This is a genomic window from Pseudomonas sp. BJP69 (genome assembly GCF_007633355.1).
Lineage (GTDB): Bacteria > Pseudomonadota > Gammaproteobacteria > Pseudomonadales > Pseudomonadaceae > Aquipseudomonas > Aquipseudomonas juntendi.
Genome location: NZ_CP041933.1, coordinates 5,242,085 through 5,353,931, shown reverse-complemented (window position 1 = coordinate 5,353,931; position 111,847 = coordinate 5,242,085). Strand labels below are relative to the sequence as shown.

Genomic DNA, 111,847 nt, shown 5'->3' with positions numbered 1-111,847 from the left:
GGCCGAGCATCTCTTGCACTGCGCGCAGGTCCTGGGACGATTCCAGCACATGGCTGGCGAAGGAATGGCGGAGCATGTGCGGGTGCAGGTGTTGGCCCAGTTCACGTTCACCCACGGCCTTGACCCGCTGCTGTACGGTACGGGGGCTGATGCGGTTGCCCTGGCGGGTGATGAACACGGCGCGGTCGCGCGGGTTGCCGATGCCGCGCAGGCGGTACCATTCCTTCAGCGCTTCGCGGGCCTTGCGGCCGACCGGTAGCACCCGCGCCTTGCCGCCTTTGCCCAGTACCTGCACCAGGCCGGCGGCAAGGTCCAGGTGATCCAGGTCGAGGTTGGTCAGCTCAGACAGGCGCAGGCCCGAGGAATAGAACAGCTCCAGCATGGCCTGGTCACGGCGGGCAATGAAGTCGTCGTCCACGCCGCCATCGAGTAGCTGCAGCGCACGGTCGGTGTCCAGCACCTTGGGTAGCTTGCGCTCGCCCTTGGGGGCGCTCAACCCGGCGGCAGGGTCGTGCTGGCACAGGCCTTCGCGGTTCAGGTAACGGTACAGGCCGCGTACAGCGGACAGCAGCCGCGCCAGGCTGCGCGAGGCCTGACCATGGTGATGCAGGCGGGCGACCAGCTGACGCAACTGCTGAATCTGCAGCGCTTGCCAGTCGGCAATACCTTGCTCCTTGCAATAGGCAATGACCTTGTCCAGGTCGCGACGGTAGCCCAGCAAGGTGTGCTCCGACACCTGGCGCTCACTGCGCAGGTGTGCGCAATAAGCCTCCAGCTGGCGTTCCATCAGCGTACCGAACGCAGGGTCTGGGTCACCCGTGGCACGACACGGCCGAGCACTTCGGCGATGTAGCCGAGGAACAGCGTGCCGACGCTGCTCTTGTAGTGTTGCGGGTCTCGGCTACCGATTGCCAGCACCCCATGCAACCCCTGGTACTCCAGCGCGGCCACGGCGCTGGAGCCGACCTCGCGGCGCTGTTCCTCGCCGAACAGGAAGGCCAGTTCATGTTCGCGCAGGTTGCCGCTGACTGTCTTGCCACCGCCCAACAGGGCTCCGATGGCCTGTTGGGCCTCGGCATTGCTGACCCAGCGCCCCACGGGGGCAACGTTGTCACCGAACAGGATCAGGCTGACAAAGGGCACCTGAAACTCCTGGCGCAGGCTGTCTTCGACGGCCATGACCACTTCTTCCAGGCTACCGGCATCAAGCAGGTCGAGGATCAGCCGGCGCGTCTTGTCGAACAGCCGGTCGTTGTCGCGGGCCACGTCCATCAGTTGTGACAGGCGGTGGCGCATCTCGATGTTGCGGTCGCGCAGCAGCTTGAGCTGGCGCTCGACCAGCGACACGCTGTCGCCACGCTGGTGCGGAATACGCTGTTCGATCAGCAACTCGTCGTGCTCGCTGAAGAAGGTAGGGTGGGCGCGCAGGTAGGCGACCACCGCCTCGGCATCGAGCTCGGCGGACTGCTGGGGTACAACCTTGGGCTGATCGGTCATGGCGGTTACTCGCTTAGAGACGAACCTGTCCTTCGTAGACGCGTACGGCCGGGCCGGTCATCACCACGGGCTTGCCGGGGCCGGCCCATTCGATGTGCAGGCGGCCACCTGGCAGGTCGAGGGATACCGGGGAGTCCATCCAGCCCTGGCTGATCGCCGCCACGGCGGCGGCGCAGGCGCCGGTGCCGCAGGCCTGGGTTTCGCCCGCGCCGCGTTCCCACACGCGCAGGTTGGCCCGGTGGCGGTCGATGACCTGGAGGAAGCCGGCATTCACCCGCTGCGGGAAGCGTGGGTGGTTTTCGATCTTCGGGCCCAGTTCATGCACGGGGGCAGTACGCACGTCGTCGACACGCAGCACGGCATGCGGGTTACCCATGGACACGGCGGCAATCGAATGCAGCTGGCCGTCGACTTCCAGTGGGTAGTTCAGCGCCTGCGCGTCGGCGACGAAGGGGATTTCGGCAGGGGTGAAGCGCGGCGGGCCCATGTCGACACTCACCTGGCCGTCGTTTTGCACGTCCAGCACGATGATGCCGCTCTTGGTTTCCACGCGGATGCGTTTTTTCGCGGTCAGGCGCTTGTCCAGCACGAAACGGGCGAAGCAGCGCGCACCGTTGCCGCACTGCTCCACTTCAGAGCCGTCGGCATTGAAGATACGGTAGCGGAAGTCCACTTCCGGGTTGTTCGGCGCCTCGACGATCAGCAACTGGTCGAAGCCGATGCCGGTGTGGCGGTCACCCCATTGCTTGGCGTGCTTGGGCTGGATGTGGGCGTGCTGGCTGACCAGGTCCAGGACCATGAAGTCGTTGCCCAGCCCATGCATCTTGGTAAAACGCAGTAGCATGGGCTTACTCCGGCAGCAGGCTTTCGCCAGCGTACAGTTCGGCGATGGTCTCGCGGCGGCGTACTTCGAACGCCTGGTCACCGTCAACCAGGATTTCGGCGCATCTACCACGGGTGTTGTAGTTGGAACTCATGACAAAACCATAGGCGCCCGCCGACTCGACAGCCAGCAAATCACCTTCGGCCAGGTCGAGGACCCGGTCCTTGCCGAGGAAGTCGCCGGTCTCGCAGATCGGCCCGACCAGGTCATAGGCACGGCCTTCACCGCCACGCGGCTTGACCGCGCTGACGCCCATCCAGGCCTGGTACAAGGCCGGGCGGATCAGGTCGTTCATCGCCGCATCGATGATAGCGAAGTCCTTGTGCTCGGTGTGCTTGAGGTATTCCACGCGGGTCAGCAACACGCCGGCATTGGCCACGATATAGCGGCCAGGCTCGAACACCAGGGCCAGGTCGCGGTCGCCAACGCGCTCGCGGATGGCCTTGATGTAGTCGGCCACCAACGGCGGCTGTTCGTCACGGTAGCGCACCCCGACCCCGCCGCCCAGGTCCAGGTGGCGCAGGTGAATGCCGCACTCGGCCAGGCGGTCGACCAGCACCAGCAGGCGGTCGAGCGCGTCGAGGAACGGGTCGATGGTGGTCAGCTGGGAGCCGATGTGGCAGTCGACACCGACCACTTCAAGGTTCGGCAACTGCGCCGCACGCACGTAGATGGCTTCGGCGTCGGCAATGGCGATGCCGAACTTGTTTTCTTTAAGGCCAGTGGAGATGTAAGGGTGGGTACCGGCGTCCACGTCCGGGTTGACCCGCAGCGATACCGGGGCAACCTTGCCCATTTCGGCGGCCACCACCTGCAGGCGCTCCAGCTCGTCAGTGGACTCCACGTTGAAGCAGTGCACACCCACTTCCAGGGCGCGGCGCATGTCTTCGCGGGTTTTCCCCACGCCGGAGAACACCACGCGGTCAGCGCGGCCACCGGCCGCCAGCACACGCTCCAGCTCGCCGCCGGAGACAATGTCGAAACCTGCACCCAGGCGTGCCAGCACGTTCAGCACGCCGAGGTTGGAGTTGGCCTTGACCGCAAAGCACACCAGGTGCTCGGCGCCTTGCAGGGCGTCGGTGTAGCTGCGGTACTGGGCCTCGATGTGAGCGCGCGAGTACACGTAGGTAGGCGTGCCATGGCGTTCGGCGATGGCCGACAGGGCTACACCCTCCGCGAACAGCTCGCCGTCGCGGTAGTTGAAAGCGTTCATCTGGTTTCCTTTACTGCGCAGGCGACTGCTCTGGCTCGGACTCGGGCGCTGGCGGCTGCTCCTGGACCGCGGTCGGCTTGGCTTTCGACGAGTGCTGGTGCGACTTGTGCGCTTTAGCGTTATCGCCGTCGTCCGGCAGATACAGCGGGCCTTTCTGGCCGCAGGCCGAAACGAGGCAGGCAACAGCGACCAGCGCCGCGAAGGAGGAAATCAGGCGCTTCATGGGTGAAATCCTTAGAAAATGCAGTATTGCGCCCGAGTATACCGAGCGACCGGCGGCTTGCCTATGCAAGGGCCGGTCCGCCGGGCGGGCAGCAGACGCGGCAAGCTTCAAGCTTCAAGCGGCAAGAAAAAGCGATCGGGTGTAGGCTGGGCTTTTTCTTGCGGCTTGTAGCTAGCAGCTTGCGGCTGGCGCGTTGCGCCCGTATCTTCCCCGGCTTGCCTGTAATGCCGCCAATTTCGAGGTTCCTGCAATGAGTTTGAGTGAAGCGCGTTTCCACGATCTGGTCGACGCGACCCAACAGGCCCTGGAAGACCTGTTCGACGAGAGCGGCCTGGACCTGGACATGGAGAATTCCGCTGGCGTGCTCACCGTCAAGTTCGAAGGCGGCGCCCAGCTGATCTTCAGCCGTCAGGAGCCGCTGCGCCAACTGTGGCTGGCTGACCGTTCCGGTGGTTTCCACTTCGACTACGACGAAGAGACTAAAAAGTGGGTCTGCGAAAAGAGCGAAGAGCTGCTGGGCGAAATGCTCGAACGCATCGTTTGGGAGCGGGCTGGCGAAAAGCTGGACTTCGACGAGATCTGACATGAGCAGCGCCCAGCCACGGCCACCCAAGCCGTTGTACAGCAACGTCAGCCCCGCGGTGCCATCACCCTGCATCAGCGTCTGCCGGCTCGACGAGCAGCGTGTCTGCACCGGTTGCCACCGGCATGTCGAGCATATTCGCGAGTGGCGCTCGGCCGATGACGAGCGCCGCCGGCAGATCTGCCGCGAGGCACAGGTCCTGCGTGCACAGGCAAAGGCACACTGACCGCAGGGGCTTGAGTATTTGCCCGTCTGTGGTAGTGTCGGGTTCTGCGTCGATGACGCCAAAGCCTTTTCAAACCCCGCCCTTGGGCGGGGTTTTGCTTTATCTGTGCATTGAAAATTGCCTGTTCAAAGGAGTCTGACTGGATCATGAGCACCAAGCCTTCCCTTATCCTCACCCGATTGGACGTACAGCGTCTGGAGCGTCTGATCGACAGCCTCGACGAGAGTACGCCGGGTGTGTTCGCCCTGCAGGAGGAGCTGGACCGTGCCGCACAGGTCGTCGGTCATGAGGAAGTACCCGCAGGCGTGGTGACCATGAACTCGCGCGTGCACTGCCGTGAGGAAGCCAGCGGCAAGGACTACCACCTGACCCTGGTGTACCCGAAGGATGCCGGGGCGGAAGGCAAGGTTTCGGTGCTGGCGCCAATTGGCTGCGCTTTGCTGGGGTTGTCGGTGGGTGAACAGATCGACTGGCCGGCGCCGGGGGGCAAGACCCTCAAGCTGAAACTGCTGGAAGTCGAGTACCAGCCTGAAGCGGCGGGTGATTTCGACCTCTGAGGCCTGGGCCGCCATGCGGCCCATGTTGGAGCAGCCCGGTCATTGGCACAGCACCTGCTCCAACCCCTCGTTCAATGCCTGCTCCAGCACCCGCTTGTAGCTCAGGTAAACCTGCGTTGCCCCCAGCCGGTCATCCAGCAGCTCGGACAAATCCAGGTCGGTGATATAGCACCGGTACTTCCCGGCCCCGCGCCGCTGGCCAATGATCTGCCGCGCCACTACCGCATACAGCTGCGGCCCATGCTCCAGCTCGGAAAACTCCTGCTGGTCGCAGTACAGTGTCACATGCGCAGCACCCCCTACACCGGCCTGGATGATGGCCTGCACTTCATAGTAGGGCTGGTCACTGCCCTCCTGCGGCGCCACGCGCGGTTCGATGCTGCGGGCCTTGCCCGGGCCGCCAGGCAGTAGCTGCGCGTACTGGATATCCAGGGCCGCCTGCCCAAGGTCATCCAGCGGCAGGCGAGCCTCGCGGCGCATCACCACCGAGCGCAAAAAGCGCTGCAGCGGCAACAGCAGGCGCGCCTCGTCATGCAGCGGCAGGCGCTGTTGCCATAACGCGTTGCATTCATCCAGCACATACAGCTCGGCCCATTCGTCCTGCAGGCGGTAGAACACCTGAATGCACGCCGGCCGGCCCTGCTCCAGCACCAGGCGCAGGTCGTTATCTTGCAGGGCGTTGGCGTCCAGGTACAACGGGCTGTAGACGCTGCGTTCTTCGCCCAGGTAGGCCAGCAGGGCATCCTGCTCGGCCAGGGTGCTCAGGCTGACATGCCCCGGTTGCAGCTCCAGCACATGGGTGTGCTGGGCAACCTGTAGCAGGTAGCGGTGCTGCAGGCCCTGGGCTTGCAACAGCTGCACGGTGTCGAAGATCTCTTCAACCCGTTGGCTGATGGCCTGTGCGCGGCTCGGGCAGAAGCAATGCACCCGTACCCGCGGCCGGTGGCCATGCGCCACCGGGCTGTTGAGAAAGTCACGCAGGCAGCGCACCAGCGCGTGTTCGCCGTCAAAGCGCTGAACCAGCACTTCGTTCCAGCTGTTCAGGGTGACCTGGTCCAAGGTCAGCACCAGGTTCTCCCGCACCCCGGCATAGCTCAGTGAGTCGGTGCGCTCGGTGGTCATCAGGATGTTCAGGTCGCGGTGATGGCGCAGTGGGTCGATGGCCACGTTGACCAGTAGCAGCACTTCCTCGGCAACGCTGGGTTGCAGCAGGCGCACCTCACTCACGGTCGGCAAGGGCAGGGGGATGCATTGCTGCAGGCAACCGAGCAGGTTGACCAGCTCGAACTCGCTCAGGTCACTGACACCTGGGTGCAGCGCCAAGCGCGTGCCGCTGTCGATGACCCCGTTGCGATGGGCCCAGGCCAGCAGCTCCAGCAGCTCGCGGCAGCGTTTTATCGGGTTGAAGTACTCGACGTCGTGAGAGTTCAGGTTGCCGCTGTACAGTTCCCAGTGGTAGTTACCTGGTTCCTTGCGGTTAGGTAACTGAACCAGGGTGAGGGTGTCTTCGGCGAGGTCCGGAGCGATACCCGGGTTGATCACCTCGACCTTGCCGGCACGGCGCTCGAAGGCCGCATACAGGCGCCTGCCCAGTACGTTGAGCTCGCGTTGGTCGGCACGGCTGCTGGCGTTCCGGGTGCGTGCGAACTGGCCAAGGAAGCGATAGCTGTGGTTCAGCTCGGCCACCAGTTCGCGGCGCTCCACGGCAACCTGCTGGACTTTCCATTGGCTGCGGCTGTCCAGTATCGCCAGCTGGCGCTCATCCCACCCCCACTCGTCAGCCAGGCGCTGAAGCAAACGGCGCTGCCAGCCATTGCTACGGTTCTGATCGCTGAGCTTCTTGTTCACCTTCAAGTACAGGCTGCGCCGTACCCGTTCCAGGCGCACAGGCTCGCCCCTTTGCAGCAGGTAGCGTTCGATGCGCCGGTAGACCATGACATACGGGTCCAGCTCGTCCAGGTCCAGCTGGTTGGCGAACACTGCCTGCTTGTAGTCCAGGCTCAGGCAGCGCACGCCAGGGTATTCACTGGCGTAGGCCTCGGTCAGCAGCAGTTTGAGCAGCGACTTGTAGGGTGAGTCGATGCCTTTGAACAGTTGCCACAGGCCGGCACCAATGAACTCGCCGGGCGGAATGTGCGCCAGGTTGCCCAGGTCGAGCACATCCTGGCTGCGGATAAAACGCTTGGCCAGCAGGGTCTGGGTATAGGCCTGGTAATTGCCTTCTTCGTAGACCGGCACCAGCCACCACAGCGGCGTACGCCCGGCCAGCCACACGGTTGTGCGGTAGAACTCGTCCAGCAGCAGGTAATGCTGGGTAGTCCCGCAATTGTCTGAGCCAAGCTGACCATCACGCTGGCCTTGGGCAAACCCTTGGGTGTCGATCAGGAAAAAGTGTGCCTCTGCGCCCAGGCTGGCCGCCCAGGTTTCCAGCAGTTGGCACTTGCGGCGCAGCTCTTCGAGCAACGGCTCGGGCAAGTCGGGGGCGTGGCATACCCATACGTCCATGTCGCTGTGCTCGGCCTGCGCCAGCGAGCCCAGGCTGCCCATCAGGAACAGGCCGTGTATCGGCCGTGGCGGGTTGCCGTGCTGGGCCTTGTAGGTGAATGAGCGGGCCAGGCGCTGGGCTTCTGCGACCAGCTCGCTACCGGGCTCGTAGCCCGAGACGCCTGCGGGGGTGCTGCCCGAGACGTAACCCGGCAATAGCGGGTGGTTCACGTGAAACAGCAAGGGCAACAGCAGCAGCACTTGTTGCTGACGTGTCGACAGGCCCTCCATTGCCCGCTGCAGCCGAGCCTGGTTCAGGTGCAGGAAACGCGCGCGCAGTGTCGCCAGGACTTTGCGGTCGATGCCTTGGTCCAGGTCGGGGCGGATTTCGTGGGGGTGGTTCATTGCGCGCTCGGGCAGGCCAGTGAAGCTGTGGCGAGTTTAGCCTGAGTAGCAGGGGCGGATAAGCGCCAATTGGAATATTGGCGCCATTTTTCCAGCGCGGCGGCCGTTTCCGGCTTTTGCCGTGCATGAGGCATCATGAGCACATTGAGCTGATGAAGAGATTATCCGATGCGTGTATGGATCGATGCCGATGCCTGCCCCAAGGCAGCCAAGGATCTGATCGTCAAGTTCGCCCTCAAGCGCAAGTTCGAGGTGGTGATGGTGGCGGGCCAGGCAGTGGCCAGGCCTGCGTTTGCGATCGTGCGGTTGATCGTGGTGCCCAGTGGCATGGATGCGGCCGACGATTATCTGGTCGAGCATGCCGTGCCGGGCGAGCTGGTGATCTGTAGTGACGTGCCGTTGGCCGACCGCCTGGTCAAGAAGGGCGTGGCAGTGCTGGACCCACGCGGGCGCGAGTTCGACGAGCGCAACATGGGTGATCGGCTGGCCGCGCGCAACCTGTTCACCGATTTGCGCGAGCAGGGCCAGGTCGGGGGAGGGCAGGCGGCTTATGGGGAGCGCGACAAGCAGGCGTTCGCCAATGCGCTGGACCGGATCATTTCGCGACTATCGAGGGCCTGAAGTGTAACGCGGCCCTTTTGTGGGAGCGGCCTTGTGTCGCGAAAGGGGCGCGAAGCGGCCCCGGCAATTTAGGCGGCGAAGCTCAAATCCTGGGGCCGCTGCGCGGCCCTTTCGCGACACAAGGCCGCTCCTACAAAGGGCCGCGCGGGATTCTGGGCTTCGCGTGGGCGGGCCTTACTCGTGGGTCAGCTCCAGCACCCGGTCCACCAGCTTGTAGATGCCACCAGCCGCCTCGCTGATCGACTTGGCCTCCATGTAAGCCGGGGTCGTCACCAGCTTGCGTTGGGTATCTTCGACAATGTCGTGCACGTCGCATTCTTCATGGGTGCCGCCCATCTTCACCACTGCCGCCGCAGTATCCGCGTCGCTGCCAATGGTGCAGACCACCCCCGGCCCGTAGATCTTCGCCGCCAGCGCCGGCGAAATGCAGATCAGGCCAATCGGCTTGCAGGCAGCGGCAAAGGCTTCGGCCAGGGCCAGCACGTCTGGGTTGACGCTGCAGTTGGCGCCTTCCACGGCGAAGTTGGACAGGTTCTTCGCCGCCCCAAAGCCACCCGGCACGATCAGCGCATCGAAGTCTTCGGCCTTGGCCTCGCGGATGTCCTTGACCTCGCCCCGGGCAATGCGCGCCGATTCCACCAGCACGTTGCGCGACTCGGGCATCTCTTCGCCGGTCAGGTGGTTGATCACATGCATCTGCGCAATGTTCGGCGCGAAGCACTGCACTTGCGCGCCGCGCTGGTCCAGGCGCAGCAGGGTGATCACGCTTTCGTGAATTTCGGCGCCGTCGTACACGCCACAGCCGGAAAGAACCACCGCTACTTTTTTAGTCATGTTTGAAGCTCCAGTGTTGTGTCGCGCCTGGGAGATCGAGCGCTGCCTGCGCGGCGCATTGCGAGCGGGCGCTCGCCGGGTTGGTTTTCAGGGCCAGTCATGCTTGTGACAGGCACGCGGCCGCCTTGTTCGTCCGGCAACCTGACACGCTGTGTGCAACCCGATGCGCCGCACTGGCGCCTCGGGGTCACTGCTGGTCGCGCTGTTCGCCCGCCGCCTGGGCGGCGGCCTTGCGCTCTGCGCGCAGGGCACGGAAGCGACGGCGCAGCCACAACAGCACGCCCAGCCCCAGCAGGGCGGCCAACACCCATAGTTCGTACCGCTTGACGTTGCCCAGCAGGCCTTCGAGGATGGCGCCGAAGTGGTAGGCCGCCGCACCCAGGGCAATGGCCCAGATCGCTGCGCCAATGCCGTTCAGCAGCAGGTAGCGGCGTGGCGGATAGCCCGACAGGCCAATGGCCACGGGCATGACCGTGCGCAGGCCGTAGACGAAGCGGAAACTCAGTACCCAGATGTCGGGGTGGCGGCGAATGTGGGCCAGCGCCCGGTCGCCCATCGCCTGCCAGCGCGGCTTGCGGGCCAGAATCTTGCGGCCGTGGCGCCGGCCCATGAAATACCACAACTGGTCGCCGGCATAGCTGCCGAAGAACGCCACCAGGCACACCAGGTTGATGTCCATGTAACCGCGGAATGCAAGGAATCCTGCAAGCACCAGGATGGTCTCGCCTTCGAAGAAGGTGCCTAGAAAAAGGGCAAAGTAGCCGAAATCCTGCAGGAATTGTTGAAGCATTTTCTGAGGTGCTGGCGAAATGAACGCGCAGCCTACCCCTTCGCGGGCATTCGGGAAAGTGTCCAAATGTGTCTCCACATGAACAATTCCTACACCGCATTGCCATAGCCACGCGTCATGGCTTGCCCTGCCATGTCACACAGGCGTCATAATGGGCGCTTATCTTGCCGCTCAATTGATGATAGGGCGTTAACGTCCTCAGGAACGTCAGATGAATAATGAAGTGCTTAGCCCTGTCGCGATCAAGGATGCCCAGGAGCTCCCCGAAGAGATGCTGCAGACCCCTCCAGACCTGCCGCCGGCCACCGCGCCGGAAGCCGGGCAGGCGGCCGAGCCTGCCGCCCCGGTGCCTGCGCCGCCGCCGGCCCCGGCAATCGTGGTGCCTGGCCTGGACGACAGCAGCCTGTACATTCATCGCGAACTCTCGCAGTTGCAGTTCAATATTCGTGTGCTGGAGCAGGCGCTGGACGAGAGCTACCCACTGCTGGAGCGGCTCAAGTTCCTGCTGATCTTCTCCAGCAACCTTGACGAGTTCTTTGAAATCCGGGTGGCCGGCCTCAAGAAGCAGATCAATTTTGCCCGCGAACTGGCCGGCGCCGACGGCCTGCAGCCGCACCAGGCACTGGCGCGCATCAGCGAGCTGGTGCACCTGGAAGTCGACCGGCAATACGCCATTCTCAACGACGTGCTGCTGCCGGAGCTGGAAAAACACCAGATCCGCTTCATTCGCCGCCGTTACTGGACACCCAAGCTCAAGACCTGGGTGCGCCGCTACTTCCGCGACGAAATCGCCCCGATCATCACCCCCATCGGCCTCGACCCGACCCACCCGTTCCCGCTGCTGGTGAACAAGAGCCTGAACTTCATCGTCGAGCTGGAAGGGGTGGACGCGTTCGGCCGTGATTCGGGCCTGGCGATCATCCCTGCCCCCCGCCTGCTGCCGCGAGTGATTCGCGTGCCGGAAGAAGTCGGTGGCCCGGGTGCCAACTATGTGTTCCTGTCGTCGATGATCCACGCGCATGCCGACGACCTGTTCCAGGGCATGAAGGTCAAGGGTTGCTACCAGTTCCGCCTTACCCGTAACGCCGACCTGGCACTGGACTCCGAAGAGGTTGACGACCTGGCCCGCGCCTTGCGCGGCGAGCTGTTCTCGCGCCGCTACGGCGATGCCGTGCGCCTGGAGGTCGCCGACACGTGCCCGAAACACCTGTCGGACTACCTGCTCAAGCAGTTCAGCCTCAGCGAAAGCGAGCTGTACCAGGTCAATGGCCCGGTCAACCTCACGCGCCTGTTCAGCATCACCGGCCTGGACAGCCACCCGGAGCTGCAATACACGCCGTTCACGCCGGCGATCCCCAAGCTGCTGCAGAACGCCGACAACATCTTCAGCGTGATCGGCAAGCAGGACATCCTGCTGATGCACCCATTCGAGTCCTTCACCCCGGTGATCGACCTGCTGCGCCAGGCCGCCAAGGACCCGCACGTGCTCGCCGTGCGCCAGACCCTTTACCGCTCCGGGGCCAACTCGGAAATCGTCGATGCCCTGGTGGATGCAGCGCGAAACGGCAAGGAGGTCACCGCGGTGATCGAACTGCGTGCGCGTTTCGACGAAGAGTCCAACCTGCAGATGGCCAGCCGCCTGCAAGCGGCGGGTGCGGTGGTGATCTACGGCGTGGTCGGTTTCAAGACCCACGCCAAGATGATGCTGATCCTGCGCCGCGAGCACGGCGAGATCGTGCGCTACGCCCACCTGGGTACCGGCAACTACCACGCCGGTAACGCCCGCCTGTACACCGACTACAGCCTGCTGACCTCAGACGACGCCCTCACCGAGGACGTTGGCAAGCTGTTCAGCCAGCTGATCGGCATGGGCAAGACCCTGCGCATGAAAAAGCTGCTGCACGCGCCGTTTACCCTGAAGAAGGGCATGCTCGACATGATCGCGCGGGAAACCCAGTTCGCCCTCGACGGCAAGCCGGCGCACATCATCGCCAAGTTCAACTCGCTGACCGACGCCAAGGTGATCAAGGCGTTGTACAAGGCCAGCCAGTCTGGCGTGAAGATCGACCTGGTGGTGCGTGGCATGTGCTGCCTGCGCCCAGGTATTCCGGGGGTTTCGCACAATATCCAGGTGCGCTCGATCATCGGTCGATTCCTGGAGCACACGCGGGTGTTCTACTTCCTCAATGGCGGCGAAGAGCAGATCTACCTGTCCAGCGCCGACTGGATGGAGCGCAACCTCGACAAGCGTGTCGAGACCTGCTTCCCGGTCGAAGGCAAGAAGCTGTTGCTGCGGGTGAAGAAAGAGCTGGAAGGCTACCTGACCGACAACACCCATGCCTGGACCTTGCAGCCCGACGGGCGCTACGTGCGCAGCACCCCAACCGGCAACCAGAACCCGCGCAGCGTTCAGGCGACCCTGCTGGAGCGCCTGAGCAACCCGGTCCTCAACGTACGCTGAGGACGAAGCCGACCCGGGTCAGCCACTCCGCCTCGTTGGCGAAGTCGGCCTGGGTCAGCTGGTTCTGTTCCAGCCAGCCTTCAGGGAAGGCGATGTCGAGGCTTTCCCCGGCAGCCTTGAGCTGGACCTTCGGCATCTGCTGGTTGCCACGGATATGGTGGAACAGGATGGCGAAGCGCAGCAGCACGCACAGGCGCAGCAGTTTCACGCCTTCCTCGCCCAGTTCGGCAAACTTGTCCTTGGGAATGTTGCGGCGGTGGCCGCGTACCAGCAGGGCCATCATCTGCTGGTCTTCGCGCGAGAAGCCCGCCAGGTCGGAGTGTTCGATCAGGTAGGCGCCATGCTTGTGGTAGTGGTAGTGGGCGATATCCAGGCCGATTTCATGCACTTTGGCTGCCCAGCCGAGCAGATCGCGCCAATTTCCATCCTTCAACCCCCATGCATCCGCGACCTGGTCGAAGGCGTGCAAGGCCTTGCGCTCGACGCGCGCTGCCTGGCCCTGGTCGACGTGGTAACGCTCCATCAGTGAGTTCAGGGTGCGTTCGCGCACATCTTCATGGTGGTGGCGGCCCAGCAGGTCGAACAGCACGCCTTCGCGCAGCGCGCCGTCGCAATGGTCCATGCGCTGCAGTTCCAGGGCATCGAAGATGGCTTCCAGAATCGCCAGGCCGGCAGGGAAGATGGTACGGCGGTCCGGCTTGATGCCTTCGAAGTCGATCTTGTCGACGTCGCCCAGCTTGAACAGCTTGCGCTTGACCCAGGCCAGGCCCTCGGCGTTGACCTCGCCGTTGCCCAGGCCGCCGTCCTTGATGGCGGCAGCGATGGCGCGGATGGTTCCGGACGAACCGATGGCCTCGTCCCAGGTCAGGCGGTGCAGGGCGTTTTCGATGCTCATCAGCTCCAGGCGCGCGGCGGTGTAGGCCTGGGCGTAGCGGGCCGGCGTGATCTTGCCGTCGCGGAAGTAGCGCTGGGTGAAGCTGACGCAACCCATTTGCAGGCTTTCGCGCAGCAGCGGCTCGAAGCGCTGGCCAATGATGAACTCGGTGCTGCCGCCGCCGATGTCGGCGACCAGGCGCTTGCCGGGGGTGTCGGCCAAGGTGTGGGACACACCCAGGTAGATCAGGCGCGCCTCTTCGCGGCCGGAGATGACCTCGACCGGGTGCCCGAGGATGGCTTCGGCACGCTGGATGAATTCGTTGCGGTTGCGCGCTTCGCGCAGGGCATTGGTACCGACGATGCGCACCGAGCCAGCCGGCATGCCGTGGATCAGTTGGGAAAAGCGCTTGAGGCAGTCCAGGCCCCGCTCCATCGCCTCTTCACTGAGCTTGCGCTCTTCGTCGATGCCGGCGGCAAGCTGAACCTTCTCGCCGAGCCGCTCGAGGATGCGGATTTCGGTATGGTGGGCCTTGGCCACGACCATGTGAAAACTGTTGGAGCCAAGGTCGATGGCGGCGATCAGAGACAGGTTCTTCGCGATGTTGTGCGGCATGCTGTGTGTTCTCGGTCGTTAACCCGGCAATCGTGCCACGATAGCAGGCTGTCGCCAACGCGTGCCACGCCAGGCCTTGATGCAAGGCAATGTGCCATCCGATGCTATTACACGCAGATGACAGTTTCGATTCGTGGCGTCTTGCCCAACTATAGTTACACTCAATCGACCGCAGCTTCCTGTCGAGCGTGGGTGCGGCTATCATGGGCCACGTTTTTTTGCTTACGACCCTGGAGATATCCATGAGCAGCGATCTGATCAAACATGTCACCGATGCCACCTTCGAAGCCGAAGTCCTGCAGGCTCAAGGCCCGGTGCTGGTCGACTACTGGGCTGAATGGTGCGGCCCGTGCAAGATGATCGCGCCGGTACTGGACGACATCGCTTCCACCTACGAGGGCAAGCTGACCGTCGCCAAGCTGAACATCGACGATAACCAGGAAACCCCGGCCAAGCATGGCGTGCGTGGCATCCCGACGCTGATGTTGTTCAAGAACGGCAACGTCGAGGCCACCAAGGTGGGCGCGCTGTCCAAATCCCAGCTGGCCGCGTTCCTCGACGCCCACCTGTGATGTGAAAAGGCCCCGCGAATGCGGGGCTTTTCTTTTTCAGAGCACTAGACGCAGAAAAAAGCAAGTGTTACATTCGGCCTCGCACTGCTTCTCCAGTGCCCTCTACATGCCGTCGCCGAAGCATCCCCAATTCGAATCAGTACGCGATCCTGTCGCCATCTAGCGGCGCGGCTTCATTAAGCCAAAGCTTAATTCTCCCTTCTTACATGATTACGTCATTCCCCTTATGAACCTGACTGAACTCAAGCAAAAGCCGATTACCGATCTTTTGGAAATGGCCGAACAGATGGGCATCGAAAACATGGCCCGTTCGCGCAAACAGGACGTGATTTTCGCCCTGCTGAAAAAGCACGCGAAAAGCGGCGAAGAGATCTCCGGTGATGGCGTGCTGGAGATTCTCCAGGATGGTTTCGGTTTTCTGCGTTCGGCTGATGCGTCCTACCTGGCCGGCCCTGACGATATCTACGTCTCGCCCAGCCAGATCCGCCGTTTCAACCTGCGCACCGGCGACACCATCGTCGGCAAGATCCGCCCACCGAAAGAAGGGGAGCGTTACTTCGCGCTGCTGAAGGTCGACACCATCAACTTCGACCGCCCGGAAAACGCCAAGAACAAGATCCTGTTCGAAAACCTGACGCCGCTGTTCCCGAACAAGCGCCTGAAGATGGAAGCCGGCAACGGTTCCACCGAGGACTTGACCGGCCGCGTCATCGACCTGTGCGCCCCGATCGGCAAGGGCCAGCGCGGCCTGATCGTTGCTCCGCCAAAAGCGGGCAAGACCATCATGCTGCAGAACATCGCGGCGAACATCACCCGTAATAACCCTGAGTGCCACCTGATCGTCCTGCTGATCGACGAGCGCCCGGAAGAAGTGACCGAAATGCAGCGTACCGTGCGCGGCGAAGTGGTTGCCTCTACCTTCGACGAGCCGCCAGCGCGCCACGTGCAGGTTGCCGAAATGGTGATCGAGAAGGCCAAGCGCCTGGTCGAGCACAAGAAAGACGTGGTGATCCTGCTGGATTCCATCACCCGCCTGGCGCGTGCCTACAACACCGTGATCCCGAGCTCTGGCAAGGTACTGACCGGTGGTGTCGACGCCCACGCCCTGGAAAAGCCGAAGCGCTTCTTCGGTGCGGCACGTAACATCGAGGAAGGCGGTTCGCTGACCATCATCGCCACCGCGCTGGTCGAAACCGGCTCGAAGATGGACGAAGTGATCTACGAAGAGTTCAAGGGCACCGGCAACATGGAGCTGCCGCTGGATCGCCGCATCGCCGAGAAGCGCGTGTTCCCGGCCATCAACATCAACCGCTCCGGTACCCGCCGCGAAGAGCTGCTGACCGCCGACGACGAATTGCAGCGCATGTGGATCCTGCGCAAGCTGCTGCACCCGATGGATGAAATCGCCGCCATCGAGTTCCTGGTCGACAAGCTCAAGCAGACCAAGACCAACGACGAGTTCTTCCTGTCGATGAAGCGCAAGTAAGCGTTTCCAGACCGGAACTGAATGGGGCCGCTTCGCGCCCCTTCGCGGGCACGCCCGCTGCCACAGGTTCAGTGTGATCCATGTGGGAGCGGGCGTGCCCGCGAAGGGGCGCGAAGCGGCCCCACTGCATTTTTGCCCCCAAACAGATCCCGAACGGCGCTACACTCTGCACCCCCGACCGATACGGCCAATACGAGGCTCCCGCATGCAGTATCGCGACTTGCGCGACTTCATCCGTGGCCTGGAACAGCGCGGCGAGCTCAAGCGCATCCAGGTTCCGATCTCCCCCGTCCTGGAAATGACCGAGGTCTGCGACCGCACCCTGCGTGCCAAAGGCCCGGCGTTATTGTTCGAAAACCCCGCAGGCTTCGACATCCCGGTGCTCGGCAACCTGTTTGGCACCCCGGAGCGCGTGGCCATGGGCATGGGCGCCGAGTCGGTCGATGAACTGCGGGAAATCGGCAAATTGCTGGCGTTTCTCAAGGAGCCCGAGCCGCCGAAGGGCCTGAAGGACGCCTGGTCGAAGCTGCCGATCTTCAAGAAAGTCGTGTCGATGGCGCCGAAAGTGGTCAAGGACGCGGTCTGCCAGGAAGTGCTGGTCGAGGGTGACGACGTCGACCTTGGCGCGCTGCCTATCCAGCACTGCTGGCCTGGCGACGTGGCGCCGCTGATCACCTGGGGCCTTACCGTGACCCGCGGGCCGAACAAGGACCGCCAGAACCTGGGTATCTACCGGCAGCAGGTGATCGGCCGCAACAAGGTCATCATGCGTTGGCTCAGCCACCGGGGCGGTGCGCTCGACTACCGCGAATGGTGCGAGAAGAACCCGGGCCAGCCGTTCCCGGTTGCGGTCGCCTTGGGCGCAGACCCGGCAACCATTCTGGGCGCCGTGACGCCGGTACCGGACACCCTCTCCGAATATGCCTTTGCCGGCCTGCTGCGCGGCAACCGCACGGAACTGGTGAAGTGCCGTGGCAGCAACCTGCAGGTGCCGGCCACCGCCGAAATCATCCTGGAAGGCGTGATTCACCCTGGCGAAATGGCCCCCGAGGGCCCGTATGGTGACCATACCGGCTACTACAACGAAGTGGACAGCTTCCCGGTGTTCACCGTCGAGCGCATCACCCACCGGCTCAAGCCGATCTACCACAGCACCTACACCGGTCGCCCGCCTGATGAGCCGGCCATTCTCGGTGTCGCGCTGAACGAAGTGTTCGTGCCGATCCTGCAAAAGCAGTTCCCGGAGATCACCGACTTCTACCTGCCGCCGGAAGGTTGCTCGTACCGCATGGCGGTGGTGACCATGAAGAAGCAGTACCCCGGCCATGCCAAGCGCGTGATGTTGGGTGTATGGTCGTTCCTGCGACAGTTCATGTACACCAAGTTCGTTATTGTCACCGATGACGATATCAACGCCCGGGACTGGAACGATGTGATCTGGGCAATCACCACACGCATGGACCCCAAGCGTGATACGGTGATGATCGACAACACCCCGATCGACTACCTCGACTTCGCGTCGCCGGTGTCGGGGTTGGGGTCGAAGATGGGCCTGGATGCCACGCACAAGTGGCCAGGCGAGACTACACGCGAATGGGGGCGGGTCATCGTCAAGGACGAAGCCGTCACCCGGCGTATCGATGAGCTGTGGGATCAGTTGGGAATAGATTGATGCAGGTAACGTTGCAGCCGTCCGGGGCGGTGCTGGCGCTCGAACCCGGGGAACGGATCCTGGATGGAGCGCGGCGGCTGGGCTATGACTGCCCGAACAGCTGCCGCAATGGCAATTGCCATGTCTGCGCCGCGTTGTTGGTCGAGGGCCGGGTCCGTCAGGACGGCGAAATCCGCGACCATGGCGAGTTGTTCACCTGCATTGCCGAACCGCTGGAGGACTGCGTGTTGCTCTGGGACGGTGTGCTCGCCCTGGGCGAGTTGCCTGTGCGCAAGCTGGCGTGCAGCGTGAGTGAATGCGTTGACGTCGGTGGCGACGTGTGGCGGGTGCGCTTGCGTGCACCGGCGGGCAAACCCCCGCGTTACCACGCCGGGCAGTACCTGATGATCGAGCGTGAGGGCGGCAAGCAGGCGGCCTTCTCGCTGGCGTCCGCGCCGCACGGCGGGCGTGAACTGGAGCTGCACGTACTGGCGCGCGAGCCCAGTGCCCAGCAACTGATCGAGCAGCTCAGGCGCGACGGCCTGGCGCGTATCGAAATGCCGTTTGGCGACACCCACCTGGCCGAGTTGCCCGAGGGCCCGTTGGTATTGATTGCCGCCGGCACCGGCATGGGCCAGATGCACAGCCTGGTCGAGCATTGCCGCGCCAAGGGTTTCCAGTACCCGGTGCACCTGTACTGGGGGGTGCGTCGGCCTGAAGATTTTTACCAGATCGAGCACTGGGACGAATGGCAGCGCCTGCCCAACCTGTACCTGCACCAGGTGGTCAGCGATCTGTGCGGCTGGGAAGGGCGGTGCGGTATGTTGCATGAAGCCGTTTGCGAGGACATTGCCGACCTCAATACTGTGCATGTGTATGCCAGTGGCTCGCCAAACATGATCTACGCCACACTCGACGCCTTGGTCGAAGCCGGCATGGATGCGCACCGCATGCGTGCCGATGTATTTGCCTATGCCCCACGTGGCTAATAACCCAAGTTGGCAAGTCAGGTTATAAGGCGGTAACTGTTACCGCCTTGATTAATAACTTTCCCTGTTGTTGAAACAATCATTTCCAGTCGTCGGCTGCGCGCATGAAACCTGGCTACGAGGGCTTGAGTATTCCTGCGATTCTGACCTATGGTTAGTGCAAGCGCCTTGGTATAGAGGCCTTGGGGCTTAACCTCATCGAATTTCGCTACATCCGTAGTTCACAGGAATCCTGGCGGCAGCTTATGTCGGCACTTGAAAGCATGTCGTGGAAAGTTTCATATCCACCGACACTCGACTTTGGTCAGCAACATACGCACGAACAGTTGTTCAACTCCATGAAGACCACCATGTCTCGGCACCCGGGTGGGCCGGTGTGGCTGTTTGCCTATGGCTCGTTGATCTGGCGCCCCGAGTGCAATTCGGTGGAGCGCCAGCGCGCACGCGTACATGGTTATCACCGGGGGCTCTACTTGTGGTCACATGAGCATCGCGGCACCCCGGAAACCCCCGGGCTGGTATTCGGCCTGGACCGTGGCGGGTCCTGCAGTGGCTTTGCCTACCGGCTGGATGAAAGCAACCTGGACGACTCGCTCATGGCCCTGTGGCAACGCGAGATGCCTTACCCGGCCTATCGGCCGCATTGGCTCAACTGCCGGCTGGGCGATGGCACCAAGGTGCAGGCGCTGGGCTTTGTGCTGGAGCGGCATTTACCCTGCTATGCCGGCGATCTGCCGGATACCTTGCTCAGCCATATCCTGGCCAGCGCCAAAGGGCGCTATGGCACCACCCGCGACTATGTCGAACAGACCTTGCAGGCCCTGCGCAGCCACCAGATGCCTGATCGCAACCTGGAGGCGCGGTTCCGCCGTTGCCATAACCCGCGCGAGGTTTGATCAGCCTGTGCCGGCCTATTCGCGGGCACGCCCGCGAAAAGGCCGCAACGGCAGATGAAGATCTAAAGCCTTACCTTGCCAGCACCACCAACTTACCCACAGCCTGCCGCTGCCCCAGTTTCTCAATGGCAGCCCCGGCCTCGGCCAGTGGATAAGTCTGCGACACCCGCGGCTTCAACTTGCCTTGGGCATGCCAGGCAAACAGCTGCTGGAAGTTGGCCGCATTGTCCTGCGGCTGGCGCTGGGCAAACGCACCCCAGAACACCCCAAGCACCGCCGCGCCCTTGAGCAGCACCAGGTTGGCTGCCAGCTGTGGAATGGTGCCACTGGCGAACCCCACCACCAGCAACCGGCCATTCCAGGCCAGCCCGCGTACCGCCTGCTCGAACAGCTCGCCACCGACCGGGTCGTAGATCACGTCGACCCCCTGGCCGTTGGTCAGGCGCTTGATTTCCTCGCGCAGGCTGGCCTGGCTGTAGTCGATCAGTTCATCTGCCCCGGCTGCCTTGGCCACCGCCAGTTTGTCGGCACTGCTGGCGGCCGCGATTACCCGTGCCCCCATGGCCTTGCCGATCTCCACCGCTGCCAGGCCGACGCCACCGGACGCGCCCAGCACCAGCAAGGTCTCACCCGCTTGCAACTGGCCGCGCTGGCGCAGGGCATGCATCGAGGTGCCATAGGTCATGCCAAACGCCGCTGCCGTGGTGAAGTCCATGCTCGCCGGGATCGGCAGCACGTTGTAGAACGGCACTGCCACCTGCTCGGCAAACGCCCCCCAGCCGGTCAGCGCCATGACCCGGTCACCGACCTTGAAGGCGCCGGCCTTTTCCCCGACCGCGGCTACCACACCGGCCGCCTCACCACCGGGGGAGAACGGCAGCGGTGGCTGAAACTGGTACTTGCCTTCGATGATCAGCGTGTCAGGAAAGTTGACCCCGGCAGCCTGCACGTCCAGCAGGATTTCGTTGTTCTTCGGCAGTGGGCTGGCGACTTCTTCCAGCACCAGGTTGCCCGCCGGGCCAAGGGTTTTGCACAACACAGCTTTCATTGGGGCTATTCCTTTGCGGGTCGTGGCCGATAAGTGTAGGAGGGCGGTGTACCGGGTCAACGAGCATGGCCCGCCCTGATGGGCAGGCATAAGCGGCGGCGTGAGCCTGGGCTTGGGTTTGCGCGCAGCGCTGGGTAAGCTGGCGCCAATTGGAATGAGGAGCGAATTCGTGAAAGCGTGGATCTTGATGGTACTGGCGCTGTTGCTGCCAACTGCGGCCATGGCCGAAGAAGCCAAGGAGGGTGCCCCCAAGGTTGCCTACATCACCCTGAGCCCGCCTTTTGTCGGCAACTATGCCCTGGATGGCGGCCCCCGCCTGCGGGTGTACAAGGCCGATGTGGCCCTGCGTGTGACCGGTGATGAAGCCGCCAAGGCCGTTCAGCACCACGAACCGCTGATCCGTAACCAGCTGGTGGCGCTGTTCACCCAACAGACTGTCGACAGCATGAGCAATGTCGAGGCCAAGGAGCACCTGCGCCAGGAGGCACTGAAACAGGTGCAGCAGGTAATGGAAGCCGAAGAGGGCAAGCCGATCGTTGAGGACCTGCTGTTCAACAACCTGATCGTGCAGTAAACGGCGCCGCTGGCGCGCGGTTTCAGCGCAACGCGACAATCACCGCCCATTGCTCGGCGGTTACCGGCATGACCGACAGGCGGCTGCCCTTCTGCACCAGCGGCAGTTCGGCCAGGCCGGCCTGCTGCTTCAGCTGGCCCAGCTCCAGTACCCGTGGCAGGGTTTGCACATGCGCCACATCCACTGCGCTCCACGGGTTCTTCTCGGCTGTGGCCTTGGCATCATGGTATGGGCTTTGTGGGTCCAGGGCAGTCGGGTCGGGGTAAGCCGCACGAATGATTTCGCCAATACCGGCGATGCCAGGCTGCGGGCAGCTGGAATGGTAGAAAAAGAACCTGTCACCCTCGCTCATGGCCCGCAGGAAATTACGCGCCTGGTAATTGCGCACGCCGTCCCAGCGCGCTTCGCCCAGGCGCCCCAGCGCTTCGATGGAGAGTTCGTCGGGCTCGGATTTCATCAGCCAGTAGGCCATGCGTGTTGCTCCTGAAAAGGTTTGTAATAACCTGTTGCACGAAACCGACAGCCGGTTGGCGTCAAGGTTTGCTTGCAGACGCAGGTTGTCGGAAAATGCGCCCCGTTTAATGCGCGATGCTCCGGCGGTACTCAGAAAGCCGCCGAGCCTGAACAGTTTGCCTTGGGGGGCAATCTTCCATGTATCAACGTAAAAAACCGGATCTGCTGTGGGTCCTGGTGTTTATTTTTGGCCTGGGTGTGGTCACTACCGGTTATGCGCAAGGGCTATGGGAGCGCAAGCTGGACAACGCCTACCAAACGTCGGCAGACGCCAGCCAGCCACAACGTTGATGCCCCCTGCTGGCGCCGATTACCGCGGCGCCAGGTACCAGCCACGGTCCGAGACCGTGCCCTGCAACGGTACGTCCCAACTGGCCTGCGCCAGCCGCTCGACCTTCTGGCACTCATGTGCCAAGCCCAGCAGCAACGGTTTTTTCCAGCTTTGCCGGCGCCCCTGGTAGGCCAGGCTGCGGTCATAGAAGCCGCCACCCATGCCCAGGCGGCCGCCCACCTCATCAAAGCCCACCAGCGGTAACAGAATCAGGTCCAGTGCCCAGATGGGCCGTTGGCGTTTGCGCTCGATAACCGGTTCGGGGATACGGAAACGGTTGGGTCGCAGTTTTTCCCCTGGCTCGAAACGCTGGAACACCATGCGCGTGCGCGGCCAGGCATGCAGTACCGGCAGGTAGGTGCGCTTGCCGCGGCGCTGGGCTTCACGCAATAACAGGCGCGGGTCTATTTCGCCGTCGTTGGGCAGGTACAGGGCAATGTGCCTGGCGCGGCGGAACAGGGGGTGCTGGGCCAGTTGCCGGTACAGCCCACGGGCCGCCTGGCGTTGCTGGGCGGGGGTGAGGGCGCGACGGGCATTGCGCAGCAAACGGCGAAGCTGAGGGCGGGTAAGCGGCGCGGTGTCGGTCATGGCACAGGCGATCCCAGGGGTGCTGGCCGCCAGACGCGGCACAAACGAATTGCCCGCCACAGGGGGCGGGCAAGGAATTCAGGCTCCCCGATAAGACCGCTATCGGTGTAGCCCTTGAACCCGAAAGTTCAAGGTGGAGATTGCAGGGGGCGTTAAGGCTTTCCGTCGGGCGGACATGCACACCGGCCCCAGCGTGCAACCCCCGTGGTTGTGCGTATCGGCTCAGGGACATAACCGACTGGCGCATCCCCCAGGGAGTGGCGCCAGTATACCAATCTCAGCCGATTTTGGTATCCGTGTCGTCGGACAAAGCCTTGTCTACCCGATCCAGCAGGTCGCGCACCTGTTCGCGGTTGGTGCCGCTGACGGGCGCCGCGCTGCGGTCTTCCTGGCGGTGCAGCATCTCGTGGGTGATGTTCAACGCGGCCATGACGGCAATGCGGTCGGCGCCGATCACCTTGCCGCTGCTGCGGATCTCGCGCATCTTGCTGTCCAGGTAGCGGGCTGCGCTGACCAGGTTGTTGCGCTCTTCCGGCGGGCAGATGATCGAGTAGTCCTTGTCGAGGATCTGCACGGTGACGCTATTGCTTGAACTCATGAGTCTTGCTCCAGAGCCTTGAGGCGTAAAATCATCGACTCGACCTTGCGCTTGGCTATCTCGTTTTTTTCGATGAGGTGGGCGCGCTCTTCGCGCCAGGACTTTTCCTGAGCTACTAGGAGTGCATTTTGCCGTTTTAGTTGCTCGACACGTTCGATCAGCAGCTCGAAACGGCTCATCAGTGCCTGCAGGTCGTTCTCTTGCGTGGGTTGCACTCGATTCGCTCCGTCGTTCGGTCACCTGGCGATGATGCCTCTCCCTGGGTGGCGACGGCCAGTGCCGATGGTCTTGGCGCGCCTGCCGGTGCTAGGATACAAGGCCTCATTCTAGTCATTTGCGCCGTCTGGCGCCTAGCTGCCCATGCCCAATACCCAATCGCCCTACATCGCTTTCGCCATGCTGCTGTCCAGCAATGGCCACCCTGTCACCCCGGCCGAACTGCACGGCCTGCTGATTGGCCGCAGCTGCGCCGGTGCCGGCTTCGATGCCGACGGCTGGCTGGCCGACGCGGCGCAACTGCTGGAAACCGAGCCCGGTGACACCGTGCGCAACGCCCTGGTTGGCCTGCAGGAAATGGTCAAGGGCGAGCTCACCAGCGACGACATGGCCATCGTTCTGCTGCTGCCTTCCGACGATGCCGCGCTGACCGACCGCGCCACCGCGCTGGGGCAGTGGTGCCAGGGCTTCATCACCGGCTTTGGCCTGAACGCCGGCGGCAAGGACTTGTCCGACGAGGCCAAGGAAGTACTGCAGGACCTGGTGGCCATTTCCCAGGTGCAGGAAGCCCTCGAAGAATCCGAAGACGGCGAGAGCGACTACATGGAAGTCATGGAGTACCTGCGCGTTGCGCCGCTGCTGCTGTTCTCCGAGCTGGCCAAGCCTTCCGCACCCGCGCCCAAGCCATCGCTGCACTGATCAACCAGGGGTAGTCTGCCCATGAGCCACATTCCCAAGGCCGAGTATGCCCGGCGGCGCAAGGCGCTGATGGCGCAGATGGTCCCCAACAGCATCGCCATCCTGCCCGCCGCCGCGGTTGCCATCCGCAACCGCGACGTCGAGCACGTGTACCGCCAGGACAGCGACTTCCAGTACCTCAGCGGCTTCCCCGAGCCAGAGGCGGTCATTGCCCTGATCCCCGGGCGTGAGCACGGTGAGTACGTGTTGTTCTGCCGTGAGCGCAACCCCGAGCGGGAGCTGTGGGATGGCCTGCGCGCCGGCCAGGAAGGCGCGGTGAGTGATTATGGCGCCGACGATGCATTCCCCATCGCAGACATCGACGAAATCCTGCCTGGCCTGATCGAAGGCCGCGAGCGGGTGTACAGCGCCATGGGCAGCAACCCTGAATTCGACCGCCGGTTGATGGACTGGATCAACGTGATCCGCTCCAAGGCCCGGCTGGGTGCCCAGCCACCGAACGAGTTCGTTGCGCTGGATCATCTGCTGCATGACATGCGCCTGTATAAATCGGCAGCGGAAGTGAAGGTCATGCGCGCGGCTGCAGACATTTCTGCGCGTGCCCATGTGCGGGCCATGCAGGCCTGCCGGGCCGGGTTGTACGAATACAGCCTGGAAGCCGAGCTGGACTACGAGTTCCGCAAGGGCGGGGCGAAGATGCCGGCCTACGGTTCCATCGTTGCCGCTGGGCGCAATGGCTGCATCCTGCACTACCAGCAGAATGACGCACCGCTCAGGGAGGGCGACCTGGTGCTGATCGACGCCGGCTGCGAAATCGACTGCTACGCCAGTGACATCACCCGCACCTTCCCGGTCAGCGGGCGCTTTTCACCCGAGCAGAAGGCTATCTACGAGCTGGTGCTCAAGGCGCAGGCGGCCGCGTTCGCCGAAATCGCCCCCGGCAAGCACTGGAACCATGCCCATGAGGCGACCGTGCGGGTCATCACCACCGGGCTGGTGGAACTGGGCCTGCTGGAAGGCGATGTGCAGGCGCTGATCGACAGCGAAGCCTACCGCGCCTTCTACATGCACCGCGCCGGCCACTGGCTGGGCATGGATGTGCACGATGTGGGCGAGTACAAGGTGGGGGGTGAATGGCGGGTGCTGGAACCGGGTATGGCGCTGACCGTCGAACCGGGTATCTACATTGGTGCCGACAATCAGGCCGTGGCCAAGAAGTGGCGCGGCATTGGCGTAAGGATCGAGGACGACGTGGTGGTGACCAGGCAAGGTTGTGAAATCCTCACTTCGGGCGTGCCACGCACGGTCGCCGAGATCGAGGCGCTGATGCAGGCTGCACGCAAGGACGCCGCATGAACCGGGTAAACCTGGCAATCATTGGTGGCGGCCTGGTGGGTGCCAGCCTGGCGTTGGCCTTGCAGGCCGGGGCCAAGGCCAGAGGCTGGAAGATCCTGCTGATCGAGCCGTTCGCCCCTGGCGACAGTTACCAGCCCAGCTACGATGCCCGCTCTTCGGCCTTGTCCTTCGGCACCCAGCAGATCTACCAGCAACTGGGCCTGTGGCAGGCCATTGGCCAGCGCGCCGAGCCGATCCGGCAGATTCACGTCTCCGACCGTGGCCGCTTTGGCGCCACCCGCCTGGACGCCCAGGAAGAAGGCGTGCCGGCGCTGGGTTACGTGGTGGAGAACGCCTGGCTGGGCCAGTGCCTGTGGCAAGGCCTGGACCGCGAGGTGGTCAGCTGGCGCTGCCCGGCAGAAGTGGCCGCGCTGCAGGCGGTCGACGGTGGCTACCAGCTGCGCTTGAACGACGACACCCAGCTGCAATGCGACCTGGCAGTGCTGGCCGACGGCGGCCGTTCTGGTTTGCGCGAGCAACTGGGCATCCAGGTACGCCATACGCCCTACCAGCAAAGCGCCCTGATCGCCAACATCAGCCCTGGCGAGGCCCATGGCGGCCAGGCCTTCGAGCGCTTCACCGAAGACGGCCCCATGGCCCTGCTGCCATTGCCGGATAACCGCTGCGCGCTGGTATGGACCCGCCAGGGCATGGACGCAAAACGCCTGGCCGCGATCGACGAGCGCAGCTTCCTGCGCGAGTTGCAGGGTGTGTTCGGCTATCGGCTGGGCGCGCTGCGCCAGGTGGGTGCACGGCATCTGTACCCGCTGTCGTTGATCGAAGCCCAGGAGCAGGTGCGGCCACAGTTGGTGGTGCTGGGCAACGCTGCGCACAGCTTGCACCCGATTGCCGGGCAGGGGTTCAACTTGTCGTTGCGTGACGTGCAGGCGTTGGCCGAGGCGCTGCTTGCCGGCCCGCAGCGCCCGGGCGACCTGGCCACGCTGCAGGCCTATCACCAGCGCCAGCGCCTGGACCAGGCCATGACCATCGGCTTCTCCGACCAGGTCACCCGCCTGTTCGGCAGCCAGCAGCCGTTGCTGGCCGCCGGGCGCAACCTGGGCCTGCTCGGGCTCGACCTGCTGCCACCGGCCAAAAGCTGGTTCGCTCGCCAGGCGATGGGCCTGGGCACCCGCCCCGACCGGCAGGGCCAGGCATGAGCAACCCACGTAAACGCGCGCGCCGGGCGCGCATGCTGCGCTGGCTGTTGAACCTTTACCCGCCTTACCTGGGGGCAGGTATCCGCGTGCAGCACATCAGCCCGGACCTGCGCAGCGTGAAGGTGGCGATGAAGCTGACGCGCTGGAACCGCAATTACGTCGGTACCCAGTTTGGCGGCAGCCTGTATGCCATGGTCGACCCGTTCTACATGCTGTTGCTGATCGAGCAGCTGGGGCGCGACTACATTGTCTGGGACAAGGCCGCCAGCATCGATTTCATCGCGCCGGGCAAAGGCCCGGTGTTTGCCGAATTCCACGTCGATGACGCGCTGCTGGACGACATTCGCCAGCAGACCGCTACCGGCAAGAAGTGCCTGCCGCGTGTGCAGGTCGATATCCGCGATGGCGCCGGCGAACTGGTGGCGCGGGTCGATAAAACCCTATATGTGCGGCTCAAGCCGCAAGCGAGGCTGGCGTAGGCATGGAAATGCGCGCAGATCTGTTGATTGTCGGTGCCGGTATGGTCGGCAGCGCCCTGGCCCTGGCGTTACGCCACAGTGGCTTGCAAATCCTCTTGCTCGACGGCGGCCCGCTGACGGTCAAGCCGTTCGATGCCCTGGCGCCGTTCGAACCGCGTGTCAGCGCATTGTCGGCCGCCAGCCAGCGCATTCTCGAACGCCTCGGGGCCTGGGAGGGCATTGCCCAGCGGCGTGCCACGCCGTATTCCGACATGCATGTGTGGGACGGCAGCGGCACCGGGCAGATCCACTTTTCGGCAGCCAGCGTGCACGCCCAGGTGCTCGGCCATATCGTCGAGAACCGCGTGGTGCAGGACAGCCTGCTGGAGCGCCTGCACGACAGCGATGTCGGCCTGCTGGCCAACGCGCGGCTGGAACAACTGCGCCGCTCTGGCGATGACTGGCTGTTGACTCTTGCCGATGGCCGGCGCCTGCGCGCGCCGCTGGTGGTCGCGGCCGATGGCGCCCATTCGGCCGTGCGGCGGCTGGCCGGTTGCGACACCCGCGAATGGGATTACCTGCACCACGCCATCGTGACCAGCGTGCGTTGCAGCGCCGGGCACCAGGCCACAGCCTGGCAGCGCTTCACCGATGAGGGGCCGCTGGCCTTCCTGCCGTTGACCCGAGGTGGCCAGCAAGACTGGTGCTCGATCGTCTGGTCGACCACGCCGGAGCAGGCCGAGCGGTTGATGGCGCTGGATGACGCTGCCTTCGTGCAGGCCCTGGAGCGGGCCTTCGAGGGGCGCCTGGGGAGCGTGTTGCAGGCCGACCCACGTGTGTGTGTACCGCTGCGTCAGCGTCACGCCAAGCGCTACGTGGAGCACGGCCTTGCGTTGGTGGGTGATGCGGCCCACACCATCCACCCCTTGGCCGGGCAGGGCGTCAACCTGGGGTTTCTGGATGCGGCGGTGCTGGCCGACGTACTGGGCAAGGCCTGCGAGCGTGGCGAACGGCTGGCGGATGTGAAGGTACTGAGCCGTTACGAGCGCCGGCGCATGCCGCATAACCTGGCGCTGATGGCGGCGATGGAAGGGTTCGAGCGGTTGTTCCAGGCCAACCCGCTGCCGTTGCGCTGGTTGCGCAACAGTGGGCTGAAGCTGGTGCAGCAGATGCCCGAAGCCAAGGCGATGTTCGTGCGCCAGGCGTTGGGGCTGTCCGGGGATTTGCCGGAATTGGCCAGGGCTTGAGATGGCCGGGGCCGCTTTGCGGCCCCTCTGCAACATCCGGTAACGGCTCAAAGGATGAGCAAGAAAATGGGATTCACTACCATTTGCGCCTCTCATACCTTCCGAGGAGCGCTTTCCATGTTGCCACGCAAGCCCCTACTGGCCGCCCTGGCCCTGACTTTGTTCGGCGGCACCGCCCAGGCAGCGGAAGAAGTGGTGGTGTACTCCTCGCGCATCGATGAGCTGATCAAGCCGGTGTTCGATGCCTATACCGCCAAAACCGGCGTCAAGATCAAGTTCATCACCGACAAGGAAGCGCCGCTGATGCAGCGCATCAAGGCCGAGGGCGACAATGGCGTGGCCGACCTGCTGCTGACCGTCGATGCCGGCAACCTGTGGCAGGCCGAGCAAATGGGCATCCTGCAGCCGATCAAGTCCGCCACCATCGACCAGAACATTCCGCCGCAGTACCGCGCCTCGTCCCATGACTGGACCGGCCTCAGCTTGCGCGCGCGCACCATCGTCTACTCCAGCGAGCGGGTCAAACCGGCAGAGTTGAGCACCTACGAGGCCCTGGCCGACAAGCAATGGGAAGGCCGCCTGTGCCTGCGCACGGCGAAAAAGGTCTACAACCAGTCGCTGACCGCCACCCTGATCGAAACCCATGGCGAGGCGAAGACCGAGCAAATCGTCAAAGGCTGGGTCAACAACCTGTCCACCGATGTGTTCTCCGACGACAACGCGGTGATCCAGGCCATCGAGGCCGGCCAGTGCGACGTGGGCATCGTCAACACCTACTACTACGGCCGCCTGCACAAGCAGAACCCGCAGTTGCCGGTGAAGCTCTTCTGGCCCAACCAGGGCGACCGTGGCGTGCACGTGAACCTGTCGGGCATTGGCCTGACCAAACATGCACCGCACCCCGAGGCGGCGACCAAGCTGGTGGAGTGGATGACGGGTGAAGAAGCGCAGAAACTGTTCGCCGACATCAACCAGGAATTCCCGGCCAACCCGAAGGTCAGGCCATCGGAAGAAGTGGCAGCGTGGGGCAGCTTCAAGGCAGACAGCATTCCGGTGGAAATTGCCGGCAAACGCCAGGCTGAAGCCATCCGCCTGATGGATCGGGCTGGCTGGAATTAAGCGCCGGGCTTTATCCTCTCGGGGCCTGAAAGGGCCTCTTCGCGGGCTCGCCCGCTCCCACAGGATCTGCACTGCCCTTGAGATTTGGGCAGTCCCTGTGGGAGCGGGCGAGCCCGCGAACGACCGCAAAGCGGTCGCAAACCAGCCATAGAGACATTCACCTTGTCCCACACCCCCCAACGCCGCTGGTACTTGCCGGTATCGCTGATCGCTGCCCTGGTGCTCCTGCCCCTCAGCGTGCTGCTGCTGTCGTGGCAATCCATAGACGTGCAGATCTGGTCGCACCTGCTCGACACCCAGATGAGCCGCCTGCTGGGTAACACCCTGACGCTGGTTCTGGGGGTGGGCATCGGCGTCACCGTGCTGGGCGTCAGCCTGGCCTGGCTCACCAGCCTCTGTGAGTTCCCCGGCCGGCGCTGGCTGGACTGGGCGCTGATGTTGCCGTTCGCCATACCCGCCTATGTGCTGGCTTTCGTGTTCGTCGGCCTGCTGGACTTCGCGGGCCCGGTGCAGACCGCACTGCGCGAGGTATTCGGCCCCATGCGCCTGCCCCGGGTGCGCTCTACCGGCGGGGTCATCATCGTGCTGGTGCTGGTGTTCTACCCCTATGTCTACCTGCTGGCGCGCACGGCGTTCCTGGCACAGGGCAAAGGCTTGATGGAGGCCGCGCGGGTGCTTGGGTTATCACCCTTGCAGGCCTTCTGGCGGGTGGCGCTGCCCATGGCGCGGCCGGCGATCGGCGCCGGTGTCGCCCTGGCGCTGATGGAAACCCTGGCCGATTTCGGCGCGGTGGCGGTGTTCAATTTCGACACCTTCACCACAGCCATCTACAAGACCTGGTACGGGTTTTTCAGCCTGTCCAGCGCAGCCCAGCTGGCCAGCCTTTTGCTGCTGGCGGTGATGCTGGTGCTGTACGGCGAGCGCCGTGCCCGCGGCGCCAGCCGCAGTGGCAACGAGCGGCCACGCGGGCAGGCGCTGTACCGCTTGCGCGGGCTGAAGGCGTTGCTGGCCAGCGGCTGGTGCCTGCTGGTGTTCGCCTGCGCCTTCGTCATCCCGCTGCTGCAACTGCTGGTGTGGTTCTGGCAGCGCGGGCGGCATGACCTGGACGAGCGCTATGTCGGCCTGGTGTCGCACACCTTGTACCTGGGCGCCATGGCCGCGCTGCTCACCGTGAGCGCAGCATTGCTGCTGGCCTTCGCCCGGCGCCAGGCGCCGAGCGCCGGCATACGCGCCGGGGTCGGCCTGGCCAACCTGGGCTATGCCTTGCCCGGTTCGGTGTTGGCGGTGTCGATCATGCTGGCGTTCAGTTATCTGGACAACCAGCTGGTCATCCCGTTGTCCGGCTGGTTGGGCGGGGCCGGCAAACCGTTGCTGCTGGGCAGCCTGTCGGCCTTGCTGCTGGCTTACCTGGTGCGCTTTATCGCCGTGGCTTACGGGCCACTGGAAAGCAGCCTGGAGCGCATTCGGCCTTCTTTGCCCGAGGCTTCACGCAGCCTGGGTGTCGGCGGTGCCAGGTTGTTCCTCAAGGTCTACCTGCCGCTGTTGCTGCCTGGCGCCCTCAGCGCCGCCTTGTTGGTGTTTGTCGACGTACTCAAGGAAATGCCGGCCACCTTGCTGATGCGGCCGTTCGGCTGGGACACGCTTGCGGTGCGGGTTTTCGAGATGACCAGTGAAGGCGAATGGGCGCGAGCGTCATTGCCCGCCCTGACGCTGGTGCTGGTGGGGCTGTTGCCGGTCATCGGCCTGATCCGCCGTTCGGCCCGTCGACCCGGCCACGGTCACTGAGGGTGCCAGCGCGCGGGCTTGCGGCTACAATGCGCGGCATTCGCGCGGCGGGTGTCAAACAACAAGAGCTGACGCGCAACGTCATCGACCGCCGCCGCTTCGCCACGCCCGGAAGGAGAAACCCATGGGACAGCGCACGCTTTTGTACGACCTGCACCTGGCGCTAGGCGCCAAAACGGTCGATTTCGGTGGCTGGGACATGCCCCTGCACTATGGCTCGCAGGTCGAGGAGCACCATCAGGTGCGCAGCGATTGCGGGGTGTTCGATGTCTCCCACATGACTGTGATCGATGTCGATGGTAGCGATGCCACCGCCTGGCTGCAGCGCCTGCTGGCCAACGATGTGGCCCGCCTCGGCGACACTGGCAAAGCGCTATACAGCCCGCTGCTGCAGGCGCAGGGCGGAGTGATCGACGACCTGATCGTATACCGTACGGAACATGGCTATCGCCTGGTCACCAACGCCGCTACCCGCGCCAAGGTGCTGGGCTGGCTGCAGCAGCAGCGTGACGGTTTTGCCGTGGACTTCAAGGTCCGCCCCGACCTGGCCATCCTTGCCATCCAGGGCCCGCGTGCCCGAGAAAAGGTTGCGCCCCTGCTTAGCGCCGCGCGTGCCGCGCTGATCCGCGAACTGCGCCCATTCGAGGGCTTTGCCGAAGGCGACTGGTTCATTGCCCGCACCGGTTATACCGGTGAAGACGGCCTCGAGATCATCTTCCCTGGCGACCAGGCCGTGGGCTTCTTCAACGACCTGGTGGGTGCTGGCATCGCCCCCAGCGGCCTTGGCGCCCGCGACACCCTGCGCCTGGAAGCCGGCATGAACCTGTACGGCCAGGACATTGACGAGCAGCACACCCCGCTTACCTCCAACCTGGGCTGGAGCATTGCCTGGGAGCCTGCCGAGCGTGACTTCATTGGCCGCGCTGCCCTGTTGGCGGAAATCGAGCACGGTGTGCAGGAAAAACTGGTCGGCCTGGTACTGGAAGAGCGCGGCGTGCTGCGCGCCCATCAGGTCGTGCGTGTCGCCGGTATTGGCGAAGGGGAGATCACCAGTGGTAGTTTCTCGCCTACGCTGAGCAAGTCCATTGCCTTGGCGCGCGTGCCCATGGCCACTGGTGACCGGGCCGAGGTGGAAATTCGCGGCAAGTGGTACCCGGTGCGGGTGGTCAAACCGACCTTCGTGCGCCACGGCAAGATCCTGATCTGAACCATTATTTACCGGCGGGCGTACCGCTGAGCCAATCGAGGAATTCAAGACATGAGCAATATCCCCGCCGAACTGCGTTTCGCCGAAAGCCACGAGTGGGCCCGCCTGGAAGCTGACGGCAGCGTCACCGTGGGCATCAGCGACCACGCCCAGGAGGCCTTGGGTGACGTGGTGTTCGTCGAGCTTGCCGAAGTCGGCAAGGTGTTCGCCGCGGGCGACGCTGCCGGTGTGGTCGAGTCGGTCAAGGCCGCTTCGGACATCTATGCCCCGGTGGGTGGCGAAGTGATCGCGGTGAACGAAGAGCTGGCTGACAGCCCGGAGCAGCTCAACGAAGAGCCTTACGGGGCGTGGATCTTCAAGCTCAAGCCAAGCGACAAGGCCGAGCTGGACAAGCTGCTGGATGCTGCTGGTTACAAGGCCGCTATCGGCGAATAAGGCTTCAGGCCTGATCGCCGGCAAGCCAGCTCCCACAGAGTGGACTGCCCCCAATAAGTTGGACAGTTTCAGCTAGCAGCCCCTGCAGCATGAGCCCTGTATTTCACAGGGCTCATGCCATTGAGCTTTAGCTTGATGCGGTCATGGTTGTAGTAGTGGATGTACTCATCCAGACCGGCTTTCAGTTCTTCAACGCTCTTGAAGCGCTGCGGGTAGAAAAATTCGGACTTAAGCGTACCAAAAAAGCTCTCCATAGCCGCATTATCCAAGCAGTTTCCTTTACGTGACATGCTCTGCTTCACCCCTTGCTCGGCCAGCTTGTGGCGGTACTGCGAGTGTTGGTAGTGCCAGCCTTGATCCGAGTGGAGTACCAGTTTCGGCTTGTTTCCCAGGCGCTTGAAGGCCTTGCCCAGCATGTTGGTGACCAGCCCAAGGCATGGCCTGCTGGCCACTTCGTAGGCCACAATTTCGGCGTTGTACAAGTCCATCACGGGGGAGAGGTAGACTTTTTCCTGAGCCACTTTGAACTCGGTCACATCGGTCACCCACTTCTGATTCGGGCGCTGCGCGATAAAGTTTCGCTCCAGCAGGTTGGGCGCGATGGTGCCGACGACACCCTTGTACGACCGATATTTTTTCGGCCGCACGAGTGAGCGAAGATCAAGCTCGATCATCAAACGCTCCACCACTTTTTTGTTAACCAAGGTCCCGCCATTGCGGATCACGATCGCAACGCGCCGGTAACCGTAAAGCCCTTTTTCCTCGTGATAGACACGCTGAATCATCTGCTTCAGAGCAGCATGCTTATCAGGTTTGGCCTGCGCTTGAAGCTGGTAATAGAACGTACTGCGCGGCAGATCCGCCAACTCCAGAACAGCGGCCAAGGGAAACCTGTCCTTGAGCGCAGACACGATCAGGGTTTTTTGAGCTGCCTTCGCTCCTGCTTCTTCAACTCTTCCAGCTTTTTTAGGTAAGCGTTCTCCATGCGCAGCCATTCAAGCTCAGCCAGCAACTGGTCGCGGCTTTTATCGGTGTCATCAGAGGTTGTGGGTTTGATGGGGTAAGGCTTTTTCGACATGGCAGCAGGTTTTCTTCTCTTGGGAGCAGGCGAAGCCGGACTTCCACTGTAGTACTGCCGCGCCCAAATGCCTATCTGCGAAGACTGACCAAGACCGAAATGGGCGGCGGTCTGGCGCAAGGAAAGCTGATGCTTGTGCATGTACTCAAGGACTGAGCGCTTATAGGTCGCACTGTACCGCTGGCCTGGTTTACGCAGACTGAACTGGCCATGTTTCTGGAAGCTGGAGACCCAGCGCCGCAGCAGGCTGAAGTCCACTGCAAGTCGCTGGGCTACTTTTCGGAAACCTTCACCACCCTCCAGGTAGGCATGAACGGCGGTAAGCTTGAATTGGTCTGAGTACTTGCTCATATGGACACCCCAAGAAATTGGATTGGTGTCCAACTTCTTGGGGGCAGTCCAGAGATTGCATCAGGGCTGACAGGTGGTCGCCACAAGATATGCAGTGCCAGTGAGATCGAGCGCCGCCCGCGCGGCGCATCGCGAGCTGCGCTCGCTCCTACGTTTGTTTTGGGCCAGTAACCCCTGTGCCACCTGCGCGCGACCGCCTTGTTTGTACCGCGCGATAATGAGGCATGCGCCGCGCGGGCGGCGCTAGCTCTCACAGGCGCTGCATGTCTTCTGACAAACATCTGTCAGCCCTGATGCGATCCCTGTGGGAGCCGGCTTGCCGGCGATAGGGCCGGTACTGACCAAACAAGTTTCCCCGCACAACCGGCAATCCCTTCCTAGACTTGTAGTCTCCATGAGAGCTGTTCCAGGAAGAGAGCGTGGTCATGTCCCAGTCGCCGTCCCTGCATCAACTGCAAGAGCTCAACCCGTTCCTGCGTCGCCACCTGGGCCCGGATGCCGCCGAGCAGCAGGCCATGCTCAATGCACTGGGCGTGGCGAGCCGCGCCGAGCTGATCGAGCAAACCGTTCCGCCAGGCATCCGCCTGCAGCGCCCCCTCGACCTGCCACCGGCACTCGACGAGCAGGCGGCCTTGGCCAAACTCGCGGGTTATGCTGCGCAAAACCAGGTATGGACCAGCCTGATCGGCATGGGCTACCACGGCACCATCACCCCCACGGTCATCCTGCGCAACGTGTTGGAAAACCCCGGCTGGTACACCGCCTACACGCCTTACCAGCCCGAAATAGCCCAGGGCCGGCTGGAGGCGCTGCTGAACTACCAGCAGATGGTCATCGACCTGACCGGGCTGGCCCTGGCCAACGCCTCGCTGCTGGACGAGGCGACTGCCGCCGCCGAGGCCATGGCCCTGGCCAAGCGCGTGGCGCGCAGCAAGAGCAATGCATTCTTCGCCGATGAGCACTGCCACCCGCAAACCCTGTCAGTGCTCAAGACCCGCGCCGAAGGCTTCGGCTTCGAACTGATCATCGACTCTGTGGATAAGCTGAACACGCATGCGGTATTCGGCGCCTTGCTGCAGTACCCCGATACCCACGGCGAGGTGCGCGACCTGCGCCCGCTGATCGAGCACTTGCATGGCCAGCACGCCCTGGCCAGCGTGGCTGCCGACCTGCTCAGCCTGGTACTGCTCACGCCGCCCGGCGAGCTGGGCGCCGATGTGGTGTTGGGTTCCAGCCAGCGCTTTGGTGTACCGATGGGTTACGGCGGGCCACATGCGGCGTATTTCGCCTGCCGCGACGATTACAAGCGGGCCATGCCCGGGCGCATCATCGGCGTGTCGCGTGATGCCCGTGGCAACACCGCGCTGCGCATGGCCCTGCAAACCCGCGAGCAGCATATCCGCCGTGAAAAAGCCAACTCCAACATCTGCACGGCGCAGGTGCTGCTGGCCAACATCGCCGGCTTCTACGCGGTCTACCACGGCCCGCAAGGCCTTCAGCGCATTGCCCAGCGCGTGCACCGGCTGACGGTCATTCTGGCGGCCGGCCTTGCGGCCAAAGGCATCAAGCGCCTCAACCAGCACTTCTTCGACACCCTTACCCTCGACGTGGGTGGCGCACAGGCAGCCATCATCGAGAGCGCTGAAGCCGCACAGGTCAACCTGCGCATACTGGGCCGCGGCCACCTGGGCGTGAGCCTGGATGAAACCTGCAACGAGCAGACAGTGCTGCGCCTGTTGGACATTTTCGTGGGGGTTGACCACGGGCTGGACATCGCCGCGCTTGACCAGTCGGCCCTGGCCGAAGGCATTCCGCCCAGCCTGGTGCGGCATTCGCCGTTCCTTGCCCACCCGGTGTTCAACCTGCATCACAGCGAAACCGAGATGCTGCGCTACCTCAAGCAGCTGGAGAACAAGGACCTGGCGCTGAACCAGTCGATGATTCCGCTGGGCTCCTGCACCATGAAGCTCAATGCTACCAGCGAGATGATCCCGATCACCTGGCCTGCTTTCGCTCAGCTGCACCCGTTCGCCCCGGCGGGGCAGGCCGTCGGGTACAAGGCGATGATCGACGAGCTGGAAAGCTGGCTGTGCACCATTACCGGCTTCGATGCCATCTGCATGCAGCCCAACTCCGGGGCCCAGGGTGAGTACGCTGGCCTGATGGCGATTACCCGCTACCACCGCAGCTGCCAGCAACCGCAGCGTACCTTGTGCCTGATCCCGTCGTCGGCCCACGGCACCAACCCGGCGTCGGCACAGATGGCCGGCATGGAGGTGGTGATAGTCGATTGCGATCAGGGCGGCAACGTTGACCTGGCAGACCTCAAGGCCAAGGCCGGTGCAGCCGGTGAGCGCCTGTCGTGCCTGATGATCACCTACCCCTCAACCCACGGCGTGTACGAAGAGGGCATTCGCGAAATCTGTGACGTGGTGCACCAGCACGGCGGCCAGGTGTACATGGACGGCGCCAACCTCAATGCCCAGGTGGGGTTGGCGCGCCCTGCCGACATCGGTGCCGATGTGTCGCACATGAACCTGCACAAGACCTTCTGCATCCCCCACGGCGGTGGTGGTCCGGGCATGGGGCCGATCGGTGTTCGCGCTCATCTGCAACCCTTCGTCGCCAGCCACCCGGTGGTACCGGTCCCCGGCCTGGATCCGAGCAACAGTGCGGTCAGCGCTGCGCCCTGGGGCAGCGCCAGCATTCTGCCGATCAGCTGGATGTACATTGCCATGATGGGCCCGCAACTGGCGGACGCCAGCGAGGTGGCGATCCTCTCTGCCAACTACCTGGCCAGCCAGCTGGCTGGAGCCTTCCCGGTGCTCTACCGCGGGCGTAACCAGCGCGTGGCGCATGAGTGCATACTCGATCTGCGGCCGTTGAAGGCGCTGACGGGCATCAGCGAGGAGGACGTGGCGAAGCGCCTGATGGACTACGGCTTCCATGCACCGACCATGTCGTTCCCGGTGCCGGGTACGCTGATGGTGGAACCGACCGAAAGTGAGTCCAAGGCCGAGCTGGACCGCTTTATCGAAGCGATGCTGGCAATTCGCGCGGAGATCGCGGACGTTCAGGATGGCAAGTGGCCGGCAGAGAACAGCCCGCTCAGGCATGCGCCGCATACCTTGGCCGATGTCCTGGGTATATGGGACAGGCCCTACAGCCTGGAGCAGGCGGTGGCGCCGGTTGCGCATGTGCGCCAACACAAGTACTGGCCGGCGGTTAACCGGGTCGACAACGTGTATGGGGACCGCAACCTGTTCTGTGCCTGTGTGCCGGTGGAGGCTTATCGCTGATAGCGCAGGGGTGACCGATTGGGCGCGCAGCGCGCGCCCCGGGGTTTTACTCGGCTACCGCATTCTTGGCCAGGATGGCATTGGCCAGCTCCATGTCCGAGGCCTGCAGCCCCGGGTTCTCGGCCCGCGCCTGGTGCATGGCGGCTTCCAGGAACGGCCCACGAATCGCACCTTCGCTGGCAACGAAGCTGCTGGCGTCGTCCTGCGCGGCGAGGACAAGCTTGTGGTCCCGCGACGTCAGGTAGGTCGAACCAGTCGTTGCCCCGGAAGAAATCACGTTACGCCAAAAGGTATCAGCCATGGCCGAGCCCATAGGCAGCGAGAGCAGGGCAGCGGCGGCAACGGCAGTTTTGAGACGCATGTTGAAACACCTCGAAGGGTGGGGGTTGAAGATGCGCCGTTGGATCTTTTCCAATGGGGCAAGTTCCTGAATGCCGGGGCTTTTCGTCAGCCGCAGACGCGCAGCACCTCATGCATGCAGGTCTGCCCAGTGGTCACCTTGGCCTCGCCACAACGGCGAAGGTCCACCAGGCCATCGGCCCGGGCCTGTTGCCGCAGAATGGTCAGGTCGGCATCCCGGCCGATCAGCGCGCGCAGCTGGTCGCTGGGCTCGAGCAGTTCAAATAAACCGGTGCGGCCATGAAAGCCGGTGCCTCGGCAGGTACGGCAGTGGGCGCAGGTATTCGCTTGGCAGTCCGGGCACAGGGTGCGTACCAGGCGCTGGGCCATGACGCCGACCAGCGTCGCCTTGATCAGGTAGTCGGCCACGCCCAGTTCCTGCAGGCGGGTGATGGCCGCGCAGGCATCGTTGGTGTGCAGGGTAGACAGCACCAAATGCCCGGTCAGTGCGGCCTGTACAGCCACCAGGGCCGTTTCGCGGTCGCGAATTTCGCCGATCATGATGATGTCCGGGTCCTGACGCAGCAGGGCGCGTACCCCGGCGGCAAAACCAAGGTCCAGGGCGGGCTGCACCTGCAACTGGTTGAACGCCGGCTCCAGGCGCTCGATGGGGTCTTCGATGGTGCACAGGTTGACCTGTGGCGTGGCCAATAGCTTGAGGCTGGTATACAGCGTGCTGGTCTTGCCGGAGCCGGTGGGGCCCGTCACCAGGATGATGCCCTGGCGCTTGCCCAGCAGGCGCTGCCACTGGGCCAGTTGCTGGCCTTGCAGGCCGAGGCGGTCGAAGCCCTCGTGCAGTTGCTGCGGGTCGAACAGGCGCAGCACCAGCTTTTCGCCGTAGGCGGTTGGCAGGGTCGACAGCCGTAGCTCGACCTCACCGCCGCCGGGCAGGCGGCTGTGCAGGCGGCCGTCCTGCGGCCGGCGCTTTTGCGCCACATCCATGCGCCCCAGGTGCTTGAGGCGGCTGACCAGTGCCAAGGTTACGCCGGCAGGAAAGGCGTACACGTTATGCAGCAGGCCGTCGATGCGGTAGCGCAACTGGCCCTGATCGCGGCGGGGTTCCAGGTGAATGTCGCTGGCACGTTGTTCGATAGCGTACTGCAGCAACCAGTCGACGATGTGCACGATGTGCGCGTCGTCGGCGCTGGCTTCGGCCTGGCGCTTGCCCAGTTCCAGCAGTTGCTCGAGTTCGCCCAGGCCGGCGGCCTGCTGGTATTGCGCGCCTTTTACCGACTGGGCGAGGTGCTCGAACGACTGCCCTGCCTGGCGGATCTGCAACGGGCTGGCCAGCACCCGGCGAATCGGCCGGCCCAGGCTGCGGGCCAGGTCGGCCTGCCAGTCGTTCTGGTAGGGCTCGGCACTGGCGACGGTAACGCCGAGGGCGTCGGCTGCGACGATGAGGATGCCGTGGCGCTGGGCGAAGGCCGGTGCGATCAGGCCGCTGACCTGGGGCAGGTCGAGCTGCATGGGGTCGATGCGCAGGTAAGGCTGGCCGACCTTGCGGGCCAGCCATTGGCAAAGGTGCTCAAGGTCCAGCTGCTGGCCAGGCTGTTGGCGGTGTTCCAGGCTGCAGGCGGCGATCTGTTCGAGCGGATGGCAAGCGGGGTGGGCGGCGGCGTTGTCGAGCACGTGCTCGGCGTCGTTGGCGTGCAGGTGCTGGTCGGCGACCAGGGCGGCGAGCACGTGTTCAAGGTCGAGGGTCATTGTGTGCGGGCTATGCATGCTGGGCGTCCGTGCCTGATCGGGAATGTGCCGATCAGGCTAGCCGGGCGGGGCGCGGGCATCACGGGGGAAGGGTTTCGGGGTTTTACACGTACGGTGTAGAGGCATTCCGCGAGGCTATAGGCCAATGCCAGTCAGTTAAGTAATTTGGGGCCGCTTTGCGACCCTTCGCGGGCACGCCCGCTCCCACAGGGGATCGCGCATTTCTTGAGTTCAGCGCCTAACGTGTGGGAGCGGGCGTGCCCGCGAAGGGCTGCAAAGCAGCCCCAGTAACGCTTAACTGACAGGCATAAGGCAGCCTTTATTCGCTATGATTTGACCATTTTGCTTGGCTACCGAATTGAGCAATTCGTCAGCACCCACTATGGAGAAACAGCAATGCATAGCGAGCTGGACGCCTACGATCGGCGCATTCTTGAACTGCTGCAAGAGGACGCTTCGCTTTCCAGCGCGCAGATTGCCGAGCGTGTGGGGCTGTCACAGTCGCCGTGCTGGCGGCGTATCCAGCGTTTGAAGGACGAGGGGGTGATTCGTGGGCAGGTGACCTTGCTCGACCGCAAGAAGATCGGCTTGAACACCCAGATATTCGCCGAGGTGAAGCTCAATGCCCACGGGCGCTCCAACTTTACCGAATTCACCGAGGCCATTCGCGGCTTCCCGGAGGTGCTGGAATGCTATGTGCTGATGGGCGCGGTGGATTTTTTGCTGCGCATCGTTACCTCGGATATCGAGGCCTATGAGCGGTTCTTCTTCGAAAAGCTGTCGAACGTGCCGGGGATTCAGGAAGTGAACTCGATTGTGGCGCTTTCAGAGATCAAGTCCACGACCAGCCTGCCGCTCAAGACTCGCTGACGTGGTTTCGTGTAGGAGCGGCCTTGCGTCGCGAAAGGGCCGCAAAGCGGCCCCGGCAGTATGTGCTTGAAGCGCAGATCCCGGGGGCGCTTCGCACCCCTTTCGCGACGCAAGGCCGCTCCTACAGGGCCGCATCAGGCCTTGAGCAGGTGCTTCCAGCCACGGCTCTGGTCGACTGCCCGAGCCTGGTCGATGCGTGCTTCCAGCACTTCATCGCTGATCGGCAGTTCGGCCAGCTCGTGCAGCTTCTTCAGGTCGCCATACAGGCGGTCCATCTGCGGTGCTTCCAGCACCTGGCGGGCGTGGTGCAGCCAGGCCAGCAATTGTTCGATCCGCGGCAGCTGCTCAGCCAGGTCTTCGGGGCGCTGGGTGTACAGCGGCAGCTTCAGTGCACGGCCTTCTTCACCCAGCAAATGGCCCATCCAGCTGGCCAGCTGCGCCTTGCCCTGGCGTTCGCCACGGCCCTTGCGTTCCACTGTCCAGGTGCGGGCCAGCAGCCAGCGTGAGGTTTCCAGGGAGAACTGGCCCCAGCGCACGTCTTCCAGCTCTTCGGCAAACTGCTCGGGCGCGGCGCGGCGGATGTCTTCGTCGTCGTTACCGGCCTGCACCAGCGGGCGCCAGTCTTCCAGCAGGGCGTCGAGGCTGCTGCGCAGTTCACGGGTAGCGGCACGCGGTGCGGCCTGGCCCAGGCTGGCGGTCAACGCACGCAGTTCGCTCAGGCACTCGACCCAGTCCTGCAACAGGCGCCAGTGGCCATTGTGGCGGTACTGCTCGGCCAGGCGCTGGCTGCTGCCCAGCAGTTGCCAGGCCAAGGCGGCGTAGGCGTCGTCCACGGCCATTTCCGCGTCCAGCTCGGCCCCTGGCAGGCCCAGCTCATAGCTGTCTGGCTCCAGCAGGCGGTAGCCGCGCTCGGCCTTGCTGATGTCGCACGGCATCAACGGCAGGCTGGCGGCCAGCTCGGCGGCCAGTTCCAGCAGTGCCTGCGGCTCACCTTCGCGCAGCTCCAGTTCCAGCTCGCAGATGGCTTCCTTGCGCTTGCCGGCGACCACGAAGCCTTGGTCCAGCGCGGCCTCGATCACCACCTTGCTTTTGCCACGGCCCCAGGCGATTTCGGCGAACTCGCGGGTGAAGTCCGTGGTGAACAGTGGCTTGATGGTCTTTTTGTCCAGGCCGGCCAGTTGTTCGGGCCAGCAGGTGGCATCGAGCTTTTTCAGGTCCAGCTTGGGCTTGTCCAGGTTCCACTCGTACTCATTGCGCTCCGACAGGCCCGCTACGCTTTGGCCGCGGCACTTGAGGGTCTGGATGACCACATCGCCATCGCGACGCAGGCGCAGGGCCACGCGGGCAGCAGACAGCTCACGCTCGGCAGTGTCGAAGTACTGGTTGGTCAGTTCGCGGGTCTGCCAGCCGGACTTGTTGCGCTTTTTCAGCAGAGGGTGCTCGCGCAGGGCGGCAAGGGTCTCGCGGCTGGCGCGTAGCTTGAGTTCGGTTTCTTTGTGCATCACAGACTCGAAGGAGGGGGCGTGGTTGGCAAGGAGTTTACAGCAGTCGGCCGCGCTCTGTCGGGTCGCGGTGGTTTCTTCGCGGGCTCGCCCGCGAAGAAACCCACACGCTTGCCTTGGGAACGATAGGCATTGTTATGATGGGCAACGCTTCCCAGGAGTACGCGCATGCCGTTGCCGACGCTGAAAGACCAGTTTGCCGCCTTGATCGCCGCGCCTTCGGTCAGTTGCACCCAGCCAGCGCTGGACCAGTCCAACCGCCAGGTCATCGAGCTGCTGGCCGGTTGGCTGGGCGACCTGGGGTTCCAGTGTGACATTCAGCAGGTTACCCCCGGCAAGTTCAACCTGCTGGCCAGCCGCGGCACCGGCCCGGGCGGCCTTGTGCTGGCGGGGCACAGCGACACCGTGCCCTACGACGAACAACTGTGGCGCAGTGACCCGCTGAAGCTGACAGAAACCGACGGGCGCTGGGTTGGCCTGGGTAGCTGCGACATGAAAGGGTTCTTCGCCCTGATCATCGAAGCCGTCATTCCGCTGCTGGAGCACGATTTCAAGCAGCCCCTGCTGATCCTCGCCACCTGTGACGAAGAAAGCTCCATGTCTGGTGCCCGCGCCCTGGCCGAGGCCGGCCAGCCGTTGGGGCGAGCGGCGGTGATCGGCGAACCGACCGGGCTGCGGCCGATCCGCATGCACAAGGGCATCCTAATGGAGCGCATCGATATCCTGGGGCGCAGCGGCCATTCCTCGGACCCAAGCCTGGGCCACAGCGCCATGGAAGCCATGCACGCGGTCATGGGCGAGCTGATGGGCCTGCGCCAGCAATGGCAGCAAACCTACCGCAACCCACAGTTCAGCGTGCCCACCCCGACCATGAACTTTGGCTGCATCCACGGCGGCGACAACCCAAACCGTATCTGCGGCCAGTGCGCACTGGAGTTCGACCTTAGGCCTTTGCCGGGCATGGATGCCGAGCAGTTGCGGTCGGCCATCCGCGAGAAACTGCAGCCGCTGGCCGAGCGCCACGAGGTCCGTATCGACTACGCACCGCTGTTCCCGGAGGTGCCGCCGTTCGAGCAGGCGGCCGATGCCGAGCTGGTGCAGGTAGCCGAACGCCTGACCGGCCATCGCGCCGAAGCGGTGGCGTTCGGCACCGAAGCACCTTATCTTCAGCAGCTGGGTTGCCAGACCATCGTGTTGGGCCCCGGCGACATCGCCTGCGCCCACCAGCCTGGCGAATACCTTGAAATGTCACGAATCGAGCCTACCGTGCGTCTATTGCGTGACCTGATCCGGCACTATTGCCTGCACTAAACGTCAATCGTACTGATTCGTTCCTGCCTAGAGGAGACCGCGCGTGACCGCAAGCCTGTTCCGACGATGATCCTGAACGCCCCGTGTATCGCCGTTCTCCGTCCACTTATCCACAGGCCCTGTCATGCCCGATTACGTCAACTGGCTGCGTCATGCCTCCCCGTACATCAATGCCCATCGCGACTGCACCTTCGTGGTCATGCTGCCTGGCGATGGGGTAGAGCACCCCAACTTCGGCAATATCGTCCACGACCTGGTCCTGCTGCACAGCCTTGGCGTGCGCCTGGTACTGGTGCACGGCTCGCGCCCGCAGATCGAAAGCCGTCTGGCTGAGCGCGGCCTGACGCCGCATTACCACCGCGGCCTGCGCATCACCGATGCCGCCACCCTGGACTGCGTGATCGACGCCGTCGGCGCCCTGCGCCTGGCCATCGAGGCGCGCCTGTCGATGGACATCGCGGCCTCGCCGATGCAGGGCTCTCGCCTGCGCGTGGCGTCCGGCAACCTGGTCACCGCACGGCCGATCGGTGTGCTCGAAGGGGTGGACTACCACCATACCGGCGAAGTGCGCCGGGTCGACCGCAAGGGCATCAGCCGCCTGCTCGACGAGCGCTCCATCGTGCTGTTGTCGCCCTTGGGTTACTCACCCACCGGGGAGATCTTCAACCTGGCCTGCGAGGACGTCGCTACCCGCGCGGCCATCGACCTGGGTGCCGACAAGCTGCTGCTGTTCGGCGCCGAGCCAGGTTTGCTGGACGCAGACGGCAAGCTGATACGCGAGCTGCGCCCACAACAGGTGGCCCCGCACCTGCAGCGCCTGGGCAGCGATTACCAGGGCGAGTTGCTGGATGCTGCGGCTGAAGCCTGCAAGGGCGGCGTCGCGCGTAGCCACATCGTCAGTTATGCCGAAGACGGCGCCCTGCTGACCGAGCTGTTCACCCGCGGCGGGGGCGGCACGCTGGTATCGCAGGAGCAGTTCGAGGTGGTGCGCGAGGCGACCATCGAAGACGTCGGTGGCTTGCTCGACCTGATCAGCCCGCTGGAAGAGCAGGGCATCCTGGTGCGTCGCTCGCGCGAGGTGCTGGAGCGTGAGATCGAGCAATTCAGTGTGGTCGAGCGCGAAGGCATGATCATCGCCTGTGCGGCGCTGTACCCGATTGCCGATTCCGAGGCCGGCGAGCTGGCGTGCCTCGCGGTCAACCCGGAGTACCGCCATGGTGGGCGGGGCGACGAATTGCTGGAGCGTATCGAGAGCCGTGCGCGGCAAATGGGCTTGAGTACCCTGTTCGTGCTTACCACGCGCACGGCGCACTGGTTCCGCGAACGTGGCTTTGCGCCGAGTGGCGTGGAGCGGCTGCCGGCAGCGCGGGCATCGCTGTACAACTACCAGCGTAATTCGAAGATTTTCGAGAAGTCTTTGTAAACCTGTACCGGCCCTATCGCCGGCAAGCCGGCTCCCACAGGGAAAGCGCCAGCCCTGAAGGTTGTGCAGTACCTGTGGGAGATTCTATGGTTCCTGGCAAGGGTAGCCGGAGCATCTTCAGCGCCTGTGAGATCGAGCGCCGCGCGGGCGGCGCTCGCTCTAACAGGCGCTGCCATACCTTGTGGCAAACACCTGTCAGCCCTAAGGCGATCCCTGTGGGAGCTGGCTTGCCGGCGATAGGGCCGCAAAGCGGCCCCGGCAATCTCAGCGTGTACAGAACATCTTGGCGGCGGCGTTTTGTTTACACGGTATGCAGGTACCAGTTGTACTCGAGGTCGGAGATCGAGTGTTCGAACTCCTCCAGCTCGCTTTCCTTGCACGCGACGAAGATGTCGATGTACTTCGGATCGATGTACTTGTTCAGAATCTCGCTGTCGTCCAGCTCACGCAAGGCATCGCGCAGGTTGTTCGGCAAGCTCTGCTCAAGTTGCTCGTACGAGTTGCCTTCGATCGGCGCGCCTGGCTCGATCTGGTTGGTCAGGCCATGGTGCACGCCCGCCAGCACGGCAGCCATCATCAGGTACGGGTTGGCGTCGGCACCGGCTACGCGGTGCTCGATGCGCACAGCATCGGCCGAGCCGGTCGGTACGCGCAATGCCACGGTACGGTTGTCCAGGCCCCAGCTTGGCGCGTTCGGTACGTAGAACTGCGCACCGAAGCGGCGGTAGGAGTTGACGTTCGGGCAGAGGAACGCCATGGACGCTGGCAGGGTCTCGAGCACACCGCCGACAGCGTGACGTAGCGCGGCGTTCTGCTCGGGATCCTCGCTGGTGAAGATGTTGTTGCCATCTTTGTCCAGCACGGAAATGTGTACATGCAGGCCGTTGCCTGCCTGGCCCGGGTAGGGCTTGGCCATGAAGGTGGTGTCCATTTCATGGTCGTACGCAATGTTCTTGATCAAGCGCTTGAGCAGTACCGCGTAGTCGCAGGCCTTGAGCGGGTCTGGCACGTGGTGCAGGTTGACTTCGAACTGCGCCGGGGCGCTTTCCTTGACGATGGCGTCGGCCGGGATGCCTTGTTCCTTTGCGCCTTCGAGGATGTCCTGCAGGCAGTCGGCATATTCGTCGAGGTCGTCGATCAGGTACACCTGGGTCGACTGCGGGCGTTTGCCCGAGATTGGCGAGCGCGGTGGCTGTGGGCGGCCGTTCACGTTCTCCTGGTCGATCAGGTAGAACTCCAGCTCGAACGCGGCGCAGATGGTCAGGCCCATGTCGGTGAACTTGCTCACCACCTGGCGCAGCACTTCGCGCGGGTCGGCGAAGAACGGCTCGCCTTCCAGCTCGTGCATGGTCATCAGCAGCTGGGCAGTGGGGCGCTTTTGCCACGGTTCGTTACAGAGTGTGTCTGGGATCGGATAGCAGATGCGGTCGGCATCGCCGATATCCAGGCCCAGGCCAGTGCTTTCGACGGTGGAACCGTTGATGTCGAGGGCGAAGAGGGAGGCCGGCAAGTTGATGCCTTTCTCGTAAACCTTGTGGAGGCTGGTGCGCTCTATGCGCTTGCCGCGCACCACACCATTCATATCTGCAATCAGAAGGTCAACGTAGAGAACCTCAGGATGTTCCTTAAGGAACGCGTTCGCTTCGTTAAGCTGAACGGCACGCGGGGGTACCGACATGATGCAACACCTTTGTTGTTAAAAATATCAATCAAGGGGGGCTTGCAAGACCAGTCAACCGAAAAGCCATACTGATGTCAAGCCAACCCCATGATGCCCTGAAATGGCCCATCTACGGCAGATTTGCTGCAAATCGGGGCATGGCATTATCCGCTATTTCCCCGGTAAAGAGCTATCTCAAGCGTGCCGTGTTTTATTTTTTACGCGGGTGTTGTGTAAAAAAATGAACAAGGCTAAGCTCGGTCTCAACCCAGAACACAATAATACGAGGGTCACATGGTCCGCTTGCCGCGACCTGAAAGCACTGCGTGCGCAGTGCCATCGGGTACCTCCGCCGTTCATGCAAGCTGCGTCGCTGTTGCTGCCGCCCTGGCCGCAATAATTGACGTTTGGCGTTCCCGGACCTGCCCTCGCAGCGGCTTGCCGCCCTTCGTTTCATCTTCCTGCCTTTTGAACTCATTTCGGACACAGCTGATTTCAGTGTATCCACTGTGGCTCTGCGCGGGGGTTTTTGCTTTAGCAATCTTCTCCATCCAGAATCAAGTCGCGGACCACCTTACCTCCTGAGGTATTTATGAGTAACAACCTCGACCAGCTCACCGATTGGTTGAAAGAGCACAAGATCACCGAAGTCGAATGCATGATCAGTGACCTGACCGGCATCACGCGCGGCAAGATTTCGCCTACCAACAAATTCATTGCCGAAAAGGGCATGCGCCTGCCCGAGAGCGTGCTGCTGCAGACCGTGACCGGCGACTACGTCGACGACGACATCTATTACGAATTGCTCGACCCGGCCGACATCGACATGATCTGCCGCCCTGACGAAAACGCCGTGTTCCTCGTGCCGTGGGCCATCGAGCCCACCGCGCAGGTGATCCACGACACCTACGACAAGAAGGGCAACCCGGTCGAACTGTCGCCGCGCAACGTGCTGAAAAAAGTGCTCAAGCTCTACGCCGACAAAGGCTGGCAGCCGATCGTCGCGCCGGAAATGGAGTTTTACCTCACCAAGCGCAGTGAAGACCCGGACTTCCCGCTGCAGCCGCCGGTAGGCCGTTCCGGTCGCCCGGAAACCGGCCGACAGTCGTTCTCGATCGAAGCGGCGAACGAATTCGACCCGTTGTTCGAAGACGTGTACGACTGGTGCGAGCTGCAGCAACTGGACCTCGACACGCTGATCCACGAAGACGGCACGGCGCAGATGGAAATCAACTTCCGTCATGGCGACGCCCTGCACCTGGCTGACCAGATCCTGGTGTTCAAGCGCACCATGCGCGAAGCAGCGCTCAAGCACAACGTGGCGGCCACCTTCATGGCCAAGCCGATGACCGGCGAGCCGGGCAGTGCCATGCACCTGCACCAGAGCGTGGTCGACGTGGCCACGGGCAAGAACATCTTCAGCAATGCAGATGGCAGCATGAGCGAACTGTTCCTGCACCACATTGGCGGCTTGCAGAAGTTCATCCCCGAGGCGCTGCCGCTGTTCGCCCCCAACGTCAATTCCTTCCGCCGCTTCCTGCCCGACACATCGGCGCCGGTCAACGTGGAGTGGGGCGAAGAAAACCGCACCGTCGGTTTGCGTGTACCGGATGCCGGCCCGCAGAGCCGCCGGGTCGAGAACCGCCTGCCGGGCGCTGACGCCAACCCCTACCTGGCCATCGCCGCCAGCCTGCTGTGTGGCTACATCGGCATGGTCGAAGGTATCGAAGCCAGTGCGCCGGTGCAGGGCCGTGGTTACGAACGGCGCAACCTGCGCCTGCCGCTGACCATCGAAGATGCCCTGGAGCGCATGGAGAACAGCCGTGCGCTGGTGCAGTACCTGGGCAAGAAATTCATTACCGGCTATGTCGCCACCAAGCGCGCCGAGCACGAGAACTTCAAACGTGTAATCAGCTCCTGGGAGCGTGAGTTCCTGCTGTTTGCTGTCTGATCAACCCTGGCGCCGCAGGTGCGCGGCGGCCGAACTACGGAGAAGCCCATGAGCGTCAACAACCCGCAAACCCGTGAATGGCAAGCCCTGAGCGGGGAGCATCACCTGGCACCTTTCAGTGACTACAAGCAGCTGAAAGAGAAGGGGCCACGCATCATCACCAAGGCCCAGGGTGTGCATTTGTGGGACAGCGAGGGGCACAAGATTCTCGATGGCATGGCCGGCCTGTGGTGCGTGGCCGTTGGCTATGGCCGCGAAGAGCTGGTGCAGGCGGCAGAGAAGCAGATGCGTGAACTGCCGTACTACAACCTGTTCTTCCAGACCGCCCACCCGCCGGCGCTGGAGCTGGCCAAGGCGATCACCGAGGTGGCGCCGCAAGGCATGACCCATGTGTTCTTCACCGGCTCCGGCTCCGAAGGCAACGACACGGTGCTGCGTATGGTCCGCCATTACTGGGCGCTGCAGGGCAAGCCGCAGAAGCAGACCATCATCAGCCGCGTCAACGGTTACCACGGTTCGACCGTCGCCGGCGCGAGCCTGGGTGGCATGAGCGGCATGCACGAGCAGGGTGGCCTGCCGATTCCGGGCATCGTGCACATCCCGCAGCCGTACTGGTTCGGCGAAGGCGGCGACATGACGGCGGACGAATTCGGGGTGTGGGCTGCCGAACAGCTGGAGCAGAAAATTCTGGAGGTCGGCGAGGACAACGTTGCTGCGTTCATCGCCGAGCCCATCCAGGGGGCCGGCGGCGTGATCATCCCGCCTGAGACCTACTGGCCGAAGGTGAAGGAGATTCTGGCCCGTTACGACATCCTGTTCGTCGCCGACGAAGTGATCTGCGGTTTTGGCCGGACCGGCGAGTGGTTCGGTTCCGACTACTACGGGCTGCAGCCCGACCTGATGACCATCGCCAAGGGCCTGACCTCCGGGTACATCCCCATGGGCGGGGTGATCGTGCGGGACACCGTGGCCAAGGTCATCAGCGAAGGGGGTGAGTTCAACCACGGTTTCACCTATTCGGGCCACCCGGTGGCCGCCGCCGTAGGCCTGGAAAACCTGCGCATCCTGCGCGACGAGCACATCGTCGAGAAGGCGCGCACGGAAGCGGCACCGTATTTGCAAAAGCGTTTGCGTGAGCTGCAGGACCACCCGCTGGTGGGCGAGGTACGCGGCCTGGGCCTGCTCGGCGCGATCGAGCTGGTCAAGGACAAGGCCACCCGCAGCCGTTACGAAGGCAAGGGTGTGGGCATGATCTGCCGCAACTTCTGTTTCGAAAACGGCCTGATCATGCGCGCTGTGGGTGACACCATGATCATCGCGCCGCCGCTGGTGATCAGCCATGCAGAGATTGATGAGCTGGTAGAAAAGGCGCGCAAATGCCTGGACCTGACACTCGAAGCGATTCGGTGAGCGTTTGCTAGGCTAGCGAAGTGACATTAAGTCGTTACCAGGCCCTGCTTTCCTTGATACAGGGCCCGGTAACTTGCCAGACTAGCGACTGTTTCAGTCGCCGCACGCTCTGCACCGTGGGTTCTGGCAGCTGAACGGAAGGCTAAACAAAAATTCTGGAGCATTACGCATGAAGAAAATGGGCAAGACGTTGCTGGCCGCCGCCCTGATGGGCGCCATGGCCTCCGCTGTTCAGGCTGAAGACAAGGTGTTGAACGTCTACAACTGGTCGGACTACATCGCTCCGGACACCATCGCCAAGTTCGAGAAACAGACAGGCATCAAGGTCAAGTACGATGTCTTCGACAGCAACGAAACCCTCGAGGCCAAGCTGCTGGCCGGCAAGTCGGGCTACGACATCGTGGTGCCGTCCAACAACTTCCTGGCCAAGCAGATCAAGGCTGGTGTGTACGAAGAGCTGGACCGCTCCAAGCTGCCGAACTGGAAAAACCTCGACCCCGACCTGCTCAAGGCCGTGGGCGATGCCAGTGACAAGGGCAACAAGCACGCCTTCCCGTACATGTGGGGCTCGATCGGCATCGGCTACAACCCGGAGAAGGTCAAGGCCGCGCTGGGTGTGGACAAAATCGACTCGTGGGACGTGGTGTTCAAGCCAGAGAACATCGCCAAGCTCAAAAGCTGCGGCGTGAGCTTCCTCGACGCGCCGACCGAGATGCTGCCGGCCGCGCTGCACTACCTGGGCCTGCCGACCGACAGCACCAAGAAGGATGACCTGAAGGCTGCCGAGGACCTGTTCCTCAAGATCCGCCCTTCGATCACCTACTTCCACTCGTCCAAGTACATTGGCGACATGGCCAACGGCAACATCTGCGTGGCCGTTGGCTACTCGGGTGACCTGGAGCAGTCCAAGGCCCGTGCCCATGAAGCCGGCGACAAGGTCAAAGTGGACTACGTGATTCCGAAAGAAGGCGCCGGTACCTTCTACGACATGGTCGCCATCCCCAAGGATGCCGAGCATAAAGACGCTGCCTACCAGTTCATGAACTTCCTGATGCAGCCGGAAATCATGGCTGAAATCACCAACGCCGTGCGCTTCCCGAACGGTAACCAGGCCGCGACCCCGTTGGTCGACAAAGACATCACCAGCGACCCGAGCATCTACCCGCCTGCCGACGTGAAGAAAAAGCTGTACGCGATCGCCGCGCCTGATGCTTCGGTACAGCGTGTGATCACCCGCAGCTGGACCAAGATCAAATCGGGCAAATAAGCCCGGTGGCAGTACCTCCGGGCCGGTAAATGCCGGCCCAGAGGCTTTGGAAGGCAATTGTTCATTGCGGCATCGAAGCTGCGAAGGTAAGTTGCGCGCCGGTTTTGCGTGTGCGGCAGCATTGTCGCTACCCAGGCACTGATTGTGAGGACCACCCACTTGTCTATTTCTGTATTCCGCAAGGCCTTGCTGGCCGGCGCGGGCCTGACGCTGGCATGCAGCGTCCAAGCGGCGCCAACGGTGCACTTCTATAACTGGTCCGACTACATCGGCCCGACCACACTCGCGGACTTCGAGAAAGCCACGGGCATCAAGCCCGTGCAGGATGTGTTCGACTCCAACGAAACCCTGGAAGGCAAGCTGCTGGCCGGTAATACCGGCTACGACGTGGTCGTGCCGTCCAACCATTTCCTCGGCAAGCAGATCAAGGCGGGCGCGTTCCAGAAGCTCGACAAGAGCCTGCTGCCCAACTATTCGAACCTCGACCCGGCGCTGATGAAGCGCCTGGAAAAGAACGACCCGGGCAACCAGTACGCGGTGCCCTACCTGTGGGGCACCAACGGCATCGGCTACAACGTCGACAAGGTGAAAGCCGCCCTGGGCGTGGACACCATCGACTCGTGGGCCGTGCTGTTCGAGCCCGAGAACATGAAGAAGCTGTCCAAGTGCGGGGTAGCCTTCCTCGACTCGGCGGACGAAATGCTCCCGGCGGTGCTCAACTACATGGGCCTGAACCCTAACAGTACCAACCCCAAGGATTACGCCAAGGCCGAGCAGAAGCTGCTGGCCGTGCGCCCTTACGTGACCTACTTCCATTCGTCCAAGTACATCACCGACCTGGCCAATGGCGACATCTGCGTCGCGGCGGGTTTCTCGGGTGATGTGTTCCAGGCCAAGGCCCGCGCTGAAGAAGCGAAGAAGGGCGTGAACCTGGCTTACGCCATTCCCAAGGAAGGCGGCAACCTCTGGTTCGATGTACTGGCGATTCCCAAGGACGCCAAGAACGTCAAAGAGGCGCATGCCTTCATCAACTATTTGCTGAAACCTGAGGTTATCGCCCAGGTCAGTGATTACGTCGGTTACGCCAACCCGAACCCCAAGGCTGGCGACCTGATGGACCAGGCCGTGAGGACTGACGCCGCGGTTTACCCACCGCAGGAAGTGCTGGACAAGATGTTCGTCAATTCAGAGTTGCCACCCAAGGTGCAACGGCTGATGACCCGCAGCTGGACCAAGGTCAAGTCGGGCAAGTAACAATCCAGACCCGCGCCGGCGCCTGCCAGGCAGGCCGCGCGGGCACAAAAATCTTGTTGGGAGTTTCACTCATGGCAGTTGCCTCCGGTGCCTATAAAAAAGCCCTCGAGGGTGGCCAGCAACCCAAGCAGGTGCTGGTCAAGATCGACCGGGTCACGAAGAAATTCGACGAAACCGTAGCCGTGGACGATGTGTCCCTGGAAATCCGCAAGGGCGAGATCTTCGCCCTGCTCGGTGGCTCCGGTTCCGGCAAGTCCACCTTGCTGCGCATGCTGGCAGGCTTCGAACGCCCGACCGAAGGGCGGATCTACCTCGATGGCGTCGACATCACCGACATGCCGCCGTACGAGCGGCCGATCAACATGATGTTCCAGTCGTACGCCTTGTTCCCGCACATGAGCGTGGCGCAGAACATCGCCTTCGGCCTGCAGCAGGACAAAATGCCCAAGGCCGAGATCGACGCCCGCGTGGCCGAGATGCTCAAGCTGGTGCACATGACCCAGTACGCCAAGCGCAAGCCGCACCAGCTGTCTGGCGGCCAGCGCCAGCGCGTGGCCCTGGCCCGCTCGCTGGCCAAGCGCCCGAAGCTGCTGCTGCTTGACGAGCCAATGGGCGCGCTGGACAAGAAACTGCGCTCGCAGATGCAGCTGGAACTGGTCGAGATCATCGAGCGCGTGGGGGTGACCTGCGTGATGGTGACCCACGACCAGGAAGAGGCCATGACCATGGCCCAGCGCATCGCCATCATGCACCTGGGCTGGATTGCCCAGATCGGTTCGCCGGTCGATATCTACGAAACGCCTACCAGCCGCCTGGTGTGCGAGTTCATCGGCAACGTCAACCTGTTCGAAGGCGATGTGGTCGATGACGCCGAGGGCTACGCGATCATTGCCAGCCCGGAACTGGAGCGCAAGATCTACGTTGGCCACGGCATCACCACCTCGGTGGAAGACAAGCACATCACCTATGCCCTGCGCCCGGAGAAACTGCTGGTGACCACCAAGCAGCCGGAGTTCGAGCACAACTGGTCGCGTGGCAAGGTGCACGATATCGCCTACCTGGGTGGCCACTCGGTGTTCTACGTCGAGCTGCCCAGCGGCAAGGTGGTCCAGTCGTTCGTCGCCAACGCCGAGCGCCAAGGCGCGCGGCCGACCTGGGGCGATGAAGTGTATGTGTGGTGGGAAGACGACAGCGGCGTGGTACTGCGGTCATGAAACTGCGCAAGCTCAAGCGAGCCTTCCAGCGCATAACCCCGGAGGGGCGGCACCTGGTGATCGGCGTGCCGTTCATCTGGCTGTTCCTGTTCTTCATGCTGCCGTTCTTCATCGTGCTGAAGATCAGCTTCGCCGAAGCCGACGTGGCGATCCCGCCGTACACCGAGATCTACACCTACGTCGAAGACAAGATCCAGCTGGTCCTGAACCTGGCCAACTACGGCTTGCTCACCGAGGATGAGCTGTATATTTCCGCCTACCTGGGTTCGCTGAAGATGGCGTTCTTCAGCACCCTGCTGTGCCTGCTGATCGGCTACCCGATGGCCTACGCCATTGCCAACGCCAAGAAGGAAACGCAGACGGTCCTGCTGTTGCTGATCATGATGCCGACCTGGACGGCGATCCTGATCCGCGTCTACGCCTGGATGGGCATTCTCAGCAACAACGGGCTGCTCAATGGCTTCCTGATGTGGACGGGGCTGATCGACCAGCCGTTGCAGATCCTCAACACCAACCTGGCGGTGTACATCGGCGTGGTCTATTCGTACCTGCCGTTCATGATCCTGCCGCTGTTCGCCAACCTGGTAAAGCACGACCCGTCGCTGCTGGAGGCCGCTTCGGACCTGGGTTCGAGTACCTTCAACAGCTTCTGGAAGATCACCGTGCCGCTGTCGAAGAACGGCATCATCGCCGGCTGCATGCTGGTGTTCATCCCGGTGGTGGGCGAGTTCGTCATCCCCGAGCTGCTCGGCGGCCCGGAAACCCTGATGATCGGCAAGGTGCTGTGGCAAGAGTTCTTCAACAACCGTGACTGGCCGGTGGCCTCTGCCCTGGCGGTAGTGATGCTGGCGATCCTGATCGTGCCCATCCTGCTGTTCAACCGTAGCCAGGCCAAAGAGATGGAGGGCCGCGCATGAAACGCTTCAGTTTCTCCAAGCTGATGCTGGTGCTGGGCTTGCTGTTCATCTACCTGCCGATGCTGATCCTGGTGATCTACTCGTTCAACGCCTCCAAGCTGGTGACGGTGTGGGGCGGCTGGTCGGTGAAGTGGTATGTCGGCCTGCTCGACAACACCCAACTGATGGGTTCGGTGATGCGCTCGCTGGAAATTGCCTGCTACACGGCGGTGGCAGCGGTGGCGCTGGGTACCCTGGCCGCGTTCGTGCTGACCCGCGTCACCCGCTTCAAGGGCCGCACGCTGTTCGGCGGCCTGGTCACCGCACCGTTGGTAATGCCCGAGGTGATCACCGGCCTGTCGCTGTTGCTGCTGTTCGTGGCCATGGCGCAAATGATCGGCTGGCCGCAGGAGCGTGGCATCGTCACCATCTGGATCGCCCATACCACGTTCTGCGCCGCGTATGTGGCGGTGGTGGTGTCGGCGCGCCTGCGTGAGCTGGACTTGTCGATCGAGGAAGCGGCGATGGACCTGGGTGCCAAGCCTTGGAAGGTGTTCTTCCTGATCACCATCCCGATGATCGCGCCATCGCTGGCGGCGGGCGGCATGATGTCGTTCGCGCTGTCGCTGGACGACCTGGTATTGGCCAGCTTCGTTTCCGGGCCTGGCTCGACCACCTTGCCGATGGAAGTGTTCTCGGCGGTGCGCCTGGGTGTGAAGCCCGAGATCAACGCCGTGGCCAGCCTGATTCTGCTGTCGGTGTCGCTGGTGACCTTCTTTGTCTGGTTCTTCAGCCGCCGTGCCGAAGAGAACCGCCGCCGGGCGATTCAGCAGGCGATTGAAGAGGGTGCAGCAGCGAACGCTTCACAGCCGCAGGTCAAGCGCCCGACGCAAGTGGCGGCTTCGGCCTGATCCGGCCTTTTCGCGGGCTTGCCCGCTCCTACAGGTACAGCGCAAGTCTCAAGGCCTGCGCTGTACCTGTGGGAGCGGGCGAGCCCGCGAAGGCCCCAGCACCGATTCAAAGCCATACCGCATCCCAGTGTGGATAATCCCTGACACTCCGGACCAAGCCTGCCCTCAAGGGATTGGCAACGATGTACCGGGCCACATGCACCACATTCTCTTCCCGCCGCAGTGCATGGTCGTGATACCCCGGTTGCCATATCGGCTTGTGCCTGACACCTGCCTTGCGCAAGGCAATGGCTGTGCGTGATTTGAACTTGCGCATCAGTGTCGCCAATGCCACTTCCTTCAACTCGATTAGCCAATGCAGATGGTCGGGCATTACTACCCAGGCCAATGACCGGCAGTCCTTGATGCCATCGGATACCCGCAGGTGTCTGACCACCAGCCGGGCATGGTGAAAGTCGAGGAAAAGTGGCTTTCGCTGTTGCGTGATGGTGGTCAGCATGTAGAGCCTGCCTGGCTCGGAAAAGCGCCCGCGGCGCAGCAGATGGGATTCGGCTAACGGCATTGTGATCTTCCTTGAAGTTGAACCTCCCTTTGAAAGTAGTGGCTGAAGCGGGGTGACCGGGTAGTTGGTGGTTTCCGGATATAACTGAAGCATGTGCTTGGCTGTGCCGGCCCTTTCGCGGGCACGCCCGCTCCTACAGGTACAGCGCAAGTCCCAGGGGCTGCGCTGTACCTGTGGGAGCGGGCAAGCCCGCGAAGAGGCCCTGATGGCGTACGACTTTTCATCAACCTGAGCCCAAAGCTTCAATCGGCGCTGCTTGGGAATTATCCTACGAGCCGCGTGGAAGCTGCTCTGTTGTAGGGCAAATGCCCCAGGGCTAACGTCGTAGGGTCGCCATTCATGGTGATCGGGTGTGAGAACCCGAACGATGTTGAACGGGCTTCCAGTCATGGCAGCCTACGTGGGCAGGCTTCGGCCTGGCCGGGTTCAATGTCCTCGGTTTCTCACCCCGCGTACGGCTGCCACCCCTTGTCCGTGAGAAAGACGAGTTGGTGGTCCAATTAACGACATTGGATTCCAACCATGACCAAGCACGACCTTGATTCTGCCCATCCGAGCTACAGCAGCACTGTCGGTAAAGAAACCTGCATGGAGCTTTTCCGCGTACAGGCCAACATTCCCTTCAATCATGCGTTCTCCGAACTCTCCGTCATGCTCGGCTGTATCAATCACCTGACAACCGAAGCCGAGATGGAAAATGATCGGCTGGCGGGTAGTGCAGCAAGAATTCTCAGTGGCTTTGCCAAAGCCCTCATTGATGACATTGAGCTTGGCCTCAATAAGGCCTCAGTTCAGGTCTGACCTGTACCGGCCCTTTCGCGGGCACGCCCGCTCCTACAGGTACAGCGCAAGTTTCAAGGCCTGCGCTGTACCTGTGGGAGCGGGCGAGCCCGCGAAGGCCCCAGCACCGATTCAAAGCCATACCGCATCCCAGTGTGGATAATCCCTGACACTCCGGACCAAGCCTGCCCTCAAGGGATTGGCAACGATGTACCGGGCCACATGCACCACATTCTCTTCCCGCCGCAGTGCATGGTCGTGGTACCCCGGTTGCCATATCGGCTTGTGCCTGACACCTGCCTTGCGCAAGGCAATGGCTGTGCGTGATTTGAATTTGCGCATCAGTGTCGCCAATGCCACTTCCTTCAGTTCGATCAACCAATGCAGATGGTCCGGCATCACTACCCAGGCCAATGACCGGCAGTCCTGAATATCATTTGAGATCCGCAATGTTTGACCACCAGTCGGGCATGGTGAAAGTCGAGGAAAAGTGGCTTTCGCTGTTGCGTGATGGTGGTCAGCATGTAGAGCCTGCCTGGCTCGGAAAAGCGCCCGCGGCGCAGCAGATGGGATTCGGCTAACGGCATTGTGATCCTCCTTGAAGTTGAACCTCCATTTGAAAATAGTGGCTGAAGCGGGGTGACCGGGTGGTTGATGGTTTCCGGATATAACTGAAGCATGTGCTTGGCTGTGCCGGCCCTTTCGCGGGCATGCCCGCTCCCACAGGAAAAGGGCAGGCCCTGAGACTTGCGCTTTTCCGGTGGGAGCGGGCGTGCCCGCGAACAGGCCGGCGCAAGCGCCGAAACTGCCGAACTGACCCCCGTCAGTGATGTTTATCGAACCCTGAACTACGCTGACAGTCGCATCCCACAAACCATTTGTGCGCAAGCAAGGAGCCTGCATGACGTTGATACGTCCGCTGTCGGTCGTTTGCCTGGGGCTGCTGTGCATGCTCGCCGGGTGTAGCAAGGAAGAGGTGCCTGAAACATTGCCGCGGGTGGGCGTGCAGCAGGTTCAACCCACCGATTTCGCCGCCAGGGTCACCCTGACCGGCGATGTACAGGCGCGGGTGCAGACGGACCTGTCGTTCCGTGTGGGGGGCAAGATCATTTCGCGCAGCGTCGATGTGGGTGACCACGTCAAGGCCAACCAGGTGCTCGCGCGCCTGGACCCGAAAGACCTGCAGAACAACGTGAATTCGGCCAAGGCCGAGGTGTTTGCCGCACAGGCGCGGGTCACCCAGACCCGCGCGGCCTTCGTGCGCCAGCAAAAACTGCTGCCCAAGGGCTACACCAGCAAAAGCGAATACGATGCCGCCGAAGCGGCACTGCGCAGCAACCAGAGCGCGCTCAAGGCGGCCCAGGCGCAACTGGCCAGTGCCAATGAACAACTCGGCTACACCGCGCTGGTCTCCGAGGCCGCCGGTGTGATCACCGCGCGGCAGGCCGAAGTAGGCCAGGTGGTGCAGGCGACCATGCCGATCTTCAGCCTGGCCGTCGATGGCGACCGCGATGCCGTGTTCAATGTGTACGAATCCTTGCTGGTGGCACCGCCCGGCAACGCCGAAATACTCGTCCGCCTGCTGGACGACCCCAAGGTCCAGGCGCGCGGTGTGATCCGCGAAATCACGCCCACCGTGTCGGCGCAAAGCGGCACGGTACAGGTCAAGGTGGCCCTGAAGGATGTGCCCGCCGAAATGCAGCTGGGCGCGCCGGTGACGGCCAGCACCAGTACCGTGGGGCGGCCGAGCATCGAGCTGCCGTGGTCGGCCTTGACCAAGGCCCTGCACGCACCTGCCGTGTGGGTAGTGGGTGAGGGTGACAAGGTCGAACTGCGCAAGGTCGAAGTCGGCCGCTACCTGACTGGCAAGGTGGTCATCGCCAGCGGCTTGCAGGCGGGCGAAACCGTGGTGGTCAACGGCAGCCAGCTGTTGCACCCCGGCATGCAGGTGGAGAAGGTGGATGCCAAACGCCCAGGGGGTGAGCTATGACACGGCTGCTGCTGATACTGTCAGCCGGCATGCTGCTGGCTGCCTGCGAGGGTGACGAGCAAGCCCCAGAGCCGATCCGGCCGGTGCTTTCGGTGAAGGTCGAGCCGCAGGTGCAGACGCAACTGGGCCGCTTCGCTGGCAATATCGAGGCACGCTTCGAGAGCACCTTGGGCTTCCGCGTAGCCGGGCGCATTGCCCGGCGTTGGCTGGACGTGGGAGCCCAGGTCAAACCGGGCGATACCTTGGCCACCCTCGACCCCACCGACCAGCAGAACCAACTGCGTGCCGCCGAAGGCGACCTGGCCAGGGTGCAGGCGCAATGGATCAACGCCCAGGCCGATGCCCGTCGCCAGCAACAGCTGTACGACCGTGGGGTGGGGGCCCAGGCGCAGCTGGATGTCGCCCAGACCAACCTGAAAACCACCAGCGCGACGCTGGAGCAGGCGCGCGCCTCTGTCAGCCAGGCCCGTGACCAGCTCGGCTACAGCACCCTGCGTAGCGACCATGCAGCGGTCATCACGGCCTGGCAGGCCGAGGCCGGGCAGACGGTCACCGCCGGGCAGGCCGTGGTGACCCTGGCCCGGCCTGATGTGAAGGAGGCGGTGATCGACTTGCCGATCAGCCTGGCAGAGCAACTGGACAAAGGGCTGACCTTCACCGTTGCCTCGCAACTCGACCCGACCATCAACACCACCGCTACCCTGCGCGAGCTGGAGCCGCAGGCCGACCCCACGACCCGTACCCGCCGTGCGCGCCTGACCTTGGCAAACACCCCGGCAGCCTTCCACCTGGGCACCGCGGTCAGTGTGACCCTGACCTCGCAAGTGTCGCCGCGCAGCGAGCTGCCCTTGAGTGCCTTGCTCGAACGCGACGGCAAGACCCAGGTGTGGGTCATCGACACCCGGCAGAAAACGGTCGGCACCCGTGACGTGACCCTGATCGACCGTACTTCCGACAGCATCGTCGTGGCCTCTGGCGTGCAGCCTGGTGAACGTGTGGTGACTGCGGGCGTGAACAGCCTCAAGCCTGGCCAGAAGGTCGCTTTCGACGAGGATGCGCAATGAAAGGAAGCTTCAACCTGTCCGACTGGGCACTCAAGCATCAATCGTTCGTCTGGTACCTGATGTTCGTCGCCCTGTTGATGGGGATTTTTTCCTACTTCAACCTGGGCCGTGAAGAAGACCCGTCGTTCACCATCAAGACCATGGTCATCCAGACCCGCTGGCCCGGTGCGACCCAAGACGAGACCCTGTACCAGGTCACCGACCGTATCGAGAAGAAGCTCGAAGAACTCGACTCGCTCGACTACACCAAGAGCTACACCCGGCCGGGCGAATCCACGGTCTACGTGTACCTGCGTGATACCACCAAGGCCGAGGATATCCCGCAAATCTGGTACCAGGTGCGCAAGAAGATCCAGGACATCCGTGGCCAGTTCCCTGCTGGCATCCAGGGGCCTGGGTTCAACGACGAGTTCGGCGATGTGTTCGGTTCGATCTATGCCTTCACCGCCGACGGCCTTACCCTGCGCCAGCTGCGTGACTATGTGGAGCAGGCCCGGGCAGAAGTGCGTGATGTACCCAATATCGGCAAGATCGAGTTCATCGGCACCCAGGATGAAGTGCTGTACCTGAACTTCTCCACCCGCAAGCTGGCCGCCCTGGGCATTGACCAGCGCCAGGTGATGCAGGCCCTGCAAGCGCAGAACGCGGTCACGCCGGCGGGGGTGATAGAGGCCGGGCCAGAGCGCATCTCGGTACGAACCTCCGGGCAGTTCGCCTCGGAAAAGGACCTGCAAACCGTCAACCTGAAGATCAATGACCGCTTCTTCCGCTTGGCCGATATTGCCGCTATCGAGCGCGGTTATGTCGACCCGCCTTCACCGATGTTCCGCTACAACGGCCAGACCGCCATTGGTCTGGCCATTGGCATGAAGGCCGGCGGCAACGTGCAGGCGTTCGGCGCCGCACTGAAAAAACGCATGGACCAGGTGATCCAGGACCTGCCGATAGGCGTTGGCGTGCATACCGTGTCGGACCAGGCCGTAGTCGTCAAGAAGGCGGTTGGCGGCTTCACCAGCGCGCTGTTCGAAGCGGTGGTGATCGTGCTGGCGGTAAGCTTTGTCAGCCTTGGCATGCGCGCGGGGCTGGTGGTGGCCTGCTCGATACCCTTGGTGCTGGCGATGGTGTTCGTGTTCATGGAATACAGCGGTATCACCATGCAGCGGATTTCGCTGGGCGCGCTGATCATTGCCCTGGGCTTGCTGGTGGACGATGCGATGATCACCGTGGAGGTCATGGTCACCCGGCTGGAAATGGGCGACAGCAAGGAGCAGGCGGCCACGTTCGCCTACACCTCTACGGCCTTCCCGATGCTTACCGGTACCCTGGTCACGGTGGCCGGCTTCGTGCCGATCGGCCTTAACGCCAGTTCCGCAGGCGAGTACACCTTCACCTTGTTCGCGGTAATCGCCGTGGCCTTGCTGGTGTCCTGGGTGGTGGCGGTGTTCTTCGCCCCGGTGCTGGGGGTGCACATTCTGAGCAGCAGCAAGGTCAAGGCTCACGAAGCCAAGCCTGGGCGCGTGGCCAGGGCGTTCGAGGGTGGGCTGCTGTGGTGCATGCGCCATCGCTGGCTGACCATCATCGGTACCATCCTGCTGTTTGCCCTGGCGCTGTTCAGCATGCGCTTCGTGCAGAACCAGTTCTTCCCCGCGTCGGACCGCCCGGAGATCCTGGTCGACCTGAACCTGCCGCAGAACGCTTCTATCGAGGAGACGCGCAAGGTGGTCGACCGCTTCGAAGCGCGCCTGAAGGACGACCCGGACCTGGTGCACTGGAGCACCTACATCGGCCAGGGCGCCGTGCGGTTCTACCTGCCGCTCGACCAGCAGTTGCAAAACCCGTATTACGCCCAGCTGGTGATTGTCAGCAAGGGCCTGGAAGAGCGCCAGGGCATGATCGAGCGTTTGCAGAAAATCCTGCATGAAGAGTTCGTCGGCATCGGCACCAACGTGCAATCGCTGGAAATGGGCCCACCGGTGGGGCGGCCGATCCAGTACCGCGTCAGCGGCACCAGTATCGACGAGGTGCGCAAGCACGCCATCGACCTGGCGACCTTGCTCAACCAGAACCGCAACATAGGCGAGATGATCTACGACTGGAACGAGCCTGGCAAAGTACTGCGCGTGGACATTGCCCAGGACAAGGCGCGCCAGCTGGGGCTGTCGTCGGAAGATGTGGCCAACGTGATGAACAGCATCGTCAGCGGTGTGCAGATCACCCAGGTCAACGACAGCATCTACCTGATCGACGTGGTCGCGCGTGCCGAGGACAGCGAGCGTGGTTCGCCCGATACCCTGCAGAACCTGCAGATCCTGACCTCCAACGGCACCTCGATTCCGCTGCTGTCGTTCGCCACCGTGCGCTACGAGCTGGAGCAGCCGCTGGTATGGCGGCGTGACCGCAAGCCAACCATCACCATCAAGGCCTCGGTCAACGGCGACATTCAACCCACCGACCTGGTGGCGCAACTGAAGCCGAAAATCGACGAGTTCGCCAGCAAACTGCCGGTAGGCTACGAAGTGGCCACGGGCGGTACCGTGGAGGAGAGCGGCAAGGCCCAAGGGCCGATCGCCAAGGTCATCCCGCTGATGCTGTTCCTCATGGCCACGTTCCTGATGATCCAGCTGCACAGCGTGCAGAAGCTGTTCCTGGTGATCAGCGTGGCGCCACTGGGGCTGATCGGCGTGGTGCTGGCACTGGTGCCCACGGGCACGCCGATGGGCTTTGTGGCCATTCTCGGCATCCTGGCGCTGGCCGGTATCATCATCCGCAACTCGGTGATTCTGGTTACCCAGATCGATGAGTTCGAGGCGCAGGGCTATGCCCCTTGGGACGCGGTGGTGGAGGCCACCAACCACCGTCGCCGGCCGATCCTGCTGACGGCAGCCGCAGCGAGCCTGGGCATGATTCCGATCGCACGCGAAGTGTTCTGGGGGCCGATGGCCTACGCCATGATTGGCGGCATTATCAGTGCAACGCTGCTGACGCTGCTGTTCCTCCCGGCCTTGTACGTGGCCTGGTACAAAATCCGCGAGCCACAGAAGCAAAACTGAAGGCTCAAGGCCCTATCGCCGGCAAGCCAGCTCCCACAGGGGCCTCACAAAACCGAGAGGCAGTGACACGCCTGTGGGAGCCGGCTGGCCGGCGATAGGGCCCTCGGACCAGCAAAGAAAATGGTTATATAAAAATTCTTAAATAGTATTTTTAAGAATAAAACCGCTTCTCTATTATTGCCCTCAAGCCAGGCAATACCCCTTCAAATCCCCGCCCGGCATCTCACGCCAAGGAGAACGAGCATGAGTGCATCGCTGCGTAATATCGATGGTCAGGACGAAGCCAGCCTTTTGCGGGAGATCCAGAACGCCCTGCGCGACCTGCGCTTCGGCGCGGTGGAGATCACGGTGCATAACGCTCAGGTCGTGCAGATCGAGCGCAAGGAGAAGTTCCGCCTGCAACAGCCGGGCAACAAGGCCGGCTGAGCCCACCCCCTTTCAAAACTAGAACAAATGCCATCGGGAGCTTCACCATGTCCATCCGCCGTTATGCGCTCGCCGCCCTGGCCAGTGCCGTTTTTGCCGGTTCCGCCATCGCCAAGGATTACGAACTGCTGAACGTGTCATACGACCCCACCCGTGAGCTGTACCAGCAATACAACGCCGAGTTCATCCAGCATTGGCAGCAGGCGCACCCGGGCGACACGGTGAAGATCCAGCAATCCCACGGTGGCTCGGGCAAGCAGGGCCGGGCGGTGATCGACGGTCTGCGCGCTGACGTGGTGACCCTGGCGCTGGCCGGTGATATCGACGAAATCGCCAAGCTTGGCAAGAGCTTGCCGGATAACTGGCAAACCCGCCTGCCGGACGCCAGCACCCCCTATACCTCGACCATCGTGTTCCTGGTGCGCAAGGGCAACCCGAAAGGCATCAAGGACTGGGGCGACCTGATCAAGAACGACGTGTCGGTGATTACCCCCAACCCGAAAACATCTGGCGGCGCACGCTGGAACTTCCTTGCCGCCTGGGCTTACGGCCTGAAAACCGGCGGCAGTGAAGACAAGGCCAAGGCCTACGTGCAGGAACTGTTCAAGCACGTGCCGGTGCTGGATACCGGCGCGCGCGGTTCTACCATCACCTTCGTCAACAATGGCCAGGGCGATGTGTTGCTGGCCTGGGAAAACGAAGCTTTCCTGGCACTGAAGGAAGACGGCGGTGCCGACAAGTTCGAGATCGTCGTGCCGTCGCTGTCGATTCTTGCCGAGCCGCCGGTGGCGGTGGTGGACAAGAACGCCGAAAGGAAGGGCAATACCGCGATTGCCACCGAATACCTCAAACACCTGTACAGCCCGGCCGGGCAGAAAATTGCCGCCCAGAACTTCTACCGCCCGCGTGATGAAAAGGTCGCTGCCGAGTTTGGCAAGCAGTTCCCGAAACTGGACCTGGTGACCATCGACAAGGACTTTGGTGGCTGGAAGACTGCACAACCGAAATTCTTCAATGATGGCGGTGTGTTCGACCAGATCTATCAGGCACAGTAACGGCGACGCGGTCTCTGTGGGAGCGGGCGTGCCCGCGAAGAATCCAACGCGGTGGTTGGCACCGGCTACGCCGGTGTTCGCGGGCATGCCCGCTCCCACAAGGACCTCGCTAAATCAATGAGTTATGTATTGTTCTGTGGGAGCTGGCTTGCCGGCGATGGGCTGCAACGCAGCCCAGGATTCAAAAGCCTGTACCGACCCCGGATCGATACTGGGCCGAGTGCATTCAACCAGGGATATTTATGTCACGTCGCATTTCCCCCGTCATACCCGGCTTCGGGCTGACGCTGGGCTACACCTTGGTGTACCTCAGCCTGATCGTGCTGATACCGCTGGCGGCCATGTTCATCCATGCCTCGCAGCTGACCTTCGAGCAGTTCTGGAACATCATCAGTGCGCCGCGGGTAATCGCCGCGCTCAAACTGAGTTTCGGCACTGCCCTGTTCGCGGCCATCATCAATGGTGTGATTGGCACCCTGCTGGCCTGGGTGCTGGTGCGCTACACCTTCCCGGGGCGCAAGGTCATCGATGCGATGATCGACCTGCCGTTCGCGCTGCCCACGGCCGTTGCCGGTATTGCCCTGACCGCGCTCTACGCCCCCCAGGGCTGGGTCGGTCAGTTCGCCACCGACCTGGGCTTCAAGATCGCCTACACCCCGCTGGGCATCACCCTGGCGCTGACGTTCGTCACCCTGCCGTTCGTGGTGCGCACCGTGCAGCCGGTTCTGGCCGACATCCCGCGTGAAGTGGAAGAGGCTGCGGCCTGCCTGGGTGCCAAGCCGCTGCAGGTGTTCCGCCACATCCTGGCGCCGGCCCTGCTGCCCGCCTGGCTGACCGGCTTTGCCCTGGCCTTCGCCCGTGGCGTGGGCGAGTACGGTTCGGTGATTTTCATTGCTGGCAACATGCCAATGAAGACCGAGATCCTGCCGCTGCTGATCATGGTCAAGCTCGACCAGTACGACTACACCGGGGCCACCGCCATTGGCGTGCTGATGCTGGTGGTTTCCTTCATCCTGCTGCTGCTGATCAACCTGCTGCAGCGCCGTATCGAAACCCCTTGAAGGAGGCCGGCATGTCCAGTTCATCCCTGAGTGCAAGCGCGGCCGCCAACGCCGCCCGCCGTGGCAGCGCCACTTCGCGGCGTATCCTGATCGGCCTTGGTTGGCTGGTGTTCGTGCTGTTTTTGCTGCTGCCCCTGGTCATTGTGGTATCGCAGGCGCTGAAGAACGGTTTTGGCACCTTCTTCGAGGCGATCCTCGAACCCGACGCCTTGTCGGCGCTGAAACTGACCCTGCTCGCCGTGGCCATCTCGGTGCCGCTGAACCTGGTGTTCGGGGTAAGCGCCGCCTGGTGCGTGAGCAAGTACACCTTCCGCGGCAAGAGCATCCTGGTCACCCTGATCGACCTGCCGTTCTCGGTGTCGCCGGTGATCGCCGGCCTGGTCTACGTGCTGATGTTCGGCGCGCAGGGCCTGTTCGGGCCGTGGCTGCAAGACCACGATATTCAAATAGTCTTCGCCCTGCCGGGCATCGTTTTGGCGACCATTTTCGTCACCGTACCGTTCGTGGCCCGTGAGCTGATCCCGCTGATGCAGGAGCAGGGCACGCAAGAGGAGGAGGCCGCGCGGCTGCTCGGCGCCAACGGCTGGCAGATGTTCTGGCACGTGACCCTGCCGAACATCAAGTGGGGGCTGATCTACGGCGTGGTGCTGTGTACTGCGCGGGCCATGGGCGAGTTTGGCGCGGTGTCGGTGGTGTCCGGCCACATTCGTGGCGTGACCAACACCCTGCCGCTGCACGTGGAAATTCTCTACAACGAGTACAACCACGTCGCAGCCTTCAGCGTGGCCAGCCTGTTGCTGATCCTGGCGCTCTTCATCCTGCTGCTCAAGCAGTGGAGCGAGAACCGTATTAACCGCCTGCGCCACGGCGCCGCGGAGGAATGACTCATGTCGATCGAAGTTCGTAACGTCAGCAAGCGCTTCAACAGCTTCCAGGCCCTGGACAACATCACCCTGGACATCAACAGCGGCGAGCTGGTGGCCTTGCTCGGCCCTTCCGGCTGCGGCAAGACCACCTTGCTGCGCATCATCGCCGGCCTGGAAACCCCGGACCAGGGCAACATCGTGTTCCATGGCGAGGACGTGTCGGGCCGCGACGTGCGCGACCGCAACGTGGGGTTCGTGTTCCAGCACTACGCACTGTTCCGCCACATGAGCGTGTTCGACAACGTGGCGTTCGGCCTGCGCATGAAGCCCAAGGGCGAGCGCCCAAGCGAAAGCAGGATCGCCGAGAAAGTGCATGAGCTGCTGAACATGGTGCAACTGGACTGGTTGTCCGACCGCTACCCTGAGCAGTTGTCGGGTGGCCAGCGCCAGCGCATCGCCCTGGCCCGGGCACTGGCGGTGGAGCCCAAGGTGCTGCTGCTGGATGAGCCGTTCGGTGCGCTGGATGCCAAGGTGCGCAAAGAGCTGCGCCGCTGGCTGGCGCGGCTGCACGAGGACATCAACCTGACCTCGGTATTCGTCACCCACGACCAGGAAGAAGCCATGGAGGTGGCAGACCGCATCGTGGTGATGAACAAAGGCGTGATCGAGCAGATCGGTTCGCCGGGCGAGGTGTATGAGCAACCGGCCAACGATTTCGTCTACCACTTCCTCGGTGACTCCAACCGCCTGGCATTGAGCGAAGGGCACCATGTGCTGTTCCGGCCGCACGAGGTGTCTTTGTCGCGCCATGAAACCGAAGGCCACCATGCGGCCGAAGTGCGCGACATTCGGCCGTTGGGCGCGACCACCCGGGTGACCCTGAAGGTGGAAGGGCAGAGCGAGTTGATCGAAGCCGAAGTGGTCAAGGACCACGATAGCCTGACCGGCCTGGCGCGTGGGGAGACGCTGTTCTTCCGGCCGAAGGTTTGGCAGAAGGTGGCGGATATCTGAGTCGCGGTGGCTGATGCAAAGCCCGGGGTTGGTCCCGGGCTTTTTTGTGCCTGTGAGATTGCCGGGGCTGCTTTGCAGCCCGTCGCGGCGCAAGGCCGCGCATGGAATTTCGGTTATTAATAAATAGCTTCTTATTCCTTTACGAATATAACCCTGTCCTTATACTGGCCCCCAAGCACGCAAACTTCCTGGAGGCGTCCCCATGCGCAATGAATCGATTCGATACCTGATTGTGCCGGGCTGGCAAGGATCGCCAGACAACCACTGGCAAAGCCACTGGCAGCGCACCCTGCCCAACAGCGCACGGGTCGAGCAGCATGACTGGTTGACCCCGCAACGCCAGGACTGGGTGCAGGCGCTGGAACAGGCGATTGCCGCCGAGCCCTCGCCAGTCATCCTGATCGCCCATAGCCTGGGCTGCATCACCGTCGCCCATTGGGCCGCGCAGGCCAGCCCGGCGTTGCTGCGGCGGGTGAGGGGGGCGTTGCTGGTAGCGCCTGCGGACGTCGAGCGGCCCGCCTGTGCGTCGGCCCTGCGCAACTTTGCGCCGATTCCGCTCGGGGTGTTGCCATTTCCCAGCCAGGTTGTCAGCTCGGACAACGACCCTGCCGTGAGCGTGCCGCGGGCGTTATACCTGGCCCAGGCCTGGGGTGCCGAAGCGGGGTTGCTGAGCAACGCCGGGCACATCAACGTCAAGTCCGGGCATGAGCGCTGGGAACAAGGCTTCGCCTACTTGTATCGCTTGCAAAGCCGGGTCGAGCAGCGCGCACTGCGCCGCGCCTGATTGGCCCCTGTACGCCCGGCCACCTCAGGCCTGGGGCGGGAGTTTTTTCATGACTTTTCAAAACCCGTTTGGCCAGCCGTTGCTGACCTTTCCTGAACTGGACAAAAGCCCCTTGAGCATCCGTGCCAAGGCATTGGTGTTCATCGACCCACGCTCGCAGCGGCTGCGCGATGAGCTTGAGCTCCTGGCGCCGCAACCCTTGCCGGTGCTGATTCGTGGCGAGACCGGTACCGGCAAGGAGCTACTGGCGCGGCAAATCCACCGTACCAGCGACCGTAGCGGGCTGTTCGTGTCGGTCAACTGCGCGGCCATCAGCCCGACCTATGCCGACGCCGAGTTGTTCGGCTATAGCGCTGGCAGCCATGGCGGTACGGCCAGCAGCCGCGCCGGCTGGTTTGGCTCGGCCAACGGCGGCACGCTTTACCTGGACGAAATCGCCGACTTGCCGCTGGCCATCCAGGGCAAGCTGCTGGCAGCGCTGGAGAACCGTGAGGTGATGCGTGTTGGGGCGCAACAGCCACAGCCGGTGGATGTACGGCTGGTAGCCGCCAGCAGTATCGACCTGGCTCGGGTGGTGCGTGCCGGTCGCTTCCACGAGCGGCTCTACCACTACCTGCATGAAGGCGCGCTGGAGCTGCCGCCATTGCGCGAGCGGCCAGGCGATATCCTGCCGTTGGCCGAGTATTTCGTGGGTATCTACAGTGCCCGGCTGCAGCGCCCGGTGCCCCTGGTGAGTGAGGCCGCGCAGCAGGTGCTGGAAGCCCACCCGTGGCCGGGCAATACCCGCGAGCTGGAGAATGTCATTCACTTTGCCTTGCTGGTAAATGATAGCGACGAGCTGTTGCCCCATGACCTCGACCTGCCAAGACCGCTGGCTAGCCATGGCTCATAAGCAAAACCCGTAGTGACTGTATTTTTTGGAATAACTAGCGAAATAAAAGATATTGTTACGGAATAAAAATTCTAGGTATTGTCCGCCTCACGCCCACTGGTGAAGCGGTTGGGCAGCCGATTCGCCATCGCCGATGGCCCAGATTCAGAATAAGGACCACCATGAAGAAGACCCTGCTGACCACCGCCCTGGCCGCCGCCCTGACGTTTTCCGGCCTGGCCGCCGCCGCCGAGAAACTGGTGGTTGCCGCTACCCCGGTACCGCACGCCGAAATCCTCGAGCTGATCAAGCCTACCCTGGCCAAAGAAGGGGTGGACCTGCAGATCAAGGTCTTCACCGACTACGTGCAGCCGAACGTGCAGGTGGACCAGAAGCGCCTGGACGCCAACTACTTCCAGACGCTGCCTTACCTGAAGAGCTTCAACGAAGGCAAGGGCACCCACCTGGTAACCGTGGTGGGCGTGCACGTCGAGCCGTTTGGTGGCTATTCGAAGAAGGTCAAGAGCCTGAGCGAGCTGAAAGAGGGCGCCACCGTTGCCATTCCGAACGAAGGGAGCAACAGCGGGCGTGCTCTGATCCTGCTGCAGAAGGCCGGCCTGATCACCCTGAAGGACCCGAAGAACGCCCTGGCCACCCCCAAGGACATTGCCGAGAACCCGAAGAACCTGAAGTTCCGCGAGCTTGAGTCGGCCATGCTGCCACGCGTGCTGGACCAGGTGGACCTGGACATGATCAACACCAACTACGCCCTCGAAGCCGGCTTGAACCCGGCCAAGGATGCGCTGGTGATCGAAGGTGCCGACTCGCCGTACGTGAACTTCCTGGTCGCGCGCCCGGACAACAAGGACAGTGATGCCATGCAGAAACTGGCCAAGGCCCTGACCAGCCCGCAAGTGAAGGCGTTCATCGCCGAGAAGTACCAGGGCGCCGTACTGCCGGCGTTCTGATCCGCCAGCGGTCATCGAAAAAACGCCGACGCCCATGTGTCGGCGTTTTTGCTTCCGGCCGCAGCGCCCCTACCAAAGCGCCATCTTGTAGGAGCGGCCTTGTGTCGCGATGGGCTGCAAAGCAGCCCCGGCAATCTCAAAGCGACATACCAACCAGAGCAATCACTGCGCCGGCACCAGCCTGAGCGTGCTCTGCGCCGGAATCACCCCCATCTGCGCCTTCTGATACTGCCCTTGCACATACCCCTCGGCCTGGTCTGCGTAATGCCGGTCGAAGGGCACGCCACTCTGCCCGACCGGGTTGCTGGTCAGCGCCTGCCCGGCATCGGCAAAGTCGATCAGCCGCCGCGTCGAGGGGCCGTAGGTGACCGGCCATGGCGCCGGGCCGATTTTCGCCGACAGGTTGTTCGGTACTTCATGTGTACCGGGGGCGGCGAATGGCCCAACGTTGAACAGCAGGTTCAGCGGCTTTTTCACCCCCAGGGGGTGGTTGTGGGTCAAGGTATGGGCCTTGCCCCACTGCCAGCGCGCCGGGTCGTCGCCCAGGGTGTCGCGCAGGTGCTTCAGGCTGTTGTGCCATGCCGTACGCACCACTTGGGTCCGGTCGGTGCGCTGGCTGCCACCCCGGGTATTCCACCAGGGCGAATCGGCATCCGCCGCCAGCCGTGGCAAGGCCGCGTCGATGGCGCGGGTACTGATCAGTACCGGGAACCAGGTATCGCCCAGTTCATCATGCAGGGCCGAGTAGGCCAGCTCGTAAAGGAACTGGTTGAACAGGGTGGCGCTGGTCGAGTCCAGCGGGTAATCGCCCGCCCAGGCGGCCAGTTGTTCCACCAGTTCCTTTTCCTCATCACCTTCGGCTATGGCGCGCAGGGTCGCCAGCAGCGGGGCCAGCGTGCGCGGGCCATAGCCGCTGGTGGTGTCCAGCTGTAGCGCCTGGCTGTTCTGGGTGTCCCACTTCACCTCAGGGTTGGCCAGCTGGCGATCGAGCTGGCGGCCACGATCGGGCAGGTTGTAGTACCCCGGTATCGGCACCGCCGCCGGTGGTTGGTAATTGGCCGAGACGATATAGCCGCGGGCCGGGTTCTCCTGCTGCGGGTTGGCGCTGAAGGGGTAGAAACCGAGCTTGTCGGCCTGGCTGCTGGCGCCGTCGAGGATGAACGCCGGGTCGACGCCGGCTGGGCGTATCGGCAACTTCGCTGCCGCCCACCAGCCGATATCACCGCGGGCGTTGGCCCAGACAAAGTTCAGCCCCGGCGCATGGACCTTGGCTGTGGCTTCGCGCATCTTGCCCAGGGAGTCGGCGCGGTTGAGCTGGTAGAAACCCTCGAGGATCGGGTTTTCGGTTTCGAGAAACGCCCACCACAGGGCTACTGGCGTGGTGCCGGCGATATTGCCCAGTACATCGTTGACGATGGGGCCATGGGGCGAGCGACGCAGGTTGAGGGTAACTGGCGCTTCACCCTTTACCGCAATCTGCTGCTGGGTGGTTTCCAGCGTGTGCCACCGGCCATCGACCATGACCTGGTTGCTGTCGGCCGGGTTGGTGCGTTCGGCGATCAGGTCGACATCATCGTTCTGGAACATGGTCAGGCTCCAGCCGAAGTCGCGGTTGTGGCCGAGCAGGGCGAACGGGTTGAGCGCCTGGAAGTAGCCGTACAGGTTGAAGCCGGGTGCCGACAGTTCGGCCTCGTACCACACCGCCGGTACTGCAAAACTGATGTGCGGGTCGCCTGCCAGCAACGGCCTGCCACTGCGTGTGCGGCTACCGGCGACGGCCCAGGCATTGCTGCCCTCGAACTGCGGAATGCCGGCATCGCCCAGTGCTTCGTGGCTGAGCCGGGCCAGGCCTTCGAGGCTGCGCCAGTCGGCCGCCGCCAGCGGTTTGCCCAGGGCCCCCTCGGGCTGCCAGCCCAGGTCAAAAATGTTCAGGTAGTCAGGGCCCAACTGGTCGCGGATGTAGGTCAGCGCCGGTTCGGTGCGAAACGCTGCGGCAAAACTGTACGCCAGGTAGCCGGCGATACTCAGGGTGTCTTCGGCGGTGAACGGGCGTGGGGTGATACCGAGGAGGTCGAACTCCACCGGCTTGGGGTGGCTGGCCTGCCAGCGGTTGACCCCGTCGAGGTAGGCTTGCAAAGCCAGGGCGGCCGGCGATTGCGGGTCCTGGCGCCTGGCCATCAGGGCGGCTTGCTCGCGTATGCGCAGGCTGCGGAACAGCGTGTCGGTGGGCAGCAGCTTGTCGCCCAGCACCTCGGCCAGTTCGCCACGTGCCAGGCGGCGCATGATCTCCATTTGAAACAGCCGGTCCTGGGCATGCAAATAGCCCAGCGCACGGTACAGGTCCGCCTCGTTCTGCGCTTGCAGGTGTGGCACCCCGCGGCTGTCGTAGCGCACGCTGACCGGCGCCTGCAGGCCGGCCATCGCCACTTCGCCTTCACGCTGTGGCAGCTTGCCCTGTGCATACCAGTAACCAGCGCCAGCGGCCACGGCAACAACCACGGCCAGTAGGGTCAGGCTGCGCTTCATGCAGACTCCTTGAGCAATCTACGAAAAAAAAGGGTCCGACCTTGGGTGGATGCGCGAACGAGCACTGCCCCAGGAAGGAGTTTCCATGGCACTCAGCGAAAAACAGAAGATGCTTACCGGCCAGCTCTACCACGCTGGCTGCCCTGAATTGCAGGCCGAGCAGATCGCCAGCAAGCACTGGATGCACCGCTACAATAACAGCGTGGAACTGCTTAACGACGCCCGTCATGGCTTGCTGCGCGAGCATTTTTGCCATGTGGGCGAGGGCACCGTGATCCGCCCACCCTTCTACTGCGACTATGGCTACAACATCCGCGTCGGCCGCAACACCTTCATCAATTTCAACTGCGTGATGCTCGACGTGGTGCCGGTGTCTATCGGCGATGACTGCCAGATCGGCCCCAATGTGCAGATCTACGCCGCCGACCACCCGCTGGACCCCGACGTGCGGCGCAGCGGGCTGGAAAGCGGGCGCCCCGTGACCATTGGCAACAATGTGTGGATCGGCGGTGCGGCGATCATTCTGCCGGGTGTGACCATTGGCGATAACGCGGTGGTCGGTGCCGGTAGCGTGGTGACCCGGGATGTGCCGGCCGGTGCCACGGTGGTGGGTAACCCTGCACGGGTGCGTCAGCCTGCCCAAGGGCAATAGCAGCCAACCGCCAGGGTATTGGAGGCACTGACCTGGCGGCCGTCGAGCAGTGCCTTGAGAATAGGTTCGATGAAGCTGTTGCTGGCATTGCAGACAGCGCCTTCGCTGTAGGGGCCGAAATAGGCCAGGCGACCTCGCCGATCCCAGATGGCCACGCCCGGCGTGGCGGGCAGGTGTTCGCTACCGGGCAGGCTGCCCAGCGGTAGCAGCCCGGCAAGGTTGGCCGGCAATTGGCCATGGCTGCCGGGCTTTTGCAGCACGTGGAAGGCCACGCCCTGTTCGGCGAACTGGCTGACCAGGTCGCCTAGGTGTTGCTGGTTGCCGACGTTGCACGGGCAGGCCGGGTCCCAGAAGTGCACCACGCGGATCGGGCCCGGGCCGGCCAGCTCGGCGGGGAGCTGCAACTGGCTGCCGTCGAACAGCGTGGCCTGGTTGTCGAACGGGCGCAGGTAGCGGGCCTGGAAGGTGGTGTAGACCTGCCAAAGGGTGGCGGCGCAGAGCAGCAGTGCGAGGCTCATCAGGGCAGGTTTGGCGAGGCGGGTTTGCATGAATATCTGCTGGTATTTTTGTGGTGGGTTCACTGGCCCTGTCGCCCGCAAAGCAGCCCCCACAGGTTGTCAACGGCCTGAGGCCTGGTGATATCCCTGTGGGAGCTGGCTTGCCGGCGATAGCGCCAGTACAGGTAATGCATGGCCGAAGCTTGCCACGATGCCGGCCAGAGCTGAATATCCCAGATCAATACTTGCTTCACTGTGGATGTACCCGATGCCCCCTGACTTTCAGCCCGACCGCCTGCGTGCCAGCCTGGCGCCGTTCACCGCGCGCCATCCGCTGTCGACTCAAGCGCAGGATTACCAGCGTTTCTATGGCCTGAACCTGTCGGCCCACAGCTGGCTGGGCGGTTTCCAGGCCGCGGGGTTCGAGTTGGTCGGGCAGGCTTGGCTACCCGAGCAGCCAAGCGCGACGCTGTTCCTGCTGCATGGCTATTACGACCACATGGGCCTCTATCGGCATGTGATCGAGTGGGCGCTCGGGCAAGGTTTCGCGGTCATCAGCTGCGACCTGCCCGGCCATGGGCTGTCCAGCGGCGAGCGGGCGAGCATCAGCGACTTCGCGGTGTACCAGCAGGTGCTGCAGGCGCTGTTCGAACAGGCGCGTGCGTTGCAGCTGCCGTGGCCATGGCATTTGTGCGGGCAGAGCACGGGTGGGGCGATCGCGGTGGACCATTTGCTGCACCAAGGTGCCCATAGCCCTGTGGATGGCCAGGTCATTCTGCTGGCGCCACTGGTGCGGCCATGTGCCTGGCGTTGGTCCAAGTTCAGCTATCGCGTGCTGCGCCATTTCGTCAATGGTATCGAGCGGCGCTTCAGTGAGAATACCAACGACCCTGCCTTCCTGCCGTTTCTCCAGGCCGACCCCCTGCAACCGCGCCGGCTGCCCACTGCCTGGGTGGGTGCCCTGATCGCCTGGGTCAAACGCATCGAGGCTGCGCCCAAAAGTACACGGCGGCCATTGATCGTACAGGGAGAGGCCGACGGCACGGTGGATTGGCCATACAACCTGGAGGTGCTGAAGGCCAAGTTCGCTGAGCCGCAGATCCTGATGCTGCCCGACGCGCGTCACCACCTGGCCAACGAGCTGCCAGGCATTCGCCAGCGCTACTTCGATTTCATCGACCAGCGCCTGGGCTGATCACCTCAGCTCGTTGCTGCTCTGGCCCACCGCCAGGCCGGCACGCACCGCGGCCAGTGCCGCCTGGTAGTAGGCCTTGCCGTCGGGCGACTCGGCAAAGGTGGCGAACTCTTCCAGCTCGGCGTCGGACAGGTCGCGGTACACGTACAGCAACGTATTGTTGAGGTCTTCGCCAATTTGCCCCATGAGCCGCTGGCGCTGACCGTCGAGCAGGCCTTGCGCCTGGCCGCCGCCGAACAGGCCGGGGATCATCGAGCTGAGGCTGTCGGCCGCCACGCCGGCGATGGCCAGGCTGACTTCGGCGCCAGCTTCGCGTGCTGGCAAGGCCTGAGCCAGGTGGCCAATGATCAGCAGGCGGTCATCGCTGGCCTGCATTTTCGGCAAGCCCTTGGCGTTTCTGGCCAGTTCATCCTTGCGCGTGGCCTTGAGCTCGGCGGCTACCACCTTGCGCCCCAGCGGCGACTGGAAGAACGCCAGGGCCGGTGCCGGGTTGGCCAGGCTGGCGCGCAGCTTTGCCTGGGCACGACGGTCTACCGCCTGGGCCTGGAAGCGCTGGTTGCTGTTGTCGACCAGCGCCTGGTACACGGCGGGCGGTAAACTGTTGCGGTAGCGCGCCTGGGCGGCGGTAAGGGCATCGTTGAAGTGGGCGCGCTGGTCGGGCCAGCCGGCAGCCTTGTACAGTTGATCCAGGTTATCTGCCCAGACAGGCGTGGTGCAGATCATCAGCAGAATCAGGGAAAACAGACGGCGCATTCAGGACTCCTGTCGGCAGGCGACCATTGTCCTTGGCCCGGCGCCGGTTTGTCGAGATATGTGCGTGTTTCTCGGCCAAGTGGCGCTGTGCGCCGCCAGGGCGAATGGATATGATGCGCGCCATGCATACTTCCCCCGAAAACCCGATGTTCGCGGCCGTCGTTGACGATCTGGCCACCCATGGCTGGTCCCAACAGGCGCTGTTTCTGCCTGTCGACCTTGCGCGCGCGTTGGCGGTCGAGTGCCGGCGCCGTTATGCCGAAGGTGAACTCAACCCGGCCGGGGTGGGGCGCGGTGATGCCCAGGAAGTACGCGAAACCATTCGCGGCGACCAGATCCAGTGGATCGACCCTGGCCAGGCCGAGGCTTGCGACCAGTACCTGGCGGCCATGGACCAGTTACGGCTGGCCATCAACCAGGGCCTGTTTCTCGGCCTGCAGGATTTCGAGTGCCATTTTGCCCTGTACCCACCCGGGGCATTCTATCGCCGGCATCTGGACCGCTTTCGTGACGATGATCGGCGCATGGTTTCGGCGGTGTTTTACCTGAACGAAGACTGGCAGCCGCAGGATGGCGGGCAGCTGCGCATGTTCCTGGCCGACGGTGCCGAGCCCCTGGTCGAGCCGCTGGCAGGTTGCCTGGTGGTGTTCCTGTCGGGTGAGGTGCCTCACGAAGTGCTGCCCGCCGGGCGTGAGCGCTTGTCGTTGACGGGCTGGTTCCGGCGGCGTGGCAATGACCCGTTCTGATTTGCCGAGGGTGCTGGTCAGCGCTTGCCTGCTGGGGCAGCCGGTGCGCTATGACGGTCGCACCAGCGGCCACCCGCACTTGTTGCAGCAGTGGCAGGCCGAAGGCCGCGTGGTGCCGTTGTGCCCGGAAGTCGCCGGCGGGTTGCCGACCCCTCGGCCACCCGCGGAGATACCAGGCGGGCAAGGTGGGCAGGTGCTCGACGGCAGCACACAGGTGATCACTGTCATGGGCGAAGATGTCAGTGCGCAGTTCCTGGCCGGCGCGCAGTTGGCGCTCGTACTGGTGCGGCGGCATGGCATTGGTGTGGCGGTATTGAAGTCGGGCAGCCCTTCATGTGGCAACCGCTTGACCTATGACGGCACGTTCAGTGGTGTGAAGGTGGCCGGGGAAGGGGTCACAGCGGCGCTGCTGCGGCGGGCGGGGGTGCAGGTGTTCAGTGAGCTGGAGCTGGACCAGGCGCAGCGGGCCTTGGGGTAGCCCTGCGCCGGCTGTGGAGTGAGTGTGGGAGCCGGCTTGCCGGCGATGAGGGCGGCACAGACCGCACAAACCTCATTGCCCGGCCGCAGTCTCCTGCACACCCTTGAACCACTTCTGTTCGAGCTCGGCCGTGCGGCCACTGTCCTTCAACCGCTGCAGCGCATTGTTAACGGCACTTTCAAACGCCGGGTTGTCCTTCTGGAACGGGATCACCAGCTTCTTCTCGCCAAACGGCAGGCTCGCGTCAAGCGGGCCGTCACTCTTGAGTGCTTCGCTCGCTGGGGTCAGCGCGACATCATACTTGCCGCTTTCCACACCTGGCAGTACCTCGTCCGCAGGCGCCTCGACAAATTCGGCGCGCAGGTCCAGTTCGCGGGCCAGGTCCTGGCCAAATTCCACATCGAAACCGCTCAGCCGCTCGTCTTGCTTGAACGCATAAGGCGGGTTGTCGGCTTGTACGGCAATGCGCAGTTCGCCCCGGTCGGCGATTTCGTCGATCAGCTCCGCCTGGGCCAATGGACTGATCAGTACTGCCAGCAGTACCCCTATGGTCGAACGCATTGAAGGCCCCTTTTTCTTTTACAGGTGAATAACTTTCGTCATGGCTTTATTCCTCGCCATGATCGAACGCAGCCTAAGACCTTGGCGCCTCGGCATTGTTTAACCCTGACTCAAATTTTTCTGTCAGGCAACGTGAACACCTTGGCGCATATTTCAACTAAGGTGAACTACCGCCGCTGTTGGATGACAAGCTGCGGTCAATGAGTGAATCACAGGAGAAGTGAATGAACAGCCTATTTTCGCGTGCTGCCGTTGCCGGTTTGCTGATGGGAGCGTCGATGTTGGCCAGTGCCGCAGACGCCCTGAAGAGCCAGGAGCCGCCCAAGGATGCCAAGGTCTTCATCGTTTCCCCCGCCGATGGTGCCACCGTCGACAAGACCTTTACCGTCAAGTTCGGCATTGAAGGCATGGGCCTGAAGCCTGCCGGCGACCAGACCCCACACACCGGCCACCACCACTTGCTGGTGGATGTGGACAAAGAGCCCGTCGCCGACATGCCGCTGCCGACCAGCCTGATGCCAGAGGCCGGCACCGCACTGCCAGCCGGGCCGCAGGTGCTGCATTTCGGTAAGGCACAGACCGAAACCAGCATTACCCTGACCCCGGGCAAGCACACCCTGCAACTGGTGCTGGGTGACCAGTATCACGTGCCGTTCAAGCCGAGCGTCGAGTCGCAGAAGATTACTGTCGACGTGAAATAGGTGTTGGGCTTTTCGCGGGCTCGCCCGCTCCCACCGGCGAAAAAAAGGGAGGCCACCAGGGCCTCCCTTTTTCATGCAGCAAGCAAACTCAGAACAGTACGCGGGAACGGATGGTGCCTTTGACCTGTTGCAGTTTTTCTTGCGCCAGGTCGGAGTACTCGGCGTCTACGTCGATTACCACGTAACCGACTTTCTCGTTGGTCTGCAGGAACTGACCGGAGATGTTGATACCGTTCTCGGCGAATACCTTGTTGATCTCGCTGAGTACGCCCGGGATGTTTTCGTGAATGTGCAGCAGGCGGTGCTTGCCTGGGTGCGCTGGCAGTGCCACCTCAGGGAAGTTGACCGAAGACACCGAAGTACCGTTATCGCTGTACTTGACCAGCTTCTCGGCCACTTCCAGGCCGATGTTGGCCTGGGCTTCGGCAGTGGAACCACCGATGTGCGGGGTGAGGATCACGTTGTCCAGGCCGCGCAGCGGGCTCTCGAACTCTTCGTCGTTGGAGCGTGGCTCGACCGGGAACACGTCGATGGCAGCGCCGATCAGGTGCTTGTCCTTGATGGCGGCGGCCAGGTGGTCCAGCTCGACCACGGTGCCACGGGCGGCGTTGATCAGGATCGCGCCCTTCTTCATCGAGCGGATTTCCTTCTCGCCGATCATCCACTGGGTGGAGGGCAGCTCAGGCACGTGCAGCGAGACGATGTCGGCCAGGCCCAGCAGTTCGTGCAGGCTGGTGACCTGTACGGCGTTGCCCAGTGGCAGCTTGGTCAGCGGGTCGTAGAAGTAGACCTGCATGCCCAGGTTTTCGGCCAGGACCGACAGCTGGGTACCGATCGAGCCGTAGCCGACGATGCCGAGTTTCTTGCCGCGAATCTCGAACGAGTTGGCTGCGCTCTTGATCCAGCCGCCACGGTGGCAGGAGGCGTTTTTCTCTGGGATGCCACGCAGCAGCAGGATCGCTTCGGCCAGTACCAGCTCGGCGACCGAGCGGGTGTTGGAGTAGGGCGCGTTGAACACGGCGATACCGCGCTCGCGGGCAGCTTCCAGGTCTACCTGGTTGGTGCCGATGCAGAAGCAGCCAACGGCGACCAGTTTCTTGGCGCAGTCGAAGATCTCTTCGGTGAGCTGGGTGCGCGAACGGATGCCAATGAAGTGGGCATCGGCGATCTTTTCCTTCAGCTCGGCTTCCGGCAACGAACCAGTGAGGTATTCGATGTTGGTGTAGCCGGCGGCCTTGAGGGTATCGACCGCGTTCTGGTGCACACCTTCAAGAAGAAGGAACCGGATCTTGCTCTTGTCGAGAGAAGTCTTGCTCATCTGCGTAAACCTGTATCCCGGAGAAAAAATGGCGAGGGGTGATGCCAGGCGCGAGGGCGGCCTTAGCATGAACAGCGGGAGCGCTATGCTAGCATACGCGACACAATCTGAGCTTATCCCGACAGGTGAAGAGTGCTCAGGGTGACTATGAATAAGTCGAGAGTTCCAGCGATGACCCACCCCGCTGCAATTGAAGAACTGATGACCCTTGTCGACCCTGGCAAGGTCCTGACCGACCCGGCATCCCTCGACGCCTATGGCAAGGACTGGACCAAGCACTATGCACCGGCGCCCAGCGCCATCGTGCTGCCCAAGACCATCGAACAGGTGCAGGCCATTGTCCGTTGGGCCAATGCGCACAGGGTGGCGCTGGTGCCGTCGGGTGGGCGCACCGGGCTCTCCGCGGGGGCCGTGGCGGCCAATGGCGAAGTCGTGGTGGCCTTCGACAGCATGAACCGGATTCTCGACTTCAATGCCTTCGACCGCACGGTGGTTTGCCAGCCCGGGGTGGTCACCCGCCAGTTGCAAAGCTACGCCGAAGCGCAGGGCCTGTATTACCCGGTAGACTTCGCTTCCAGCGGTTCCAGCCAGATAGGCGGCAACATCGGTACCAATGCCGGCGGCATCAAGGTAATCCGCTACGGCATGACCCGCAATTGGGTGGCCGGGCTGAAGGTGGTGACGGGCAAGGGCGAGTTGCTGCAGCTGAACAAGGACCTGATCAAGAACGCCACCGGCTATGACCTGCGCCAGCTGTTCATTGGCGCCGAAGGCACGCTGGGTTTCGTGGTGGAAGCCACCATGCGCCTGGACCGCGCCCCGCGCAACCTCACCGCCATGGTGCTGGGCACGCCGGACTTCGACTCGATCATGCCGGTGCTGCACGCCTTCCAGGGCGGGCTCGACCTCACGGCCTTCGAATTTTTCTCGGACAAGGGCCTGGCCAGGATCCTTGCGCGTGGTGATGTGCCGGCGCCATTCGCCACCGACTGCCCCTTTTATGCGCTGCTGGAGTTCGAGGCCAGCACCGAGGCAGTCGCCAACCAGGCACTGGCCACCTTCGAGCATTGCGTCGAGCAGGGCTGGGTACTGGACGGGGTGATGAGCCAGAGCGAAACCCAGCTGAAAAACCTGTGGAAGCTGCGTGAGTACCTGTCGGAAACCATCTCGCACTGGACCCCGTACAAGAACGATATTTCAGTCACGGTCTCGAAAGTACCGGCGTTTCTGCGCGATATCGATGCCATCGTGGCCGAGCATTACCCGGATTACGAAGTGGTGTGGTACGGCCATATCGGCGATGGCAACCTGCACCTGAACATCCTCAAGCCTGAGCACATGGACAAAGACGCGTTCTTTGCCTCGTGCGCCAAGGTCAACAAGTGGGTGTTCGAGATCGTCGAACGCTACAACGGCTCGATCTCTGCCGAGCACGGCGTAGGCATGACCAAGCGCGACTACCTGGGCTACAGCCGCTCGGCCGAAGAAATTGCCTGCATGAAGGCGATTAAGGCCGTGTTCGACCCTAACGGCATCATGAATCCGGGTAAGATCTTCGCTCCTGAATAAAAAGCAGCATGCAAAGGAGTCGGCCATGAGTTACCAGCACCAGTATGTAGACGGCACGCGCATCCACTTCCCGTTGGGCAAGGTGGTGTGCATTGGCCGTAACTATGCCGAACACGCCAAGGAACTGGACAACCCGATCCCCAGCGAACCGCTGCTGTTCATCAAGCCCGGTAGTTGCGTGGTCGCCGCGCAAGGCGGCTTCAAGATCCCGACCGAGCGCGGTTCGGTGCATTACGAGGCAGAAATCGCCGTGTTGCTGGGCAAGTCACTGTCCTCGCACCCCAGCGAGGAAGAGGTGCTGGACGCCATATCCGGCTACGCCCCGGCCCTGGACCTGACCCTGCGCGACGTGCAGGCCAAACTGAAGGAAAAAGGCCTGCCATGGGAGCTGGCCAAGAGCTTCGACGGTGCCTGCGTACTGCCGCCGTTCGTCTCGGCTGCCAGCTTCCCGGACGTGACCGACATCCCGGTACGGCTGACGGTGAACGGCGAAGTACGCCAGGACGGCAACAGCGCAATGATGCTCAACCCTATCGTGCCGATGATTCAGCACATGGCCGCGCATTTTTCGCTGCTGGCGGGGGATGTGATCCTCACCGGCACCCCGGCGGGCGTGGGGCCGTTCAATGTCGGTGACGAGCTGGTGCTGGAGCTGCCGGGTGTCAGCCGCTTCGAAAGCCGGGTGCTCTGAGCCCTGTGGGAGCGGCCTTGCGTCGCGAAAGGGCCGCAGAGCGGCCCCGGCAATAGGTGCTTGACGCATGAATCCCGGGGGCGCTTCGCACCCCTTTCGCGACACAAGGCCGCTCCCACAAAGAATGCGCGTCCAGGCAGGATTTGGCGTTTTTTTCACACCCAATGCGGATAATGCGCGCATCTACGCCCACTGCTTCAGGACCCCTGCATGCCATCACCCCCCAACGCCCCGGCAACCCCCAAGCGTCGTTTCTACCTGCGCTGGCCCTTTGGCCTGGCGGTGGCGGCGGTGATTGGCTACGGCGTGGCCATGGCGATGCACTGGGATGACCGTGGTGCGCTATGGCTGAAGGAAGGCTTTGAAAGCCGCGCCGAGCGTAGCGAAAGCGTATGGCTGCCGGATTATCAGGTAGACATCGATGCCAAGCCCCTGCCGGGCATGGACGATGACGAAGCGTCGGACGTGGCGTTCAACCCGCAGACCCAGACGCTGTTCGCGGTCATGGGCAAGAACCCGTTCCTGGTCGAACTGAGCCTGGACGGCGATGTGCTGCGCAAGATCCCGCTCAACGGCTGGAACAACCCGGAAGGCGTTGCCGTGCTGGAAGACGGTTACCTGGCCATCACCGACGAGCGCCTGCATGACCTGACCCTGGTCAAGGTGGACGGGCACACGGCGGTGCTCAACCACGCCGACTTCAAAAGCTATGACCTGGGGCAGTCGGTGAAAAGCAACAAAGGCTTCGAGGCAGTCGCCTGGGACCCGCTGCACCAGCGCCTGGTCATCGGCGAGGAGCGCCCGCCCAAGCTGTACACCTGGAACACCGATGGCCGCAGCCAGCTCAAGGGCGACAAGCAGCCGCTGCCAAGCGATCAGCTCGACTTGCGCAACCTCTCGGCGCTGGGTGTCGACCCGCGCACAGGCCACCTGTTGGTATTGTCGGCCGACTCCAACATGCTGCTGGAGCTGGACCAGCAGGGGCAGCAGGTCAGCTTCATGACTTTGCTCGGCGGGTTCAACGGCCTGCAAGGCACCATCCCGCGGGCCGAGGGGGTGGCGATGGACGACCAGGGCAACCTGTACATGGTCAGTGAGCCGGCATTGTTCTATCGCTTCAGAAAACCCTGAGCCAACAATCCGCTTTTTCGGATGCTGGCATTAAGCTTTATTTCAGTCATTCATGGTTAGATTCGCCATCCTTGTGCCGAGTCTGCCCGTATGCGTGGTTTTGTTCGTCTATCCCTTGTAATAGCCGTTGTCTGCCTGTGCCTGCTCGGCTGGGCCGGGCATGAGTTCCGCCTTTACGAGCGCGCCTGGTTCAACCTCAAGACCTGGTGGCAGCCCGCCGAGCAGAGCATGGGCCTGGAGCGCTACCGGGTGGTGCTGGAAGCGCAGCCTATCGAAGGGTTGAACGACGATATATCGGCGCTGACCTACGACCCTGACCGCAAGACCCTGTTTACCGTCACCAACGCCCGTTCGGAGTTGATCGAGCTGTCGCTGGACGGGCGCATCCTGCGCCGCGTGCCGCTGACGGGCTTCGGCGACCCGGAGGCCGTGGAGTATGTCGGGCCAAACAGCTATGTGATTTCCGACGAGCGTCAGCAACGGCTGATCCGGGTGCGCCTGGACGACGACACGTTGTTCCTCGATGCCGGCGATGCCGAGCAGCTCAGCCTGGGCATTGGCCTGAACGGCAACAAAGGCTTCGAAGGTCTGGCCTACGACTCAGCGGGCAAGCGCCTGTTCGTGGCCAAGGAACGCGACCCGATGCTCATCTACGAGGTTCACGGCTTCCCGCATGACAACCCGGAAAGGCCCTATGCCGTGCATGTAGTACAGGACCGCAAGCGCGATTCACGGTTGTTCGTGCGGGACTTGTCGAGCTTGCAGTTCGATGAGCGCAGTGGGCACCTGCTGGCATTGTCCGACGAGTCGCGGCTGTTGCTGGAGCTGGATATCGAGGGCAGGCCGCTGAGTACCCTGTCGCTGCGCAAGGGCTACCAGGGCTTGCAGGCGACCGTACCGCAGGCGGAGGGGATTGCGATGGACGAGGCGGGAACCCTTTATCTGGTCAGTGAGCCGAACCTGTTCTATGTGTTCAAGCAGCCGGCTGACTGATCGTCTGTCAGGGCCCTTCGCGGGTAAACCCGCACGGGGATCGCATCAGGGCTGGCAGGTGTTTGCCACAAGGTATGCAGCGCCTGTTAGAGCGAGCGCCGCCCGCGCGGCGCATCGCGAGCTGCGCTCGCTCCTACGTTTGTTTCGGGCCAATTATTCCTGTGGGATTTGCGCGCGAACGCCTTGGCGCATGCCTCAAAATCGCGTCGTACGAACAAGGCGGCCGCGCGCATCTGGCACAGGGGTTACTGGCCCGAAACAAACGTAGGAGCGAGCGCAGCTCGCGATGCGCCGCGCGGGCGGCGCTCAATCTCACAGGCACTGAAGATGCAGCGGCTACCCTTGCCAGAAACCATAGAATCTCCCACAGATAGCTCGCCAGGCTTCAGGCCAGTGGCGATCGCTGTAGGAGCGGGTTTACCCGCGAAGCGGTTTAATTGGCCGTCAGGCTCTTCACACCGTCAGCAGTACCCAGCAACAGCAGGTCCGCCGGCCGCGCCGCGAACAGGCCGTTGGTCACCACGCCAACAATGGCGTTGATCTGTGCTTCCAGCTCCACCGGGTTGGTGATCTGCAAGTTGTACACATCGAGGATCACATTGCCGTTGTCGGTCACCACACCCTCGCGGTACACCGGGTCGCCGCCCAGCTTGACCAGTTGGCGGGCCACGTGGCTACGGGCCATCGGGATCACCTCGACCGGCAGTGGGAAGGCGCCCAGCACCGGCACCAGCTTGCTGGCATCGGCGATGCAGATGAAGGTCTTGGCTACTGCTGCAACGATCTTCTCACGGGTCAGGGCTGCGCCGCCGCCCTTGATCAGGTTCAGGTGCGCGTCGCTTTCATCGGCGCCGTCCACGTAGAACTCCAGCTCGCTGACGCTGTTCAGTTCGTACACCGCAATACCATGCCCCTTCAGGCGCTGGGCCGTGGCCTCGGAGCTGGCGACGGCACCGTCGAAGGCGGTCTTGTGCTGAGCCAGGGCATCGATGAAGAAGTTGGCGGTCGAACCGGTACCGACGCCGACGACGCTCTTTTCATCCAGCTTGGGCAGAATGAAGTCGACAGCGGCCTGGGCGACGGCCTGTTTGAGTTGGTCCTGGGTCATGCGGGCTCCGGAAGGGGGCAGGGCGGTTTCAAAGTTGCCTAGTATAACGGCTCGCACGGCTTTGCTGTGGTCGCCCGACGTAGCGCTGGGGTAGACTTCCAGCCCTTGTCCCGCGGCCCAGTGATGCTTTCCCGATGCTCGAACAGTACGTCAAGAAGATCCTCACCTCGCGCGTCTATGACGTTGCCGTCGAAACCCCGTTGCAGAGCGCCGGGCAACTGAGCAAGCGCCTGGGCAACCAGATTCTGCTCAAGCGCGAAGACCTGCAGCCGGTGTTCTCGTTCAAGATCCGCGGGGCGTACAACAAGCTGGCCCAGCTGACCCCGGAAGAACTGGCGCGCGGCGTGGTCACTGCCTCGGCCGGCAACCACGCCCAGGGCCTGGCCCTGGCCGCGCGCGAAATGGGCATCAAGGCCACCATCGTGATGCCCAAGACCACCCCGGAGATCAAGGTCGAAGGCGTGCGCTCGCGTGGCGGCAAGGTGGTGCTGCATGGCGACTCGTTCCCCGAGGCGCTGGCTTATTCGCTGAAGCTGGTCGATGAAAAGGGCCTGGTCTATGTCCACCCTTACGATGACCCGCACACCATCGCCGGGCAGGGCACCGTGGCCATGGAAATCCTGCGCCAGCAGCCTGGCCAACTGGACGCGATCTTCGTGCCGGTGGGCGGCGGTGGCCTGATCGCCGGTATTGCCGCCTACGTGAAGTACCTGCGTCCGGAAATCAAGGTCATTGGTGTAGAACCGGATGACTCCAACTGCCTGCAGGCGGCCATGGCCGCGGGTGAGCGCGTGGTGCTGCCGCAGGTCGGGCTGTTCGCCGACGGCGTGGCGGTGGCGCAGATCGGCCAGCACACCTTCGATATCTGCCGCCACCATGTGGATGAAGTGGTCACGGTCAGCACCGATGAAATCTGTGCCGCAATCAAGGATATCTACGACGATACCCGCTCGATCACCGAGCCTGCCGGCGCGTTGGGTGTGGCGGGCATCAAGCGTTATGTCGAACTGTACGGCGTGACTGGCCAGACCCTGGTGGCAATCGACTCCGGCGCCAATGTCAATTTCGACCGCTTGCGCCATGTGGCCGAGCGTGCCGAACTGGGTGAAAAGCGCGAGGCGATCATCGCCGTTACCATTCCTGAACGCCCGGGCAGCTTCAAGGCGTTCTGCCAGGCGATTGGCAAACGCCAGATCACTGAGTTCAACTACCGCAAGCACACCTCGGACGAGGCGCATATCTTCGTGGGCGTGCAGACCCACCCGGAAAACGACCCGCGCGCAGCCCTGGTGCAGCATTTGAGCGAGCAGGGTTTCCCGGTAACGGACCTGACCGACAACGAGCTGGCCAAGTTGCACATTCGTCATATGGTCGGCGGCCACTCGGCTGGCGCCAGCGATGAAATGGTGCTGCGCTTCGAGTTCCCGGAACGGCCGGGGGCGCTGTTCAATTTCCTCGACAAGCTGGGTGGGCGCTGGAATATCTCGATGTTCCACTACCGTAACCACGGCGCGGCAGACGGGCGTGTGGTGGCGGGCCTGCAGGTGCCGGAAGACGAGCGTCACCTGGTGCCAGCGGCACTGGCCAAGATTGGTTACCCCTACTGGGACGAAACCGAGAATCCGGCTTACAAGCTGTTCCTGGGCTGAGCAGCTAAGCTGGGCCTAAGGCCTGCTCAAGGACAACGCACACATGGAACATCTGACCACTCTGAAAACACTGCACATCATCGCCACCGCACTCCTGCTGCTGGGTGCCCTGGGCCTGGCGGTGTGGACCGTGCGCGCCCGCCGCCAGGGCGATGCGCAGGCCTATGCCAAGCTGCTGCGCCGGCCGCTGGTGTTCGTGTGGCTGGTAATGGTGCTGTGCCTGGTAAGCATGCCGTTCACCGGCTGGTGGCTGGTGCACCTGGTCGGTTGGCCGCTGGGGCAGACCTGGGTGCTGGCGTCCAGCGTCATCTATACGCTTGGTGCGTTTGCCGTGTGGTGGCTGCTGGTGCGGCTGAACCGGCTGCGCAAGGCCGAGCCGGTAGGGTTGCGCTTCACCTTGGCGCTGGCGGTGTTCAGTGGCGTCTGCCTGCTGTCCATTGCCGGGCTGATGGGCGCCAAGCCAGTCTGACTAAGCAGCGGCCAACGCTTGCCTGCATCACCTTGCCTTCACCGAACAAGGAGTTTTCACGCCGCGGCACATAAGCGTGGCGGGCGCGTTGCTGCGCTCGCAAGCTTTGTGGAACAATGCGGTGACATGCGTTTGCGAGGTTGCTGCCGTGATCGACCCGGATGGTTTTCGCCCCAATGTCGGGATCATTCTCACGAATGATGCCGGGCAGGTGCTATGGGCTCGACGGATCAACCAGGATGCCTGGCAATTTCCCCAGGGTGGTATCAACCCTGACGAAACGCCGGAAGATGCCCTGTACCGCGAGCTGAACGAAGAAGTTGGCCTTGAACGCGATGATGTGGAAATTCTTGCCTGCACCCGTGGCTGGTTGCGTTATCGTTTACCGCAGCGCCTGGTGCGGACCCACAGCCAGCCGCTGTGCATCGGCCAGAAGCAGAAGTGGTTCCTGCTGCGCCTGGTCAGCAACGAACAACGGGTAAGAATGGACCTCACCGGCAAGCCGGAGTTCGACGGCTGGCGTTGGGTGAGCTATTGGTACCCGCTGGGCCAGGTTGTGACATTCAAGCGCGAGGTATACCGGCGCGCCCTGAAAGAGCTAGCACCGCGTCTTCTGACGCGCGACTGACGACGGAGTTCGACCCCGAGCCATGCTCAATACGCTGCGCAAGATCGTCCAGGAAGTAAACTCCGCCAAAGATCTCAAGTCGGCGTTGGGGATCATTGTCTTGCGCGTCAAGGAGGCCATGGGCAGCCAGGTCTGCTCGGTGTACCTGCTTGACCCGGAAACCAATCGCTTCGTGCTGATGGCCACCGAAGGCCTGAACAAACGCTCCATCGGCAAGGTCAGCATGGCGCCCAACGAAGGCCTGGTCGGCCTGGTCGGTACCCGCGAAGAGCCGCTGAACCTGGAAAACGCCGCCGACCACCCGCGTTACCGCTACTTTGCCGAAACTGGCGAAGAGCGATTCGCCTCGTTCCTGGGTGCACCGATCATTCACCACCGCCGCGTGGTCGGGGTGCTGGTCATCCAGCAGAAGGAGCGCCGCCAGTTCGACGAGGGCGAAGAAGCGTTCCTGGTCACCATGAGCGCCCAGCTTGCCGGGGTTATCGCCCACGCCGAGGCCACCGGCTCGATCCGTGGCCTGGGCCGGCAGGGCAAGGGCATCCAGGAAGCGCGTTTCGTTGGCGTGCCTGGCTCGCCAGGCGCTGCCGTAGGGCGTGCCGTGGTCATGTTGCCGCCTGCCGACCTCGAAGTGGTGCCCGACAAGGCCGTCGATGACATCGACGCCGAGCTCAAGCTGTTCGAAAACGCCCTTGAAGGCGTGCGCGAAGACATGCGCAAGCTGTCGGCCAAACTGGCGACGCAACTGCGCCCGGAAGAGCGCGCCCTGTTCGATGTGTACCTGATGATGCTCGAAGACGCAGCGCTGGGCGGCGAGGTGACCGCGGTCATCAAGACCGGCCAGTGGGCCCAGGGCGCCCTGCGCCAGGTGGTCGGCGAGCACGTCAACCGTTTCGAGCTGATGGACGACGACTACCTGCGCGAGCGTGCCTCCGACGTGAAGGACCTGGGCCGGCGTTTGCTGGCCTACCTGCAAGAGGCCCGCTCGCAGTCGCTGGTCTACGCCGACAACACCATCCTGGTCAGTGAAGAGCTGACCCCGGCAATGCTCGGCGAAGTGCCGGAAGGCAAGCTGGTCGGCCTGGTGTCGGTACTGGGGTCGGGCAACTCCCACGTTGCCATTCTGGCCCGTGCCATGGGTATCCCCACGGTGATGGGCCTGGTCGACCTGCCTTACTCCAAGGTCGACGGCATCGAGCTGATCGTCGACGGTTACAAGGGCGAGGTGTTCACCAACCCGAGCGAAGTGCTGCGCAAGCAGTACAGCGACGTGGTCGAGGAAGAGCGCCAGTTGGCCCAGGGCCTGGATGCCCTGCGCGAGCTGCCCTGCATCACCCCTGACGGCCACCGCATGCCGTTGTGGGTCAATACCGGCCTGCTGGCCGATGTGGCTCGGGCCCAGCAACGCGGTGCCGAAGGGGTGGGCCTGTACCGCACCGAAGTGCCGTTCATGATCAACCAGCGCTTCCCCAGCGAAAAAGAGCAGCTGGCCATCTACCGTGAGCAATTGGCGGCCTTCCACCCACTGCCGGTGACCATGCGCACCCTCGACATTGGTGGCGACAAGGCGCTGTCGTATTTCCCGATCAAAGAAGACAACCCGTTCCTCGGCTGGCGCGGCATCCGTGTGACCCTCGACCACCCGGAAATCTTCCTGGTGCAGACCCGCGCCATGCTCAAAGCCAGCGAGGGCCTGAACAACCTGCGCATCCTGCTGCCGATGATTTCCGGTATTCACGAGCTGGAAGAGGCGCTGCACCTGATTCACCGGGCCTGGGGCGAGGTGCGCGACGAAGGCACCGACGTGCCGATGCCGCCGGTTGGCGTCATGGTGGAGATCCCTGCGGCGGTGTACCAGACCAAGGAGCTGGCGCGGCAGGTGGATTTCCTGTCGGTCGGTTCCAACGACCTCACCCAGTACCTGCTGGCCGTGGACCGCAACAACCCACGGGTCGCCGACCTGTACGACTACTTGCACCCGGCGGTGCTGCAGGCGCTGAATACCGTGGTGCGTGATGCCCATGGCGAGGGCAAACCGGTCAGCATCTGCGGCGAGATGGCGGGTGACCCCGCGGCAGCGATCCTGTTGATGGCGATGGGCTTCGACAGCCTGTCGATGAACGCCACCAACCTGCCCAAGGTGAAGTGGATGCTGCGCCAGGTGAACATGGGCAAGGCCAAGGAGCTGCTGGTCGAAGCCTTGAGCCACGACAACCCGCAAGTTATCCACAGCTCGTTGCAGCTGGCGCTGAAAAACCTGGGGCTGGCGCGGATGATCGGGCCTGGGGCCAATAAAACCCTGTAAGGGGGGGGTTGCCTGTTCGGGCCTCTTCGCGGGCACGCCCGCTCCCACGAAAGGCGCTGTTCAGACCGACAGCTCAACCTCCCCCAAGTGCCCACCAAACGGCCCGAAACTGCGCTCGATCAGGCGCCTTCTGCCCTGATCATCCACAATCAGCACAGTACTCGCGCGTGTCCCATAACTCTGGCTGGCAATAAACACACTCGACAGCAGCTTCTCGGTCGCCATGCCCACGCCGGTGTCCGGTAGCTCCCCGTCAGCTGCAGGCTCGCCATCGGCCAGCAGCGCCAGCAACTGTGGTGGCTCCGGCGTTTCCAGCAACCTCTGCAGCCCGCTTCGCGCCTTCACCAGCTTTGGCCATGGGGTATCCAGCCCGGCATTGGACAGCCCGTACACCCCGGCTTCCAGCAGGCGCGGCGCCACGTCTGGGCCATGCAGGTAACCCAGCTGGCGCCCATCACCCACCAGCAGGTTGAACCCCGAATACTGCCCGCTACGGCTGGCCACCTCGTCCAGGTAAGCCTCAACCCCCAGCTCACCCCGTAGATACCCCGCCACCAGCTCGCCGCGCGAGCGGGGCCCCTGCGCCTGCCGCGGGTCACGGATATTGGTCAGCGCCGCAAAGCGCCCCTGTGGGCCCACGCCCAGCCAGGTGCCACCGGCCTCCAGGTCCCGCCCGGCATGCACCCCGGGCGCATCCTCCCAGGCCGCCAGGGCCTGGGCAGGGCGGGCGTAGAATTCGTCGCGGTTGGCCGCGACGATCAGCGGCAGGGCGTGCCCCGGCCGCCAGGCGAATACGATCAGGCACATCGGTCAGGCCTCTGTGTTTTCTGCCACTGTACCCACAGCTGCGGGCAGGATCCATCCTGACACAGACTTCACTAGAGCCTCGAACCCGGCTTCCGTTACCATGCCTGATTGATTTCTCGGGGATGCCGAATGGAATTCGTGCTCTATCTGCTATTGGGCGCCTGTGCCGGCGTGCTGGCGGGGCTGTTCGGCGTGGGCGGCGGCATCATCATCGTGCCGGTGCTGGTGTTCAGCTTCACCCTGCAGGGTTTTGACGCCTCGGTACTGACCCACCTGGCGGTGGGTACGTCGTTGGCGACCATCGTGTTCACCTCGATCAATGCCGTGCTCGAACACCACCGCAAGGGTGCGGTGCAATGGCCGATATTCGCCTGGATGACCCTGGGCATCCTCCTGGGGGCCGGGGTCGGCGCCAAGACCGCCTCGCTGATCCAGGGCCCGCTCCTGCAGAAGATCATTGGTGTCTTCGCACTGGTCATCGCCGCGCAAATGGCCCTGGACCTCAAGCCCAAGGCCAGCCATGGTGTGCCTGGCAAGCCTGTGCTGGTTGGCGCGGGTGGGGTGATCGGTTGGGCCTCGGCCATTTTCGGCATTGGGGGTGGCTCGCTGACCGTCCCTTTCCTGACCTCGCGCAGCCTGCCCATGCAACAGGCAGTGGCCACATCTTCTGCCTGCGGCCTGCCGATCGCCATGGCCAGTGCCTTGAGCTTCATGCTGCTAGGTTGGCATGAGCAGCACTTGCCGCCCCACAGCCTGGGTTACGTGTACCTGCCGGCGCTGGTCGGCATTGCCGTGACCAGCATGTTTTTCGCCCGCTTTGGCGCGCGCCTGGCGCACAAGCTGTCGCCGCGCCTGTTGAAACGCCTGTTCGCAGCCCTGCTGTTCTGTGTTGGCCTCAGCTTTTTGATTTGAATCGAGAGGAAGTTCCATGCTGCCTTACCCGCAGATAGACCCCGTGGCCGTGGCCATTGGCCCGCTGAAAATTCACTGGTACGGCCTGATGTACCTGATCGGCATCGGTGGCGCCTGGTTGCTGGCCTCGCGTCGGCTGAACCGTTTCGACCCGACCTGGACCCGTGAAAAGCTCTCCGACCTGGTGTTCTGGCTGTCGATGGGGGTAATCGTCGGTGGCCGCCTGGGCTACGTGCTGTTCTACGACCTGCACGCCTACCTGGCCAACCCGACCTTGATCTTCGAGGTGTGGAAGGGTGGCATGTCGTTCCACGGCGGCTTCATTGGGGTGATGCTGGCAGCCCTGTGGTTCGGCAAGCGCAACAACAAGTCGTTCTTCGAGCTGATGGACTTCGTCGCGCCGCTGGTGCCGATCGGCCTGGGCGCCGGGCGTATCGGCAACTTCATCAACGCCGAATTGTGGGGCAAGCCGACCGACGTGCCGTGGGCGATGATCTTCCCGCCCTTCAGCGACCCCGCGCAACTGCCGCGCCACCCGTCGCAGCTCTATCAATTTGCGCTGGAAGGCGTGGCTCTGTTCGTGATCCTCTGGCTGTTCTCGCGCAAGCCGCGGCCGACCATGGCCGTGTCCGGCATGTTCGCGCTGTTCTACGGCATTTTCCGTTTCATCGTCGAGTTCGTTCGCGTACCGGACGCCCAGCTGGGCTATCTGGCGTGGGGCTGGCTGACCATGGGTCAGATTCTCTGCGTGCCGATGATCCTCGCTGGCCTCGGCCTGATCTGGTGGGCTTATAATCGCAAGCCCACGGCGAATCCCGCCTGATTAATCCCACGGCAGGGGCGATCCCCCTGCCGTATCTGCTACAGGTAAGCCATGAAACAGTATCTGGACCTGGTCCGCGACGTTATCGAAAACGGCACGCTGCAGGGCAACCGCACCGGCATCCGCACCATCAGCCTGCCGGGTGCAATGCTGCGTTTCGACCTGCAGAAGGGCTTCCCGGCCATTACCACGCGCAAGCTGGCGTTCAAGTCGGCGATCGGCGAGATGGTCGGCTTTCTGCGTGGCGTGAAGAACGCCGGTGAGTTCCGCGAGCTGGGCTGCAAGGTGTGGGACCAGAATGCCAACGAAAACGCCCAGTGGTTGGCCAACCCGTTCCGCCAGGGCCATGATGACCTGGGTGAAATCTATGGCGTGCAGTGGCGCCAGTGGCCTGGCTACAAGCGCATCCCGCTGGGCAACCCTGCCGCTATCGCCATGGCCGAGCAGGCGGGCTTCCGCCGTATCGCCCAGGACGAGGAAGACGGTGTCGCCTTCGTCATCCTGTACAAGGCTATCGATCAGGTGCGCCAGTGCCTGGACACCATCGCCAACGACCCGGGCAGCCGGCGCATCCTGTTCCACGGCTGGAACTGCGCGCAGCTCGACGAGATGGCGCTGCCGCCGTGCCACCTGCTGTACCAGTTCCATCCGAATGTCGAGACCAGGGAAATTTCCCTGACGCTCTACATCCGTTCCAACGACCTGGGCCTGGGGACACCGTTCAACCTTACCGAAGGTGCGGCGCTGCTGGCCCTGTTCGGCCGCCTGACCGGGTACACCCCGCGCTGGTTCACCTACTTTATCGGCGATGCCCACGTGTATGAAAACCACCTGGACATGCTCAACGAGCAGCTCAAGCGCGAGCCGCTGGAAGCGCCGAAGCTGGTGATCAGTGACCGGGTGCCGGCGTTTGCCGAAACGGGCAAGTACGAACCCGAGTGGCTGGAGAAGATCGAGCCGAGTGATTTCTGGCTGGAAGGCTATGAGCATCATGCGCCGATGACAGCGCCGATGGCGGTGTAGGTCCTGGGATGGCCGGGGGCGCTTTGCGCCCCTTTCGCGACACAAGGCCGCTCCTACATCAGCAGCGTGAGCTTGAAGCCAGCACCCTAACCTGTGGGAGAGCGCGCGCCCGCGAAGCAGGCGACGCGGTGGCTGGCACCGGCTTTGCCGGTGTTCGCGGCTGAAGCCGCTCCTACGGGAGATCGTGTTCCTCAATGCCCGTGGCTGCGGCCCACGTGCGAATGCTCGGTTTCCGGCACCGTTACCGCACCATTCGTCTCCAGTTGCTGCAAGATCGCGCATTCTGCCCCCTGTGCGCTGCAGCGCCGGCGCAGTTCTATCAACTGCGCCTGCAACGCTACCAGCCCGTCGATGCGCGCCTGCACATGCTCGATATGCTCGTCGATCAGCGCGTTGACGCTGCCGCACGCGTCAGCCGGGCTGTCGCGCAGGCTTAGCAGGCTGCGGATTTCATCGAGGGTCATGTCCAGCGTGCGGCAATTGCGGATGAACGTCAGCCGCTCGACATGCGCCTGGGTGTAGAGGCGGTAGTTGCCGTCGCTGCGCGCAGGTGCGGGCAGCAGGTTTTCCCGCTCGTAGTAGCGGATGGTTTCCACCGCGCAGTCAGTGGCTTTGGCCAGTTCACCGATCTTCATTACCAAATTCCCCGCTAATGGCTTGACCCTATAGTGGCTACAGGGTGTTCACTTGGCAACAGGCTCACTTTAAGGACCCCCCATGAACCAGCCTGTCAGCCACGAACACAAGCACGGTCACCACCACGATCATGCCCATGAGCACAGCTGCTGCAGTGCCGAAGCTGCGCCGGCGCTGGTGCAGTTGAGCGAGCAGGCCAGTGGCCACGCGCGCCTCAGCCGCTTCCGCATCGATGCCATGGACTGCCCCACCGAGCAGACCTTGATCCAGGACAAGCTCGGCAAGCTGGCTGGCGTCGAGCAATTGGAATTCAACCTGATCAACCGCGTGCTTGGCGTGCGCCACACCCTGGGTGGTACCGCCGAAATCGAGCGGGCTATCGACAGCCTGGGCATGAAAGCCGAGCCGCTGGGCGCCGAAGACGACGGCAGCGCCAGCGCATCGGCACCGGCGAAAACCCGTTGGTGGCCGCTGGCGTTGGCGGGTACTGCGGCAATCGCCGCGGAAATCGTGCACTTTTCTGCGCTTGCGCCGGAGTGGGTGGTGGCCGCGCTGGCACTCGCAGCCATACTCGGCTGCGGTCTGGGCACCTATAAAAAGGGCTGGATCGCCCTGAAAAACCGCAACCTCAACATCAACGCCCTGATGAGCATCGCCGTCACGGGTGCGGTATTGATCGGGCAGTGGCCGGAGGCAGCCATGGTGATGGTGCTGTTCACCATCGCCGAGCTGATCGAAGCCCGCTCGCTGGACCGTGCGCGCAATGCCATCAGCGGCCTGATGCAACTGACGCCGGACATGGCGACGGTGCAGCAAGCCGATGGCCAGTGGCGTGAGGTGCCAGTGCGTGAGGTAGCCATCGGTGCACAGGTGCGGGTGCGCCCTGGCGAGCGCATTGGCCTGGACGGTGAAGTGACCAGTGGGCAATCCAGCGTCGATCAGGCGCCGATCACCGGCGAAAGCCTGCCCGTGGAGAAGGCGGTCGGCGACAAGTTGTTTGCCGGCACCATCAACCAGGCAGGGGCGCTGGAGTTTCGCGTGACCGCTGCTGCCGGGCAGTCGACCCTGGCCCGGATCATCAAGGCTGTGGAGCAGGCGCAAGGGGCACGGGCGCCGACCCAGCGCTTCGTCGACCGCTTCTCGCGCATCTACACGCCGGTGGTGTTCGCCATCGCCTTGGCCGTGGCGGTGGTGCCGCCGCTGTTCATGGCCGGTGCCTGGTTCGACTGGGTGTACCGCGCCTTGGTGCTGCTGGTGGTGGCGTGCCCGTGCGCCCTGGTGATCTCCACCCCGGTGACCATCGTCAGCGGCCTGGCCGCCGCTGCGCGCAAGGGTATTCTGGTCAAAGGGGGCATCTACCTGGAAGGCGGCCGCCACCTGGACTTCCTGGCCCTGGACAAGACCGGCACCATCACCCATGGCAAACCCGCCCAGACCGACGCCGAGGTGCTGGCGCCGCTGTTCGAAGGCCGCGCCCAGGCCTTGGCCGCCAGCCTGGGCGAGCGTTCGGACCACCCGGTGTCGCGAGCCATCGCCCAGTTCGGCAGGCAACAAGGCCTGGCCTTGAGCGAGGTCGACGACTTTGCCGCCCTGGCCGGGCGGGGCGTGCGTGGCACCATCGACGGCCAGGTCTACCACTTGGGCAATCACCGCCTGGTCGAGGAACTGGGGCTGTGTTCGCCCGAGTTGGAGGCCCGCCTGGATGGGCTGGAGCGCCAGGGCAAGACCGTGGTCCTGCTACTCGACCGCAGCGGCCCGCTGGCGCTGTTTGCAGTGGCCGACACGGTCAAGGAAAGCAGCCGTCAGGCGATTGCCGAACTGCATGAGCTGGGCATCAAGACGGTGATGCTGACCGGTGACAACCCGCACACCGCCCAGGCCATTGCCGCCGTGGTAGGCATCGACCGCGCCGAGGGCAACCTGCTGCCGGCCGACAAACTGCAAAGCATTGAAGCCTTGTACGCCCAGGGCCACCGGGTGGGTATGGTCGGTGACGGCATCAACGATGCGCCGGCACTGGCCCGTGCCGAGATCGGTTTCGCCATGGCCGCGGCCGGCACCGATACCGCCATCGAAACCGCCGATGTGGCGCTGATGGACGATGACTTGCGGAAAATCCCGGCCTTCGTTCGGTTGTCGCGGCAAAGCGGGGCGATCCTGCTGCAGAACATCGTTCTGGCGCTGGGCATCAAGGCCATATTCCTGGCGATCACCTTTGCCGGCATGGCCACCCTGTGGATGGCGGTATTTGCCGACATGGGCGTGAGCCTTCTGGTGGTGTTCAACGGTTTGCGCCTGCTGCGCAAATAAGGGCCTGCCTGGTGCGTATGGGGCGGTTCAGGCTCGCCGCCCGTTCAAAACTGAGACACCAGCGCCTCCAGCTGTTCTTGGCGCTCGGCCTGGTTCAGCTTCGCCCCCGGGTTCAGGGTGGACCACTGTGGATGCGCCCGCGCCCTGACCAGTGCCTCTGGCAGCTTGCCCTCACGCCAGGCCTTTTCATCCAGCTCACCCAGCCTGATGCTGTCCTGCGCTGCATGCCCGCGGCTGTCCAGGGCCACCATCAACTGCTGCTGACGCAAGGCCAGCAAGCGCAACACCGTATCGTCCACGGTCAACTCGCGCTTGCCCTTGAGTTTGCCCAGCAAGCGCGCGCCATAGTTGCGCGCCGTCTGCAACGCACCGCCGGCCAGCGCCCCGGCCAGGGCCGCTGCCCCCAGGGTAAGCCCGCCAACCAGCAAGTCGACTCCGGCACCTGCCGCTGCGCCGGCGGCTACGCCGCTGCCCAGGCGTACGCCCAGCAGCTTCAAGGTTTCGGGGTTGAACAGGTCATCGCCCCAGCGCCCATCCAGCAGCGGCAGGTCGCTGGCGTGGGCATCGTCGCGGCGGAAGGCATACAGCTTGAGCAGGGCTTCGACACACCGTTGCTCACGCTGACGAATATCCTGGCGCAGCGCTTCGATGGCCCGGGCTTCGGCCGCCGGTTCGGCATCGACGCTGCGCCGGCAGGCAGCGCAGTCCAGCAGCAGTTCGGCAATCAGGCGCTTGCCGCTGTGCTGGCGGGCCAGGCGTTGGGCCTGCTGGTCGTCGATCAGCCGTTGCAAGGCCGGGCGGGCGCTTTCCAGCAGCAGGGCCAGGCTTTCGTACAGGCGGCGTTCGCCGTCCTCGGGTGGGGCTACGCTGTCGAACCGTACCAACGCGTGAAGGCCAAGCCGGGCAAGGGCTTCGCGCCATTGCGCCTCGCGGTGCTGGTGGCTGGCGACAAAGTTGAGCACCGGCAACAGTGGCTTGCCGCAACTGGCCAGCACCTCCAGTTCGTCGCGGTACTTGGCCAGCACTGGCTCGCGGGCATCGATCACATACAAGCCGGCGTCGCTGGCCAGCAACTGGCGCAGCACCTTGGCTTCCTGCTCGAAACGCTGGCGCGCTTCGCTGCCTTGCAGGAACCGCTCGAGGCGGGCAGGGCCGTCCAGGCGCTCGCCCGGGCGCTCCAGCCGCTCCAGGTAGTCGAGCAAGGCGATGGCGTCCTCCAACCCTGGCGTGTCGTAAAGCTCCAGTAACGGTTCGCCGTCCACCGACAGCCGCGCGCCTTCGACATGGCGAGTGGTGCTGGGGCGGTGGGACACCTCGCCGAAGCCCACGTCGCGGGTCAGGGTGCGCAGCAGCGAGGTCTTGCCAACGTTGGTGTGGCCGACCACGGCCAATTTCAGCGGCTCAGTCATGGCCATGCTCCAGCCAGGTCAGCGGTGAGGTGTCGGCATAGGGCAGGCCCAGCCGCTCGAGGGCTTCATGCCAGTCGCCCAGGCGCCGAGCGTCCAGCGCCTGGCCGGGTGCTGCCTGCAGCAGCCAGACCCTTGTGGCGCCAGCATTGCGTGCCAGGTCGGCGAGCAGCGCCAGGCTGCCGCGGTCGGGCGAGCGGCGCGGGTCACAGGCGATGGCCAGGCGTGCCGGCGGAAAGCGGCTGAGTTGCTCGAGCAGGCGGTTGCGCGACTCGCGGCTGTCGAGCACGCCGGCATCGGTCACGCTTGGGGGCAGGCGGGGTGGCCAGGGCTGCTGGTCGTCCAGTTCCAGGCCCACCAGCAGGGCGCCGCTGCTGGCGCTTTGCAACTGCTCGGCGGCGAACCCTGGCAACGCCTCGGGGGCCGCGTCCTGCACGCCGATGCGCTCGCTGCGCGGCATCAGCGCTTCGCGCAGTTGGGCGTAACCCGGCAGGCTCAGGTCCAGGGTCAGGCGCTGGCGGCCCTGGCGCCAGCGCCACAGGCACAACCCGGCCAGCAGAGCGCGGGGCAACAGGCCATATACCAGCACCACGCCGAGCAGCCAGCTGGCCCAGGCCTGGCGCGCCACGTCGAGGGCCGGCTGGCTGTCGCCACTTGCGCGGATCATGGCCTCGTCGGGCACGGCAAAGCCCAGCAGCGAAGGCAGCGCGCCCAGCGCCTGGGTGAGTTGGATGAACGGGTCGGCGGCGAGCAGGGTGGTTTCCCACACGAAGCCATAGCGACGGGTGGCCAGTAGAGCCAGCAGCATGCCCAGCGCGCAGAGCATCGCCAGCAGCCACAGGCTGTGTACCAGCAGGCCTAGCAGCCAGCGGTTGAGGCGCTGGCGCTGCAGCAGTACCAGCAGTGCCGGGCCCAGGTGCGCGGCCTTGGCATCGCGGGCGAAGCGCTCACTCAGCCATAGCCACAAACGGCCCAACCCCGCCCCGTGTTCGCCACTGAGGGCAAAACCAATGGCCCAGCCCAGCAGCGTCAGCAGGTTCAGCCCCAACAGGCTGCCCAACGCCCAGAAGACGTTGACCGGGCGCTGGCCGTCGCCAAGCGCCGCCAGGGCCAGGCCGGCGCCGCTGAGCACGGCTAGCAGCAGCAGGGCCAGCACCGCCAGGCGCGTGCCCTGTTTCCAGTGGCGCAGGGCCGTGGCCATGCCGTCGCGTTCGGCCAGGAACAGCGCCCGGCTTTCGATGCGCGCCGCCAAGTCGCCGCCGCGCTGGCGCGCATGACGGTTGGCGGCCTGGTCTTCCAGCAGGCCGGCGTGTTCCTCGCGCAGGCGGACCGCTTCGGTCAGCCAGCGTTTGTCCAGTGGAGTCGGTGCGGTCACAAGGTCTTCCATTGCACAGGTCAGGGCAGAAGCATAACCCACACGCCCGGTGCTATCCTCGCTGGCATGAATACATCACTCCCCCTCAGCCTGATCGCGGCTCACGCCGAGAACCGTGTGATCGGCATCGACAACTCCATGCCCTGGCATCTGCCGGGGGACTTCAAGTACTTCAAGGCCACCACCCTGGGCAAGCCGATCATCATGGGGCGCAAGACCTGGGACTCACTGGGCCGGCCGCTGCCCGGGCGGTTGAATATCGTGGTCAGCCGGCAGCCTGGGCTGCAGCTGCAGGGCGCCGAAGTCTTCGGCTCGCTGGAGCAGGCGCTGGTGCGGGCCGAACAGTGGGCGCGCGAAAAAGGCGTCGATCAGCTCATGCTGATTGGCGGGGCGCAGCTCTATGGGCAGGCGCTGGAGAAAGGGCTGGTCAGCCGGATGTACCTGACGCGGGTGGAATTGGCGCCGGAAGGGGATGCCTGGTTTCCCGAGTTCGACCAGGGGCAGTGGAAGCTGGTGTCGAGCGAGGCACAGGGTGAAGAAGGCAAGCCTGGGTATCACTTCGAGGTTTGGGACAGGGTTTGAGATTTCTGGGGGCCGCTTGGCGGCCCATCGCGGGCAAGCCAGCTCCCACAGGGATTGCATCAGGGCTGACAGGTGGTCGCCACAAGATATGCAGTGCCTGTGAGATCGAGCGCCGCCCGCGCGGCGCATCGCGAGCTGCGCTCGCTCCTACGTTTGTTTCGGGCCAGTAACCCCTGTGCCAGGTGCGCGCGACCGCCTTGTTTGTACCGCGCGATAATGAGGCATGCGCCAAGGCGTTCGCGCACAAATCCCACAGGCATAATTGGCCCGAAACAAACGTAGGAGCGAGCGCAGCTCGCGATGCGCCGCGCGGGCGGCGCTCGATCTCACAGGCGCCGCATATCTTGTGGCAAACACCTGTCAGCCCTGATGCAATCCCTGTGGGCCCCGGCAATCTGTCAGGTATGGCTCAGCTCGGCATGTTCATCGTCGGCCAGCACGTCCTTGTCGGTCTCTTTCAGCAACTGGCTGGTGACCACCCCGGCAGTCATCGAGCCATTCACGTTCAACGCTGTACGGCCCATGTCGATCAGCGGCTCGACCGAAATCAGCAACGCCACCAGTTCCACCGGCAAGCCCATGGCCGGCAACACGATCAGCGCGGCGAAGGTGGCGCCGCCGCCCACGCCGGCAACCCCTGCCGAACTCAGCGTGACGATGGCCACCAGGGTGGCGATCCACAGCGGGTCGAAGGTATCGATGCCTACCGCAGGCGCGACCATGACCGCCAGCATGGCGGGGTAGAGCCCCGCACAGCCGTTCTGGCCGATGGTGGTGCCGAACGAGGCGCTGAAGCTGGCAATCGACTGCGGCACGCCCAGACGGCGGGTTTGCGCTTCGATGTTCAGCGGAATGCTGGCTGCGCTGGAGCGGCTGGTGAAGGCGAAGGTGAGCACCGGCCACACCTTGCGGAAGAAACGCAGCGGGCTGACGCCGGTGGCGGCGAGGATGATGCCGTGAACCACGAACATCAGCGCCAGGCCCAGGTAGGACACCACCACGAAGCTGCCCAGCTTGAGGATGTCTTCCATGTTCGAACTGGCTACCACCTTGGTCATCAGGGCCAGCACGCCATATGGGGTCAGTTTCATCACCACCCGTACCAGGCGCATGACCCAGGCTTGCAGGGTGTCGATGGCCGACAGCGCACGTGCGCCTTGCTCGGCGTCGTCCTTGATCAGTTGCAGGGCAGCAAGGCCGACGAACACGGCAAAAATCACCACGCTGATGATCGACGTCGGCTTGGCCCGCGCCAGGTCGCCTACCGGGTTGCTGGGAATGAACGACAACAGCAACTGGGGGATATTGAGGTCGGCGACCTTGCCTGCGTAGTCGCTGTGGATGACCTGCATGCGAGCGCTTTCCTGGGCGCCGGCCACCAGGCCCTCGGCGCTGAGGCCGAACAGGTTGGTCAGCACGATGCCGATCAACGCGGCAATGGCCGTGGTCAGCAGCAGGGTGCCGATGCTCAGCACGCTGATACGGCCCAGCGACGAGGCGTTGTGCAGGCGCGCGACGGCACTGAGGATCGAGGCGAAGATCAGCGGCATGACGATCATCTGCAACAGGCCCACATAGCCATTGCCGACCAGGTCGAGCCAGGCGATGGTGGCCTTGAGCACCGGGTGACCGGCGCCATACACGGTGTGCAGGGCCAAGCCGAAGAGTACCCCCAGCGCCAGGCCCAGCAAGACCTTCTTGGCCAGGCTCCAGTCGGTGCGGCGAGTTTGTGCCAGGCCCAGCAACAGGGCCAGGAATGCCAGCAGGTTGAGTGACAGCGGCAGATTCATTGAAGCTCCAGCAGAGAAGGCAAAGGGTGGCATCGCCTCTGTGAGCGATTGCGAACGGAAATGCTAACAGCCTGAAAACAAACGACTTTATACCCAAATGGAATGTGCATAGTCGTTTATGGAATAACGCCATGTCGCAAATTGCAATGAACACGGCGTTTACTGCTGCCTCAAGGTCGGTGTGGACTGCCGCCCATCGGCCGGGTTGCACTAGCGTTGGTAGATCATTTCAGGAGATTCGTACATGAAAGTCGCCGTGAAAGCTGCCGCTATCGGCTTGTCCCTGCTGTTCAGTATCGAAACCTTCGCCACTGAGCTCAAGCACTGGCCTGCCGATGCAGCCAGGCAGCTCGACAGCATGATCGCTGCCAATGCCAACAAAGGTAACTATGCGGTGTTCGACATGGACAACACCAGTTACCGCTATGACCTGGAAGAAGCCTTGCTGCCGTTCATGGAAAACAAAGGCTTGCTGAGCCGTGACAAGCTCGACCCGTCGCTGAAGCTGATACCGTTCAAGGACACCGCCGAGCACAAGGAAAGCCTGTTCAGCTACTACTACCGGTTGTGCGAAATCGACGACATGGTGTGCTACCCGTGGGTCGCCCAGGTGTTTTCCGGCTTCACCCTCAAGGAGTTGAAGGTGCAGGTGGACGAACTGATGGCTTCGACCCAGCCGATTCCCAGCACCTATTACGATGGCGACCAGGTGAAGGCGATCGACGTGCAGCCGCCCAAGGTGTTCAAGGGCCAGGCCGAGCTGTACAACAAGCTGATGGAAAACGGCATCGAGGTCTATGTGGTTTCGGCCGCCTCTGAGGAGTTGGTGCGCATGGTCGCTTCGGACCCCAAATACGGCTACAACGTGAAGCCGCAGAATGTGATTGGCGTGAGCCTGCTGCTCAAGGACCGCGCCAATGGCCAGTTGACCACCGCGCGCAAGCAGATCAGTGCCGGGCACTATGACGCCAAAGCCAACGAAGGGCTGGAACTGACCCCGTACCTGTGGACCCCGGCCACCTGGATGGCGGGCAAGCAGGCGGCGATCCTGACTTACATCGATGAGTGGAAGAAGCCGGTGCTGGTGGGCGGCGACACGCCAACCAGTGATGGCTACATGCAGTTTCATGGGGTAGACGTCGGCAAGGGCGGTATCCACCTGTGGATCAACCGCAAGGCCAAGTACATGGACCAGTTGAACGGCATGATTGCCAAGCAGGCGGCGGCGCAGGCCAAGGAAGGGTTGCCGGTGACGGCGGACAAGAACTGGGTGATCGTGACGCCGGAGCAGATCCAGTAAGGCTTGTGTAGAGTGGGCCGGCCTTTTCGCGGGCTCGCTCGCTCCCACTTGCATTGCATGACTTTCAGATGCTGTGCGGTCCCTGTGGGAGCGGGCGAGCCCGCGAAGAGGCCGGTGCAGGCATAAAAAAACCGGCGCACAGTGCGCCGGTTTTCCTTTCATGCTTTCGAAGCCTTACAGCCCTTCGAGCATCGCCTTGTTACGCACAGCCCCCTTGTCGGCACTGGTTGCCAGCAACGCATAAGCCTTCAGTGCGGTGGTCACCTTGCGCGGGCGGACTTCAGCCGGTTTCCAGCCTTTCTTGTCCTGCTCTACTCGGCGCGCAGCCAGCTCTTCATCACTGACCAGCAGGTTGATCGAACGGTTGGGAATGTCGATCAGTACCTTGTCACCGTCGCGCACCAGGCCGATGGCGCCGCCTGCAGCAGCCTCCGGCGAAGCGTGGCCGATGGAAAGGCCCGAGGTGCCACCCGAGAAGCGGCCGTCGGTCAGCAGGGCGCAGGCCTTGCCCAGGCCTTTGGACTTCAGGTACGAGGTCGGGTAAAGCATTTCCTGCATGCCCGGGCCGCCTTTCGGGCCTTCGTAGCGGATGATCACGATATCGCCGGCCTTCACTTCGTCGGCGAGGATGCCGCGCACGGCACTGTCCTGGCTTTCGAAGATCTTCGCGGTACCCTCGAATACGTGGATCGACTCGTCGACACCGGCGGTCTTCACCACGCAACCATCGAGCGCGATGTTGCCGTAGAGCACGGCCAGGCCGCCTTCTTGCGAATAGGCGTGCTCGAAGCTGCGGATGCAGCCGTTCTCGCGGTCGTCATCCAGGGTTTCCCAGCGGGTCGACTGGCTGAACGCGGTCTGGGTCGGGATCCCGGCTGGGCCGGCCTTGAAGAAGGTGTGCACGGCTTCGTCGTCAGTCTGGGTGATGTCCCATTTGGCGATGGCTTCTTCCATGCTGCGGCTGTGCACGGTCGGCAGGTCGGTGTGCAGCAGGCCGCCACGCGCCAGCGAGCCGAGGATGCTGAAGATGCCGCCAGCGCGGTGCACGTCTTCCATGTGGTACTTCTGGATGTTGGGCGCCACTTTGCACAGCTGCGGCACTTTGCGCGACAGGCGGTCGATGTCGCGCAGGTCGAAGGCCACCTCGCCTTCCTGGGCCGCGGCCAGCAGGTGCAGGATGGTATTGGTCGAGCCGCCCATGGCGATGTCGAGCATCATGGCGTTCTCGAACGCCTTGAAGTTGGCGATGCTGCGTGGCAGTACCGACTCGTCGTTTTCGCCGTAGTAGCGTTTGCACAGTTCGACGATGGTGCGCCCGGCCGTCAGGAACAGCTGCTCGCGGTCCGAGTGGGTGGCCAGGGTCGAGCCGTTGCCCGGCAGGGCCAGGCCCAGGGCTTCGGTCAGGCAGTTCATCGAGTTGGCGGTGAACATGCCGGAGCACGAACCGCAGGTCGGGCAGGCGCTACGCTCGTACTCGGCGACTTTCTCGTCGGATGCGCTGGAGTCGGCGGCGATGACCATGGCGTCGACCAGGTCCAGGCCGTGGCTGGCCAGCTTGGTCTTGCCGGCTTCCATCGGGCCGCCCGAGACGAAGATCACCGGGATGTTCAGGCGCAGGGCGGCCATCAGCATGCCGGGGGTGATCTTGTCGCAGTTGGAGATGCACACGATGGCATCGGCGCAGTGGGCGTTGACCATGTATTCCACGGCGTCGGCAATGATCTCGCGGCTGGGCAGCGAGTACAGCATGCCGTCGTGGCCCATGGCGATGCCGTCGTCGACCGCGATGGTGTTGAATTCCTTGGCCACGCCACCGGCGCGTTCGATTTCGCGGGCGACCAGCTGGCCCAAGTCCTTCAGGTGCACGTGGCCCGGGACGAACTGGGTGAACGAGTTGGCGATGGCGATGATCGGTTTCTTGAAGTCTTCGTCCTTCATGCCGGTGGCGCGCCACAGGGCACGGGCGCCGGCCATGTTGCGGCCCTGGGTGGAAGTCTTGGAACGATAATCAGGCATGAAACACTCCTGGCGGCTTAATCAGGTCACAAAAAGGGGAGTGAGCTTCTCTTGTCCTTTGTACCGCAGGCCGGTTGCCACTGGCACGGATGAGGCCGAAGACTGCGCGGGATCGCCGCGGGCTTGACCAGAGCTCATAAACCCGCCGGGGATGACTGGCGATGAATAGGCCGATTCTACACCCCTGGCGCGGCGAAGGAATGCTTCAGATACAAGTGGCTAGCTACAAGCTACAAGCTACAAGCTACAAGCTACAAGCTACAAGCTACAAGCTACAAGACAGAGCCGACTTGGCGCGCTTGCAGCTTGCAGCTAGCAGCTTGCCGCTAGCTGTTGGGCAGCAACCGGCAGGTGATGCTCTTGATGTAGCGGGTTTCGGCAATGGCCGGGTGCACCGGGTGGTCGGGGCCCTGGCCGCCGCGCTCGAGCAGCTGCAGGTTGCGGTCCAGGTGGCGGGCGCTGGTCAGCAGAATGTTGTGCAGGTCGTCCTCGGGCAGGTGCATGGAGCACGAGGCGCTGACCAGGATGCCGTCCTTGCTCAGCATGCGCATGGCCTGTTCGTTCAGCCGGCGGTAGGCCGCCTCGCCGTTTTTCAGGTCTTTCTTGCGCTTGATGAACGCGGGTGGGTCGGCAATGATCACGTCGAAGCGTTCTTCGGCAGCCTTCAGTTCGCGCAGGGCTTCGAACACATCGCCTTCGATGCAGGTCAGCTTTTCGCTGATGCCGTTCAGCGCCGCGTTACGCTCCACGCCATCCAGGGCAAAGCCCGAGGCATCGACGCAGAACACTTCGCTGGCGCCGAAAGCACCTGCCTGCACGCCCCAGCCACCGATGTAGCTGAACAGGTCGAGCACACGCTTGCCCTTGACGTACGGCGCCAGGCGCGCACGGTTCATGCGGTGGTCGTAGAACCAGCCGGTCTTCTGGCCTTCACGCACCGGGGCTTCGAACTTGACGCCGTTCTCTTCCAGCGGCACCCAGTCCGGCACCTCGCCGTAGACGGTCTCGACATAGCGCTGCAAGCCTTCGGCGTCACGGGCGGCGGAATCGTTCTTGAACAGGATGCCGCTTGGTTTGAGCACTTGCACCAGGGCAGCGATCACGTCGTCCTTGTGCGCTTCCATGGTGGCCGAGGCCAGCTGAACCACGAGGATGTCGAAGAAGCGGTCGACCACCAGCCCTGGCAGCAGGTCGGAATCGCCATAGACCAGGCGGTAGCACGGCTGGTCGAACAGGCGCTCGCGCAGCGACAGGGCGACATTGAGGCGGTGCACCAGCAGCGACTTGTCCAGCGGCAGCTTGATGTCGCGCGACAGCAGGCGTGCGCAGATCAGGTTGTTCGGGCTGAGTGCGACGATGCCCAACGGTTTGCCGTTGGCCGCCTCGAGAATGGCCTGCTGGCCGGCCTGGAAGCCTTGCAGTGGGGTCGCGCTGACATCGACTTCGTTGCTGTAGACCCACAGGTGGCCGGCGCGCAGACGGCGGTCGGCATTGGCTTTGAGGCGAAGGCTGGGCAGGGACATGACGTCGCTCCGGGAAAAAAGAGCGGGATTATACCTTGTTGGCCGGCACTTCGGTTCGAGGTACGACAAAGCGCCGGCACGGCCAACTGGGTTAGAATCCACCGTCCTAAACGAGTGTGCACGTATGTCCCAAGAACTCAGCGCCGAACAGATCCAGCAAGCCTTGCAAGGCATCACCATCCCGCCGCAACCGCAGATCATGGTTGACCTGCAGTTCGAGCAGTACATGCCTGACCCGGACCTGGAAACCATCGCCAAGTTGATTTCCCAGGACCCAGGCCTGTCCGGCGCCTTGCTCAAGCTGGTCAATTCGCCGCATTTTGGCCTGTCCAACAAGATCGGTTCGATCCAGCGCGCAGTGAACCTGCTGGGCAGCCGTTCGATCATCAACCTGATCAACGCCCAGTCGATCAAAGGCGAGATGAGCGACGAGACCATCGTTACCCTCAACCGCTTCTGGGATACCGCCCAGGACGTGGCGATGACCTGCCTGACCCTGGCCAAGCGCACCGGTATCCAGCCCGCGGACGAGGCCTACACCCTGGGCCTGTTCCACGACTGTGGCGTGCCGTTGATGCTCAAGCGCTTCCCCAACTACATGGAGGTGCTGGAAGAAGCCTATGCCAAGGCCGGCGGCGAAACGCGAGTGGTGGATACCGAAAACCGCGCCTTCAATACCAACCATTCGGTGGTCGGCTACTTCACCGCCAAGTCCTGGCGCCTGCCGGAGCACCTCACTGCCGCCATCGCCAACCACCACAATGCCCTGGCAGTGTTCCGCGACGACACTGCGCGCAACACCCAGAGCCAGCTGAAAAACCTGCTGGCGGTGCTGAAGATGGCCGAGCATATCTGTGCCTCCTACCGAGTGCTGGGCAACCAGGCAGTCGACCACGAATGGCGTGTGGTCGGCCCGCTGGTGCTCGATTACATTGGCCTGTCGGATTACGATTTCGAAAACCTCAAGCAGAACATTCGTGAGTTGGGCGGGCACTGACACATGCCGGAATTACCCGAAGTAGAAACCACCCGGCGCGGTATTGCGCCGCACCTGGAAGGCCAGCGCGTCAGCCGCGTGGTGGTGCGTGACCGGCGCTTGCGCTGGCCCATTCCCGAAGACCTCGATGTGCGCCTGTCGGGGCAGCGCATCGTCACTGTCGAACGGCGCGCCAAGTACCTGCTGATCAATGCCGAAGTCGGCACCTTGATCAGCCACCTGGGCATGTCGGGCAACTTGCGCCTGGTCGAGCAGGGCTTGCCGGCGGCCAAGCATGAGCATGTCGATATCGAGCTGGAGTCGGGGCTGATGCTGCGCTACACAGACCCTCGCCGTTTTGGTGCCATGCTCTGGAGCCAGGACCCGTTGCGCCACGAGCTGCTGCTGCGCCTGGGGCCGGAGCCGCTGACCGACCTGTTCGACGGCGAGCGGCTGTTCCAGCTGTCCCGTGGGCGCTCGATGGCGGTCAAGCCGTTCATCATGGATAACGCGGTGGTGGTGGGGGTGGGCAACATCTACGCCAGCGAGGCGCTATTCGCTGCCGGCATCGATCCACGCCGTGCGGCCGGGGGGATTTCCCGGGCGCGTTACCTGAAGCTGGCGATCGAGATCAAGCGGGTACTGGCGGCGGCGATCGAGCAGGGCGGTACCACCTTGCGCGATTTCATCGGCGGTGACGGGCAGCCGGGGTACTTCCAGCAGACCCTGTTCGTGTACGGGCGGGCTGGGCAGCCGTGCAAGGTATGCGGTACGGAGCTGCGCGAAGTGAAGCTGGGGCAGCGTGCGAGCGTGTTCTGCCCACGCTGCCAGCGCTGAGGCTACAGGTGATTGCCGTCCTGTAGGAGCGGCCTTGTGTCGCGATGGGGTGCGAAGCGCCCCCAAAATTTCAGCGTCTGCACAGAAACTTCGGCTTTAGCGCGGAAACCGCCGGGGCCGCTGTGCGGCCCATCGCGACGCAAGGCCGCTCCTACAGAAACCGCGCAGGGCTGAGGGTTCAGGCCTTGCCGGTAATACGCCGGTACTTGGCCATCAATTGCTCTTCGGTTTCCGGGTGCGCCTCATCCAGCGGGATGCAATCGACCGGGCAGACCTGCTGGCACTGCGGCTCGTCGTAATGACCCACGCACTGGGTGCACAGGTTGGGGTCGATCACGTAGATCTCTTCGCCTTGGGAGATGGCCTCGTTCGGGCACTCGGGTTCGCAGACGTCGCAATTGATGCAATCGTCGGTAATGATCAGGGACATGGGGACTCCGGCCGGGGCTCAGCGCCCGGGCATGTTCAACGCAATGGGCACAATTGTGCCGCATTCGCGCCCGCAGTGCACGCGGGCGCGACAATCAGGCGGTCAGGCTTGCTTCTTGAAACGCTCGGTCAGTGCCTCGGCCACCGCAGGGTGGACGAATTTGCTGATATCACCGCCCAATGCGGCGATTTCCCGGACCAGGGTCGAGGAAATGAACGAATAGCGCTCCGAAGGCGTCAGGAACAGGCTCTCGACATCGGGTGCCAGTTGCCGGTTCATGTTCGCCAACTGGAACTCGTATTCGAAGTCGGAAACCGCACGCAGGCCGCGCAGCAACACATTGGCGCCCTGTTCCTTGGCGAAATGCGCCAGCAGCGAAGAGAAGCCGATGACTTCGACATTGGGCAGGTGCTTGGTGACCTCACGGGCGAGCGCGACACGTTGCTCCAGCGGGAACAGCGGGTTTTTCTTCGGGCTGGCCGCCACTGCGATGATCACGTGGTCGAACAGGCGCGAAGCGCGCTCGACCAGGTCGCCGTGGCCTTTGGTAATGGGGTCGAAAGTACCCGGGTACAACACTCGGTTCATCGCGTCATCCTGGCTGGAGTGCGTTGGGGAGTCGGATGGTAGCGCAGCGACGGCGCCCCGGCCAAGTCATGCGGCCGGCTGATGGCACTATAGACAGGGCGTGTATTCGTTGTCATGCGTTGTGTGCCAGGCGGGTAGCCAACGCTTCGCTGAGCCTGGCGCTGATGGCATACACCGACAGCTGCGGGTTGGCGCCGATGCTGGTGGGGAACAGCGAGCCGTCGTGAACCGACAGGTTTTCCAGCTGGTGATGGCGGCCCAGGCTGTCGCACACCGCCTGGCGCGGGTCTTCGCCCATGGCGCAACCACCCATCACATGGGCGCTGCCCAGGCGCGTACGGAAAGGCTCCAAAGCTAGGCGGTCGATCATGGCCAAGGCCTGTTCCAGGCTGGCAGCGGCGCTGGCATCGCTGTGCACCGGGGTTACCTCGGCCGCGCCGGCGGCGAACTGGACCTGCGCCATGCTGCGGTAGGCGCGCCGCAAGCCGTCACGCAGGTAGTCGGTGACCGGGTAATCGAGCACGGGGGAGCCGTCGCCGCGCAGTTCAACGCTGCCGCCCTGGCTTTGCGGGTGAAACCCGTCGCGCAGCAAGGCCAACATGACATGGGTATTGGGCAGTTCGGCCATGCGCCGGGCATTGTCCTGGCCATGGCCACCCAGCAGGGTGCTGGCCAGGGCCGGGTGCAGCGGCGGTACTTCGAGCTTGTAGCCCACCGGCCCCTCCGTGCCGTGCTGCCACTGGAAATGGTCGCTGTAGATCGACTGCGGCGCGCCGTAGTAGGGGTCGATGCGTTCGTTGAAGCGTGCGGCGCTGAAGTTGACCAGGTGCAGGAAGGTGCGTTTGCCCAGGCGGCCATGCGGGTCGGGGGCATTGGAGCGCAGCAGCAAGGCCGGGCTGTTGATGCCGCCGCCTGCCAGGATGTAATGGCGGGCGTGTACCGTCACTTGCCGACCTGTCGGGTGGATGCCTTGCGTATCCAGGGCCTGGCAGGTCAGGTGTTGGATGCGCTCGCCGTTGTGGCTGAAGCGCTCGGCCCGGGCCAGGTAAAGCAGCTCGCCGCCCTGTTCGAGGGTGGCGGGAATGCGCGTCACCAGCATCGATTGCTTGGCATTCACCGGGCAACCCATGCCGCAGTAACCCAGGTTCCAGCAGCCGCGCACGTTGCGCGGGATGACTGCCCAGCGATAACCCAGTTGTTCGCAGCCACGGCGCAGCACGTCGTTGTTGGCATTCGGTGGCATGGCCCAGGGTGTGATACCCAGCTCCAGTTCCATGCGCTCGAACCAAGGGCGCAGCTCATCTTCGCCGAGCCCTTGTACGCCATGGGCCGAGGCCCAGTGCGCCAGGGTCTGCGGCGGGGTGCGAAAACTCGACGTCCAGTTCACCAGCGTGGTGCCGCCTACGGCACGGCCTTGCAGGATGGTAATGGCGCCATCCTTGCTCATGCGCCCCAGGCCCTCCTGATAGAGGCTGGCATAGGCTTCGTGCTCCAGCAGCTTGAAGTCGCTGCTGGTCTTCAACGGGCCTTCTTCGATCAGCAAGACCTTGAAGCCCGCGGCGCTGAGCCGCTGTGCGCTGGTGGCGCCGCCGGCACCGCTGCCGATCACGGCGATATCGGCGTGCGGTTGCAGGTCGTGTTCCAGGCGTGAGGCGTCGTGGGTGATCCAGCCGCGGTCGAGGCCTTGGCGAAACGGGTCAGGCACAGGCATTGGCGATGCTCTTGTCGTGTTCAGATTTTCGGTGGGCCGGGGTAGCCGCAGGCGGCCCAGGACTCGGGGCGCTCGTACCAGGCCATTTGCAGCAGTTGCAGCAGTGAGGCATGCCCCATGCGCAGCAGGTTCAGCGAGCTGCCCTGCCAGCGCTGCAGGAAAGCCTCGACCTGGGCGGGCGCGGCCTGGGCCCAGGCCCCCCAGATGCCGGTCAGTGGGCCGCGGGTCAGCGGCAGGCTGAGCACGTCGAACAATTGCCGGGTAAGTTTGAGCATCTCCGGCGACAGCGCTGCCAGCTTGTAATCGAGGCTGCGCAGTACCAGCGTATCGGTGGCCAGCGTGCCGCTGAGCACCACCGGTATCAGCGCGCGCAGCAGTGGCAGGTCATCGTGGCGCAGCGCCTGAAACCCCGGCGCGGCCGTTTGTGCGCTGCAGCCCACCAGGCTGGCACCGGCCAGGAAGGTGCTCGCGGCAACGCTGAAACGCAGCAGGTCACGACGGTGCATGGCCCGGGCCTCAGCGGATGAACAACTTGTAGACCAGGCGCTGCAGGGCTTTGCCGTAAGGCGGGTAAATCAGCCGTGCGGCGTTGAAGCGTTGCTTGGCCAGTACCGCCT

At 63.3% G+C, this 111,847-nt stretch carries 103 protein-coding genes, 1 other RNA gene and 1 pseudogene (2 of these 105 cut by a window edge); 65 read left to right on the top strand and 40 right to left on the bottom strand.

The window, feature by feature from the left end:
* The 5 genes in view from xerC to FPB55_RS24950 are tightly spaced (at most 13 nt apart) and all read right to left on the bottom strand, a layout consistent with a single transcriptional unit that may run on beyond the window.
* A protein-coding gene (gene xerC / locus FPB55_RS24970; protein ID WP_115295065.1) for a tyrosine recombinase XerC crosses the window boundary here: on the bottom strand, nt 1-787 show its 5' portion. It extends 113 nt beyond the left edge of the window; only the first 787 of its 900 coding nucleotides appear in the window; it begins with the start codon at nt 785-787; its stop codon lies beyond the left edge, outside the window.
* Nucleotides 787-1,497: a DUF484 family protein gene (locus tag FPB55_RS24965; protein WP_009681647.1), complete on the bottom strand. Its 711-nt coding sequence runs from the start codon at nt 1,495-1,497 to the stop codon at nt 787-789. The genes xerC and FPB55_RS24965 overlap by 1 nt, the downstream gene beginning before the upstream one ends.
* Before the next feature lie 13 nt (nt 1,498-1,510).
* Complete coding sequence (dapF, locus tag FPB55_RS24960; RefSeq protein WP_009681648.1) at nt 1,511-2,341, bottom strand: diaminopimelate epimerase; 831 nt, start codon at nt 2,339-2,341, stop codon at nt 1,511-1,513.
* A 4-nt stretch (nt 2,342-2,345) separates the two neighbouring features.
* Nucleotides 2,346-3,593, bottom strand: coding sequence for a diaminopimelate decarboxylase (gene lysA, locus FPB55_RS24955; protein WP_009681649.1), 1,248 nt, complete (start codon nt 3,591-3,593; stop codon nt 2,346-2,348).
* Between the two features lie 10 nt (nt 3,594-3,603).
* Entirely contained in the window at nt 3,604-3,816 is a 213-nt protein-coding gene (locus tag FPB55_RS24950) for a lipoprotein (protein ID WP_009681650.1), read from the bottom strand.
* A 250-nt stretch (nt 3,817-4,066) separates the two neighbouring features.
* Here FPB55_RS24950 and cyaY point away from each other — a divergent pair, with 250 nt between their 5' ends.
* The 3 genes from cyaY to rnk all read left to right on the top strand — a co-directional run bounded on the left by cyaY (nt 4,067) and on the right by rnk (nt 5,182).
* Nucleotides 4,067-4,399, top strand: a complete 333-nt coding sequence (gene cyaY / locus FPB55_RS24945; RefSeq protein WP_009681651.1) for an iron donor protein CyaY — start codon at nt 4,067-4,069, stop codon at nt 4,397-4,399.
* 1 nt (nt 4,400) lies between these two features.
* A complete protein-coding gene (locus FPB55_RS24940; RefSeq protein ID WP_009681652.1) occupies nt 4,401-4,625 on the top strand; it encodes a DUF1289 domain-containing protein in 225 nt (74 codons plus the stop codon).
* Nucleotides 4,626-4,771: 146 nt separating this feature from the next.
* Nucleotides 4,772-5,182, top strand: a complete 411-nt coding sequence (gene rnk / locus FPB55_RS24935; protein WP_009681653.1) for a nucleoside diphosphate kinase regulator — start codon at nt 4,772-4,774, stop codon at nt 5,180-5,182.
* A gap of 39 nt (nt 5,183-5,221) precedes the next feature.
* On the opposite strand, the gene FPB55_RS24930 is transcribed toward rnk, so the two are convergent.
* Nucleotides 5,222-8,071, bottom strand: a complete 2,850-nt coding sequence (locus FPB55_RS24930) for a class I adenylate cyclase (protein WP_144189503.1) — start codon at nt 8,069-8,071, stop codon at nt 5,222-5,224.
* Nucleotides 8,072-8,239: 168 nt separating this feature from the next.
* Here FPB55_RS24930 and FPB55_RS24925 point away from each other — a divergent pair, with 168 nt between their 5' ends.
* Nucleotides 8,240-8,692: a YaiI/YqxD family protein gene (locus FPB55_RS24925; protein ID WP_009681655.1), complete on the top strand. Its 453-nt coding sequence runs from the start codon at nt 8,240-8,242 to the stop codon at nt 8,690-8,692.
* A 174-nt stretch (nt 8,693-8,866) separates the two neighbouring features.
* On the opposite strand, the gene elbB is transcribed toward FPB55_RS24925, so the two are convergent.
* Both elbB and FPB55_RS24915 read right to left on the bottom strand, forming a co-directional pair.
* A complete protein-coding gene (elbB, locus tag FPB55_RS24920) occupies nt 8,867-9,526 on the bottom strand; it encodes an isoprenoid biosynthesis glyoxalase ElbB (protein WP_115295061.1) in 660 nt (219 codons plus the stop codon).
* A gap of 187 nt (nt 9,527-9,713) precedes the next feature.
* On the bottom strand, nt 9,714-10,316 hold the full coding sequence (locus tag FPB55_RS24915) for a DedA family protein (protein ID WP_009681657.1): 603 nt from the start codon (nt 10,314-10,316) through the stop codon (nt 9,714-9,716).
* A 211-nt stretch (nt 10,317-10,527) separates the two neighbouring features.
* Here FPB55_RS24915 and ppk1 point away from each other — a divergent pair, with 211 nt between their 5' ends.
* Complete coding sequence (ppk1, locus tag FPB55_RS24910) at nt 10,528-12,777, top strand: polyphosphate kinase 1 (protein ID WP_029886227.1); 2,250 nt, start codon at nt 10,528-10,530, stop codon at nt 12,775-12,777.
* Here ppk1 and ppx read toward each other — a convergent pair.
* Nucleotides 12,764-14,266 carry an exopolyphosphatase gene (gene ppx, locus FPB55_RS24905; RefSeq protein WP_029886228.1) on the bottom strand — a complete coding sequence of 501 codons (1,503 nt, stop codon included), beginning with the start codon at nt 14,264-14,266 and terminating at the stop codon, nt 12,764-12,766. The genes ppk1 and ppx overlap by 14 nt on opposite strands.
* A gap of 242 nt (nt 14,267-14,508) precedes the next feature.
* Between ppx and trxA the strand changes: the two genes are divergently transcribed.
* From trxA to FPB55_RS24880, 5 genes are all read left to right on the top strand, one after another.
* On the top strand, nt 14,509-14,838 hold the full coding sequence (gene trxA, locus FPB55_RS24900) for a thioredoxin TrxA (protein WP_009684153.1): 330 nt from the start codon (nt 14,509-14,511) through the stop codon (nt 14,836-14,838).
* Between the two features lie 226 nt (nt 14,839-15,064).
* Nucleotides 15,065-16,324 carry a transcription termination factor Rho gene (gene rho / locus FPB55_RS24895; RefSeq protein ID WP_029886229.1) on the top strand — a complete coding sequence of 420 codons (1,260 nt, stop codon included), beginning with the start codon at nt 15,065-15,067 and terminating at the stop codon, nt 16,322-16,324.
* Between the two features lie 205 nt (nt 16,325-16,529).
* A complete protein-coding gene (gene ubiD, locus FPB55_RS24890; RefSeq protein WP_144189501.1) occupies nt 16,530-17,996 on the top strand; it encodes a 4-hydroxy-3-polyprenylbenzoate decarboxylase in 1,467 nt (488 codons plus the stop codon).
* Nucleotides 17,996-18,964, top strand: a complete 969-nt coding sequence (locus FPB55_RS24885; protein ID WP_009684149.1) for a CDP-6-deoxy-delta-3,4-glucoseen reductase — start codon at nt 17,996-17,998, stop codon at nt 18,962-18,964. The genes ubiD and FPB55_RS24885 overlap by 1 nt, the downstream gene beginning before the upstream one ends.
* 245 nt (nt 18,965-19,209) lie before the next feature.
* On the top strand, nt 19,210-19,860 hold the full coding sequence (locus FPB55_RS24880; protein ID WP_009684148.1) for a gamma-glutamylcyclotransferase: 651 nt from the start codon (nt 19,210-19,212) through the stop codon (nt 19,858-19,860).
* A gap of 70 nt (nt 19,861-19,930) precedes the next feature.
* On the opposite strand, the gene FPB55_RS24875 is transcribed toward FPB55_RS24880, so the two are convergent.
* Nucleotides 19,931-20,908: an NADPH:quinone oxidoreductase family protein gene (locus FPB55_RS24875; protein WP_144189499.1), complete on the bottom strand. Its 978-nt coding sequence runs from the start codon at nt 20,906-20,908 to the stop codon at nt 19,931-19,933.
* A 169-nt stretch (nt 20,909-21,077) separates the two neighbouring features.
* Between FPB55_RS24875 and FPB55_RS24870 the strand changes: the two genes are divergently transcribed.
* Complete coding sequence (locus FPB55_RS24870; RefSeq protein WP_009684146.1) at nt 21,078-21,482, top strand: flagellar basal body-associated protein FliL; 405 nt, start codon at nt 21,078-21,080, stop codon at nt 21,480-21,482.
* A gap of 22 nt (nt 21,483-21,504) precedes the next feature.
* On the opposite strand, the gene FPB55_RS24865 is transcribed toward FPB55_RS24870, so the two are convergent.
* Nucleotides 21,505-21,954 carry an EVE domain-containing protein gene (locus FPB55_RS24865; RefSeq protein ID WP_009684145.1) on the bottom strand — a complete coding sequence of 150 codons (450 nt, stop codon included), beginning with the start codon at nt 21,952-21,954 and terminating at the stop codon, nt 21,505-21,507.
* Between the two features lie 179 nt (nt 21,955-22,133).
* On the opposite strand from FPB55_RS24865, the gene FPB55_RS26425 reads away from it, so the two are divergent.
* Nucleotides 22,134-22,286 (top strand): hypothetical protein, encoded by a 153-nt coding sequence (locus FPB55_RS26425; RefSeq protein WP_009684144.1) that lies wholly within the window; start codon nt 22,134-22,136, stop codon nt 22,284-22,286.
* Between the two features lie 19 nt (nt 22,287-22,305).
* Here FPB55_RS26425 and FPB55_RS24860 read toward each other — a convergent pair whose 3' ends face one another.
* The 4 genes from FPB55_RS24860 to FPB55_RS24845 all read right to left on the bottom strand — a co-directional run bounded on the left by FPB55_RS24860 (nt 22,306) and on the right by FPB55_RS24845 (nt 23,691).
* Nucleotides 22,306-22,914, bottom strand: a complete 609-nt coding sequence (locus FPB55_RS24860; RefSeq protein WP_009684143.1) for a 5-formyltetrahydrofolate cyclo-ligase — start codon at nt 22,912-22,914, stop codon at nt 22,306-22,308.
* An 80-nt stretch (nt 22,915-22,994) separates the two neighbouring features.
* Nucleotides 22,995-23,174, bottom strand: a non-coding RNA gene (gene ssrS / locus FPB55_RS24855) — 6S RNA.
* 17 nt (nt 23,175-23,191) lie between these two features.
* A complete protein-coding gene (locus tag FPB55_RS24850) occupies nt 23,192-23,512 on the bottom strand; it encodes a cell division protein ZapA (protein WP_009684142.1) in 321 nt (106 codons plus the stop codon).
* On the bottom strand, nt 23,509-23,691 hold the full coding sequence (locus tag FPB55_RS24845; RefSeq protein ID WP_029886233.1) for a TIGR02449 family protein: 183 nt from the start codon (nt 23,689-23,691) through the stop codon (nt 23,509-23,511). The genes FPB55_RS24850 and FPB55_RS24845 overlap by 4 nt, the downstream gene beginning before the upstream one ends.
* Nucleotides 23,692-23,872: 181 nt before the next feature.
* Here FPB55_RS24845 and FPB55_RS24840 point away from each other — a divergent pair, with 181 nt between their 5' ends.
* The 9 genes from FPB55_RS24840 to gcvH all read left to right on the top strand — a co-directional run bounded on the left by FPB55_RS24840 (nt 23,873) and on the right by gcvH (nt 33,230).
* Nucleotides 23,873-24,427, top strand: coding sequence for a YecA family protein (locus FPB55_RS24840; protein ID WP_009684141.1), 555 nt, complete (start codon nt 23,873-23,875; stop codon nt 24,425-24,427).
* Nucleotides 24,428-24,448: 21 nt separating this feature from the next.
* A complete protein-coding gene (gene pepP / locus FPB55_RS24835; protein ID WP_009684140.1) occupies nt 24,449-25,783 on the top strand; it encodes a Xaa-Pro aminopeptidase in 1,335 nt (444 codons plus the stop codon).
* On the top strand, nt 25,780-26,979 hold the full coding sequence (ubiH, locus tag FPB55_RS24830; protein WP_125854683.1) for a 2-octaprenyl-6-methoxyphenyl hydroxylase: 1,200 nt from the start codon (nt 25,780-25,782) through the stop codon (nt 26,977-26,979). Before pepP ends, ubiH begins: the two co-directional genes overlap by 4 nt.
* Nucleotides 26,976-27,458: a DUF4442 domain-containing protein gene (locus FPB55_RS24825; protein ID WP_009684137.1), complete on the top strand. Its 483-nt coding sequence runs from the start codon at nt 26,976-26,978 to the stop codon at nt 27,456-27,458. The genes ubiH and FPB55_RS24825 overlap by 4 nt, the downstream gene beginning before the upstream one ends.
* 8 nt (nt 27,459-27,466) lie before the next feature.
* Nucleotides 27,467-28,684, top strand: a complete 1,218-nt coding sequence (locus FPB55_RS24820) for a 2-octaprenyl-3-methyl-6-methoxy-1,4-benzoquinol hydroxylase (RefSeq protein ID WP_165944117.1) — start codon at nt 27,467-27,469, stop codon at nt 28,682-28,684.
* A gap of 117 nt (nt 28,685-28,801) precedes the next feature.
* Nucleotides 28,802-29,803 carry an extracellular solute-binding protein gene (locus FPB55_RS24815; RefSeq protein WP_047150145.1) on the top strand — a complete coding sequence of 334 codons (1,002 nt, stop codon included), beginning with the start codon at nt 28,802-28,804 and terminating at the stop codon, nt 29,801-29,803.
* Nucleotides 29,804-29,965: 162 nt separating this feature from the next.
* The gene (locus tag FPB55_RS24810) at nt 29,966-31,588 is read left to right on the top strand and encodes an iron ABC transporter permease (protein WP_047150144.1); all 1,623 of its coding nucleotides are present in this window, start codon (nt 29,966-29,968) and stop codon (nt 31,586-31,588) included.
* Between the two features lie 124 nt (nt 31,589-31,712).
* Complete coding sequence (gene gcvT, locus FPB55_RS24805; protein WP_115295053.1) at nt 31,713-32,795, top strand: glycine cleavage system aminomethyltransferase GcvT; 1,083 nt, start codon at nt 31,713-31,715, stop codon at nt 32,793-32,795.
* Between the two features lie 51 nt (nt 32,796-32,846).
* Complete coding sequence (gene gcvH / locus FPB55_RS24800) at nt 32,847-33,230, top strand: glycine cleavage system protein GcvH (RefSeq protein WP_009684130.1); 384 nt, start codon at nt 32,847-32,849, stop codon at nt 33,228-33,230.
* 68 nt (nt 33,231-33,298) lie between these two features.
* Here gcvH and FPB55_RS24795 read toward each other — a convergent pair.
* Nucleotides 33,299-34,659, bottom strand: a protein-coding gene (locus FPB55_RS24795; RefSeq protein WP_225786126.1) for an IS3 family transposase whose coding sequence is annotated in 2 segments (ribosomal slippage) — nt 33,299-34,191 and nt 34,191-34,659 — 1,362 coding nt in all. Because the reading frame shifts where the segments join, the coding sequence is not laid out codon by codon here.
* A gap of 425 nt (nt 34,660-35,084) precedes the next feature.
* On the opposite strand from FPB55_RS24795, the gene gcvP reads away from it, so the two are divergent.
* Entirely contained in the window at nt 35,085-37,958 is a 2,874-nt protein-coding gene (gene gcvP, locus FPB55_RS24790) for an aminomethyl-transferring glycine dehydrogenase (protein WP_144189497.1), read from the top strand.
* A 46-nt stretch (nt 37,959-38,004) separates the two neighbouring features.
* Here gcvP and FPB55_RS24785 read toward each other — a convergent pair whose 3' ends face one another.
* The gene (locus FPB55_RS24785) at nt 38,005-38,319 is read right to left on the bottom strand and encodes a DUF2388 domain-containing protein (RefSeq protein WP_009684128.1); all 315 of its coding nucleotides are present in this window, start codon (nt 38,317-38,319) and stop codon (nt 38,005-38,007) included.
* A gap of 86 nt (nt 38,320-38,405) precedes the next feature.
* Nucleotides 38,406-40,079, bottom strand: a complete 1,674-nt coding sequence (locus tag FPB55_RS24780) for a GspE/PulE family protein (RefSeq protein WP_029886239.1) — start codon at nt 40,077-40,079, stop codon at nt 38,406-38,408.
* Nucleotides 40,080-40,457: 378 nt separating this feature from the next.
* Here FPB55_RS24780 and FPB55_RS24775 point away from each other — a divergent pair, with 378 nt between their 5' ends.
* Nucleotides 40,458-40,931 (top strand): Lrp/AsnC family transcriptional regulator, encoded by a 474-nt coding sequence (locus FPB55_RS24775; protein WP_054905209.1) that lies wholly within the window; start codon nt 40,458-40,460, stop codon nt 40,929-40,931.
* A gap of 134 nt (nt 40,932-41,065) precedes the next feature.
* Here the strand turns inward: FPB55_RS24775 and FPB55_RS24770 are convergent, their stop codons facing one another.
* Nucleotides 41,066-42,433, bottom strand: coding sequence for a CYTH domain-containing protein (locus FPB55_RS24770; protein WP_029888015.1), 1,368 nt, complete (start codon nt 42,431-42,433; stop codon nt 41,066-41,068).
* A 168-nt stretch (nt 42,434-42,601) separates the two neighbouring features.
* On the opposite strand from FPB55_RS24770, the gene argE reads away from it, so the two are divergent.
* A complete protein-coding gene (argE, locus tag FPB55_RS24765) occupies nt 42,602-43,744 on the top strand; it encodes an acetylornithine deacetylase (protein WP_115295046.1) in 1,143 nt (380 codons plus the stop codon).
* Between the two features lie 124 nt (nt 43,745-43,868).
* Nucleotides 43,869-45,167, top strand: a complete 1,299-nt coding sequence (gene argA / locus FPB55_RS24760) for an amino-acid N-acetyltransferase (RefSeq protein ID WP_029888017.1) — start codon at nt 43,869-43,871, stop codon at nt 45,165-45,167.
* Nucleotides 45,168-45,468: 301 nt separating this feature from the next.
* On the opposite strand, the gene FPB55_RS24750 is transcribed toward argA, so the two are convergent.
* Nucleotides 45,469-46,845, bottom strand: a complete 1,377-nt coding sequence (locus FPB55_RS24750; protein WP_009681720.1) for a glutamine synthetase family protein — start codon at nt 46,843-46,845, stop codon at nt 45,469-45,471.
* Nucleotides 46,846-47,419: 574 nt separating this feature from the next.
* On the opposite strand from FPB55_RS24750, the gene FPB55_RS24740 reads away from it, so the two are divergent.
* The 7 genes from FPB55_RS24740 (at nt 47,420) to FPB55_RS24710 (ending at nt 55,730) form a co-directional block, all read left to right on the top strand.
* Nucleotides 47,420-48,778, top strand: coding sequence for a glutamine synthetase family protein (locus tag FPB55_RS24740; protein WP_009681719.1), 1,359 nt, complete (start codon nt 47,420-47,422; stop codon nt 48,776-48,778).
* A 48-nt stretch (nt 48,779-48,826) separates the two neighbouring features.
* Nucleotides 48,827-50,188, top strand: a complete 1,362-nt coding sequence (locus FPB55_RS24735) for an aspartate aminotransferase family protein (protein WP_144189495.1) — start codon at nt 48,827-48,829, stop codon at nt 50,186-50,188.
* Nucleotides 50,189-50,357: 169 nt separating this feature from the next.
* A complete protein-coding gene (locus FPB55_RS24730; RefSeq protein ID WP_009681717.1) occupies nt 50,358-51,455 on the top strand; it encodes a polyamine ABC transporter substrate-binding protein in 1,098 nt (365 codons plus the stop codon).
* A gap of 159 nt (nt 51,456-51,614) precedes the next feature.
* Entirely contained in the window at nt 51,615-52,709 is a 1,095-nt protein-coding gene (locus FPB55_RS24725; RefSeq protein WP_009681716.1) for a polyamine ABC transporter substrate-binding protein, read from the top strand.
* Between the two features lie 71 nt (nt 52,710-52,780).
* Entirely contained in the window at nt 52,781-53,923 is a 1,143-nt protein-coding gene (potA, locus tag FPB55_RS24720; RefSeq protein ID WP_009681715.1) for a polyamine ABC transporter ATP-binding protein, read from the top strand.
* Nucleotides 53,920-54,840 carry an ABC transporter permease subunit gene (locus tag FPB55_RS24715; RefSeq protein ID WP_009681714.1) on the top strand — a complete coding sequence of 307 codons (921 nt, stop codon included), beginning with the start codon at nt 53,920-53,922 and terminating at the stop codon, nt 54,838-54,840. The genes potA and FPB55_RS24715 overlap by 4 nt, the downstream gene beginning before the upstream one ends.
* Nucleotides 54,837-55,730, top strand: coding sequence for an ABC transporter permease subunit (locus FPB55_RS24710; protein WP_054905162.1), 894 nt, complete (start codon nt 54,837-54,839; stop codon nt 55,728-55,730). Before FPB55_RS24715 ends, FPB55_RS24710 begins: the two co-directional genes overlap by 4 nt.
* Before the next feature lie 106 nt (nt 55,731-55,836).
* Here the strand turns inward: FPB55_RS24710 and FPB55_RS24700 are convergent, their stop codons facing one another.
* On the bottom strand, nt 55,837-56,292 hold the full coding sequence (locus tag FPB55_RS24700) for a transposase (RefSeq protein ID WP_144189493.1): 456 nt from the start codon (nt 56,290-56,292) through the stop codon (nt 55,837-55,839).
* 522 nt (nt 56,293-56,814) lie between these two features.
* On the opposite strand from FPB55_RS24700, the gene FPB55_RS24690 reads away from it, so the two are divergent.
* Complete coding sequence (locus FPB55_RS24690) at nt 56,815-57,093, top strand: DUF3077 domain-containing protein (protein ID WP_225786196.1); 279 nt, start codon at nt 56,815-56,817, stop codon at nt 57,091-57,093.
* Between the two features lie 111 nt (nt 57,094-57,204).
* Here the strand turns inward: FPB55_RS24690 and FPB55_RS24685 are convergent.
* Nucleotides 57,205-57,659 (bottom strand): annotated as a pseudogene (locus FPB55_RS24685) (transposase).
* A 314-nt stretch (nt 57,660-57,973) separates the two neighbouring features.
* Between FPB55_RS24685 and FPB55_RS24680 the strand changes: the two are divergent.
* The 11 genes from FPB55_RS24680 to FPB55_RS24630 all read left to right on the top strand — a co-directional run bounded on the left by FPB55_RS24680 (nt 57,974) and on the right by FPB55_RS24630 (nt 70,218).
* A complete protein-coding gene (locus tag FPB55_RS24680; protein ID WP_029887456.1) occupies nt 57,974-59,062 on the top strand; it encodes an efflux RND transporter periplasmic adaptor subunit in 1,089 nt (362 codons plus the stop codon).
* Nucleotides 59,059-60,126, top strand: coding sequence for an efflux RND transporter periplasmic adaptor subunit (locus tag FPB55_RS24675; protein WP_054905160.1), 1,068 nt, complete (start codon nt 59,059-59,061; stop codon nt 60,124-60,126). Before FPB55_RS24680 ends, FPB55_RS24675 begins: the two co-directional genes overlap by 4 nt.
* Entirely contained in the window at nt 60,123-63,176 is a 3,054-nt protein-coding gene (locus FPB55_RS24670; RefSeq protein ID WP_144189489.1) for an efflux RND transporter permease subunit, read from the top strand. The genes FPB55_RS24675 and FPB55_RS24670 overlap by 4 nt, the downstream gene beginning before the upstream one ends.
* 243 nt (nt 63,177-63,419) lie before the next feature.
* A complete protein-coding gene (gene oscA / locus FPB55_RS24665; RefSeq protein ID WP_110679511.1) occupies nt 63,420-63,602 on the top strand; it encodes a sulfur starvation response protein OscA in 183 nt (60 codons plus the stop codon).
* A gap of 47 nt (nt 63,603-63,649) precedes the next feature.
* Nucleotides 63,650-64,657 (top strand): sulfate ABC transporter substrate-binding protein, encoded by a 1,008-nt coding sequence (locus FPB55_RS24660; protein WP_144189487.1) that lies wholly within the window; start codon nt 63,650-63,652, stop codon nt 64,655-64,657.
* Between the two features lie 242 nt (nt 64,658-64,899).
* Complete coding sequence (gene cysT, locus FPB55_RS24655) at nt 64,900-65,718, top strand: sulfate ABC transporter permease subunit CysT (protein ID WP_009683704.1); 819 nt, start codon at nt 64,900-64,902, stop codon at nt 65,716-65,718.
* 11 nt (nt 65,719-65,729) lie between these two features.
* A complete protein-coding gene (gene cysW / locus FPB55_RS24650) occupies nt 65,730-66,602 on the top strand; it encodes a sulfate ABC transporter permease subunit CysW (protein ID WP_009683703.1) in 873 nt (290 codons plus the stop codon).
* Between the two features lie 3 nt (nt 66,603-66,605).
* Nucleotides 66,606-67,595 (top strand): sulfate ABC transporter ATP-binding protein, encoded by a 990-nt coding sequence (locus FPB55_RS24645; protein WP_009683702.1) that lies wholly within the window; start codon nt 66,606-66,608, stop codon nt 67,593-67,595.
* A 202-nt stretch (nt 67,596-67,797) separates the two neighbouring features.
* Nucleotides 67,798-68,379 (top strand): alpha/beta hydrolase, encoded by a 582-nt coding sequence (locus FPB55_RS24640; RefSeq protein WP_054905156.1) that lies wholly within the window; start codon nt 67,798-67,800, stop codon nt 68,377-68,379.
* A 49-nt stretch (nt 68,380-68,428) separates the two neighbouring features.
* Nucleotides 68,429-69,271, top strand: a complete 843-nt coding sequence (locus FPB55_RS24635; RefSeq protein WP_054881744.1) for a sigma 54-interacting transcriptional regulator — start codon at nt 68,429-68,431, stop codon at nt 69,269-69,271.
* A gap of 161 nt (nt 69,272-69,432) precedes the next feature.
* Nucleotides 69,433-70,218, top strand: a complete 786-nt coding sequence (locus FPB55_RS24630; protein ID WP_009683698.1) for a MetQ/NlpA family ABC transporter substrate-binding protein — start codon at nt 69,433-69,435, stop codon at nt 70,216-70,218.
* A gap of 162 nt (nt 70,219-70,380) precedes the next feature.
* Here FPB55_RS24630 and FPB55_RS24625 read toward each other — a convergent pair whose 3' ends face one another.
* A complete protein-coding gene (locus FPB55_RS24625) occupies nt 70,381-72,744 on the bottom strand; it encodes a penicillin acylase family protein (RefSeq protein WP_125855161.1) in 2,364 nt (787 codons plus the stop codon).
* An 85-nt stretch (nt 72,745-72,829) separates the two neighbouring features.
* Between FPB55_RS24625 and FPB55_RS24620 the strand changes: the two genes are divergently transcribed.
* On the top strand, nt 72,830-73,396 hold the full coding sequence (locus FPB55_RS24620) for a sugar O-acetyltransferase (RefSeq protein WP_115295032.1): 567 nt from the start codon (nt 72,830-72,832) through the stop codon (nt 73,394-73,396).
* On the opposite strand, the gene FPB55_RS24615 is transcribed toward FPB55_RS24620, so the two are convergent.
* Nucleotides 73,375-73,944: a DUF6436 domain-containing protein gene (locus FPB55_RS24615; RefSeq protein ID WP_047150071.1), complete on the bottom strand. Its 570-nt coding sequence runs from the start codon at nt 73,942-73,944 to the stop codon at nt 73,375-73,377. The genes FPB55_RS24620 and FPB55_RS24615 overlap by 22 nt on opposite strands.
* Before the next feature lie 217 nt (nt 73,945-74,161).
* Here FPB55_RS24615 and FPB55_RS24610 point away from each other — a divergent pair, with 217 nt between their 5' ends.
* The gene (locus FPB55_RS24610; RefSeq protein ID WP_125855162.1) at nt 74,162-75,088 is read left to right on the top strand and encodes an alpha/beta hydrolase; all 927 of its coding nucleotides are present in this window, start codon (nt 74,162-74,164) and stop codon (nt 75,086-75,088) included.
* On the opposite strand, the gene FPB55_RS24605 is transcribed toward FPB55_RS24610, so the two are convergent.
* Entirely contained in the window at nt 75,089-75,841 is a 753-nt protein-coding gene (locus FPB55_RS24605) for a DUF2059 domain-containing protein (RefSeq protein WP_029887612.1), read from the bottom strand.
* Nucleotides 75,842-75,954: 113 nt separating this feature from the next.
* Between FPB55_RS24605 and FPB55_RS24600 the strand changes: the two genes are divergently transcribed.
* Both FPB55_RS24600 and FPB55_RS24595 read left to right on the top strand, forming a co-directional pair.
* The gene (locus FPB55_RS24600; RefSeq protein ID WP_033690534.1) at nt 75,955-76,587 is read left to right on the top strand and encodes a 2OG-Fe(II) oxygenase; all 633 of its coding nucleotides are present in this window, start codon (nt 75,955-75,957) and stop codon (nt 76,585-76,587) included.
* Nucleotides 76,574-77,065: a DUF523 domain-containing protein gene (locus FPB55_RS24595; protein ID WP_009683690.1), complete on the top strand. Its 492-nt coding sequence runs from the start codon at nt 76,574-76,576 to the stop codon at nt 77,063-77,065. Before FPB55_RS24600 ends, FPB55_RS24595 begins: the two co-directional genes overlap by 14 nt.
* A 72-nt stretch (nt 77,066-77,137) precedes the next feature.
* Here FPB55_RS24595 and FPB55_RS24590 read toward each other — a convergent pair whose 3' ends face one another.
* Nucleotides 77,138-77,626, bottom strand: coding sequence for a transporter substrate-binding domain-containing protein (locus tag FPB55_RS24590; RefSeq protein WP_009683689.1), 489 nt, complete (start codon nt 77,624-77,626; stop codon nt 77,138-77,140).
* Between the two features lie 224 nt (nt 77,627-77,850).
* Between FPB55_RS24590 and FPB55_RS24585 the strand changes: the two genes are divergently transcribed.
* A complete protein-coding gene (locus FPB55_RS24585; RefSeq protein ID WP_144189485.1) occupies nt 77,851-78,327 on the top strand; it encodes a DUF4399 domain-containing protein in 477 nt (158 codons plus the stop codon).
* Nucleotides 78,328-78,415: 88 nt separating this feature from the next.
* Here FPB55_RS24585 and serA read toward each other — a convergent pair whose 3' ends face one another.
* Nucleotides 78,416-79,645, bottom strand: coding sequence for a phosphoglycerate dehydrogenase (gene serA / locus FPB55_RS24580; protein ID WP_009683687.1), 1,230 nt, complete (start codon nt 79,643-79,645; stop codon nt 78,416-78,418).
* Nucleotides 79,646-79,816: 171 nt separating this feature from the next.
* Here serA and FPB55_RS24575 point away from each other — a divergent pair, with 171 nt between their 5' ends.
* The 4 genes from FPB55_RS24575 to FPB55_RS24560 all read left to right on the top strand — a co-directional run bounded on the left by FPB55_RS24575 (nt 79,817) and on the right by FPB55_RS24560 (nt 84,029).
* Nucleotides 79,817-81,214, top strand: a complete 1,398-nt coding sequence (locus tag FPB55_RS24575; protein WP_125855163.1) for an FAD-binding oxidoreductase — start codon at nt 79,817-79,819, stop codon at nt 81,212-81,214.
* Nucleotides 81,215-81,239: 25 nt separating this feature from the next.
* Nucleotides 81,240-81,905: a fumarylacetoacetate hydrolase family protein gene (locus FPB55_RS24570; protein ID WP_029887616.1), complete on the top strand. Its 666-nt coding sequence runs from the start codon at nt 81,240-81,242 to the stop codon at nt 81,903-81,905.
* Between the two features lie 210 nt (nt 81,906-82,115).
* Nucleotides 82,116-83,036, top strand: coding sequence for an SdiA-regulated domain-containing protein (locus FPB55_RS24565; protein ID WP_009683684.1), 921 nt, complete (start codon nt 82,116-82,118; stop codon nt 83,034-83,036).
* A gap of 90 nt (nt 83,037-83,126) precedes the next feature.
* Complete coding sequence (locus tag FPB55_RS24560; RefSeq protein WP_009683683.1) at nt 83,127-84,029, top strand: SdiA-regulated domain-containing protein; 903 nt, start codon at nt 83,127-83,129, stop codon at nt 84,027-84,029.
* A 433-nt stretch (nt 84,030-84,462) separates the two neighbouring features.
* Here FPB55_RS24560 and rpiA read toward each other — a convergent pair whose 3' ends face one another.
* Nucleotides 84,463-85,137 carry a ribose-5-phosphate isomerase RpiA gene (gene rpiA / locus FPB55_RS24555; protein WP_144189483.1) on the bottom strand — a complete coding sequence of 225 codons (675 nt, stop codon included), beginning with the start codon at nt 85,135-85,137 and terminating at the stop codon, nt 84,463-84,465.
* Between the two features lie 134 nt (nt 85,138-85,271).
* Between rpiA and ilvA the strand changes: the two genes are divergently transcribed.
* From ilvA to ptsP, 4 genes are all read left to right on the top strand, one after another.
* Nucleotides 85,272-86,786: a threonine ammonia-lyase, biosynthetic gene (ilvA, locus tag FPB55_RS24550; RefSeq protein WP_125855516.1), complete on the top strand. Its 1,515-nt coding sequence runs from the start codon at nt 85,272-85,274 to the stop codon at nt 86,784-86,786.
* 43 nt (nt 86,787-86,829) lie between these two features.
* Entirely contained in the window at nt 86,830-87,255 is a 426-nt protein-coding gene (locus tag FPB55_RS24545; protein ID WP_009685080.1) for a DUF2269 domain-containing protein, read from the top strand.
* A 148-nt stretch (nt 87,256-87,403) separates the two neighbouring features.
* Entirely contained in the window at nt 87,404-87,883 is a 480-nt protein-coding gene (locus FPB55_RS24540; RefSeq protein ID WP_003249017.1) for an RNA pyrophosphohydrolase, read from the top strand.
* Nucleotides 87,884-87,905: 22 nt separating this feature from the next.
* On the top strand, nt 87,906-90,185 hold the full coding sequence (gene ptsP / locus FPB55_RS24535; RefSeq protein ID WP_009685081.1) for a phosphoenolpyruvate--protein phosphotransferase: 2,280 nt from the start codon (nt 87,906-87,908) through the stop codon (nt 90,183-90,185).
* Nucleotides 90,186-90,245: 60 nt separating this feature from the next.
* Here ptsP and FPB55_RS24530 read toward each other — a convergent pair whose 3' ends face one another.
* The gene (locus tag FPB55_RS24530) at nt 90,246-90,992 is read right to left on the bottom strand and encodes an NRDE family protein (RefSeq protein ID WP_054882075.1); all 747 of its coding nucleotides are present in this window, start codon (nt 90,990-90,992) and stop codon (nt 90,246-90,248) included.
* A 129-nt stretch (nt 90,993-91,121) separates the two neighbouring features.
* Here FPB55_RS24530 and FPB55_RS24525 point away from each other — a divergent pair, with 129 nt between their 5' ends.
* The 3 genes from FPB55_RS24525 to FPB55_RS24515 are packed head-to-tail and all read left to right on the top strand — an operon-like array spanning nt 91,122 to nt 93,750.
* The gene (locus FPB55_RS24525) at nt 91,122-91,904 is read left to right on the top strand and encodes a sulfite exporter TauE/SafE family protein (protein ID WP_054882076.1); all 783 of its coding nucleotides are present in this window, start codon (nt 91,122-91,124) and stop codon (nt 91,902-91,904) included.
* A 16-nt stretch (nt 91,905-91,920) separates the two neighbouring features.
* Nucleotides 91,921-92,727: a prolipoprotein diacylglyceryl transferase gene (lgt, locus tag FPB55_RS24520; RefSeq protein WP_009685084.1), complete on the top strand. Its 807-nt coding sequence runs from the start codon at nt 91,921-91,923 to the stop codon at nt 92,725-92,727.
* 51 nt (nt 92,728-92,778) lie between these two features.
* Nucleotides 92,779-93,750 carry a thymidylate synthase gene (locus tag FPB55_RS24515; protein ID WP_029887260.1) on the top strand — a complete coding sequence of 324 codons (972 nt, stop codon included), beginning with the start codon at nt 92,779-92,781 and terminating at the stop codon, nt 93,748-93,750.
* Between the two features lie 191 nt (nt 93,751-93,941).
* On the opposite strand, the gene cadR is transcribed toward FPB55_RS24515, so the two are convergent.
* Nucleotides 93,942-94,385, bottom strand: a complete 444-nt coding sequence (gene cadR / locus FPB55_RS24505) for a cadmium resistance transcriptional regulator CadR (protein WP_029887259.1) — start codon at nt 94,383-94,385, stop codon at nt 93,942-93,944.
* Nucleotides 94,386-94,467: 82 nt separating this feature from the next.
* Here cadR and FPB55_RS24500 point away from each other — a divergent pair, with 82 nt between their 5' ends.
* Complete coding sequence (locus tag FPB55_RS24500) at nt 94,468-96,696, top strand: heavy metal translocating P-type ATPase (RefSeq protein WP_144189481.1); 2,229 nt, start codon at nt 94,468-94,470, stop codon at nt 96,694-96,696.
* A gap of 44 nt (nt 96,697-96,740) precedes the next feature.
* Here the strand turns inward: FPB55_RS24500 and FPB55_RS24495 are convergent, their stop codons facing one another.
* Both FPB55_RS24495 and FPB55_RS24490 read right to left on the bottom strand, forming a co-directional pair.
* Nucleotides 96,741-98,105 (bottom strand): GTPase/DUF3482 domain-containing protein, encoded by a 1,365-nt coding sequence (locus FPB55_RS24495; RefSeq protein WP_029887257.1) that lies wholly within the window; start codon nt 98,103-98,105, stop codon nt 96,741-96,743.
* On the bottom strand, nt 98,098-99,489 hold the full coding sequence (locus FPB55_RS24490; protein WP_144189479.1) for a DUF2868 domain-containing protein: 1,392 nt from the start codon (nt 99,487-99,489) through the stop codon (nt 98,098-98,100). The genes FPB55_RS24495 and FPB55_RS24490 overlap by 8 nt, the downstream gene beginning before the upstream one ends.
* 54 nt (nt 99,490-99,543) lie before the next feature.
* Between FPB55_RS24490 and FPB55_RS24485 the strand changes: the two genes are divergently transcribed.
* The gene (locus FPB55_RS24485) at nt 99,544-100,059 is read left to right on the top strand and encodes a dihydrofolate reductase (RefSeq protein WP_144189477.1); all 516 of its coding nucleotides are present in this window, start codon (nt 99,544-99,546) and stop codon (nt 100,057-100,059) included.
* 398 nt (nt 100,060-100,457) lie between these two features.
* Here FPB55_RS24485 and FPB55_RS24480 read toward each other — a convergent pair whose 3' ends face one another.
* Complete coding sequence (locus tag FPB55_RS24480; protein ID WP_009683365.1) at nt 100,458-101,849, bottom strand: L-cystine transporter; 1,392 nt, start codon at nt 101,847-101,849, stop codon at nt 100,458-100,460.
* A gap of 244 nt (nt 101,850-102,093) precedes the next feature.
* Here FPB55_RS24480 and FPB55_RS24475 point away from each other — a divergent pair, with 244 nt between their 5' ends.
* Nucleotides 102,094-103,149, top strand: a complete 1,056-nt coding sequence (locus FPB55_RS24475; protein ID WP_009683364.1) for a phosphorylcholine phosphatase — start codon at nt 102,094-102,096, stop codon at nt 103,147-103,149.
* 174 nt (nt 103,150-103,323) lie between these two features.
* On the opposite strand, the gene ilvD is transcribed toward FPB55_RS24475, so the two are convergent.
* Both ilvD and FPB55_RS24465 read right to left on the bottom strand, forming a co-directional pair.
* Nucleotides 103,324-105,165 carry a dihydroxy-acid dehydratase gene (ilvD, locus tag FPB55_RS24470; protein WP_009683363.1) on the bottom strand — a complete coding sequence of 614 codons (1,842 nt, stop codon included), beginning with the start codon at nt 105,163-105,165 and terminating at the stop codon, nt 103,324-103,326.
* A 326-nt stretch (nt 105,166-105,491) separates the two neighbouring features.
* Nucleotides 105,492-106,688: a class I SAM-dependent rRNA methyltransferase gene (locus FPB55_RS24465; protein WP_054906221.1), complete on the bottom strand. Its 1,197-nt coding sequence runs from the start codon at nt 106,686-106,688 to the stop codon at nt 105,492-105,494.
* 178 nt (nt 106,689-106,866) lie between these two features.
* Between FPB55_RS24465 and FPB55_RS24460 the strand changes: the two genes are divergently transcribed.
* Together FPB55_RS24460 and mutM are read left to right on the top strand one after the other, a co-directional pair.
* The gene (locus FPB55_RS24460; protein WP_174824199.1) at nt 106,867-107,685 is read left to right on the top strand and encodes an HDOD domain-containing protein; all 819 of its coding nucleotides are present in this window, start codon (nt 106,867-106,869) and stop codon (nt 107,683-107,685) included.
* Between the two features lie 3 nt (nt 107,686-107,688).
* Complete coding sequence (gene mutM / locus FPB55_RS24455; protein ID WP_009683360.1) at nt 107,689-108,501, top strand: bifunctional DNA-formamidopyrimidine glycosylase/DNA-(apurinic or apyrimidinic site) lyase; 813 nt, start codon at nt 107,689-107,691, stop codon at nt 108,499-108,501.
* Between the two features lie 178 nt (nt 108,502-108,679).
* Here the strand turns inward: mutM and FPB55_RS24450 are convergent, their stop codons facing one another.
* From FPB55_RS24450 to FPB55_RS24430, 5 genes are all read right to left on the bottom strand, one after another.
* On the bottom strand, nt 108,680-108,931 hold the full coding sequence (locus tag FPB55_RS24450; protein ID WP_009683359.1) for a YfhL family 4Fe-4S dicluster ferredoxin: 252 nt from the start codon (nt 108,929-108,931) through the stop codon (nt 108,680-108,682).
* Nucleotides 108,932-109,033: 102 nt separating this feature from the next.
* Nucleotides 109,034-109,519, bottom strand: a complete 486-nt coding sequence (gene coaD / locus FPB55_RS24445) for a pantetheine-phosphate adenylyltransferase (protein ID WP_009683358.1) — start codon at nt 109,517-109,519, stop codon at nt 109,034-109,036.
* 112 nt (nt 109,520-109,631) lie between these two features.
* Entirely contained in the window at nt 109,632-111,230 is a 1,599-nt protein-coding gene (locus FPB55_RS24440) for a GMC family oxidoreductase (RefSeq protein WP_144189475.1), read from the bottom strand.
* 20 nt (nt 111,231-111,250) lie between these two features.
* A complete protein-coding gene (locus tag FPB55_RS24435) occupies nt 111,251-111,736 on the bottom strand; it encodes a twin-arginine translocation pathway signal protein (protein WP_115294992.1) in 486 nt (161 codons plus the stop codon).
* A gap of 10 nt (nt 111,737-111,746) precedes the next feature.
* Nucleotides 111,747-111,847: the end of a coniferyl aldehyde dehydrogenase gene (locus FPB55_RS24430; protein WP_144189473.1), read on the bottom strand. Its footprint extends 1,330 nt past the window's final position; only the last 101 of its 1,431 coding nucleotides appear in the window; the start codon falls outside the window, past its right edge; its stop codon occupies nt 111,747-111,749.

What these genes read in the sequence shown, in the direction of transcription:
- FPB55_RS24965 (WP_009681647.1), bottom strand. Translation starts at nt 1,497, where the DNA reads ATGACCGATCAGCCCAAGGTTGTACCCCAGCAGTCCGCCGAGCTCGAT.
- dapF (WP_009681648.1), bottom strand. Translation starts at nt 2,341, where the DNA reads ATGCTACTGCGTTTTACCAAGATGCATGGGCTGGGCAACGACTTCATG.
- lysA (WP_009681649.1), bottom strand. Translation starts at nt 3,593, where the DNA reads ATGAACGCTTTCAACTACCGCGACGGCGAGCTGTTCGCGGAGGGTGTA.
- FPB55_RS24950 (WP_009681650.1), bottom strand. Translation starts at nt 3,816, where the DNA reads ATGAAGCGCCTGATTTCCTCCTTCGCGGCGCTGGTCGCTGTTGCCTGC.
- cyaY (WP_009681651.1), top strand. Translation starts at nt 4,067, where the DNA reads ATGAGTTTGAGTGAAGCGCGTTTCCACGATCTGGTCGACGCGACCCAA.
- FPB55_RS24940 (WP_009681652.1), top strand. Translation starts at nt 4,401, where the DNA reads ATGAGCAGCGCCCAGCCACGGCCACCCAAGCCGTTGTACAGCAACGTC.
- rnk (WP_009681653.1), top strand. Translation starts at nt 4,772, where the DNA reads ATGAGCACCAAGCCTTCCCTTATCCTCACCCGATTGGACGTACAGCGT.
- FPB55_RS24930 (WP_144189503.1), bottom strand. Translation starts at nt 8,071, where the DNA reads ATGAACCACCCCCACGAAATCCGCCCCGACCTGGACCAAGGCATCGAC.
- FPB55_RS24925 (WP_009681655.1), top strand. Translation starts at nt 8,240, where the DNA reads ATGCGTGTATGGATCGATGCCGATGCCTGCCCCAAGGCAGCCAAGGAT.
- elbB (WP_115295061.1), bottom strand. Translation starts at nt 9,526, where the DNA reads ATGACTAAAAAAGTAGCGGTGGTTCTTTCCGGCTGTGGCGTGTACGAC.
- FPB55_RS24915 (WP_009681657.1), bottom strand. Translation starts at nt 10,316, where the DNA reads ATGCTTCAACAATTCCTGCAGGATTTCGGCTACTTTGCCCTTTTTCTA.
- ppk1 (WP_029886227.1), top strand. Translation starts at nt 10,528, where the DNA reads ATGAATAATGAAGTGCTTAGCCCTGTCGCGATCAAGGATGCCCAGGAG.
- ppx (WP_029886228.1), bottom strand. Translation starts at nt 14,266, where the DNA reads ATGCCGCACAACATCGCGAAGAACCTGTCTCTGATCGCCGCCATCGAC.
- trxA (WP_009684153.1), top strand. Translation starts at nt 14,509, where the DNA reads ATGAGCAGCGATCTGATCAAACATGTCACCGATGCCACCTTCGAAGCC.
- rho (WP_029886229.1), top strand. Translation starts at nt 15,065, where the DNA reads ATGAACCTGACTGAACTCAAGCAAAAGCCGATTACCGATCTTTTGGAA.
- ubiD (WP_144189501.1), top strand. Translation starts at nt 16,530, where the DNA reads ATGCAGTATCGCGACTTGCGCGACTTCATCCGTGGCCTGGAACAGCGC.
- FPB55_RS24885 (WP_009684149.1), top strand. Translation starts at nt 17,996, where the DNA reads ATGCAGGTAACGTTGCAGCCGTCCGGGGCGGTGCTGGCGCTCGAACCC.
- FPB55_RS24880 (WP_009684148.1), top strand. Translation starts at nt 19,210, where the DNA reads ATGTCGGCACTTGAAAGCATGTCGTGGAAAGTTTCATATCCACCGACA.
- FPB55_RS24875 (WP_144189499.1), bottom strand. Translation starts at nt 20,908, where the DNA reads ATGAAAGCTGTGTTGTGCAAAACCCTTGGCCCGGCGGGCAACCTGGTG.
- FPB55_RS24865 (WP_009684145.1), bottom strand. Translation starts at nt 21,954, where the DNA reads ATGGCCTACTGGCTGATGAAATCCGAGCCCGACGAACTCTCCATCGAA.
- FPB55_RS26425 (WP_009684144.1), top strand. Translation starts at nt 22,134, where the DNA reads ATGTATCAACGTAAAAAACCGGATCTGCTGTGGGTCCTGGTGTTTATT.
- FPB55_RS24860 (WP_009684143.1), bottom strand. Translation starts at nt 22,914, where the DNA reads ATGACCGACACCGCGCCGCTTACCCGCCCTCAGCTTCGCCGTTTGCTG.
- FPB55_RS24850 (WP_009684142.1), bottom strand. Translation starts at nt 23,512, where the DNA reads ATGAGTTCAAGCAATAGCGTCACCGTGCAGATCCTCGACAAGGACTAC.
- FPB55_RS24845 (WP_029886233.1), bottom strand. Translation starts at nt 23,691, where the DNA reads ATGAGCCGTTTCGAGCTGCTGATCGAACGTGTCGAGCAACTAAAACGG.
- FPB55_RS24840 (WP_009684141.1), top strand. Translation starts at nt 23,873, where the DNA reads ATGCCCAATACCCAATCGCCCTACATCGCTTTCGCCATGCTGCTGTCC.
- pepP (WP_009684140.1), top strand. Translation starts at nt 24,449, where the DNA reads ATGAGCCACATTCCCAAGGCCGAGTATGCCCGGCGGCGCAAGGCGCTG.
- ubiH (WP_125854683.1), top strand. Translation starts at nt 25,780, where the DNA reads ATGAACCGGGTAAACCTGGCAATCATTGGTGGCGGCCTGGTGGGTGCC.
- FPB55_RS24825 (WP_009684137.1), top strand. Translation starts at nt 26,976, where the DNA reads ATGAGCAACCCACGTAAACGCGCGCGCCGGGCGCGCATGCTGCGCTGG.
- FPB55_RS24820 (WP_165944117.1), top strand. Translation starts at nt 27,467, where the DNA reads ATGCGCGCAGATCTGTTGATTGTCGGTGCCGGTATGGTCGGCAGCGCC.
- FPB55_RS24815 (WP_047150145.1), top strand. Translation starts at nt 28,802, where the DNA reads ATGTTGCCACGCAAGCCCCTACTGGCCGCCCTGGCCCTGACTTTGTTC.
- gcvT (WP_115295053.1), top strand. Translation starts at nt 31,713, where the DNA reads ATGGGACAGCGCACGCTTTTGTACGACCTGCACCTGGCGCTAGGCGCC.
- gcvH (WP_009684130.1), top strand. Translation starts at nt 32,847, where the DNA reads ATGAGCAATATCCCCGCCGAACTGCGTTTCGCCGAAAGCCACGAGTGG.
- gcvP (WP_144189497.1), top strand. Translation starts at nt 35,085, where the DNA reads ATGTCCCAGTCGCCGTCCCTGCATCAACTGCAAGAGCTCAACCCGTTC.
- FPB55_RS24785 (WP_009684128.1), bottom strand. Translation starts at nt 38,319, where the DNA reads ATGCGTCTCAAAACTGCCGTTGCCGCCGCTGCCCTGCTCTCGCTGCCT.
- FPB55_RS24780 (WP_029886239.1), bottom strand. Translation starts at nt 40,079, where the DNA reads ATGCATAGCCCGCACACAATGACCCTCGACCTTGAACACGTGCTCGCC.
- FPB55_RS24775 (WP_054905209.1), top strand. Translation starts at nt 40,458, where the DNA reads ATGCATAGCGAGCTGGACGCCTACGATCGGCGCATTCTTGAACTGCTG.
- FPB55_RS24770 (WP_029888015.1), bottom strand. Translation starts at nt 42,433, where the DNA reads ATGCACAAAGAAACCGAACTCAAGCTACGCGCCAGCCGCGAGACCCTT.
- argE (WP_115295046.1), top strand. Translation starts at nt 42,602, where the DNA reads ATGCCGTTGCCGACGCTGAAAGACCAGTTTGCCGCCTTGATCGCCGCG.
- argA (WP_029888017.1), top strand. Translation starts at nt 43,869, where the DNA reads ATGCCCGATTACGTCAACTGGCTGCGTCATGCCTCCCCGTACATCAAT.
- FPB55_RS24750 (WP_009681720.1), bottom strand. Translation starts at nt 46,845, where the DNA reads ATGTCGGTACCCCCGCGTGCCGTTCAGCTTAACGAAGCGAACGCGTTC.
- FPB55_RS24740 (WP_009681719.1), top strand. Translation starts at nt 47,420, where the DNA reads ATGAGTAACAACCTCGACCAGCTCACCGATTGGTTGAAAGAGCACAAG.
- FPB55_RS24735 (WP_144189495.1), top strand. Translation starts at nt 48,827, where the DNA reads ATGAGCGTCAACAACCCGCAAACCCGTGAATGGCAAGCCCTGAGCGGG.
- FPB55_RS24730 (WP_009681717.1), top strand. Translation starts at nt 50,358, where the DNA reads ATGAAGAAAATGGGCAAGACGTTGCTGGCCGCCGCCCTGATGGGCGCC.
- potA (WP_009681715.1), top strand. Translation starts at nt 52,781, where the DNA reads ATGGCAGTTGCCTCCGGTGCCTATAAAAAAGCCCTCGAGGGTGGCCAG.
- FPB55_RS24715 (WP_009681714.1), top strand. Translation starts at nt 53,920, where the DNA reads ATGAAACTGCGCAAGCTCAAGCGAGCCTTCCAGCGCATAACCCCGGAG.
- FPB55_RS24710 (WP_054905162.1), top strand. Translation starts at nt 54,837, where the DNA reads ATGAAACGCTTCAGTTTCTCCAAGCTGATGCTGGTGCTGGGCTTGCTG.
- FPB55_RS24700 (WP_144189493.1), bottom strand. Translation starts at nt 56,292, where the DNA reads ATGCCGTTAGCCGAATCCCATCTGCTGCGCCGCGGGCGCTTTTCCGAG.
- FPB55_RS24690 (WP_225786196.1), top strand. Translation starts at nt 56,815, where the DNA reads ATGACCAAGCACGACCTTGATTCTGCCCATCCGAGCTACAGCAGCACT.
- FPB55_RS24680 (WP_029887456.1), top strand. Translation starts at nt 57,974, where the DNA reads ATGACGTTGATACGTCCGCTGTCGGTCGTTTGCCTGGGGCTGCTGTGC.
- FPB55_RS24675 (WP_054905160.1), top strand. Translation starts at nt 59,059, where the DNA reads ATGACACGGCTGCTGCTGATACTGTCAGCCGGCATGCTGCTGGCTGCC.
- FPB55_RS24670 (WP_144189489.1), top strand. Translation starts at nt 60,123, where the DNA reads ATGAAAGGAAGCTTCAACCTGTCCGACTGGGCACTCAAGCATCAATCG.
- oscA (WP_110679511.1), top strand. Translation starts at nt 63,420, where the DNA reads ATGAGTGCATCGCTGCGTAATATCGATGGTCAGGACGAAGCCAGCCTT.
- FPB55_RS24660 (WP_144189487.1), top strand. Translation starts at nt 63,650, where the DNA reads ATGTCCATCCGCCGTTATGCGCTCGCCGCCCTGGCCAGTGCCGTTTTT.
- cysT (WP_009683704.1), top strand. Translation starts at nt 64,900, where the DNA reads ATGTCACGTCGCATTTCCCCCGTCATACCCGGCTTCGGGCTGACGCTG.
- cysW (WP_009683703.1), top strand. Translation starts at nt 65,730, where the DNA reads ATGTCCAGTTCATCCCTGAGTGCAAGCGCGGCCGCCAACGCCGCCCGC.
- FPB55_RS24645 (WP_009683702.1), top strand. Translation starts at nt 66,606, where the DNA reads ATGTCGATCGAAGTTCGTAACGTCAGCAAGCGCTTCAACAGCTTCCAG.
- FPB55_RS24640 (WP_054905156.1), top strand. Translation starts at nt 67,798, where the DNA reads ATGCGCAATGAATCGATTCGATACCTGATTGTGCCGGGCTGGCAAGGA.
- FPB55_RS24635 (WP_054881744.1), top strand. Translation starts at nt 68,429, where the DNA reads ATGACTTTTCAAAACCCGTTTGGCCAGCCGTTGCTGACCTTTCCTGAA.
- FPB55_RS24630 (WP_009683698.1), top strand. Translation starts at nt 69,433, where the DNA reads ATGAAGAAGACCCTGCTGACCACCGCCCTGGCCGCCGCCCTGACGTTT.
- FPB55_RS24625 (WP_125855161.1), bottom strand. Translation starts at nt 72,744, where the DNA reads ATGAAGCGCAGCCTGACCCTACTGGCCGTGGTTGTTGCCGTGGCCGCT.
- FPB55_RS24620 (WP_115295032.1), top strand. Translation starts at nt 72,830, where the DNA reads ATGGCACTCAGCGAAAAACAGAAGATGCTTACCGGCCAGCTCTACCAC.
- FPB55_RS24615 (WP_047150071.1), bottom strand. Translation starts at nt 73,944, where the DNA reads ATGCAAACCCGCCTCGCCAAACCTGCCCTGATGAGCCTCGCACTGCTG.
- FPB55_RS24610 (WP_125855162.1), top strand. Translation starts at nt 74,162, where the DNA reads ATGCCCCCTGACTTTCAGCCCGACCGCCTGCGTGCCAGCCTGGCGCCG.
- FPB55_RS24605 (WP_029887612.1), bottom strand. Translation starts at nt 75,841, where the DNA reads ATGCGCCGTCTGTTTTCCCTGATTCTGCTGATGATCTGCACCACGCCT.
- FPB55_RS24600 (WP_033690534.1), top strand. Translation starts at nt 75,955, where the DNA reads ATGCGCGCCATGCATACTTCCCCCGAAAACCCGATGTTCGCGGCCGTC.
- FPB55_RS24595 (WP_009683690.1), top strand. Translation starts at nt 76,574, where the DNA reads ATGACCCGTTCTGATTTGCCGAGGGTGCTGGTCAGCGCTTGCCTGCTG.
- FPB55_RS24590 (WP_009683689.1), bottom strand. Translation starts at nt 77,626, where the DNA reads ATGCGTTCGACCATAGGGGTACTGCTGGCAGTACTGATCAGTCCATTG.
- FPB55_RS24585 (WP_144189485.1), top strand. Translation starts at nt 77,851, where the DNA reads ATGAACAGCCTATTTTCGCGTGCTGCCGTTGCCGGTTTGCTGATGGGA.
- serA (WP_009683687.1), bottom strand. Translation starts at nt 79,645, where the DNA reads ATGAGCAAGACTTCTCTCGACAAGAGCAAGATCCGGTTCCTTCTTCTT.
- FPB55_RS24575 (WP_125855163.1), top strand. Translation starts at nt 79,817, where the DNA reads ATGACCCACCCCGCTGCAATTGAAGAACTGATGACCCTTGTCGACCCT.
- FPB55_RS24570 (WP_029887616.1), top strand. Translation starts at nt 81,240, where the DNA reads ATGAGTTACCAGCACCAGTATGTAGACGGCACGCGCATCCACTTCCCG.
- FPB55_RS24565 (WP_009683684.1), top strand. Translation starts at nt 82,116, where the DNA reads ATGCCATCACCCCCCAACGCCCCGGCAACCCCCAAGCGTCGTTTCTAC.
- FPB55_RS24560 (WP_009683683.1), top strand. Translation starts at nt 83,127, where the DNA reads ATGCGTGGTTTTGTTCGTCTATCCCTTGTAATAGCCGTTGTCTGCCTG.
- rpiA (WP_144189483.1), bottom strand. Translation starts at nt 85,137, where the DNA reads ATGACCCAGGACCAACTCAAACAGGCCGTCGCCCAGGCCGCTGTCGAC.
- ilvA (WP_125855516.1), top strand. Translation starts at nt 85,272, where the DNA reads ATGCTCGAACAGTACGTCAAGAAGATCCTCACCTCGCGCGTCTATGAC.
- FPB55_RS24545 (WP_009685080.1), top strand. Translation starts at nt 86,830, where the DNA reads ATGGAACATCTGACCACTCTGAAAACACTGCACATCATCGCCACCGCA.
- ptsP (WP_009685081.1), top strand. Translation starts at nt 87,906, where the DNA reads ATGCTCAATACGCTGCGCAAGATCGTCCAGGAAGTAAACTCCGCCAAA.
- FPB55_RS24530 (WP_054882075.1), bottom strand. Translation starts at nt 90,992, where the DNA reads ATGTGCCTGATCGTATTCGCCTGGCGGCCGGGGCACGCCCTGCCGCTG.
- FPB55_RS24525 (WP_054882076.1), top strand. Translation starts at nt 91,122, where the DNA reads ATGGAATTCGTGCTCTATCTGCTATTGGGCGCCTGTGCCGGCGTGCTG.
- lgt (WP_009685084.1), top strand. Translation starts at nt 91,921, where the DNA reads ATGCTGCCTTACCCGCAGATAGACCCCGTGGCCGTGGCCATTGGCCCG.
- FPB55_RS24515 (WP_029887260.1), top strand. Translation starts at nt 92,779, where the DNA reads ATGAAACAGTATCTGGACCTGGTCCGCGACGTTATCGAAAACGGCACG.
- cadR (WP_029887259.1), bottom strand. Translation starts at nt 94,385, where the DNA reads ATGAAGATCGGTGAACTGGCCAAAGCCACTGACTGCGCGGTGGAAACC.
- FPB55_RS24500 (WP_144189481.1), top strand. Translation starts at nt 94,468, where the DNA reads ATGAACCAGCCTGTCAGCCACGAACACAAGCACGGTCACCACCACGAT.
- FPB55_RS24495 (WP_029887257.1), bottom strand. Translation starts at nt 98,105, where the DNA reads ATGACTGAGCCGCTGAAATTGGCCGTGGTCGGCCACACCAACGTTGGC.
- FPB55_RS24490 (WP_144189479.1), bottom strand. Translation starts at nt 99,489, where the DNA reads ATGGAAGACCTTGTGACCGCACCGACTCCACTGGACAAACGCTGGCTG.
- FPB55_RS24485 (WP_144189477.1), top strand. Translation starts at nt 99,544, where the DNA reads ATGAATACATCACTCCCCCTCAGCCTGATCGCGGCTCACGCCGAGAAC.
- FPB55_RS24480 (WP_009683365.1), bottom strand. Translation starts at nt 101,849, where the DNA reads ATGAATCTGCCGCTGTCACTCAACCTGCTGGCATTCCTGGCCCTGTTG.
- FPB55_RS24475 (WP_009683364.1), top strand. Translation starts at nt 102,094, where the DNA reads ATGAAAGTCGCCGTGAAAGCTGCCGCTATCGGCTTGTCCCTGCTGTTC.
- ilvD (WP_009683363.1), bottom strand. Translation starts at nt 105,165, where the DNA reads ATGCCTGATTATCGTTCCAAGACTTCCACCCAGGGCCGCAACATGGCC.
- FPB55_RS24465 (WP_054906221.1), bottom strand. Translation starts at nt 106,688, where the DNA reads ATGTCCCTGCCCAGCCTTCGCCTCAAAGCCAATGCCGACCGCCGTCTG.
- mutM (WP_009683360.1), top strand. Translation starts at nt 107,689, where the DNA reads ATGCCGGAATTACCCGAAGTAGAAACCACCCGGCGCGGTATTGCGCCG.
- FPB55_RS24450 (WP_009683359.1), bottom strand. Translation starts at nt 108,931, where the DNA reads ATGTCCCTGATCATTACCGACGATTGCATCAATTGCGACGTCTGCGAA.
- coaD (WP_009683358.1), bottom strand. Translation starts at nt 109,519, where the DNA reads ATGAACCGAGTGTTGTACCCGGGTACTTTCGACCCCATTACCAAAGGC.
- FPB55_RS24440 (WP_144189475.1), bottom strand. Translation starts at nt 111,230, where the DNA reads ATGCCTGTGCCTGACCCGTTTCGCCAAGGCCTCGACCGCGGCTGGATC.
- FPB55_RS24435 (WP_115294992.1), bottom strand. Translation starts at nt 111,736, where the DNA reads ATGCACCGTCGTGACCTGCTGCGTTTCAGCGTTGCCGCGAGCACCTTC.